Origin of the sequence: Rosenbergiella metrosideri (assembly GCF_022602565.1) — a bacterium.
Lineage (GTDB): Bacteria > Pseudomonadota > Gammaproteobacteria > Enterobacterales > Enterobacteriaceae > Rosenbergiella > Rosenbergiella metrosideri.
Genome location: NZ_JALBCV010000004.1, coordinates 1 through 115,343, shown reverse-complemented (window position 1 = coordinate 115,343; position 115,343 = coordinate 1). Strand labels below are relative to the sequence as shown.

Annotated in this window: 104 protein-coding genes, 1 tRNA gene, 2 pseudogenes and 2 riboswitches (1 of these 109 running past the window's edge); of the genes and pseudogenes, 75 read left to right on the top strand and 32 right to left on the bottom strand. The window is 46.4% G+C overall.

Annotated features, from left to right (window positions below; all coding sequences use genetic code 11):
- Both MKR94_RS06185 and MKR94_RS06180 read left to right on the top strand, forming a co-directional pair.
- Positions 1–883: the 3' portion of an amidohydrolase family protein gene (locus MKR94_RS06185; RefSeq protein ID WP_241646230.1), read on the top strand. 536 nt of this gene lie to the left of the window's left edge; only the last 883 of its 1,419 coding nucleotides appear in the window; the start codon falls outside the window, past its left edge; its stop codon occupies positions 881–883.
- A gap of 23 nt (positions 884–906) precedes the next feature.
- Positions 907–1,893: an isopenicillin N synthase family dioxygenase gene (locus MKR94_RS06180; RefSeq protein ID WP_241646147.1), complete on the top strand. Its 987-nt coding sequence runs from the start codon at positions 907–909 to the stop codon at positions 1,891–1,893.
- 233 nt (positions 1,894–2,126) lie between these two features.
- Here MKR94_RS06180 and MKR94_RS06175 read toward each other — a convergent pair whose 3' ends face one another.
- Together MKR94_RS06175 and MKR94_RS06170 are read right to left on the bottom strand one after the other, a co-directional pair.
- Complete coding sequence (locus MKR94_RS06175) at positions 2,127–2,381, bottom strand: hypothetical protein (RefSeq protein ID WP_241646146.1); 255 nt, start codon at positions 2,379–2,381, stop codon at positions 2,127–2,129.
- Between the two features lie 516 nt (positions 2,382–2,897).
- On the bottom strand, positions 2,898–4,406 hold the full coding sequence (locus MKR94_RS06170; protein WP_241646229.1) for an L-lactate permease: 1,509 nt from the start codon (positions 4,404–4,406) through the stop codon (positions 2,898–2,900).
- Positions 4,407–4,719: 313 nt separating this feature from the next.
- Here MKR94_RS06170 and MKR94_RS06165 point away from each other — a divergent pair, with 313 nt between their 5' ends.
- The 7 genes from MKR94_RS06165 (at position 4,720) to MKR94_RS06135 (ending at position 12,505) form a co-directional block, all read left to right on the top strand.
- Complete coding sequence (locus MKR94_RS06165) at positions 4,720–6,039, top strand: MFS transporter (RefSeq protein WP_241646228.1); 1,320 nt, start codon at positions 4,720–4,722, stop codon at positions 6,037–6,039.
- Between the two features lie 51 nt (positions 6,040–6,090).
- Positions 6,091–6,678, top strand: a complete 588-nt coding sequence (locus MKR94_RS06160; RefSeq protein WP_241646145.1) for a YtfJ family protein — start codon at positions 6,091–6,093, stop codon at positions 6,676–6,678.
- A gap of 78 nt (positions 6,679–6,756) precedes the next feature.
- Positions 6,757–7,665 carry a polyprenyl synthetase family protein gene (locus MKR94_RS06155; RefSeq protein WP_241646144.1) on the top strand — a complete coding sequence of 303 codons (909 nt, stop codon included), beginning with the start codon at positions 6,757–6,759 and terminating at the stop codon, positions 7,663–7,665.
- A 9-nt stretch (positions 7,666–7,674) separates the two neighbouring features.
- A complete protein-coding gene (locus tag MKR94_RS06150; RefSeq protein ID WP_241646143.1) occupies positions 7,675–8,955 on the top strand; it encodes a glycosyltransferase in 1,281 nt (426 codons plus the stop codon).
- The gene (gene crtY, locus MKR94_RS06145) at positions 8,948–10,096 is read left to right on the top strand and encodes a lycopene beta-cyclase CrtY (protein ID WP_241646142.1); all 1,149 of its coding nucleotides are present in this window, start codon (positions 8,948–8,950) and stop codon (positions 10,094–10,096) included. Before MKR94_RS06150 ends, crtY begins: the two co-directional genes overlap by 8 nt.
- 8 nt (positions 10,097–10,104) lie before the next feature.
- Positions 10,105–11,586, top strand: coding sequence for a phytoene desaturase (locus MKR94_RS06140; RefSeq protein ID WP_241646141.1), 1,482 nt, complete (start codon positions 10,105–10,107; stop codon positions 11,584–11,586).
- On the top strand, positions 11,579–12,505 hold the full coding sequence (locus tag MKR94_RS06135; protein WP_241646140.1) for a phytoene/squalene synthase family protein: 927 nt from the start codon (positions 11,579–11,581) through the stop codon (positions 12,503–12,505). The genes MKR94_RS06140 and MKR94_RS06135 overlap by 8 nt, the downstream gene beginning before the upstream one ends.
- Here the strand turns inward: MKR94_RS06135 and MKR94_RS06130 are convergent.
- On the bottom strand, positions 12,450–12,980 hold the full coding sequence (locus MKR94_RS06130) for a sterol desaturase family protein (protein WP_241646139.1): 531 nt from the start codon (positions 12,978–12,980) through the stop codon (positions 12,450–12,452). The genes MKR94_RS06135 and MKR94_RS06130 overlap by 56 nt on opposite strands.
- A 194-nt stretch (positions 12,981–13,174) precedes the next feature.
- Here MKR94_RS06130 and MKR94_RS06125 point away from each other — a divergent pair, with 194 nt between their 5' ends.
- On the top strand, positions 13,175–13,552 hold the full coding sequence (locus tag MKR94_RS06125) for a VOC family protein (RefSeq protein WP_241587125.1): 378 nt from the start codon (positions 13,175–13,177) through the stop codon (positions 13,550–13,552).
- Between the two features lie 40 nt (positions 13,553–13,592).
- On the opposite strand, the gene MKR94_RS06120 is transcribed toward MKR94_RS06125, so the two are convergent.
- Positions 13,593–14,006: a DoxX family protein gene (locus MKR94_RS06120; RefSeq protein ID WP_241646138.1), complete on the bottom strand. Its 414-nt coding sequence runs from the start codon at positions 14,004–14,006 to the stop codon at positions 13,593–13,595.
- A gap of 112 nt (positions 14,007–14,118) precedes the next feature.
- Between MKR94_RS06120 and MKR94_RS06115 the strand changes: the two genes are divergently transcribed.
- The 4 genes from MKR94_RS06115 to MKR94_RS06100 all read left to right on the top strand — a co-directional run bounded on the left by MKR94_RS06115 (position 14,119) and on the right by MKR94_RS06100 (position 18,466).
- Positions 14,119–15,009, top strand: coding sequence for a LysR family transcriptional regulator (locus tag MKR94_RS06115; RefSeq protein ID WP_241646137.1), 891 nt, complete (start codon positions 14,119–14,121; stop codon positions 15,007–15,009).
- Between the two features lie 1,229 nt (positions 15,010–16,238).
- Positions 16,239–16,910, top strand: a complete 672-nt coding sequence (locus MKR94_RS06110) for an amino acid ABC transporter permease (protein ID WP_338328009.1) — start codon at positions 16,239–16,241, stop codon at positions 16,908–16,910.
- Between the two features lie 4 nt (positions 16,911–16,914).
- Positions 16,915–17,679, top strand: a complete 765-nt coding sequence (locus tag MKR94_RS06105; RefSeq protein ID WP_241646136.1) for an amino acid ABC transporter ATP-binding protein — start codon at positions 16,915–16,917, stop codon at positions 17,677–17,679.
- A 16-nt stretch (positions 17,680–17,695) separates the two neighbouring features.
- Positions 17,696–18,466, top strand: coding sequence for an amino acid ABC transporter substrate-binding protein (locus tag MKR94_RS06100; protein ID WP_241646135.1), 771 nt, complete (start codon positions 17,696–17,698; stop codon positions 18,464–18,466).
- A 27-nt stretch (positions 18,467–18,493) separates the two neighbouring features.
- Here MKR94_RS06100 and MKR94_RS06095 read toward each other — a convergent pair.
- Positions 18,494–19,642, bottom strand: a pseudogene (locus MKR94_RS06095) (amidohydrolase).
- Positions 19,643–19,910: 268 nt separating this feature from the next.
- On the opposite strand from MKR94_RS06095, the gene MKR94_RS06090 reads away from it, so the two are divergent.
- From MKR94_RS06090 to MKR94_RS06070, 5 genes are all read left to right on the top strand, one after another.
- Entirely contained in the window at positions 19,911–20,714 is an 804-nt protein-coding gene (locus MKR94_RS06090) for a MetQ/NlpA family lipoprotein (RefSeq protein ID WP_241646134.1), read from the top strand.
- Positions 20,715–20,841: 127 nt separating this feature from the next.
- Entirely contained in the window at positions 20,842–22,113 is a 1,272-nt protein-coding gene (locus MKR94_RS06085) for an OprD family outer membrane porin (RefSeq protein ID WP_422047508.1), read from the top strand.
- Positions 22,114–22,400: 287 nt separating this feature from the next.
- Entirely contained in the window at positions 22,401–22,652 is a 252-nt protein-coding gene (locus MKR94_RS06080) for a hypothetical protein (RefSeq protein WP_241646133.1), read from the top strand.
- A 242-nt stretch (positions 22,653–22,894) separates the two neighbouring features.
- The gene (locus MKR94_RS06075; RefSeq protein WP_241646132.1) at positions 22,895–23,143 is read left to right on the top strand and encodes a hypothetical protein; all 249 of its coding nucleotides are present in this window, start codon (positions 22,895–22,897) and stop codon (positions 23,141–23,143) included.
- Positions 23,136–24,383 (top strand): purine-cytosine permease family protein, encoded by a 1,248-nt coding sequence (locus MKR94_RS06070; RefSeq protein ID WP_241646131.1) that lies wholly within the window; start codon positions 23,136–23,138, stop codon positions 24,381–24,383. Before MKR94_RS06075 ends, MKR94_RS06070 begins: the two co-directional genes overlap by 8 nt.
- A gap of 34 nt (positions 24,384–24,417) precedes the next feature.
- Here MKR94_RS06070 and MKR94_RS06065 read toward each other — a convergent pair whose 3' ends face one another.
- The 6 genes and pseudogenes from MKR94_RS06065 to MKR94_RS06040 all read right to left on the bottom strand — a co-directional run bounded on the left by MKR94_RS06065 (position 24,418) and on the right by MKR94_RS06040 (position 30,912).
- Positions 24,418–26,031 carry a GMC family oxidoreductase gene (locus tag MKR94_RS06065; RefSeq protein ID WP_241646130.1) on the bottom strand — a complete coding sequence of 538 codons (1,614 nt, stop codon included), beginning with the start codon at positions 26,029–26,031 and terminating at the stop codon, positions 24,418–24,420.
- Between the two features lie 29 nt (positions 26,032–26,060).
- Entirely contained in the window at positions 26,061–27,497 is a 1,437-nt protein-coding gene (locus MKR94_RS06060; protein WP_241646129.1) for a c-type cytochrome, read from the bottom strand.
- Between the two features lie 101 nt (positions 27,498–27,598).
- A pseudogene (locus MKR94_RS06055) lies at positions 27,599–27,895 on the bottom strand (sugar dehydrogenase complex small subunit); the annotation flags it as partial.
- Positions 27,896–27,938: 43 nt separating this feature from the next.
- Positions 27,939–28,088 carry a hypothetical protein gene (locus tag MKR94_RS06050; protein ID WP_241646128.1) on the bottom strand — a complete coding sequence of 50 codons (150 nt, stop codon included), beginning with the start codon at positions 28,086–28,088 and terminating at the stop codon, positions 27,939–27,941.
- A gap of 12 nt (positions 28,089–28,100) precedes the next feature.
- Positions 28,101–30,383 carry an FdhF/YdeP family oxidoreductase gene (locus tag MKR94_RS06045; protein WP_241646225.1) on the bottom strand — a complete coding sequence of 761 codons (2,283 nt, stop codon included), beginning with the start codon at positions 30,381–30,383 and terminating at the stop codon, positions 28,101–28,103.
- Between the two features lie 112 nt (positions 30,384–30,495).
- Positions 30,496–30,912 carry a DoxX family protein gene (locus MKR94_RS06040; protein WP_241646127.1) on the bottom strand — a complete coding sequence of 139 codons (417 nt, stop codon included), beginning with the start codon at positions 30,910–30,912 and terminating at the stop codon, positions 30,496–30,498.
- Between the two features lie 301 nt (positions 30,913–31,213).
- Here MKR94_RS06040 and MKR94_RS06035 point away from each other — a divergent pair, with 301 nt between their 5' ends.
- Complete coding sequence (locus tag MKR94_RS06035; protein WP_241646126.1) at positions 31,214–31,981, top strand: tyrosine-protein phosphatase; 768 nt, start codon at positions 31,214–31,216, stop codon at positions 31,979–31,981.
- On the opposite strand, the gene MKR94_RS06030 is transcribed toward MKR94_RS06035, so the two are convergent.
- The 8 genes from MKR94_RS06030 to MKR94_RS05995 form a co-directional block, all read right to left on the bottom strand.
- On the bottom strand, positions 31,978–32,622 hold the full coding sequence (locus MKR94_RS06030) for a ZinT family metal-binding protein (RefSeq protein ID WP_241646125.1): 645 nt from the start codon (positions 32,620–32,622) through the stop codon (positions 31,978–31,980). The genes MKR94_RS06035 and MKR94_RS06030 overlap by 4 nt on opposite strands.
- A gap of 239 nt (positions 32,623–32,861) precedes the next feature.
- On the bottom strand, positions 32,862–33,848 hold the full coding sequence (locus tag MKR94_RS06025; protein WP_241646124.1) for a Csu type fimbrial protein: 987 nt from the start codon (positions 33,846–33,848) through the stop codon (positions 32,862–32,864).
- Positions 33,849–33,910: 62 nt separating this feature from the next.
- Positions 33,911–36,289: a fimbria/pilus outer membrane usher protein gene (locus MKR94_RS06020; protein WP_241646123.1), complete on the bottom strand. Its 2,379-nt coding sequence runs from the start codon at positions 36,287–36,289 to the stop codon at positions 33,911–33,913.
- A gap of 5 nt (positions 36,290–36,294) precedes the next feature.
- Positions 36,295–37,005, bottom strand: coding sequence for a fimbrial biogenesis chaperone (locus MKR94_RS06015; protein WP_241646122.1), 711 nt, complete (start codon positions 37,003–37,005; stop codon positions 36,295–36,297).
- 28 nt (positions 37,006–37,033) lie between these two features.
- The gene (locus MKR94_RS06010; RefSeq protein ID WP_241646121.1) at positions 37,034–37,567 is read right to left on the bottom strand and encodes a Csu type fimbrial protein; all 534 of its coding nucleotides are present in this window, start codon (positions 37,565–37,567) and stop codon (positions 37,034–37,036) included.
- 787 nt (positions 37,568–38,354) lie between these two features.
- Positions 38,355–39,860, bottom strand: coding sequence for a glycine betaine/L-proline transporter ProP (gene proP / locus MKR94_RS06005; RefSeq protein ID WP_241646224.1), 1,506 nt, complete (start codon positions 39,858–39,860; stop codon positions 38,355–38,357).
- 105 nt (positions 39,861–39,965) lie between these two features.
- Positions 39,966–41,693 (bottom strand): thiamine pyrophosphate-dependent enzyme, encoded by a 1,728-nt coding sequence (locus tag MKR94_RS06000; protein WP_241646120.1) that lies wholly within the window; start codon positions 41,691–41,693, stop codon positions 39,966–39,968.
- A 74-nt stretch (positions 41,694–41,767) separates the two neighbouring features.
- On the bottom strand, positions 41,768–43,015 hold the full coding sequence (locus MKR94_RS05995) for an aromatic amino acid transporter (RefSeq protein WP_241646119.1): 1,248 nt from the start codon (positions 43,013–43,015) through the stop codon (positions 41,768–41,770).
- 335 nt (positions 43,016–43,350) lie between these two features.
- On the opposite strand from MKR94_RS05995, the gene MKR94_RS05990 reads away from it, so the two are divergent.
- The 10 genes from MKR94_RS05990 to MKR94_RS05945 all read left to right on the top strand — a co-directional run bounded on the left by MKR94_RS05990 (position 43,351) and on the right by MKR94_RS05945 (position 54,905).
- Positions 43,351–44,010, top strand: a complete 660-nt coding sequence (locus MKR94_RS05990; RefSeq protein ID WP_241646118.1) for an OmpA family protein — start codon at positions 43,351–43,353, stop codon at positions 44,008–44,010.
- A gap of 20 nt (positions 44,011–44,030) precedes the next feature.
- Positions 44,031–44,450 (top strand): DUF2382 domain-containing protein, encoded by a 420-nt coding sequence (locus MKR94_RS05985; protein ID WP_241646117.1) that lies wholly within the window; start codon positions 44,031–44,033, stop codon positions 44,448–44,450.
- A 9-nt stretch (positions 44,451–44,459) separates the two neighbouring features.
- Positions 44,460–45,245, top strand: a complete 786-nt coding sequence (locus tag MKR94_RS05980; RefSeq protein WP_241646116.1) for a YsnF/AvaK domain-containing protein — start codon at positions 44,460–44,462, stop codon at positions 45,243–45,245.
- Between the two features lie 151 nt (positions 45,246–45,396).
- A complete protein-coding gene (locus MKR94_RS05975) occupies positions 45,397–46,527 on the top strand; it encodes an efflux RND transporter periplasmic adaptor subunit (protein ID WP_241646115.1) in 1,131 nt (376 codons plus the stop codon).
- Between the two features lie 15 nt (positions 46,528–46,542).
- On the top strand, positions 46,543–49,677 hold the full coding sequence (locus tag MKR94_RS05970; protein ID WP_241646114.1) for an efflux RND transporter permease subunit: 3,135 nt from the start codon (positions 46,543–46,545) through the stop codon (positions 49,675–49,677).
- On the top strand, positions 49,670–51,070 hold the full coding sequence (locus MKR94_RS05965) for an efflux transporter outer membrane subunit (RefSeq protein ID WP_241646113.1): 1,401 nt from the start codon (positions 49,670–49,672) through the stop codon (positions 51,068–51,070). Before MKR94_RS05970 ends, MKR94_RS05965 begins: the two co-directional genes overlap by 8 nt.
- Positions 51,071–51,100: 30 nt before the next feature.
- Positions 51,101–51,700 (top strand): TetR/AcrR family transcriptional regulator, encoded by a 600-nt coding sequence (locus MKR94_RS05960; RefSeq protein ID WP_241646112.1) that lies wholly within the window; start codon positions 51,101–51,103, stop codon positions 51,698–51,700.
- 207 nt (positions 51,701–51,907) lie between these two features.
- Positions 51,908–53,290, top strand: coding sequence for a nucleobase:cation symporter-2 family protein (locus MKR94_RS05955; protein ID WP_422047507.1), 1,383 nt, complete (start codon positions 51,908–51,910; stop codon positions 53,288–53,290).
- 90 nt (positions 53,291–53,380) lie between these two features.
- Positions 53,381–54,043, top strand: a complete 663-nt coding sequence (locus tag MKR94_RS05950; RefSeq protein WP_241646111.1) for a YecA/YgfB family protein — start codon at positions 53,381–53,383, stop codon at positions 54,041–54,043.
- A 19-nt stretch (positions 54,044–54,062) separates the two neighbouring features.
- Entirely contained in the window at positions 54,063–54,905 is an 843-nt protein-coding gene (locus MKR94_RS05945; RefSeq protein ID WP_241646110.1) for a GNAT family N-acetyltransferase, read from the top strand.
- A 50-nt stretch (positions 54,906–54,955) separates the two neighbouring features.
- Here MKR94_RS05945 and rpoD read toward each other — a convergent pair whose 3' ends face one another.
- From rpoD to rpsU, 3 genes are all read right to left on the bottom strand, one after another.
- Positions 54,956–56,800 carry an RNA polymerase sigma factor RpoD gene (gene rpoD / locus MKR94_RS05940; protein ID WP_241646109.1) on the bottom strand — a complete coding sequence of 615 codons (1,845 nt, stop codon included), beginning with the start codon at positions 56,798–56,800 and terminating at the stop codon, positions 54,956–54,958.
- Positions 56,801–57,028: 228 nt separating this feature from the next.
- Positions 57,029–58,774, bottom strand: coding sequence for a DNA primase (gene dnaG / locus MKR94_RS05935; RefSeq protein ID WP_241646107.1), 1,746 nt, complete (start codon positions 58,772–58,774; stop codon positions 57,029–57,031).
- Positions 58,775–58,896: 122 nt separating this feature from the next.
- Positions 58,897–59,112 (bottom strand): 30S ribosomal protein S21, encoded by a 216-nt coding sequence (gene rpsU, locus MKR94_RS05930; protein WP_001144069.1) that lies wholly within the window; start codon positions 59,110–59,112, stop codon positions 58,897–58,899.
- A 279-nt stretch (positions 59,113–59,391) separates the two neighbouring features.
- Here rpsU and tsaD point away from each other — a divergent pair, with 279 nt between their 5' ends.
- A complete protein-coding gene (gene tsaD, locus MKR94_RS05925) occupies positions 59,392–60,405 on the top strand; it encodes a tRNA (adenosine(37)-N6)-threonylcarbamoyltransferase complex transferase subunit TsaD (protein ID WP_241646105.1) in 1,014 nt (337 codons plus the stop codon).
- A 25-nt stretch (positions 60,406–60,430) separates the two neighbouring features.
- Here the strand turns inward: tsaD and plsY are convergent, their stop codons facing one another.
- Positions 60,431–61,042 (bottom strand): glycerol-3-phosphate 1-O-acyltransferase PlsY, encoded by a 612-nt coding sequence (plsY, locus tag MKR94_RS05920; RefSeq protein ID WP_241646102.1) that lies wholly within the window; start codon positions 61,040–61,042, stop codon positions 60,431–60,433.
- Between the two features lie 108 nt (positions 61,043–61,150).
- Here plsY and folB point away from each other — a divergent pair, with 108 nt between their 5' ends.
- Positions 61,151–61,510, top strand: a complete 360-nt coding sequence (folB, locus tag MKR94_RS05915; protein ID WP_241646100.1) for a bifunctional dihydroneopterin aldolase/7,8-dihydroneopterin epimerase — start codon at positions 61,151–61,153, stop codon at positions 61,508–61,510.
- Positions 61,511–61,635: 125 nt separating this feature from the next.
- On the top strand, positions 61,636–62,454 hold the full coding sequence (gene bacA, locus MKR94_RS05910) for an undecaprenyl-diphosphate phosphatase (RefSeq protein ID WP_241646098.1): 819 nt from the start codon (positions 61,636–61,638) through the stop codon (positions 62,452–62,454).
- A gap of 178 nt (positions 62,455–62,632) precedes the next feature.
- Here bacA and MKR94_RS05905 read toward each other — a convergent pair whose 3' ends face one another.
- The 3 genes from MKR94_RS05905 to MKR94_RS05895 are packed head-to-tail and all read right to left on the bottom strand — an operon-like array spanning position 62,633 to position 65,143.
- A complete protein-coding gene (locus MKR94_RS05905) occupies positions 62,633–63,232 on the bottom strand; it encodes a glutathione S-transferase family protein (RefSeq protein WP_241646096.1) in 600 nt (199 codons plus the stop codon).
- A gap of 57 nt (positions 63,233–63,289) precedes the next feature.
- The gene (locus MKR94_RS05900) at positions 63,290–64,519 is read right to left on the bottom strand and encodes a multifunctional CCA addition/repair protein (protein ID WP_241646094.1); all 1,230 of its coding nucleotides are present in this window, start codon (positions 64,517–64,519) and stop codon (positions 63,290–63,292) included.
- 3 nt (positions 64,520–64,522) lie between these two features.
- Complete coding sequence (locus MKR94_RS05895; RefSeq protein ID WP_241646092.1) at positions 64,523–65,143, bottom strand: TIGR04211 family SH3 domain-containing protein; 621 nt, start codon at positions 65,141–65,143, stop codon at positions 64,523–64,525.
- Positions 65,144–65,331: 188 nt separating this feature from the next.
- Between MKR94_RS05895 and MKR94_RS05890 the strand changes: the two genes are divergently transcribed.
- The 3 genes from MKR94_RS05890 to hldE all read left to right on the top strand — a co-directional run bounded on the left by MKR94_RS05890 (position 65,332) and on the right by hldE (position 70,999).
- Complete coding sequence (locus MKR94_RS05890) at positions 65,332–66,654, top strand: CYTH domain-containing protein (protein WP_241646090.1); 1,323 nt, start codon at positions 65,332–65,334, stop codon at positions 66,652–66,654.
- Between the two features lie 11 nt (positions 66,655–66,665).
- Entirely contained in the window at positions 66,666–69,488 is a 2,823-nt protein-coding gene (glnE, locus tag MKR94_RS05885; protein ID WP_241646088.1) for a bifunctional [glutamate--ammonia ligase]-adenylyl-L-tyrosine phosphorylase/[glutamate--ammonia-ligase] adenylyltransferase, read from the top strand.
- An 86-nt stretch (positions 69,489–69,574) separates the two neighbouring features.
- Positions 69,575–70,999 (top strand): bifunctional D-glycero-beta-D-manno-heptose-7-phosphate kinase/D-glycero-beta-D-manno-heptose 1-phosphate adenylyltransferase HldE, encoded by a 1,425-nt coding sequence (hldE, locus tag MKR94_RS05880; protein WP_241646086.1) that lies wholly within the window; start codon positions 69,575–69,577, stop codon positions 70,997–70,999.
- A 42-nt stretch (positions 71,000–71,041) separates the two neighbouring features.
- Here the strand turns inward: hldE and ubiK are convergent, their stop codons facing one another.
- A complete protein-coding gene (gene ubiK, locus MKR94_RS05875) occupies positions 71,042–71,365 on the bottom strand; it encodes a ubiquinone biosynthesis accessory factor UbiK (protein WP_241646085.1) in 324 nt (107 codons plus the stop codon).
- Positions 71,366–71,542: 177 nt separating this feature from the next.
- Positions 71,543–71,690: riboswitch (FMN riboswitch) on the top strand.
- 106 nt (positions 71,691–71,796) lie between these two features.
- Between ubiK and ribB the strand changes: the two genes are divergently transcribed.
- Both ribB and ygiD read left to right on the top strand, forming a co-directional pair.
- Positions 71,797–72,456 (top strand): 3,4-dihydroxy-2-butanone-4-phosphate synthase, encoded by a 660-nt coding sequence (gene ribB / locus MKR94_RS05870; protein ID WP_241640360.1) that lies wholly within the window; start codon positions 71,797–71,799, stop codon positions 72,454–72,456.
- 575 nt (positions 72,457–73,031) lie between these two features.
- A complete protein-coding gene (gene ygiD, locus MKR94_RS05865) occupies positions 73,032–73,814 on the top strand; it encodes a 4,5-DOPA-extradiol-dioxygenase (RefSeq protein WP_422047506.1) in 783 nt (260 codons plus the stop codon).
- A 54-nt stretch (positions 73,815–73,868) separates the two neighbouring features.
- Here ygiD and tolC read toward each other — a convergent pair whose 3' ends face one another.
- The gene (gene tolC, locus MKR94_RS05860; RefSeq protein WP_241646083.1) at positions 73,869–75,368 is read right to left on the bottom strand and encodes an outer membrane channel protein TolC; all 1,500 of its coding nucleotides are present in this window, start codon (positions 75,366–75,368) and stop codon (positions 73,869–73,871) included.
- 208 nt (positions 75,369–75,576) lie between these two features.
- On the opposite strand from tolC, the gene nudF reads away from it, so the two are divergent.
- Genes nudF through parE form a run of 5 tightly spaced genes read left to right on the top strand, consistent with a single transcriptional unit; the run spans position 75,577 to position 80,013 of the window.
- Positions 75,577–76,212 (top strand): ADP-ribose diphosphatase, encoded by a 636-nt coding sequence (gene nudF, locus MKR94_RS05855; RefSeq protein ID WP_241646081.1) that lies wholly within the window; start codon positions 75,577–75,579, stop codon positions 76,210–76,212.
- Positions 76,209–76,640 (top strand): DUF1249 family protein, encoded by a 432-nt coding sequence (locus MKR94_RS05850; protein WP_048912710.1) that lies wholly within the window; start codon positions 76,209–76,211, stop codon positions 76,638–76,640. The genes nudF and MKR94_RS05850 overlap by 4 nt, the downstream gene beginning before the upstream one ends.
- 39 nt (positions 76,641–76,679) lie before the next feature.
- On the top strand, positions 76,680–77,504 hold the full coding sequence (cpdA, locus tag MKR94_RS05845; RefSeq protein WP_241646079.1) for a 3',5'-cyclic-AMP phosphodiesterase: 825 nt from the start codon (positions 76,680–76,682) through the stop codon (positions 77,502–77,504).
- 1 nt (position 77,505) lies between these two features.
- The gene (yqiA, locus tag MKR94_RS05840; protein ID WP_241646077.1) at positions 77,506–78,087 is read left to right on the top strand and encodes an esterase YqiA; all 582 of its coding nucleotides are present in this window, start codon (positions 77,506–77,508) and stop codon (positions 78,085–78,087) included.
- Between the two features lie 30 nt (positions 78,088–78,117).
- Positions 78,118–80,013, top strand: a complete 1,896-nt coding sequence (gene parE, locus MKR94_RS05835) for a DNA topoisomerase IV subunit B (protein WP_241646076.1) — start codon at positions 78,118–78,120, stop codon at positions 80,011–80,013.
- Positions 80,014–80,025: 12 nt separating this feature from the next.
- Here the strand turns inward: parE and MKR94_RS05830 are convergent, their stop codons facing one another.
- Positions 80,026–80,613, bottom strand: a complete 588-nt coding sequence (locus tag MKR94_RS05830; RefSeq protein WP_241646074.1) for an NAD(P)H-dependent oxidoreductase — start codon at positions 80,611–80,613, stop codon at positions 80,026–80,028.
- 199 nt (positions 80,614–80,812) lie between these two features.
- Here MKR94_RS05830 and parC point away from each other — a divergent pair, with 199 nt between their 5' ends.
- The 3 genes from parC to ftsP all read left to right on the top strand — a co-directional run bounded on the left by parC (position 80,813) and on the right by ftsP (position 85,413).
- On the top strand, positions 80,813–83,050 hold the full coding sequence (gene parC / locus MKR94_RS05825) for a DNA topoisomerase IV subunit A (RefSeq protein ID WP_241646073.1): 2,238 nt from the start codon (positions 80,813–80,815) through the stop codon (positions 83,048–83,050).
- 134 nt (positions 83,051–83,184) lie between these two features.
- Entirely contained in the window at positions 83,185–83,922 is a 738-nt protein-coding gene (locus MKR94_RS05820) for a 1-acylglycerol-3-phosphate O-acyltransferase (RefSeq protein WP_241646071.1), read from the top strand.
- A gap of 54 nt (positions 83,923–83,976) precedes the next feature.
- Positions 83,977–85,413 (top strand): cell division protein FtsP, encoded by a 1,437-nt coding sequence (ftsP, locus tag MKR94_RS05815; RefSeq protein ID WP_241646069.1) that lies wholly within the window; start codon positions 83,977–83,979, stop codon positions 85,411–85,413.
- Positions 85,414–85,449: 36 nt separating this feature from the next.
- Here ftsP and dkgA read toward each other — a convergent pair whose 3' ends face one another.
- Positions 85,450–86,280 carry a 2,5-didehydrogluconate reductase DkgA gene (gene dkgA / locus MKR94_RS05810; protein WP_241646067.1) on the bottom strand — a complete coding sequence of 277 codons (831 nt, stop codon included), beginning with the start codon at positions 86,278–86,280 and terminating at the stop codon, positions 85,450–85,452.
- Positions 86,281–86,377: 97 nt separating this feature from the next.
- The gene (metC, locus tag MKR94_RS05805; RefSeq protein ID WP_241646066.1) at positions 86,378–87,577 is read right to left on the bottom strand and encodes a cystathionine beta-lyase; all 1,200 of its coding nucleotides are present in this window, start codon (positions 87,575–87,577) and stop codon (positions 86,378–86,380) included.
- Between the two features lie 279 nt (positions 87,578–87,856).
- On the opposite strand from metC, the gene exbB reads away from it, so the two are divergent.
- The 4 genes from exbB (at position 87,857) to MKR94_RS05785 (ending at position 92,754) form a co-directional block, all read left to right on the top strand.
- Positions 87,857–88,597 carry a tol-pal system-associated acyl-CoA thioesterase gene (gene exbB, locus MKR94_RS05800; RefSeq protein WP_241646221.1) on the top strand — a complete coding sequence of 247 codons (741 nt, stop codon included), beginning with the start codon at positions 87,857–87,859 and terminating at the stop codon, positions 88,595–88,597.
- Positions 88,598–88,602: 5 nt separating this feature from the next.
- On the top strand, positions 88,603–89,025 hold the full coding sequence (gene exbD / locus MKR94_RS05795; protein WP_241646064.1) for a TonB system transport protein ExbD: 423 nt from the start codon (positions 88,603–88,605) through the stop codon (positions 89,023–89,025).
- A 160-nt stretch (positions 89,026–89,185) separates the two neighbouring features.
- Positions 89,186–90,487 (top strand): MFS transporter, encoded by a 1,302-nt coding sequence (gene tcuC, locus MKR94_RS05790; RefSeq protein WP_241646062.1) that lies wholly within the window; start codon positions 89,186–89,188, stop codon positions 90,485–90,487.
- 197 nt (positions 90,488–90,684) lie between these two features.
- The gene (locus MKR94_RS05785; RefSeq protein ID WP_241646220.1) at positions 90,685–92,754 is read left to right on the top strand and encodes a putative bifunctional diguanylate cyclase/phosphodiesterase; all 2,070 of its coding nucleotides are present in this window, start codon (positions 90,685–90,687) and stop codon (positions 92,752–92,754) included.
- Between the two features lie 39 nt (positions 92,755–92,793).
- On the opposite strand, the gene ftnA is transcribed toward MKR94_RS05785, so the two are convergent.
- Positions 92,794–93,312, bottom strand: a complete 519-nt coding sequence (gene ftnA, locus MKR94_RS05780) for a non-heme ferritin (protein WP_099822428.1) — start codon at positions 93,310–93,312, stop codon at positions 92,794–92,796.
- A gap of 321 nt (positions 93,313–93,633) precedes the next feature.
- Here ftnA and prfC point away from each other — a divergent pair, with 321 nt between their 5' ends.
- The 25 genes from prfC to MKR94_RS05655 all read left to right on the top strand — a co-directional run bounded on the left by prfC (position 93,634) and on the right by MKR94_RS05655 (position 115,096).
- Positions 93,634–95,223, top strand: a complete 1,590-nt coding sequence (gene prfC, locus MKR94_RS05775) for a peptide chain release factor 3 (protein WP_241646060.1) — start codon at positions 93,634–93,636, stop codon at positions 95,221–95,223.
- Positions 95,224–95,394: 171 nt separating this feature from the next.
- Positions 95,395–95,976 (top strand): BON domain-containing protein, encoded by a 582-nt coding sequence (locus tag MKR94_RS05770; RefSeq protein ID WP_241646058.1) that lies wholly within the window; start codon positions 95,395–95,397, stop codon positions 95,974–95,976.
- 70 nt (positions 95,977–96,046) lie between these two features.
- Positions 96,047–96,208: a DUF1328 domain-containing protein gene (locus MKR94_RS05765; RefSeq protein ID WP_092673132.1), complete on the top strand. Its 162-nt coding sequence runs from the start codon at positions 96,047–96,049 to the stop codon at positions 96,206–96,208.
- Positions 96,209–96,262: 54 nt separating this feature from the next.
- Positions 96,263–97,054 carry a TatD family hydrolase gene (locus tag MKR94_RS05760; RefSeq protein WP_241646056.1) on the top strand — a complete coding sequence of 264 codons (792 nt, stop codon included), beginning with the start codon at positions 96,263–96,265 and terminating at the stop codon, positions 97,052–97,054.
- A gap of 95 nt (positions 97,055–97,149) precedes the next feature.
- Positions 97,150–97,926 carry a deoxyribose-phosphate aldolase gene (deoC, locus tag MKR94_RS05755; RefSeq protein WP_241646053.1) on the top strand — a complete coding sequence of 259 codons (777 nt, stop codon included), beginning with the start codon at positions 97,150–97,152 and terminating at the stop codon, positions 97,924–97,926.
- A 76-nt stretch (positions 97,927–98,002) separates the two neighbouring features.
- Complete coding sequence (deoB, locus tag MKR94_RS05750) at positions 98,003–99,223, top strand: phosphopentomutase (protein WP_241646052.1); 1,221 nt, start codon at positions 98,003–98,005, stop codon at positions 99,221–99,223.
- Positions 99,224–99,278: 55 nt separating this feature from the next.
- Positions 99,279–99,992 carry a purine-nucleoside phosphorylase gene (gene deoD, locus MKR94_RS05745; protein WP_048912690.1) on the top strand — a complete coding sequence of 238 codons (714 nt, stop codon included), beginning with the start codon at positions 99,279–99,281 and terminating at the stop codon, positions 99,990–99,992.
- 168 nt (positions 99,993–100,160) lie between these two features.
- Positions 100,161–102,143 carry a penicillin-binding protein 2 gene (mrdA, locus tag MKR94_RS05740; protein WP_241646050.1) on the top strand — a complete coding sequence of 661 codons (1,983 nt, stop codon included), beginning with the start codon at positions 100,161–100,163 and terminating at the stop codon, positions 102,141–102,143.
- Positions 102,144–102,242: 99 nt separating this feature from the next.
- A tRNA-Phe gene (locus MKR94_RS05735) sits at positions 102,243–102,318 on the top strand.
- A gap of 145 nt (positions 102,319–102,463) precedes the next feature.
- A riboswitch (Fluoride riboswitch) is annotated at positions 102,464–102,535 on the top strand.
- A gap of 174 nt (positions 102,536–102,709) precedes the next feature.
- Positions 102,710–103,087: a fluoride efflux transporter CrcB gene (gene crcB / locus MKR94_RS05730; RefSeq protein ID WP_241646048.1), complete on the top strand. Its 378-nt coding sequence runs from the start codon at positions 102,710–102,712 to the stop codon at positions 103,085–103,087.
- 67 nt (positions 103,088–103,154) lie between these two features.
- The gene (locus MKR94_RS05725; RefSeq protein WP_241646046.1) at positions 103,155–104,015 is read left to right on the top strand and encodes a glucosamine kinase nucleotide-binding domain-containing protein; all 861 of its coding nucleotides are present in this window, start codon (positions 103,155–103,157) and stop codon (positions 104,013–104,015) included.
- Between the two features lie 421 nt (positions 104,016–104,436).
- Positions 104,437–104,736: a hypothetical protein gene (locus MKR94_RS05720; protein ID WP_048913606.1), complete on the top strand. Its 300-nt coding sequence runs from the start codon at positions 104,437–104,439 to the stop codon at positions 104,734–104,736.
- A 177-nt stretch (positions 104,737–104,913) separates the two neighbouring features.
- Positions 104,914–105,159, top strand: coding sequence for a hypothetical protein (locus MKR94_RS05715; protein WP_241646044.1), 246 nt, complete (start codon positions 104,914–104,916; stop codon positions 105,157–105,159).
- Between the two features lie 56 nt (positions 105,160–105,215).
- Positions 105,216–105,452: a hypothetical protein gene (locus MKR94_RS05710; RefSeq protein WP_241611182.1), complete on the top strand. Its 237-nt coding sequence runs from the start codon at positions 105,216–105,218 to the stop codon at positions 105,450–105,452.
- A 16-nt stretch (positions 105,453–105,468) separates the two neighbouring features.
- The gene (locus MKR94_RS05705; protein ID WP_241646041.1) at positions 105,469–105,762 is read left to right on the top strand and encodes a biofilm development regulator YmgB/AriR family protein; all 294 of its coding nucleotides are present in this window, start codon (positions 105,469–105,471) and stop codon (positions 105,760–105,762) included.
- 497 nt (positions 105,763–106,259) lie between these two features.
- Positions 106,260–106,562, top strand: coding sequence for a cupin domain-containing protein (locus MKR94_RS05700; protein ID WP_241646039.1), 303 nt, complete (start codon positions 106,260–106,262; stop codon positions 106,560–106,562).
- 2 nt (positions 106,563–106,564) lie between these two features.
- The gene (locus MKR94_RS05695) at positions 106,565–107,320 is read left to right on the top strand and encodes a glycosyltransferase family 2 protein (protein ID WP_241646037.1); all 756 of its coding nucleotides are present in this window, start codon (positions 106,565–106,567) and stop codon (positions 107,318–107,320) included.
- Between the two features lie 7 nt (positions 107,321–107,327).
- Positions 107,328–109,067: a hypothetical protein gene (locus MKR94_RS05690; RefSeq protein WP_241646035.1), complete on the top strand. Its 1,740-nt coding sequence runs from the start codon at positions 107,328–107,330 to the stop codon at positions 109,065–109,067.
- Positions 109,068–109,070: 3 nt separating this feature from the next.
- Positions 109,071–109,559 carry a hypothetical protein gene (locus MKR94_RS05685; RefSeq protein WP_241646033.1) on the top strand — a complete coding sequence of 163 codons (489 nt, stop codon included), beginning with the start codon at positions 109,071–109,073 and terminating at the stop codon, positions 109,557–109,559.
- Between the two features lie 6 nt (positions 109,560–109,565).
- Entirely contained in the window at positions 109,566–110,567 is a 1,002-nt protein-coding gene (locus MKR94_RS05680) for a WavE lipopolysaccharide synthesis family protein (protein ID WP_241646032.1), read from the top strand.
- A gap of 20 nt (positions 110,568–110,587) precedes the next feature.
- Positions 110,588–111,226, top strand: a complete 639-nt coding sequence (locus MKR94_RS05675; RefSeq protein WP_241646030.1) for a PI-PLC domain-containing protein — start codon at positions 110,588–110,590, stop codon at positions 111,224–111,226.
- On the top strand, positions 111,216–111,854 hold the full coding sequence (locus MKR94_RS05670; RefSeq protein WP_241646028.1) for an HAD family hydrolase: 639 nt from the start codon (positions 111,216–111,218) through the stop codon (positions 111,852–111,854). Before MKR94_RS05675 ends, MKR94_RS05670 begins: the two co-directional genes overlap by 11 nt.
- Entirely contained in the window at positions 111,848–112,570 is a 723-nt protein-coding gene (locus MKR94_RS05665; RefSeq protein ID WP_241646026.1) for a glycosyltransferase family protein, read from the top strand. Before MKR94_RS05670 ends, MKR94_RS05665 begins: the two co-directional genes overlap by 7 nt.
- A 29-nt stretch (positions 112,571–112,599) precedes the next feature.
- Positions 112,600–114,606: an autotransporter domain-containing protein gene (locus MKR94_RS05660; RefSeq protein WP_241646024.1), complete on the top strand. Its 2,007-nt coding sequence runs from the start codon at positions 112,600–112,602 to the stop codon at positions 114,604–114,606.
- Between the two features lie 46 nt (positions 114,607–114,652).
- Complete coding sequence (locus MKR94_RS05655) at positions 114,653–115,096, top strand: acyltransferase family protein (protein WP_241646022.1); 444 nt, start codon at positions 114,653–114,655, stop codon at positions 115,094–115,096.
- Positions 115,097–115,343: the final 247 nt, after the last annotated feature.

Sequence of the window (115,343 nt, the reverse complement as noted above, 5' to 3'; positions counted from 1 at the left end):
TGACTATTTGCGCGATATTGAACGTCTGGTCGGGCGTTATCACGACGCGAGTGAAAACAGTTTCCAACGAATTGTTATGGCACCGACTACCCCGCTCCATTCGACCACACCGAGTCAATTGAAAGAGATGGCGGCTCATGCTCGACACTTGGGGATTAAACTGCACAGTCACCTTTCTGAAACTGTGGAGTATACCGATGCGGCATACGGTAAATTTTCGAGCTCACCCGTCGAATTTTGTGCAGAACAGGGCTGGATAGGCTCGGACGTGTGGTTTGCTCATCTGGTTAAACTCTCGCAGGAAGAGATTCAGCTGTTAGGGGAAAGTGGTACGGGCATCGCGCACTGCCCGCAAAGTAACGGCCGATTGGGAAGTGGTATCGCAGACATCATAGCGTTAGAAGCTGCAGGAGTGACCGTATCGATGGGGGTGGATGGGGCCGCATCAAATGAAGCGGCAGATATGCAGAGCGAGGCACATGCCGCATGGCTATTACAGCGCGCGCGTAAAGGGATGATGGCTATTCCCCGGTTGCAGGGAGGGCGCTTCGAAGGGGGGGCGGATGCCGCCACCATTGAAGATGTTGTGAGGTGGGGCACGGCAGGGGGGGCGAATATTTTGGGCTTAACCGCCTGCGGCACACTTGAAGTCGGCAAAGCGGCAGATATTGCAATTTATCAACTTGATGATCCCCGATATTTTGGTCTGCATGACAGTGCCATCGCACCGGTCGCCTGTGCAGGTCGGGCGCACCTTAAAGCGTTACTGATTAATGGTCGCTGTGTCGTGCAAGACGACAATCTGGCCAACGTCGATCTTCATCAAATGCAGGCCGATGCCCGGCTAGCGGTCAAAAAACTCCAGCACCATGCACTGGCATAGCGCTTAATGTTAAGGAAAGTACCATGAACGTATCCACTAACAGTCAAAAAGCGGTAATGAATGAACTGGTTAAAGAGGCACAAATGGGCGGTATTGGCGAGGAAACCTTTACTCGCGAGGTACGCTGTATCGATTTCTCCAATTTCGCCCAGAGAAAAGAAGAAATTGCTGATCAACTCTGGGCGGCGGCAACGGATATCGGTTTTTTTCAGGTAAGTCATCATGGCATCCCGTTAAACGATATTCACCACGCCTTTTCACTCACGGAAACCTTTTTTTCTTTACCTGAGCAGATCAAAGCCCAATATCCATTAAGTAAAAATGCCGGTTGGGAGAATAAATCACAAGTGCGGCCCTCGACCCAGACCGCCGATCAAAAAGAGTCATACCAAATAACTCGCCCTAGGATGGAGGGACTTTGGCCCACTGAACAGGAGTTTGCCGGGTTTAAAGCAGACATGCTGCAATTTGAGTCTCAGTGTTGGGCATTAGGGATGAACATTCTTTCTTGTTTTGCGCTAAAGTTAGGCTTTCCCGAGGCGTTCTTTACTCAGGCGCACGACCCTTCCCAAACGAGTTACCAAAGCACATTACGACTCCTCCATTATTACGCCACGGAACAGTCTCAAGCAGGGCTATGGCGAGCGGGGGCTCACACTGATTTTGATTGTTTGACGTTATTGTTCCAACGCCCTGGACAGGGTGGACTACAAGTCTGTCCGGGTAAAGAGCACCTGAGTCAACAATGGACCAGTATCGAACCGCGTGAAGACGTGATTACCTGTAATATTGGCGATATGCTGATGCGCTGGAGCGACGATCAGCTACCGTCTAATTTTCACCGCGTAAGAAGCCCGCTTGCCGATGAGTACCAAGGCGCACGTTATAGTATGGCCTTCTTCTGCCAAGCCAATAAAGAGATTGAAATCGTCGGGCCGGCCGGTAAATATCCACCGATCACTGCTGAAGCGTATCTGCAGCAACGCATTAGCGCGAATTTCTCAAAATAATGTGGTTAACAGGGAGAAGCGATAATGGCACACGCCCTATCGCTTTTTCTCCGCGAGGATCTTTGGTTTAAACCATTATTTTTGCGAGTGAAAACGGAGACAGTGGTGGATTGGCAACACAATACTTCGTGGTTTATGTGACAAGTTAACCCTTCCTTGAAAGGGCATCAAAAATAAGATTAGCTATTATAACGCTACTCGCGATCAACGTTTGTTATCAATAGGGTAGCCGACTAATTAAGGCGATAAATTTTTTCATAATCTTGTTCAGCAAAAAAAATAACGTCATCGTGATTGATAATTATCACTAAATTTTCCATTTCCGCTGCTACAGAAAATTCTTGAGCATTATTTATCTTTTCTATGCTTACTGTCGCGCCAATATACTGGGCGAGAAGATAGATGATACTTTTATTTTGAATTATTTTTCCGCGTGGAAGACTAAATATAATTTCAACTTCTGGTACGATTGAGATAATTTTCGGCATTAAGTCACCTTTTCAGAGAATACCCAACGATCATACGCAGTACTCAGTGCTTTTACATCAATAAATAGAGAAGAGCCACCTCACTTTTAGTGATGGTTGGACAGTGAGAGTTTTTTTGTCGAGAAGTTAAAATATAAAAATACTCAATAAGATTGAATAGTAAATTAACTCATTGATAAATATAATTATATATCTTGTTGAGTATTTTATTTCTCTTACAGGGTGATCTTTTATTGATTGGAATAACCTATGGAATTGATCATTATGATAGAGATTAACTTTCTTGCTCTGGGAGCGAGAGTAGTGTTTCTCTACCAAGATTAGAATTATTAACATAATAAATAATGGATAAACATGCAATATTTACTAACAGGATAAAATTAACTCATCGACACAGGAAGTTTTTATTTCATTTGTTAAAAAATAAAAAGAGTGTTTTCAATAATAATAAAGCCGATGTGATCTGGCTTTATTATTAATTGAGATGGGATTATTAACCTATATTTTCAATTTCCCTTAGATTGTGTAAAACAAGCCGATACATATTCCTAATAGGAAAATATAAAGTAAACAATATTTCAAGGTGGTGGACATTATATCACCGCTGAGATGCTCGAGTTTACTGGCCGACACTGCAATCGCGATACTTTGAGGAGAGATCATCTTACCCCCAGTTGCTCCAGCTGTATTCGCCGCGGCGAGAGCGTGGGGATCAACACCTAACTGTTGTGCCGCCGTTGCCTGTAGCTTACCGAATAGGACATTCGCATTGGTATCACTGCCGGTGACAAAGGTCCCCAATGCCCCGATCACGGGTGAGATAAAGACATAGCAAACGCCTGTCGTCGCAACTAAAGTTGTGGCGATTACAGTGATCATGCCACTTTTATCCATTACGGTTGCCATGGCAACGATCGCTACAATTGCAACGATAGACTTTTTTAGTTGGCCGAAGGTGGTAAAGAGTAGGCTAAGCATCTTTTGCGGTCGGCTTCCCTGAATCGCGCCGCCAATCAATGATGCGAGCAATATTAGTACGCTGGGGGTGATAAGCCACTCGATTTTTAACCTTAGCGTTTCTGTTGCTGTTAAAGGGAAAGCTACCTGACTCGAGACCGCGCCTAAGCTCTGCTTAATCGCTGGAAAGAGAGGCGAGCAGAGTACAATAAAGATAAAGGTGAAGAGATAAATGACGCTGGCCTTAAACAGTGTGGGGAAGGCGACTCCCTCTGTGGCGCGATCAGATTTTTGATGGCGAGCAAGAATAATGGTAATAATCAAGCCGCCTAAACTGCCAGCGAAAGCAGGTAATTCTGCACCCAAGTAGCGCGCCACCACGTATTGAGGAAGTAGTGACGCAACGCCACAACAGAGCGTAATCCAGAATACACCACGAATAGCCTTAACGCCGCCCCCAATGATTGCCACCAATACAAAAGGGAGAAGAATATTAAAGGCAGCTAACTGCAGGATAATATGCGTACTTAGCGTTTGTACGGCCAAGCCGGTTTGTTCGGCCAGCATAATCACAGGGATACCGACCGCACCAAAGGCTGTTGGAACAGAGTTAGCGATTAACGATACGACAGCCGCTTTAAGGGGCGAAATGCCTAATGCGATCAGGATTCCTACCGGGATGGCGACAGCGGTTCCATAACCCGCCACCGCTTCAAGAAATCCACCGAATCCCCAAGCGATAATCAACACTTGTATTCGTTTATCATCACTGATGGCCGCTAAAGCTTGCTTAATTACAGCCATACTGCCGTTTTCGAGCATAAGGTTATAGCCATAAATCGCGGCAAAAATAACGATCACAATCGGCCATAACCCTTTAGTGACTCCGTAAAGCGACGCTACGCTCAAGGCTTGTAACGGGAATTCAAAGTGCCATCCAGCAACACACCAAGTGACGATGAGTGTCATCAATACGGCATAGTGCACCGCGACGCGACACATCAAAATAAGAATAATCAATAGGGCAAGGGGGGTAACTGCCAAGAGAAAGGTGAGTATATCCGTCATCATTTTCAATTCCTTGAAGAAGGCGAGTAAAGATTAACCGCTGAAAAACTATACGGAGTTTTTAGCCTCGCGTTATTGATTTGTGGCATAAAGCTACGCATCGACAATCAATAGGAGGAAACTCTCTGTATCAGTAACCTTAAGTGGCAGGACCGGCGATAAACTTCCCCGTAGTTTGTGATATCTCTCGCAGTAAAAGTTGATGTGAGCTAAGCGCATGACGATGACTTTATATAGTGCTAGCCGTCCGAATAGTCGGGTTGGCACGCCACTTGCTAGCTTTCTCTTTTACGCAAAGCGAGAGGTCGGCCTAATGTCACAGTACCGATATCGTATTTATGGACTGCTTTTTTTAGTGGCTTTAGTTAACTATATCGACCGGGGAGCACTCTCTTTTGCCGCCTCGGCGATTGCTCAGCACTATGACCTCAGTAAGGTCGCCCTCGGTGCATTACTGGGCTACTTCGGGATTGGCTATCTGCTTGGGTCACTCTGTGGCGGATTTCTTGCTGACCGTTACGGGACCCGCAAAATATGGCTTATTGCCGGCATCTGTTGGTCCTGTTTAGAAATCATGACCGCTTGGGCGGGGGAACTCGGTATCTCGCTATTTGGTGGCTCTGCCTTAATGGGTTTTGCGTTATGTCGCGTACTGTTCGGGGTCAGTGAAGGGCCTGCGTATGCGCTGATGAATAAAACGATTGCTTGTTGGGCGCCGGATCATGAACGCGGGGCTGCACTCTCCATTGGCCTACTCAGTACACAAATTGGTGCAATGCTTACTGCGCCAATCGCGGTAGGCTTGATGTTATTAACCGGACATTGGCAATCAATGTTTATCGTACTGGGATGTTGCTCGCTGCTCGTCATGATTAGCTTTGGCAAAGGCTTTTATAATCGTCCTGCCGACCATCCTAGGATCAGTACCACCGAACAGCGCTATATCCTTACAAACCAGAAGAGTGCAGAGTTTGTCGACGAAAAGCTCGCGTGGTGGCAGTTTTTTACCTCCCGGACCTTAGTCTGTAATGCACTCGGATATTTTAGCTTTCTTTATATTACCTTCACCTTAGTTACGTGGATGCCCAAGTATTTACAAGATACCTTCCATTACGATTTACACGCGTTGTGGTATATCGCCATGATTCCGTGGAGCGGGGCGGCAATCACCGTACTCTGTGGGGGGAAGATTAGTGATTATCTTTTGAAACGCTATAGAAATTTACGCCTGGCACGCAATCTGTTCGCGGTAGTCAGTCTGGCCGGGGCGGCAGCTTGCTTCCTTGCGATCCCTTCCGTTGGCTCAGCGGCGGCGGTTATTGCCTTAATGACGTTGGGTAATGCCTTTAATGCATTAATTAATAATATTTATTGGTCAGTGGTTATTGATGTGACACCAAAATCGTCGGTGGGTGCTTACAGCGGGATGACCTTAGCGATAGCCAATAGTTCTGCCATTATTTCGCCCATGCTGTGTGGCGCGTTGGCGGAATATTACGGTTACGATGCCATGTTCTGGGCAACGGGAAGCTTGGCAGTATTCAGTCTCTGCGCCATGGCACTCCTACAGCCTGAAAAAAGGGTAATTAGCCGACAGCCAGCGGTTGCTCAATCCGTTACTTCACCGCAGTGATAAGGATAAGCTATGCTTAACGCTAGGATCCTAGCTAAAGTGGACTGAGTAATGAAAAGAGTGGGCCTTAAGATCACCTTGCTCATTGGGCTGTTGTTTGTCGGGCAGATGGCAGGTGCCGAGCTGCCACGCGTGGGGAGCTTAGTGCCCGCCGTTAGCGTACAACGGGGGGGCGAAATTATGCTCGGTAAAGGAGGCGATATCCGTCAACCCTGGCAGGTACAGTGGCCCCAATCACGCCCTCAATTGATTATTCATGTTGCCGGGCGTTTGGCGGCTAAACAGCAGCTTGATCCTGTCGTCACACGACTTGCCCGCACGCCGTGGGTGAATCAACAGGTTGGCTTGACGACCATCGTTAATACCGACGACAGTATCTGGGGGAGCCAGCCCTTTGTTGAACACAGCATCCTGAATAGTAAAAAAAACGCACCATCAAGCCATTTTGTTTTAGATAGCAGTGGGGTGGTGGCTCACCAGTGGCATCTTCAGCCTGAGAGTGCCGCAGTCATCGCGACCACAGCTAAGGGGCAGATTATTTTTTTCCAACAAGCCCCCTTTTCTGCGGCAAATATTGATCAGCTTCTTGACCGCCTTCAGCTGACGGTAAAAAGTGATTTAAATTCATCTTTTCACTAACATTTTAGTCTGAGTCAGCTACGCTTAAAGTGATGAAAAATATTCTACTTTTTAACCTGTTTGTAAGAAGGGGCGGCTATGTCGATCGGTACTGAAAAGAGCGAAGGAAGGGCGACCGATCCGATTACGCTCACCCTTAGCGCGATAGAACAACGATTAGATCACCTACTTCCTAACCCGTCTGAGCGTGAAAAAGTCAGTTTGGCGATGCGCGAGGGGGCCTTAACGCCCGGTAAACGCATACGGCCGCTGTTGCTGCTGTTGACAGCACAAGATTTAGGATACCGATCGTCGCAACAGGGGTTACTCGATTTTGCTTGTGCGATCGAAATTGTCCATGCCGCCTCACTGATCATGGATGATTTGCCTTGCATGGATAATGCCCAGCTGCGTCGTAACCAACCGACCGTGCACCGAAAATTCGGTGAGGCGGTGGCGCTATTGGCCGTGGTGGCCTTGATAAGTAAGGCGTTTCAGATTATTAGCCAAGCGGAAGGAATCAGCGATTCGGCCAAGAATCTTGCGGTTGCTGAGCTTTCCCATGCGATTGGGGTACAGGGGCTAGTAGAAGGCCAGTATCAAGATTTAAGCGAAGGGGAGAACGCTCGGACTCCAGAAGCGATCGCGCTGACGAATCACTATAAGACCAGTACGCTATTTTGTGCTGCATTGCAGATGGCCGCTATCGCCGTAGGGGCTAACGAGGCGACACGTGAACAGCTCCGCCACTGCTCCTTTAATCTAGGCCAAGCCTTTCAACTGCTCGACGATTTATCGGATGGCTCGCTGTTTACAGGTAAAGACCCTCATCAAGATATTGGAAAATCGACGTGGGTTAATCTATTTGGTGCGAGAAAAAGCGAAAAGCAGCTGCGCGATCATCTTGGAAATGTCAGCCTACACTTTTCGCAAGCCTGCCAGCACAGCCGACAAACTCAGCAATTTGTCGAACAGTGGTTTGCGCAAAAACTTGCTACGGTGGGCTAGGTAACGTCGATGAGTCATTACGCGGTCATTGCTCCACCTTTCTTTAGCCATATTCATGCGCTTGAACAGCTATCGTTGGCACTGATTGAACAAGGTCACCGTATTACGTTTTTTCAGCAAGCCGATGTCCGTAGCCTGATTCGCTCGTCAGCCATTAACTTTTACCCGTTGGGGGCGCAGACCCACCCGCCGGGAACATTACGCCATACGTTATCCTTAGCAGCGAAGCCTTTTGGTGCCTCACTGTTTGGTCTGATTGGCGATATGGCGAAAAGCACCGAACTATTTTGTCGCGAATTGCCTGCAGCCTGCCGAGCGTTATCGATTGATGGTCTTATTGTCGATCAGATGGAGCCAGGCGGTGCGCTAGTAGCAAAGAAACTGGATCTACCCTATATCTCGGTCGCTTGTGCGCTTCCGTTGAATCGCGAAGCGGGATTACCTTTGGCGGTTATGCCGTTCGCTTATCAACAAACTGCACAGGCCTATAAGCGCTATGAAACCAGTGAGCGTATCTACGACTGGATGATGCGTAAACACGATGACGTTGTGGCGTCCTATGCCCAAGCCTTTGGCCTGAGTGGGATAACCCAGCTTCATCACTGTTTTTCGCCGTTAGCGCAATTAAGCCAGTTAATCCCCGAACTTGATTTTCCACGTCATCAATTACCTAAGCATTTCCACTGCGTCGGCCCTTTACGGGCGAAGACGACGCTCCCCACACCGCTTTCTGCTGCAAGTCCTCAGCGTTGTCAGGTATATGCCTCATTAGGCACCTTGCAAGGGCATCGTTATTCGGTGTTTAAGAAGCTTATTGCCGCTTGTCAGCACGCTCAGGCTGATTTACTGATCGCCCATTGTGGTGGGTTAACGGCAGGACAAAGCGCGGCCTTAGCAAAAACGGCGGGTGTCGAGGTGGTGGATTTTATCGATCAGCCACAAGCGATTGCCGCCGCAGATATCACGATTACTCATGGGGGAATGAACACCGTTTTGGACAGTATTCAGCACTTAACCCCGTTATTGGTCATGCCGCTGGCATTTGACCAACCCGGAGTTGCCGCGCGTGTCGTGCATCACGGGGTAGGGCAGAAGTTATCCCGTTTTGCGAGCAGTAAATCGTGGGGATCGCAACTTAGCCACTTACGTGAGCAGCCAGAGATAGCCGCTAATCTTTTGCGCCTGCAACAATCGATTGATCAGGCGGGAGGCAGCGTTCAGGCCGCCTTATTAGCCAGTAAAGCGTTACGCGGTGGGCAACCGGTCGTTGCCAGAGGTGAACATGGCTGATTACGATCTGATTTTGGTCGGCGCAGGATTAGCCAATACGCTGATCGCGCTCAGACTTAAGGCCCAACAGCCCCAGCTTTCGTTACTGCTTATTGAAGCCGAAGCCCAGCCGTTAGGAAATCATACTTGGTCATTCCATGGTGATGATTTAACGGAGAGTCAATTTGCATGGTTAGCGCCTTATATTCGCTATCGCTGGTCCGGCTATGATGTCCGCTTTCCAACGTTACGCCGTACTCTGGCCGGAGGCTATTACACTCTGACTTCCGAGCAGCTCGCCACCGAATTGACCGACCGCTTAGGCGGACAGATTATGACCGGAACCGCGGTGAGAACGCTGAGCGAGCACTCGGTTAAGCTGGAGGATGGACGGGAAATTTTTTCGCATGCTGTGATTGATGGTCGAGGGTTCCGCCCCGACAAGTCGATGGCGATTGGTGTGCAAGCATTTGTCGGGCAAGTCTGGCAGCTCGCCGCCCCCCATGGACTGACACGGCCAATTTTAATGGATGCCACGGTTGATCAGCAACAAGGGTATCGCTTTGTCTACACCTTACCGCTGACAGAAGATCAGTTGTTGATCGAAGATACGCACTATATCGATCATGCCGATCTCTCTTTGGACCGCGGACGAATAAATATCAGCGAGTATGCTAAGGATCAGGGCTGGCAATTGATGACCCTATTACGCGAAGAGTACGGAAATTTACCGATCGCTTTAGCAGGGAAACTCAGCCATTTTTGGGCGGGGCAGCCTCTCGCCGCCAGTGGCTTACGGGCAAATCTCTATCATGCCACCACCGGCTATTCACTGCCACATGCCGTAGCGTTAGCCGATGAAATAGCGAAGATGTCTTGTATGACCAGCCCTTGCTTACGCTCGTTGACTTACCAATTTTCACGCCAATCATGGCGAAAGCAGTATTTCTTTCGCCTATTAAACCGTATGCTTTTTCTTGCCGGCCCTGCGACGCAGCGTTGGGAAGTGATGCAACGATTCTATCGTCTTAAGGCTCCGCTGATCACTCGTTTTTATGCGGGGCAGTTAACACTGTGGGATAAACTCCGTCTGGTCAGTGGCAAACCTCCCGTACCGGTGATCGCGGCGATAAAAGCCATTATTACACCGCTTATAAAATGAGTGAGAGAATGAAAAAAACAATCGTTATCGGTGCCGGATTTGGTGGATTAGCGTTAGCCATTCGTTTACAGGCTGCGGGCATCCCTACGCTATTATTGGAACAGCGCGATAAACCGGGCGGTCGTGCTTACGTCTACCAAGAACAGGGATTTACCTTTGATGCGGGACCGACGGTTATCACCGACCCCACGGCACTATTTGAACTGTTTGATTTGGCCGGGAAACATATTGAGGACTATGTCGAACTGCTGCCGGTAAAGCCTTTTTATCGTCTTTGCTGGGAGAACGGTAAAGTTTTCGATTATGACAACGATCAAGCTGAACTTGACCGTCAGATTTTGGCGTTCAACCCCGCAGATGTACAAGGTTATCAGCGTTTTCTTGCCTACTCGCAAGCGGTTTTTAAAGAGGGCTATTTAAAACTCGGGACAGTCCCCTTTCTCTCTTTCAAAGATATGCTGCGTGCGGCCCCACAATTGGGAAGGCTACAAGCTTGGCGAAGCGTATACAGTAAAGTCGCGAGCTATATTCAAGACGAACACCTGCGGCAGGCCTTTTCCTTCCACTCTCTACTCGTCGGGGGCAACCCCTTTGCTACCTCATCAATCTATACTCTAATTCACGCCTTAGAGCGTGAGTGGGGCGTTTGGTTTCCGCGTGGCGGAACGGGTGCCTTAGTGCAAGGATTGGTGAAATTATTTCAGGATTTGGGGGGAGAGTTGCTACTTAATGCCAAAGTGGATCAAATCGCCTGCGCCCAGCAACGTATTACTCAGGTAACCCTTGAAGATGGTCGTGAATTTAGCGTCGCCGCGATAGCCTCCAATGCCGATGTGGTGAATACCTACCGTCATCTATTACGAGAACATCAGCCTTCGGCGGAATATGCTGAGCAACTGGTTAAAAAACGCATGAGTAACTCGTTATTTGTGCTCTATTTTGGGCTTAACCATCATCATGATCAGCTTGCCCACCATACTGTCTGTTTTGGTCCTCGCTACCGAGAATTGATCGATGAAATTTTTCACCACGATGGGTTGGCAGAGGACTTTTCCCTCTATTTGCATGCCCCCTGTGTGACCGACCCGTCCCTTGCCCCAGAAGGCTGTGGCAGTTATTACGTCTTAGCTCCCGTGCCTCATCTCGGTACCGCGGCGTTGGATTGGGAGGTGGAGGGCCCTAAGTTACGGGATAAGATCTTCGCTTACCTCGAAACGCATTATATGCCTGGCCTGCGTAGTCAATTAGTGGTGCATAGAATGTTTACGCCATTCGATTTTCGGGATCAGTTACAGGCATTTCAAGGATCGGCTTTCTCGATCGAACCTATCTTGACGCAAAGTGCTTGGTTCCGTCCGCATAATCGCGATAAAACGCTAGAAAATCTTTATCTCGTCGGTGCAGGTACCCATCCCGGTGCAGGGGTGCCCGGCGTGCTCGGTTCGGCAAAGGCGACGGCTGGCTTAATGATTGAGGATAATCATGGATAATCGCGATCTAGATGAACATGTTAAACAGACAATGGAAGTTGGATCGAAAAGTTTCGCTGCGGCTTCCACACTTTTCGATCCGGCGACGCGACGCAGTGTATTAATGCTCTATGCCTGGTGTCGTTATTGCGACGATACAATCGACGACCAAGTCCTGGGCTTTCGTACTGAGCAGCCCGCTGCCGACACGGTTGCAGAACGGTTAGCCGATCTACGTAGCCAAACCGCCAGTGCTTTCGCAGGGGAGTCTCAAGCGATTTCGGCGTTTGCCGCGTTACAGCAGGTCATTAATGAACATGGTTTAAGCCAACAATTTGCATTCGACCATCTGCAAGGTTATGCGATGGATGTTGAACAAACACACTACGTTACCCTCAACCAGACTTTAACCTATTGTTACCATGTCGCGGGGGTGGTCGGGTTGATGATGGCGCAGATTATGGGGGCAAAATCATCGACCACACTCGATAGCGCCTGCGATCTGGGTTTAGCATTCCAGCTCACGAATATCGCCCGAGATATTGTGGAGGACGCCGAAGCGGGGCGCTGCTACCTTCCCGAACAGTGGTTAAGGGAGGAAGGATTAAGCCTCGACAATTTCGCGGCACCTGAGCACCGTCAAGCCTTGAGCCGTGTCGCGGCACGGCTAGTGGACTATGCTGATCCCTATTACCACTCTGCCTATCAAGGCTTGCCAGCTTTACCGTTACGTTCAGCCTGGGCGGTGGCGACGGCACGGCGTGTTTACCGAGAAATTGGACGGAGAGTGAAAAAGGCGGGAGCAGGGGCATGGCAGCAGCGACTGTCGACAGCTAAGTGGGAAAAATTACTGATGTTAATCGCTGCCGCGGGGGATGTGGTGTTTAGTCGTTTACAGGCGAAGACTCCGCGTTCTGCCGCTTTGTGGCAGCGACCCTAGCACGTTGGCGTTTTTTATTGTCTTTAAGCTGAGCCTGAATTTTTTCCACCGGAGGGGCGTAGATAAAGCCAAATGAGACACAGTCTTCTTTGCCTCTAACTGCATGGTGGAAATGGTGAGCCAGATAAAGACGGCGTAGATAACCTTTATGGGGAACATAACGAAAAGGCCAGCGCTGATGGACCAAGCCATCATGCAGAATAAAGTAGATCACGCCATATAAAGTCATTCCCGCGCCGATCCACTGCAGTGGCCAGATCCCATGGCTTCCGGCAAAGATCAGTGCGATGGCGATCCCAGCGAATACCAGCGCATAAAGATCGTTAACTTCGAAGATCCCGTGGCGTGTTTCATGATGAGATTGATGCCATCCCCAGCCCCAGCGATGCATCACATATTTATGCATTGCGGTGGCGACGACCTCCATCACCAGAACCATGACGACAACGATTAATAGATTAATAAACCACGGCATTCAGTTAATCCTTGTTAACAGATTATGATTGGGCCAATTGACTCCCTAGCATTATAGTGCAAAGGGTTACCCAGACGTCAGCGGTCAGAAAATAGCATAGTCAATAAACTGCCCCGTAGCGAGCAGTGCGAACTAATATCAATTATTATCTTATCGGGTTGCCAAGTCGGCTCACTCATTATTAAGAAGTTGTTATGTATAGCCATGTTGTGGTCGGTGCTAAGGAGATTGCCGTTGCTCAGCGGTTTTATGATGCGATTTTTTCGCATATGCCACTCGACGAGCAGGGGATAGACAAATTCGAGCGTCCTTTTTATCGGCAGGGAAAGCAGCGTTTCATTATTACTCTTCCGATTAATGGCCAGCCTGCTACAGCGGCGAATGGCGGGACTATTGGTTTTGAGTTAGCAAGTAGCGAAGCGGTCTATGCTTGGCATCAGGCGGGGATCAGCCATGGCGGGAGTAGCGCTGAATCGGCACCCCATATCCGTGAAGACGGTAAATGCGTGGCATACTTGCGTGATCCAACAGGGAATAAGCTCTGCGCCTTTTATCAAACGCAGGGAGAGTAAGTCGACACGCCCTCCGCCAGAAGAAGGGCGTGTTAATAAACTACTTTTTATCGAGAGAGTAAGGTCCTGCTCCGGTGACAGATAGCAGTAACAGCCCGCCAATAATACTGATATTTTTGTAGAAATTAATCTCTGCTGCCATCTGTGCTGCGCCACTTATCGACCAGAAAGGGTGACCGATAATCGCGGTAGCCAAGGTGTAGATCGCCATAATGATTGCGATGGGTCGAGTAAAAAAGCCCAGCATAATTGCCAAGCCTGCAAAGAATTCGAGGACTACCGCAATCAATGCGCCAACTGTCGGCAAGGGGGTCCCTAATGCCTTCATATAGTCGACGGTGCCGCCGAAGTGAATCAGTTTTTGATAGCCGAAAATAACAAAGAGTAACATCAGTGAGATTCGGGCGATGAGTAGCACACTCGGTTGTTGTCGAGTAAAGGAGAAATATTGCATAAAGGTCCTTATTATTTGGCTGGAGGTCATTGTCAGCGACAGACTTTAGCGCTCGCAGAGGCTGGAATAAATGGCTAGAATGAGTAAGATAATTTCAAATTTGGGATAATAAATGCGTATCGATGCTAACGATTTGCTGATCTTTACGCGGATTGCGGAGGAAGGCAGTTTTACCAAAGCGGCTGATAGGCTCGATATCCCAGCCTCCACGCTGTCTCGGCGTATCGCCGCCGTCGAGCAGCAGCTGGGTGAGCGCTTATTTATTCGCACCACCCGTAAAATGACAATAACCCCCTTTGGGCAAGCGATACTCAGGCATACTCAACAGATTGCTGCAGAGATTACTGCAATCGATGCACTAATCGAACATCGAAATATCGTGCCCAGTGGCAAATTACGGGTTTCCCTACCCGGTGATTTTACTCAAGCGTTAATTAGCGAGTTTTTGGCGGACTTTATTGCAGAGTATCCGCAGATTACCCTAGATATTGATGTTTCGCAGCGGCGAGTCGATTTAATCGCAGAAGGCTTTGATCTTGCCTTGAGGATTGGGGCCTTAGCTGATGATGCCTCGCTCGCCGCGCGATTATTAGGGCATTTCGAATTAGGACTTTACGCGGCACCGAGTTATTTATATCACGCGGCAAAGATTCGTCAGCCGGACGATCTGCTCGCTCATCCTTTGCTGCGTCTGCACAGTGACACTTCGCCATTGAGCTTAATAAGCGGTCAACGCCACTGGCAGGGTGAATTATCGATTAAAACGGTGGCAAACTCCCCCAATATCCTGGTTAATCTTGCACTACGCGGTGCGGGAGTCACTCGGATTGCCGCCCATTCGGTACAGCATTATGTTGAATCAGGGGAATTAGTCCGAGTGTTGCCCGAGTGGCAGAGTAAAAAACGTCCGGTATGGGTAGTATTCCCTGCGACACGCTTGATGCCTTCAAGAACCCGTATTTTTATTGATAGCCTGGTCAGTCGCTTTGAACAACTGAGTTAAGAGCTTAAGCGTTCGAATAACCGGCAGCTACCCAAACGGGACTGAGTTAATCCAAGTTATAAAGAGTGACCTGTGAACCATATATTGCAGAGATTTTATCGGCAAGGTTGAATAATATTATAAGAATATTTCATAAAATAGGTGGATAATATCTACAATAATTAATTACTCATGCGCTAAAAATTAAGCGTTAATGTTAGCGTTTCATTAGCCGATAGAATAACCTAATAATGTAAACCCTATTACGGATGATGAGAACGGAATGAGTATCGGCTATTCCGTTTCATAGGCTCCTGGTTTTGGACGTATTTATGATGCCGAAGGCGTCTTAGTGACACTCGAAGAAGCACCGTTAGTATCACCTTTCATTGATCCACTCGATATCACGCTCCTTGCCATCGGTGTTTTTCGCGTATTGTTGGCGGGCAGATCGTTTTTACAAAGCGCGTAAGACTTAGCCAGAGCATAGTCAGCTTACTGCGTGGTCGGTTAAAGCTGGGATTATCCGGTCGTAATCTAAAAATGACAGAAACTGGCGCCAAGCATATGCATAATCCGGAACATATGTGCCTTTACAACTTCAGGAAAGAGCGATTCGTTAGGGTCGTAGGATGCCTGATCCGCAGAGAAAAGCTGGGTATTTTCGTTACGAATGTGAAATGTATAGGCTGACTGAAGATAAGGTTAATAAGACCTATACCTATAAGAAATACACTCTTGGCGTAATCGTCAGAGAGAAAGGTTGGACAATTAGCCATTTTTTATACAAATAGAGGAGGGGTTATGATTGAACTAATTTGTGGCACACGAATATTACCCCTTACACCTTAGGAAAGAGAATGTCACGGTGTGGGTGATGACTGAGTAGGCAAAGCAGGCTTAAGCTCAAATTATGGAATACCCTCGTAGCAGTCTATTATTAGACCTGTTGATAGTTAGGTAACAAAATCATCCGCTCTTATCCCCCACTATAGTCCTCAAAAGCCACCCTTATCCCTTCTCTAGGTAACTTGTACAGTTCACTGTATGCCAATCAGATCTCCAACTTTCTACGCCGATGTGGCGATTTCTTCATCACTTTCGATTCAAAAAGCATAGAGGGTTAAGGCTTGTTCTAAATCAATACCGAAATGATATTTCCCTCCTTTCATTTACTGCCTAAAATAGAGAGAGTGGCTATCGATAACGATAGTGTTAATTTTTTAACTAATTCCTATGGAAGGTGGACTGTGCCAGATTGGCTGAATCTCGCCGCGGAATCATTCTGGCCGATGCTACATGCCGGATTGACTTTTACGATACCCTTAACGCTGATAGCCTTTGTACTGGGTCTATCGCTCGGTTTCCTAGTGGCACTTGCCCGCTTGTACGGGCCTAAGCCTCTACAATATTTTGTCCGTTTTTACGTCTGGTTATTCCGCGGTACGCCGCTGTTAGTACAGCTTTTCTTAATTTTTTATGCCTTACCGAGCGCCGGGATTACCATTTCTGCTTTTCCGGCAGCGGTGATCGGCTTTACGCTAAATATCGGGGCTTATTCCTCTGAGATTATTCGTGCGACCATTAAATCGGTGCCGGTCAGTCAGTGGGAAGCGGCGCACTCGATTGGTATGAGTTGGCGTCAAGCATTGGTACGCATTATCTTGCCTCAGGCGGCGCGGATTGCGGTACCACCTCTATCGAACACCTTTATTTCGTTGGTAAAAGATACTTCCTTAGCCTCGGTGATCACCGTACCAGAGATGTTTTTGGCCGCACAGCGTATTGCTGCGGTAACGTATCAGCCATTGATTTTGTATATTGAAGCGGCGCTTATCTATCTATTTTTCAGCACAATTCTTTCTGTATTACAAAATAAGCTTGAAAAGCATTTCTCACGTGAAACCGTGACAGGAGATTAGCGCAATGATTTCATTACAGGGAATTAATAAATATTTTCAGGACAACCATGTCCTGAAGGATATTAGCCTGACGCTACCGAAAGGCTCGGTGACTGCACTCATTGGCCCGTCAGGGAGTGGCAAAAGTACATTATTACGATGTGCTAATCTGCTTGAGATTCCTCAGTCCGGTCAAATGCAACTGGGTGAGGAGACATTGGTATTTACGCGTAGACCGCCACGCTCAAGAGACATTCAGAAAATTAGCCGCCAGACGGGGATGGTATTTCAAAACTTTGCCCTGTTTCCCCATAAAACTGTGCTGGAAAATATTACGGAAGGGTTAATTATCGTACATCGGATGCCGAAAGCGGAAGCAATAGCCCGTGCGGATGCTCTGCTTGAAAAAGTCGGCCTCTCGCACAAACGTGATGTACAGCCAGCGACCTTATCCGGTGGGCAGCAACAACGCGTCGCCATTGCTCGAGCACTGGCTCCCTCACCACAAGTCTTGCTATGTGATGAGCCAACGTCAGCCTTGGATCCAGAATTAGCCGCGGAAGTGGTGGCGGTACTCCGTCAGCTCGCCAATGAAGGGACGACCATGCTGATGGCGACGCACGACCTGCGGTTAGCCGCCTCGGTCGCTAACCAGACTATTTTCCTTGAAGCAGGAGAGATTGTCGAAACGGCAGATTCGGCTACGCTTTTCCATTCCCCGCAAAAAGCACGCACGGCAGAGTATATTGCCACGTTAACGGAAGGCTTGCCTGCTGGCAGCCCGACTTAATTTACCAGGAGTCGTTATGAAAAAGAGTTCTCTTGCACTAGCCGCTATGTTAGTCCCTTTTGCCTTCGCAAGCTCAGCGATGGCAGACACTCTCGCCAACTTAAAATCGTCAGGCCAATTGAAGATCGGTACAGAAGGCACCTATGCGCCCTTTACCTTTCATACTATCTCGGGAGACCTTACTGGTTTTGATGTGGAGATTGGTGAAGCGATTGCTAAACAGCTTAAAGTGAAACCCGTCTTTGTCGAAAGTAAATGGGATGGTCTGATCGCGGGATTGGATGCAAAACGTTATGATGTGGTCATCAATGAAGTCGGTATCAGCCCAGAGCGCCAGAAGAAATATGCATTCTCTGCGCCTTATATTGCATCTAAAGCGGTACTGATCGTTAAAAGTGATAACGACAGCATCCATCAGTTTAGTGATCTTAAAGGTAAAAACTCTGCGCAGTCCCTGACCAGTAATTATGCACAAATTGCTCGTCAATATGGTGCGCAATTGGTGAATACCGACGGCTTTAATCAAGCGGTAGATTTAGTTGTACAAGGCCGCGCTGATGCAACGGTCAACGATAACCTCTCTTATCTCGACTTCAAAAAACACCGTGCGAATGCGCCCGTGAAAGTCGTCGCCTCGGAAGAGAATGCCAGTGCATCGGGTGTGTTAATGCGTAAAGACGATACGTCGTTACAAACCGCCATTAATACTGCCTTAGCAGAGCTGAAAAAAGACGGTACCTATCAGAAAATCTCCCAGAAATACTTCGGGGCAGATGTTTCGCACTAATCTCCCTAATGCCCCCTTCTGGGGGCATTACCCTGCGCGGTATGCGGTTAATCCAGCGATGGCAAAATCGGCCAGATAGTGGGCGGTGGGCAGGAGAACGTGGTCGTTTATCTTGAAAGCGGGGTGGTGCAGCGGGTGTTGCTCTCCGGTGCCGACCATCACAAACGTACCGGGGGTACGCTGTAAATAATAGGCGAAGTCTTCGCCAATTGGACTGGCATCGACCTCTTTAGCGATCAAACCACTTTTTGTTGCCTGTGCTAAGGCAAATGCCGCTCAGTGCGGATCGTTAACCATTGAAGGAGGACCAGCCTGCCAGTCGAGATCAATCTTGACGTCAAACGCGGCAGAAAAGCCGGTGATAATCTGTTGGAAACGTTGTTGAATCCTCTCCCGCGCTTGAACAGAAAAACTTCTGACCGTGCCTTCTAACCATGCCTTATCGGGAATAATATTCCACGCGCTACCGCTATGAAACTGGGTAATAGAGACGACGGCATTATCCGCCGACGGAATATCACGACTAATAATGGATTGCAGACTGGCGACCAGCTGGCTAGCGATAACGATAGGATCGATACTCTGCTCAGGCTTTGCCGCATGGCTCCCAACTCCTTGAACACTTAGAGCAAAACAGTCGACGGCCGCGGTTAAGGAACCGCCTTAACAGCCAATAGTGCCCGCTGGGAGGGAGGGATCGTTATGGAGACTGACTCCCGCAAAAGCCTCATCCAATGCACCGCTAGCAATAATCTCTTGCGCGCCCACGCCAATCTCTTCGGCGGCTTGAAATAAAATACGGACCCGGCCCAACAGCTGAGCCTCTTGTCGCTTCAAGATGATCGCTGCGCCTCAGGCGGCGGTACTGTGAAAATCATGACCACAGGCATGCATGATGCCAGGGGGTTCAGAGCGATAACTGACATCAGCTTGCTCTTCAATCGGCAACGCATCAATGTCTGAGCGAATCACGAAAAGTGGCCTGTCTACCGGTCCCATTTCTGCCGCTAATCCGGTGTTAAGCGGTAAATCAAGCACCCGTATTTGATGCTCATCAAGTTGTTGGCGGATATGGCGAGTGGTTTCCACTTCTTGTGACGAAAGCTCCGGAAAATGATGAAGTTCGTGGCGAAAATCGGTTAGGTAGGTCGAAAATTCCTCAGTGTTCAACGACATCTTAGCAGCCTTAGCGTCAGTGCGAATCGAAAGGGTAGCGTTTGAGCCTAACAGTAACCGTTTGGTTTGTTAAAAAACGATAAGCGAAAAGCTTAGTCGTAATGGATATAAGCGCAAGACATCAAGGGTTTCCGGCATCCTTGGCCTGATCATGAAAAGACCTTCAGCTCTTTCACTTGCATCAGCCTCAAAGATTGATTAGATTTATTTGGATGTCTAGATGCCTAAACTTCCACTTGTGTCGTGACCACTATCTTAAGGAACCCTGATGCGCCACCTAAAACTAATGTCATTACTCTTTGCGGGCTGCTTGCTGGCGGCATGTGATCAAGCGCCAGAAGATATGTCTCAGATTAAAGTGGGTGTGATCACCGGGGCGGAAGAGCAGGTAGCTGAAGTCGCGAAACAGGTCGCGAAACAGAAATACGGTTTAACAGTAGATCTAGTCAGTTTTAGCGGGTCGATACTGCCCAATGATGCAACGAATCATGGAGAGTTGGATGCCAATGTCTTTCAGCACCGACCTTTCTTGGCGCAAGATAATGCTGCCCATGGTTATCATTTAGTTGCGGTAGGTAATACTTTCGTTTTCCCGATTGCGGCCTATTCTCGTCATATTCATTCTGTGTCGCAGCTCAAGGATTATGCGACCGTTGCAGTACCCAATGATCCGACTAACTTAGGGCGGGCGCTACTGCTGTTAGAAAAGCAGGGGCTACTCAGCTTGGCGCCGGGTAAAGGACTTTTACCCACCACATTGGATATTACCCAAAACCCTCGGCATCTGACCATTCTGCAGTTGGAAGGGGCGCAGTTACCGCACGTATTGGATGATCCTAAGGTAGCGATTGCTATTATCAGTACCACCTATATCCAACAAACAGGGTTATCCCCGTTGCACGACAACTTGTTTATCGAAGATAAGCACTCCCCCTATGTCAATATTATTGTTAGCCGCGAGGATAACCGCCAAGCGAAAAACGTGCAGGAGTTTGTGAAAGCTTATCAGTCACCTGAGGTGGCAAAAGCCGCAGAGCGACTGTTTAAAGGTGGTGCTATTCCAGGGTGGTAGCTATCGAAAAAAAGAATAAAAAAAAAGTTTTAATGCTTTTTAAAACTGGATTAACAATGCTAGATTGTCAAAGTAAGTAAAACTTACCTATAAAAATTCATATAAATTTACATAATAGGCAGACACAGTGAACAAGGTTTTTTCTTTTTGTTTTTTAGCGATGTTGGTCGCCCAACCCGCTTTTGCAGCGTCTCAACAGGAAAGTAACGGATTTATCGAAGATAGCCACCTTAATCTTATGATTAAAAATGCGATGATCAATCGTAATTATAAAGATGAAGGGGTACGCACACGTCGCGAATGGGGTCAGGCCTTTATCGGTACCTATAAATCCGGCTTTACTCAAGGTGCGGTAGGCTTCGGTGTTGATGCCATCGGTCAATACGCCGTCCGTCTGGATGGTGGTCGTGGACGCAGTGGTGCGGGGGGAATAGACTACTTTTCGCAAGACAGTGATGGCCGCGCGAAGAAAGATTTGGCGAAATTTGGCGCGACAGCGAAAATGCGTTTTTCCAATACCGTTTTCAGTTACGGTACACAACAGCCAACCCTACCTATTCTGACGTCGGACAGTTCTCGTCTGTTAGCTGAAACCTACACCGGTTTTATGCTGGATTCTCAAGAGATCGACGGTCTGGATATTACCGGCGGTTACTTTACTGCCGAGCAGCGCAAAAGCGCCGAAAGCCAAGACTCTGGCTTAGATAATATCGCCTTTGGTGGCGTGAAATACGTCTTTAATGACCAGTTCACTGCTTCGGTCTATGCGTCTCATGTGCAAGATGTCGATAACAAACAGTATTTAGGCTTTACCTATACCCAACCATTCGACGAAAAGCAGAAGATGGTCTGGGACTTCAATGGCTATAATTCCCGCCTCGATAAAGCCTATGCCGACAGTATCAGTAGCGGCCGCAGCAATACTATTTGGAGCCTAGCGGCTAGCTATACCTACGATATCCATACTTTTAAAGTCGCTTACCAACAGAATACCGGTAGTAGCGGTTATATGTATGGCGGTTACCGTAATAAAGGTGGAATCGGTGATGGCGGTAACACGATTTGGTTAGCGAACTCCTACTGGTCTGACTTTAACGGTGAGGACGAGCGCTCTTGGCAAGCCGCTTATTCCGTGGATCTCGCGGGATTAGGTATTGAAGGACTACGCTATGACGTGGCTTATGTGCGCGGCGATAACATTAAAACCTCGGCCTCCAGTAACGGTCATGAGCATGAGTTCTTCAACCAGATCCAATATAAGATCCCTTCTGGTTTCGCCAAAAATCTACAGATAGGGATCCGTTACTCAGTATTACGTGTTTCGTCTGACGCCTCTGACTACAATGCTGGCGGGAATGAAATTCGCGTCATTGCTCAATACCCATTGTCAATTTTCTAATCTCTGCGGGTCGTCGTGCGCTTGAGGATGGCGACCCTCGTAACCCCTAAAGTTTGGTGCTAAATTACCGTTTATTAATCTTCAACAATACCTTTACGCAAAAATGCCACATCCTTGTCGACCAGTGAGCGTAAAACCTTAGGCTTCTCATCGACAAGGTAACGATGAATCCGACCTTATTAGCATTAAGACCTGATATTCAAGCACTCCTTCCTAAACTGACGCGCTAGATAAACATCTTCACCAGCATCCCGAGCTATCGATGCAAGAAGTGAGAACCGTCACGCTTGTCGCCAAAAAACCATAAAACCATAACACTGCGGATATCAAGTGACGAAAAGGTGGGGGTAACCGGTATTGTGGCGCTATTAGAGAACGGTAAGGGACCGGTCGTCATGATACGTACCGATATGGATGCCTTGCCGGTGGCAAAAAAGACGGGCCTACCCTATGCGAGTCAAGCGGTGGGGAAACTTGAGGATGAAACGCCAACCCCGTCTCCCATATGTGTGATCATGCTATGCACGTTGTCTGGTTAACTGGTGCCGCGGAAACCTTCGCTAAGTATCGAGCGTTAATGAATACTCGTGTTCCAGCCAGGCGAAGCGATCGGCAAAGGGGCCTTGACAATGATTGAGGCGATGGAACATTTGCCTAAGCCAGATATTATTCTGTGACAGCATGTGATGGTAGGTAAGGCCGGGTCTATTGGATATCGTGCAGGGGCTATGTTAACGCAGGCGATAGCGTTACCTTCCATGGCCGCGAGGCGCACGGTTTGATGCCACAGAGTGCAATTGATCCAGTGATAATGGCGGCTCATTCTGCCGTACGCTTACAGACCATCATCTTGAGAGAAACCTCTCCTCTTGATAGTGCGGTCCTGACGATTGGCACGTTGCAGGTGGGATTGGAAGCGATGCTGGTGGCCGCGCTAACGTGGTCAGCGGTAGATCAACCAAGGGATCGCGGCATGATTATTGCTTTTCTTCTTTCTATCGTTGAAGTGTGGAGAAGAGAAGATGACTAAAACGTTTCAGGAATATGAGCACCAAGCCGTCCCCATTGTCGCCCGTAGAAGCCTTTTGTCGATTTCCATCATCTGGTCCGGTTTTACAATGGTGATGGTTGGGGCATTTGTCGGGGCACAAATCATTAACGGACTCGGCTTTCGACGGGGCATGTTAGCTATTCTTATCGGCAATCTGCTTCTTGCCGGTTATGTGGCGTTACTCAGCGCCTTTGCCGCGAAAGAGGGGAAAAGTTTTGGCCTCAGTTGTCGACAACTTTTTGGTGAGTGGGGTGGTAAGCTCATTACGTTCTTCTTATCAGGACTCGTTGTTGGCTGGTTTGCCGTCCAGACGGGACTGGCGGGAGAATCGGTTTTTAAGGTACTCGGCCTCTCGCAGCCAGTCGCCATATTACTAATGGGTGGACTCTTCACCTTGCTCGCTACGGCGGGATTACGAATGCTGAAACCCCTCAGTATCCTCTCAATAGTATTATTTGTCTTCATGGGAGCGGTCAGTTTGGGACTTAACTTTCAGCACCATACGCTCGCTGAAATCGTCGCCTATCAACCCAGTCATTCGACATCCTTGGCTCTAGGGGTAGGGGTGACGCTCGCCATTTCGGTTTTTATCGATTCAGGAACTTTGACCGCCGATTTCACTCGCTGGTCGAAAAGTCCGACCCAAGCAGTGATTGCCTCATTATCGGCGTTTCCTATCGCTAATACGATCCCCATGCTATTGGGAGGGATTGTGGCAGCCAGCCTGACCGCTAAAGACGGTAATTTTGCGCAGCTACTCAATCAACTCGGCCCAGGCTATACGCTGTTTGCGGCGCTGTTCTTTGTGATCAACTGTGCCTCGGTGGCGACTCACGGCCTCTATAATGCCGCAGCGGGCTGGGGAAGCTTATTTAATCTGCCTTTCCAACGTTTGGCCGTTATTCTTGGCGCGGTAGGGACCGGGTTAGCCTTGGCGGGGATCACCGGGTTTCTTGTCAGTTGGTTAAGCTTACTGGGTATTGTCGTACCAGGGATTGGCGGAGCGATGATTGCTTGGAGTGTGGTGGGGCGGGGGCGTTTTGCGCCAAACGCACTCTTAATCAGCTGGGGATTCTCAATCTTTTGCAGCACATTAGCGTCGGTCTATGCGCCTGAATATTCGGTGGCAGTGATCGCTATTTTTTCGGCCTTTATTACTGCCTGTGTACTGTTGACCTGTTTGCCACAGAAGATGACAACCGGCGAACACCTCGGATAACACACTACCGCCCTAGTCGGGGCGGTAGTGTGGCTTACGCGTGCAGCATCTCTTTCTTGATGCTGTCGCAAGCACGTAACGAGAGGGCCACCATACTCAGGGTTGAGTTGACGGTTCCTGCTGCGGCCATTGCGCCACCTGACGCGATATAGAGATTTTTATGGTCGTGGGTACGCATCCATTTATCGACGACCGAATCTTTTGGATCATGCCCCATGATGGTGCCGCCCATAATATGGTTATTAGGGTTAAACCAAGGGGTCATCTCAATCTCGGTTGCGCCAAACAATTTCGCAATGTTCATCAGGTGTTGACGAGAGTGCACAGCGGAACGACGCACATAATCCCCGACATCATAGGTTACATGTGGGAAAGGGATACCTAACTTATCTTTGCGCTCTGTACTCAGGGTCAGGCGGTTATCGGGGTGAGCCAAGACATCATGGTTCACGTAAATATCCATTCCACAGGCGGCACGACGGATCTCTTCATCCAACTTCTTACCGACTAATCCCATTTGTAGCGCTTTAACCCCGGCTTTGTGGTTTTGCGAGGTATTGTTCATTCCAATTTGGATCGCGGAGTGATCACGTCGGAAATCGCCATCACGGAAGTTGGTGATCGAGCTCATTTGGACGGATCCGCCACCGGTCCAGATCGGTTCTGACGCTTGGAAGCTCATCAAGATCCCTGGGTGATCCATCATGTTACGGCCGACTTGGTCGGAGCTGTTAGCGATACCGTTCGGGTTACGATCGTTGGCCGCCAGTAGCAGAAGTTTCGGTGTTTCAATACCGTTACCGGCGAGTACAAACGTCTTCGCGGTGACGGTATGCGACACTGTATCCGGATCGTAATAGTGCATGGCAGTGATGTTATTATCTTTATCGGTATCGATACGATAGACCACGGCATTAGGAATAAACTTCGCGCCAGCGTTCTCGGCCTTCACCACACTATGGATACCATTATACATGGCGCCGATTGGGCAGATGGGCATGCAGTTGTTGTTACCGCAGCACTGCGGGCGGCCATCGTAAGGACGGCTGTTACGTCCCTGAGGCACCGGAGTATTGATATAACCCGCTTGCGCAACCACTTCGGTGAAGCGGCGATCAGCAGGACCGTATGGCATCGGCTCCATCGGGAAAGGCTTCTTAAGGGGGGCAACGTACTTTAACGAGGTATCGTTGGGGCCATTCACCCCAATTAGGAAATACTCTTCTAGCTCATCATAGGTAACCGCCCAATCGCGGCCTACGCCGTAAGTACTGTGTAATTGTAGATCGGCAGGCAGGAAGCGCCAGCAAGAAGCTGCCCAGTGCCAGGTCGTTCCGCCGATGCCTTTGATCATCCCTTGACGAAAGGCGCTCGCATCAGGCTCTGAGACTTCAGGATACTCGTTGTACGGGTTCAATTGTGGATGCACCGCCCAAGGCTGGGCGGGGTACGGTGTCGCATAGTCAGACTCTGACTTGTTCACCGGTGGCATATTACGCCAGTTTTCGACCACTTCCCCACGTTCCCAACGCGGACCGGCTTCGAGGACTAATACGGATAGACCGGCTTCCGCTAACTCTTTGGCCACGGTACCGGCGCAGATCCCTGCGCCCACTACCACGACATCTGCACTATATTGTTCTGACATAACACCCTCTCACTGCGAATTCGAATGGTTTATCCACGAGACTTTTTACGCGAACGGCGGATAACCAGTAATACAATAATTAATACCACCAAGACCGCTCCACCGAGGGTAGCGGGTCCAGCAACGCGTGCGAGTAGAGGTTGTGCCCCTCCTTGACGTAACGCCGTTACCTGTTCAGGAGTCACCTGTAAATCGGGATTACCGTATTGTTGGAAAATATAATTACTCAGGCTGGCAATTTGCTTATCGCTCAGGGCTTGCACCGGTGAATCAGGACCAAAGCTTGGCATTAACACTTCTTTGCCTTTCACTTCACGCTGAACACCAAACAGGATGGCAGAGACCAAGTTATTCAGCGTATTACCACCGGTAGCGGTATTGTGTGATAGCGAAGGATAGAAATGGTCAGGAGTACCTTGTCCATCTGGCTGGTGGCAGCTTGCACACGCACTGTCGTAGAGCGCTTTTCCACTCATCTCTTGCGGTAATCCGATTCCGAGTCCAGCGGTACCTCGTACTTCGGTATCGACATTGGAGGCTTGTCCAAAATCACCTGTCGCCTTGGCCTGATGGGGCTGAGCGTGGGCCGGTAGGCTTTGCAGATAAGTGATGATGGCTTCGATATCGGCATCATGCAGATGTTGTAGGCTGTTGGTGACCGCCTCAGCCATTGGACCGGCTGCCTGTGCTTTACCTGGAACATCACCCGTTTGCAGGTACTGTTTTAATTGATTCCGTGACCAGTTACCAAGACCACTGAGTTTATCGGCGGTAAGATTAGGGGCATACCAGCTACCTAAAGCCGCACCGCTCAGCGCATCAGCACCTTGTTTCTGTGCCATCATCGCGTTACGAGGGGAGTGACACTCACCGCAGTGCTCAAGATTATCGACGAGGTATTTCCCACGGTTCCACTCTGCGCTTTGCGAGGCATCATTCTGATAAGCACCAGACTTAAGGAACAGTAAGTTCCAACCCATCATCATCTGGCGGATATTAAACGGGAAGCTCAGTGCCGTGGTTTTATTCTCGGTATCGACCGGCGCAACACTCCGCATAAAGTAAGAGTAAAGCGCATGAATATCCTCATCCGTTAACCCAGAGTAAGAAGCATAAGGCATGGCCGGATAGAGATGCGCACCGTCGCCACGGATACCGTGCCGCACCGCTTGTTCAAACTGTTGCTCGGTATAGGAACCAATGCCAAACTGCTTCGACGGCGTGATGTTGGTGGAGTAGATGACGCCCATCGGCGAGTGGATCGCGTAACCGCCGGCAAAAGGTTGCTTGGTAGTAGAATCGGTATGGCACGCTGCGTAGTCGGCGGCGATAGCCAAATATTGACCTTTAGCAATTAAATTCTGCTGTGTCTGCTCAGGGGAGGGCGCGTGAACAGGAAATTGTTCAGCGGCTTGCGCGAAACCCGCGAGGCTGCCAAATCCAAGGCAGATTGCTGAAATTTTCACGGCGAGTTGATAAAAAATTTCTCACAGTAACTCCAAAAGGTGGAATTAGTTATCGGTAACATTTTTTTGAAACGAGAAAATCGGCTCAGAAAATTAGAATGTTAATAAACGATCAACCGGGGGGGATCCGCCGTCCAATAGTCAGGACCGTTATACGCATAGGTCGGAATGACCATGCCGTCACGGGGAACCTGATACATCAGCGCATTCTGGTAAGAGAGTACTTCTGCATGGTGGCTGTTATCCACAATACCAAGATACCAGCCACGGATGATAGTCATCATCACCTCATGTTGCGGCTGCCCTTGCAGTTGCTGATCCAGCGCTTCTACATCGGCAGGTTTATGCTCGTCGATCCACTGGCTTAAGGCCGCATACTGGTCTGAGAATTGCGCCGAATGCTGATTAAGCGCTTCCCATAGACGCTGACCTAAGGTGGTATCAAGCGAGTGATGCCCGGGTTAATAAGCGAGAAACTTTCAGGAATTGGTTGAGAGTATGGGGATCAGGAGGAGTAACGGCTGCTTTCTCTGGTGTCGCGGCAATGGCTTGCCCGGTCAGTACGCTACCGATAGCGAAGCTGGCGAGCACCTCGCGAGTCGTTTAGGTGGGTTCGGTGGTCTGAGCGACTAATTTAACCGGTAAAGATTTATACGCAGGGGTTCCACTCTGCTGATCACGGTAACTTAACGGAATGAGAATGTTAGCTTCAGGATAATAGGCTCCTACAGAACCTTTGGCGATAGCATATTCGATCACGGTGATCTGCGTCATCTTCGCTTGGCAATCGGGTAAGGCGGTCTCGATATCCACGATGTCACCGTGTTCTAGTCCTTGTTCACTCATATCCTCTGGATTCATAAATAGCACGTCTCGACGCCCAAATACGCCACGATAGCGATCGTCTAAGCCATAAAGCGTGGTGTTATATTGGTCATGACTGCGTAAGGTGATTAAGCGGAAGACTCGCTGCTCGGTCAGAGCATGGTCTTCATTTAGTCCGGGATAGACCATAAAATGCGCTCGGCCAGAGGGCGTAGGCCATTGGCGCTGGGTGGGCGGTAGCGGCATGCGGAATCCTCCCGGTTGTTCAATACGTTGATTATATTGTGTAAATCCAGGAATGGTGGCCTCTATGGCATCGCGGATACGGGCATAATCCTCCACGTAATAGGCGTAGTTGACCCGAGAGTGAGGTAAGATGGATTGTGCCATTCCGGCCACTATCGCGATTTCTGATAATAACGCGGGTGAGGCAGGTTTTAACTTACCGGCGGAGGCATGAACCATCGACATACTGTCTTCGACCGTAATCGATTGTCGGCCTGTGGCTTGCTTGTCAATTTCGGTGCGCCCTAAACAAGGTAGGATCAGGGTTTCTTTCGCCACCAGCAGATGACTGCGATTAAGTTTGGTGGCGATATGGACACTCAGTTCCAATGCTTTGAGTGCTGGGAAACAGTGCTCCGGATCGGGAAGGGCAACGGCAAAGTTTCCGCCCAAACAGATAAGGGCTTTGGACTCACCACGAATAATCGCTTCCATCGCCGCCGTGGCATCGTGACCGTGTTCGCGCGGTGAGCGTATGCCGAAGAAATGATCCAGATCCTGCAAAAAACGCTCGTTAGGTTTCTCAGAGATCCCCACCGTCCGGTTTCCTTGAACATTTGAGTGGCCGCGTAATGGGCAGATCCCCGCGCCAGCCTTACCAAAATTTCCGCGCATCAATAACAGACTCGCAATCAACTGTACGTTTTCGGTACCGTGCGCATGCTGAGTAATTCCCATACCGTAGGTGATGATAGTGGCCTTGGAATTGGCGTAATGTTCAGCCACCCGGCTAAGCTGTTCGACGCTTAGGCCACTTGCCTGTTTTATCGCTTGCCAAGAGGTTGCGCGCAAATCCTGCGCAAATTCTTCAAAGCCTAGTGTATGTTCATCGATAAACGCATGATCCAAGATATCTTGATTGATCGCCTCGGCATCCAGTAAGGCTTTAGCGATCCCTTTGAGTGCCGCGGCATCGCCCCCCGCTTTAACTTGGTAATAGGACGAGGCAATATCGGTCGATTGATAGGTTGCCATCTCTAATACATTTTGCGGGTCAGCGAAGCGCTCTAAGGCACGCTCTTTCATCGGATTAAACACAATAATGGGCACGTTACGACGAGCAGCTTCATGCAGTGTCCCCATCATTCGTGGGTGGTTTGTGCCGGGATTATGGCCGATCGAGATGATAAGTTCTGTTTTTTCGAAATCCTCTAAGGACACTGTCCCTTTACCGATACCAATAGAGTGCGGTAATCCAACGCTGGTGGCCTCGTGACACATATTCGAACAGTCAGGGAAGTTGTTACAGCCATATTCGCGGATCATTAACTGGTAGAGGTAAGCAGCCTCGTTAGAGGTTCGTCCTGAGGTATAGAATTCGACTTGTTTAGGCGATAGACCCTGTAAGGTCTTACCTATAAGACTGAATGCCTGATCCCAACTGACGGGTTGCAGCGTATCTGTGTCAGCGTTATAACGTAGCGGTTGGGTTAAGCGACCATACCCCTCCAATTCGTAATCACTGCGTTGCAGCAAGGTACTGACCGGCGTTTTACTTAGAAACTCAGCGGTGACACGACGTGAGGTCGCTTCCCATGTTACCGCTTTGGCGCCGTTCTCACAAAACTGGAAAGTCGAGTGGTGATTCTTATCTGGCCACGCACATCCCGGGCAGTCGAAACCATCTGGCTGATTGGTATTCAGCAGCGCCTTGGGCGCGACTAGGGTATCCATCTGCGTCTTAACGGCAATCGCCGTGGCTTTTAAGGCCCCCCAGCCGCCAGCGGGTCCACTATAGGGATGAATACCAGGTACTTGACGCTTGGTCGACATGATTAACTCCAATAGGCTAGGGGATTGGTTTAATTATAGGCGTCTAATGATGTCAAGCAAGGGAGAGAAGTGTGTCGAGAAGTGAGGGGGAGTGAGTTTCCTCCCCTTTAGCGAATTACTCTTTAGAGATACTGTATTTCCCTGCGCCAAGCAACATCAGGACTAGGCCGCCGACTAAATAGAGCACTTCTGTTTCCAGCGCCCAAGCCCCTACATCGGTTGTGTGCCAGAAGTTTGCGCCAGCAATCAGTAACAGGGCAAACACCATATTGATGGCATAAACCAGAGCCGCCACACGGGTGAAGAAGCCGAAAATAATACACAGTGGTGCGACCACTTCTCCAATATAAGCCCCATAGGCGAGCAGGCTCGAAAGGTGATGGGCCACAAGGATTGGGGCGATCCAAGATACACCATGCATGAGCTTAAAGTATCCGTGAAATAGCATCAAACCACCCAGTAATACCCTAAGGAGTAAACGCCCTGCATTAGGGTGATCCACAGCATGATTAAATTTAGTGAGTCGTGTCATCACTGTATCTCCTGTTGAAAAACCAATCATATAGCGGAATAGTTACGTGATGAAATTGAATAAATTTGAAGATCATGGAAAAAAAATTTGTGCGTGAATTCAACAAGTAATTGATATTCAAACCTGAGATAACCTTCATTAATGGTTGTTTCATCGAATAAATTATCTTTAGGATGGTTTTTTTACCCGCTGCGTAACGCCATGATATCGATCATCTTTTCTTAGATATAAAGCAGTATGATGTCTCACTCGCTCAATACTCTTATTTAACATGGGCTGCGGTCTAGAGGAAAAAAACGCCATGATATCTCAACCTATCAGGTTACAAAGTATCGCTAATTTTCGTCAATTAGGCGGTTTAATGACGAAAGAGGGGCGAAAAATTCGCTCAAATTGTCTATTCCGCTGCAGCGCCTTGGATCGGCTCACTGCACAAGATTCTAAGCAGTTAGCTCAGTTGGCAGGCGTGACTATTTTGGATTATCGTGATATTCATGAAGCACAGGCAAAACCCGACCAGATAGTTGCTGCGGCCGTTTACCTGAATATTCCGGCGAATCCGCCGGACCTAGCCGTCGATGCGAAGGTGGTCGAGTTCTCGCCGCAGGCCATTGAAGCATTAGACGTCGATCGTTTTATGACGCAACTCTATCAACAATTGCCTTTTAATAATCCGGCGTGGCGCCAGTTGATCGCCACCCTCAGTCATCCCGAAACCCAGACTGTTATTCAGCACTGCGCTGTCGGTAAAGATCGCACTGGACTAGGATGTGCGATCACACTCTTACTCTTGGGATGTGAAGAATCAGTCATTATTGACGACTATCTAGCGACCAATGGTCGATTGGAGGAGATTGGCCAGCAGGCGTTAGCGCTATGGCCAGCAGGAGTAAGCGAAAAAGCACAGGCTAACTTTCGACAACTGCTCTCGGTCGATAAAGCGTGGCTTGTCGCAGCCTTGACAGCGATAAAGCAACGATACGCTTCGATTGAGCAGTGGCTGGAGCAGGAATATGGCGTTACCGCACAGCAACGCCAATTAATCCAAGACAAGTGGTTAGAAGCTTAATGGTGGATCATATCCTCAATGATCTCTTTCTCCATCATCTGGTAAGGAAAGTAAGTCGGCCAATGATGGAGTTCGCTGAACAATGCCTGTTGTGAGTCATTGCCGAGGAAAATGTGGAAGTGATCAGAATGGTGTGGCGCGATACGATGATCGCTAAATTGTAGATAGCGCGGTGCTTTCGAAGCCGGGTCACGACATTCGAACAGATACCTTACCCCACGCTTCCCGGAGGGATAGGTTAGGATCTTATAGCCAGCACTGTGGTAGTGACAGGTGGTTTTATTTTGGCCTTGGATAAAGTCGACCTGACCATTCTCAATTTCAATACTGTCGATATCTGTCTGATAACCGGTCTGGTAGTACTGAGCAATCTCGTTTTCAGATTTATGCTGAGCGGCGGCTTTCGCTGCAAACACCGGTGCTAGCGCCCCTTTTTGTAATAGAGGATAAACTGATTGCCAGACGCCATCCCAATCAGAGAGAGGACGTTCAGCCACTTGTAGATCGCTAAACTCACCCTGCGAAATCTTTTTCTCTTCTGCGCTCATCACATGGCTGTGACTGCCATGTGCCCAGACTGAGATGGAGGTAGTGCAAAGTAGAGCTAACACTAGCCCTTTTTTCAGAGGTGTGAATGCCATGGTAAAACCCTTATTTATGTTTTGTTATAACATAACACTAAAGGCGGTGAGTTTCTACTTTATTGCATGGTGTTATGGAGGGGGGAAACCTTATCGCTTGTTAGACGCTCATGTTACCAAAAGAGTAATAACCGTTAAGGCTGGCTAATAGAGAAAGTAATAATATCTCCGATTAGCGCTATAGAGTGGTTTAAGGGAGTGACCACCCTTACGCAGCGTAACGGTGGTTAATTTACTTATCAGTACGTCAAGGTTATCACAACGGTATCGGTATAGGTGCCTGGGTTTCCGGGTATGGCAGTTCCTTTTGCGATACGGCCATAAATAGTCGTTGCTTGAACACTTCCCGTGCCGGTTAAGGATACACCGCCGCTCCCTCCTACAGTTGATGTTCCACCTGCTTCATTCCACACCGCTGCCGAGGCCCCGGGGGCAGTTTTATAGAGTTGATAAGGAATATACGCACTGCCATTAGTCATCCTTCGCGTATCAGATACCGCATTATTCCCGCTACCAAGGTAGAGAGTATAGGGGGTGTTGAGGTTACACACTGAAAAAACAGCGCTTGTCGTATCGTAATTTTGGGAGGCTGTATTAATGTCACTGATTGTTCCAAAATCCAATGTCGGACTGGTATTTAATTGGCAATAACTGGGCATGGTCAAGGTATAATTCATCGTCAGATCAGCATAATCCCAGCCTCCACCGCCAGACCCCTCGCAAGCTCCGCTCCCACCTTGCATATCAATCATAAGATGAAAAGAACCTTGGTAACTCCCCGTAGGATAAGCTTTAAGTATATTAGTATTGGCAGGGACTCTGAAGGTGATGGAATAAGGGACTTGGTAATTGCCCGAATAAACTGTTCTGGCTGGACCATACCAATTATCGGTGCTCATCGCGCTCGAACGCGTCACCCCACCCACACTGAGATTAACCAATTGATAGGCGAGGGCTTGATTACTGACACTTGAGGTAATTCCACTAAATACAGCTTTTGCGCAAATATAGGGGCTAACGTTTGCGTTATTAATAGTGATACAAATAATGCCTAATAATCCGCAGACTCGTTGGGGCTGTATACAAGTAATAGTTCCACTAAAAGTGATATCGGCATTCGCGGTATTATTTGCTGCAGTAAAGCTGAAGACTTGAGAGGAGCTGGTGGTGGTCGCGGTACAACTGGCCTGCGACGTTGGGATAAAAAATAAAAAGAGCCCACCCAATATTATCAATCTTAGTAAAATAGAGTTGCGGAGGAAGCGTTTCAAAACGCTCTGGATTATCATTAATGGCATAGATAAGGTCCTAAAGGATGCGTAGGCGAAGTGTTATCTGAGTAAGCAAAAGTGAACTCGCAATGTCCTTTGTCTAATAAATCAATAGAGACTTTGTTGTGCGACTGAATTCCGGTTAAGTACACTTCGCTATCGTAACCCACGACAGTTGGTGACTCCTGATTCAGTTGGACTTGATAACCCGGTGCGATAGGTTGATGTTGACTATCAACAATCTTAACTAAGGCAGACATCACTTTTCTTACCTTGAAATCCACCAACGTTCCTTGATTGTAGCTAGTGGTGACACTTTGCGAGGTGCTCACAGGTTGCCAATCGAGAGGCAGATGAGTGGGGTCAATATAGAAATTATTTTTAACGTAAGGAGTGACACCCGAGACGAGTAAAGCCCCTTGATTATTAGTGGCACCTAAATCCACACCGCCATTAATGATATGGCTCCCCGGACCGGCATTTTTTATAATGGTAAATGCATTATCGATACGTTGTGCAAAGAACAGCGAATTCTCTGCCAGAACGATTGAGCCAGTGGCTGAACCATTTGCTTGATAATTCTGTGCAGCGCGTGCGAAGTCAAAGGTGAGGTTATTATATCGAGTATTGACACTCGCATAGCCGCCAAAGTTATCCTCGTGTTTGGCCGTCTGGTAATAGCCGCCATAATTGAGTGTATTTTGGCTGGAGGTCGATAGCTTATCAAATTGCTGACGTAAACTACTCGTCCCAGCATTATTGCTATAGTTAGACGTTAAGTTAATATCATTACGGGGTTGGTATTGATAAGTCAAAAAGGCACTCACATCATGATTGTCACGCAAATTTTTATTTAAGGTTAAATAGAAGCTATTTGTGCTCGTTATATTACCGCTAAGATTTAACGATACCGTTCGGTAAGTATCATTTCGATAAGCAATGCTGTTGTAATTGGTTGAAATATTTAGTGCAGAAAATAGACGGTAATTAAAGCCTCCTCGCGCAATAGTCGACGCATAAGGGCTGACAGTATTGATGTTCGACTCCTTTGTCGTCGAGGCTTGATAACGTTTTTGTGAGACACGTGCAAGGTCGTAATAGTCTTGATAAGTTCTTTGGTAACTTGCGTTGACGGTAAGCTTCGGTGATAAACGACTTTCGATCCCAACTAGGGTTAACCCACCTTTACTGTTTTTGTATTGGCTCCCCGCAATATCCGCATTGATAACACCCATACCCCAAAAACTTTTTGCTAACCCTAGCCCAGCGTTATTAAGTCCATCGCTACTATTTTCAATATGTGTGCTTGCAGTTAACCGATCAGTTAAGCCATAGCGCAGGCTGCCAGCTGAAAAAATAACGTCATTATCGTAGTGATTTGAAGATTGGCCAAAATCGTAACGCGGGATACCGATATCTAATGAATATTCGCTCAACCCTTGTTGCAGTATATTCGGTGAGAAATAGTATTTTGCCTCGGTCCTCACCTGTCGACCATTAGTGTCAGTCGTCACCAAACTCACATCGGAGCCATTCACATAGGGTAGTGATTTGATATCAAAGGGGCCTGAGGGAACATTGGTTGAATAGACTTTTTGTTGATCAACATAAAGGTCCAGCGATGAGGGAAGGGCGGCGCTTCCGGAAAATTGTGGTAAGGCGGCCGTAATGATATCTGAACGCTTGCTGTAGGCACTTGAAATTTGTATACCTGTGAGACGTAAACTGTTTGACCACTCAGTCGTATTAGAGACGTAATCACCAATCAGGTAATTTCGAACTTTTTCATTATCGATATACTGCCATCCCGAGTCTAGGCGAACGATATGCTTATTATCGTTACTTCCCTTATAGCTAAAATTATACAGTGAATTAGAGTAAAGACTGCCCATACCAGTGGTATACAGTAGGTTTACTCCACCGCTAACCATTCCGTTAGTGTTAGTGGTTGAATTGAAAGCGGTATAATTAACCACCATTGCATTAATTGCGGGGCTGAGTTCGCCTGCAGTCTCACCACCTTGCGAATTTGCGGATAAATTGTAGGTTGATAAGTTTTGACTGTCGGTGACGATAAATAGGTTTTGATTCGGGGCATCATAACGATAGGTTAGATTTTTAATTCCCCGTAAGTCGACCCACTGCTCATTTTGATAATTAGGTAAGGTAATTCGTAATTTTTTAAGATCTTTATTCTTAACTTCAATGTCACCCGCCGCATTCAGTCTGCAGGCAATCAGGTCGTTTAAGCCACCTTGATTAACTGAAGTCATTAAAAAAAGTTGATTATTACTCTGCGCTTGACCGGATGCTGTAGGGAGATCAAAAAGAGAGTCAGCATAAACCTGACTACTCTCCAATAACGCAAGTAAAGTAAAATAGCGGTAGATTTTCACAAGCGTTAATAATTAAAATTCTTACCATTTATCGTGGCGTTAATCTGTAATTTATTATTATCGTTACAGTGTGTTAAGCCTGTAATCTCATAATATTTCGTTACGGTAGGCAGTAGATAACCGTTTACAGGATTGGTGGTTACCGGATAGTGACGCTCTGTCGAGCTATCGGTTACAGTGACTTGGCTAAGCAGTAGATGGCGCTGCCCCCTATTATTCACTTGTAACAGGCATTCCCCTGAATGATTAACAATTTTTAGATCTTGAGTTTTTAATAGTTCATCATTCCCCACAAAAAGCGGTAATAAAGTACGCAGTAAGATATTGATGTTACCACTATTTTTGCGGCTATCATTAGGTTTCGGTAGTTCATCAACCACGATACGGTAAGCCTGTTCATTACTGACTTTCCCGGAGGTTTGACGAACAATCCTTACATTGAACGATCCATTTGGGGCGATGGCGATAACGGAAGGGCTGACCACCACATCATTTGTGGCCGAAAGCTGATCGTTACCTTGGTTATCTTGCGTCCAAGCAAAGGCCCTAATTTGAATATTTTCGGCCTCAGAGGATTGATTAAAAATGGTTAATGTCGTCGCTTGTTGATCATCATCTATGGCGATATTAATAGGTGATAAACGTAACGCACCGGCAAAAGCACCTTGACTGAGCAATAGGGCAAGAAAACTTAATTTAACAAGGTACTTCTTCATACAATCCTCATGAGTGTGTTAACTAAGATTAGAAAACAACATTAACTGTTACGGTATCAGCGTAATCACCAGGTACCGGAATCTGACCCGTCGCTGGAATTTTGCCATAGACAATGACCGATTGTGCTGCACCCGTTCCAGTCTTATTTTTGTAGGCCGAGTCGGTCGCATCTGTAGTACTTGTATTGACAGGGATGGGGGTCGCATACCCTGAGTCTGCATAGAGATTATAAGCAATATAATTTTGAGACCCATCGCTATTTTGCATACGGCGTTGGCTACCACTTAAGTGGGAACCACCATCGAAATTCAAGCTCCATGCAGTTCCGGGACTACAAAGAACGGTTAAACCCTGACCACTCGTACTGGTATTAGCTGTAACATCTGATACCAGATTCTTAACACTACCAAAATTAAGCAGTGCATCAGTTGCGGTTGTTCCGCCAACTGTGGCCGTATTGACGACACATGAACTTTGCACATTAACTTTGACTTGTAAGGAACCTGATGCATAGCCCGCTGCAAAACTATTAGCGGTAAATAACCCGAGACTAGTGAGCATTAACATTGCTAATGTATTTTTTTTCATTTTATGAGTCCAGTGTTAATTTAATAAGAGGGAAGTTGTACAACGAATATGGAGTTACTATAAAAAGAGAGCTAAGATTAGTCTTAATGGAGTGACTATTGAAGTGTTTTAATTGATAGGTAAAAACGATTATTGATAGTATTTAGGTTGTTTTTTAGCCTATTTTGCGGCGATAAAAATATGAGTTTTACTATATAAACTTCAGCAATCTATTGATTTTTAAGTAATATTATAATCTATAAGACATTGCTACGTAATTTATTATTTTTTTATTTTTCCTTCAAATTCACGATAAAATTAATTAATAAGCGAGCTAATTAAAGTCGACATTAGTGGTCATTAACTCATCAAAAATTCCATTATTAATAATAAAATAGTTAACTGAATAAATAATAGGTCGCTAATTATCTTTTTTTGTCGAATATACAACCAATAAAAGAAAAAAATTCTATTAATCTCTTTATTTACTGGTGTGGAAACCACTTGATCTAAATAAACGAGCAAATTTTTTATTAACACTTAAGGTCACAAAACGTGTTCTAAATCAGCTTTCACCTTTTAATTATATGGTTTTAGCCCCTGCATGCCGCTCTACGATAACTCCTCCGGTTACCAATAGATGCCTTTATGACCACTATCGAGTCATTAAAGACGCTAAAACGTTATATCGTTATTATCGATAGAATAGGATGAGTGTGGGAGTTGAGGAGAGATGATAAGTGAAAAAACGGCTACTGTAGCGTAGCCGTTTGGGGGGGGGTTAGTGATTAATCTTTGGATGTTGATCGACTAAGTTACGACGTTTTTGTTTTAACTCTTCTATTTCTTGGTCAATATCTTCAATTCGCTGCTCAATACCATCGTGGTGTTCTTGCAGCAGCTCTTTTGCTTCTTCCAAAGAAGAGGCTGCAGGCGTTCCACCGTATAAAGGCTTATTAGCCGTCTCACGCATGGTAACTCCGGTAATGGCACCGATAATACCGACCACCACTAAATACCAACCGGGCATATAAAGATTACCGGTCGTTTCCACTAACCAAGCAGTGAGGGTTGGGGTGATACCTGCGATCAGAATCGAGATATTGTAAGTACTGGCGAGTGCGCTATAGCGAACCTCGGTCGGGAACATAGCGGGTAGCGTCGACGCCATTACACCAATTAAACAGTTAAGAATAATGGCTTGGATCAGGAGACCAAAAAATAGCGCCACTAAACTATGCTGGGTGATCAGCATAAAGGAAGGAATCGAGAATAATACCATCGCTACACTACCAATAATGATAAAGGGACGGCGCCCAAACTTATCACTCAGCAGCCCCATGATCGGTTGCACAAAGAGCATGGCGATCATGATCACGACGATAATAAATACGCCGCTGTTTTCCGAGTAGTGTAAGTCGTGGCTGAGGTAGCTAGGGACATAGGTTAATAGCATGTAGTACGCTACGTTGGTGGTAATGACGATACCGATGCAGGAAACAAGATTACGCCAGTGTTTACGGGCAACTTCTTTGAATGGAACGGAAGGTCCCTCGCTCAATCCCTGCTTAGATCCCTCTTCCAGTGATTCGACATGTTTTTGGAATGCTGGGGTCTCTTCTAAGGCGTGGCGAAGGTACAGACCGATAAGGCCGAGAGGCAGCGCCAAGAAGAACGGAATACGCCATCCCCAGTCATTGAACGTCTCTTGACCTAAGATTGCGTTTAATAGCACGACGACACCCGCACCACAGATAAAGCCGACTAGCGAACCGAAGTCGAGCCAACTTCCCATAAATCCGCGTTTTCGATCGGGAGAGTATTCAGCGACAAAGATGGAAGCGCCGGTATACTCTCCGCCAACCGAGAATCCTTGTACCATCTTGGCAATCAAAAGCAAGACGGGTGCCCAGATACCGATGGTGTTGTACGAAGGGATCAGGCCAATGCAGAAGGTACTGAGCGTCATCAATATAATGGTCATGGCAAGAATTTGTTGTCGACCATATTTATCGCCCAGTCTGCCGAAAAACATTCCGCCAATCGGGCGAACGATAAAAGGTACGGAGAAAGTGGCGAGAGCGGCGATGATCTGAATCCCCGGTGAAGCATGAGGGAAGAAAACTTTACCCAAGACAGTGGCGACATACCCATAGACACCAAAATCAAACCATTCCATAGCGTTGCCTAAGGCGGCGGCAGTGATTGCTTTTTTGAGCCGACTGTCGTCAATAATGGTGACATCACTCAGACCAATAGGTTTTACTTTTTTTCGTTTAATTTTCAGCATAGGCTTCCCTTAAGCAATTAAGACCCCGAATAAATCAAAGTTATAAGCATACACTACACTTCCCAACGCGTCGCTTTGGGAAGTAAATAATTAATTGACGTGTTATTTACCGAACTTCTGACTTATCTCACTCCCTACAAAGCTGGCGACATCGGCTAACCGGCCATGGAACAGTGCCTTGGTTGCGTACAGTGCCGTGTCGGCCACTTGTGTTAACGAGATTTCAGGCGGCATTACCAGCTCATTAGGATGGGTATGGACGTCTAACAGTGCGGGGCCAGGGTGAGCCAGAAAACGTGCTATGGCATCTTCCAAGGTTTCGGCTTCTATCACTTTCTGGCTGTAGAGGCCGATGGCACCGGCAACTTTGGCAAAGTTATCATTTTTCAGTTTGGTGTAATGATCGAGTAATCCTTCGACTTTCTGTTCAAGCTCGACGAAGTTTAATGACCCATTATTGATCACCACCAGTTTTACCGGTAATTCTTCCTGGACCAGCGTAAAGAGGTCGCCCAGAAGCATACTTAATCCCCCATCTCCACAGAGGGCAATGACTTGTCGTCCAGGAAAAGCGACTTGTAGGCCAATGGCTTGCGGCATTGCGTTGGCCATCGTGCCATGTAGCAGACTGGCGAGAGTCCGGCGGGTACCTAAGCTATCGATATGACGTAAAAGCCAGACCATTGCTGACCCGCCATCGGCGGTAAAGAGCGCATCTTTGGCTGCATGCTGGTTAAGTAGGCTTACCAGATATTGTGGATGAATAGGGTGGCCGGTCGCGCGCTGTTCTTCTTTATGGCGACGCTTAACGGATTCATCGCGCACTTTAGCAATCTGCTGAAAAAACGTATCGTTACTCTTGCTGTCGATCAGCGGAAGCAGTTCGCTGAGGGTATCGCTGACTCGGCCTACGGCACCGAAGGCGATGGGATGGCGTCGGCCTAAGTGCGTCGCCTGTTGGTCTATCTGGATGATGGTTGCGTTATCTGGGTAGAACTGCGACCACGCGAAGTCTGCGCCGAGCAGTAATAAGACGTCACATTGTTTGATTGCCTCGAATCCTGCCTCGCAGCCAAAGATCCCCGTCATTCCAACAGAATAGGGGTTGTCGTATTCGATAAAATCTTTGCCTCGAGAGGTATTGACGATCGGCGCCTTGATCTTGCCAGCTAAAGCGACTAAATCATCATGTGCTCCCTCACAACCCGCGCCAGCATAAATTGCGACACGCTTCCCTTTATTCAGTAGTGCGGCAATCGTTTGCAGTTCATGAGAATTTGGAATTAATTGAGGTTGGGGCTGCCAGATCGTTTGGCTGACGGCGCGTGTTTTCGCTTTACTGATATCCACCGGTACGACAACAACGGCGACCCCACGCTGATTGAGCGCTGCTTGGCAAGCACGCCGGATCACCGCAGGAGCTTGGTCAGCGGTGAGGATCTGTTCGCAAAATACCGAGCAACTTTGGTATATGGAAAGGAAGTCGACCTCTTGCGGGAAGTCATTACCAAGCAGTTCACTACTGATCTGGCTGGCAAGGAGGATAACCGGTGCGCGATTACGATGGCTTTCAAACAGACCGTTAATAAAATGTAAGCCACCGGGGCCGCAGGATCCCGCACAAGCGGTTAATCTATCTGCCATTAAGGCTTCAGCTCCAGCAGCAAAGCCTGCAACCTCTTCGTGACGAACGTGTAACCACTTTATGCTACTGCGACTCATTTCATCGGTAATGTAATTTAGCGTGTCGCCGACAACGCCATAACAGTGTTGCACACCAGCTCTTTCAAGTTGTTCAATGATGAGTGAAGCGACTGAACGTTCAGACATGATAGACCCCCAATGCAGATTTCAAATAAGTATAGTGCGGGTCAATCACTCTGCTCAGCGGTGAGCACATATCCCTAAAATAGAGGAAAAAGTTGCAGTTGGCTACCTACCCAGGCGACGATATTGAGTAAACCGAACACGACAACCAGCGTTATCGCGACCTGATGGCGCAGACGACGAGGTTTGCCCTGTGCGAAGCGTGAGTGGGCGTTCCATGCCAGCAGCGCCGGCGTAAAGAGTGCCCACAACGTTGCCAGAAGCCCCGCGTAACCGATGGCCAGTAAAAAGCCCTGAGGGAATAGGATCGAGGCGATTAACGGTGGACAAAAGGTGATCAGCGCGGTTTTTGCGCGTCCCGTTTTACTGTCAGCAAAACCAAGCTTATCGGCGACAAAATCGAAGAGTCCGACAGTCACTCCTAAGAAAGAACAAATCACCGCGAAGTGCGAAAAGATATCCAGTAGCAGCCCAAGGGATTTTTGTGGAATTCGGTCATGCATTGCTTGGATCAGCGCGTGTATATCGCCACCTTGGCGGCTAATTTCCGGAAAGTTTTGGCGCGGGATATTGCCCATGGTACAGGTTAACCAGAATAGGTAAATTACGAGCGCAAATAAGGTTCCGCCAATCAGTGCGCGTTTAACTTTGCGCTCATTACCTTGGTAGTAGCTGATTAGGCCGGTGATATTGCCGTGAAAGCCGAAAGAGGCCAGACAGAAGGGCACCACCGCTAACAAAAATGGCCAATAGGCTTTAGGATGTGGGAGAGGGTCTCGTGGCGTCAGCAGCTGTGAGAGGTCAACATGACGGATGAGTCCACCGAATAGCATAAAGAACAGCAAAAGCTTAGCCACCAGGCATAGGGTGATAAGCCGACTTACCCCTTTAGTCCCTAGCCAGACAACAAGCCCGACCACTGCAGTGAGCAATCCCTTGGCTTCAGCGCCATTTAAACCAAGGCCGAGCGTATTTAAGGATTGTTGGTATACGGGACCGCTCGCTGAAATATAAGCGTAGGTCAGGATACCCAACACAAAGACAATACTCAGGCCATTGATCCTTCCCCACCATTTAGGGGTAAGTGCTTGGGTCAGTGTATCGTAACCGGCACCGAGTGGAAAGTTGAGGCTCACTTCCATAAACAGCAACCCGGATAACAGCATACAGAACCAACTGACCACCAACATTAAGACTGACCAGCTATACCAAGCACCTGCCATCACCACTGGCAGTGTAAACATGCCTGCACCGGCAACGGTGCCACAGATTATCATTGCTCCCCAAGCACTGGATGGTGATGAGACGTTGTTGAAAGGGGCCATCTGTACTCCTCAATGAGAACGCTAAAAGGCGCAGACTATATCAGTTCTGCTGGCTGAGCACTAACAGAGAATAACTCCCTCATTTTCTTCATTTTTTGATTAATTTTTCTAATATTTTAACCATGCAGATAATTCTTAACTTAATTTTTTTTTAAATATCTTTTACTGAAAGCTATTATTGATTTCATAGAGTTATGATTTCTAAGACCTCAAAGTGAATTTTTTGTTTCTTGATCTAATGCAAGCTTGTTCTAGGATTAATATTAAGTTTACGGAATACGAAAACTATTTATTTTTTAACTTTACATGATGAGTTGAATTAATTGAGGTGATTTATGGACAAAAAAACTGACAAGAAATTTGTGGACCCAGTCGTTGATCAGCAAATTATTAAGCAGAAGAAAGGCAAAGGAATTTGGTGGTTACTTTTAGCCATCATCATCATTATTCTTGCTATTTGGTTTAGTACCCAGCGCAATAATAATGCTGCTACCCCGGCACCTTCATCCTCTCCGTCGGCAATGTCTCAACCTGCAGAACAACCAGCGGCTACGGATCAGTCTACGCCACCTGCAGCACCTGCTGCCGACAGTGACAATGCGTTAACTGCCCTGCAACATTACTTTGCAGGCGAAGGAAACGACGATAGCCAATGGATCGATTTAGACCAAGTGAGCTTCGCTACCGGCAATGCGACACCGTCAATTACCGATGAGCAGTCTTTAAATCAAGTGGCGACCCTAATTAGTCAACATCCAGACCATAATATCGTGGTACGTGGTTTTACGGATAGCACGGGCACTGAAGCTATTAACCAACCTCTTTCGGGCCAACGTGCTAACGCGATTAAAGATTGGTTAACCCAACATGGCGTTGACGGCTCCAAGATCACCATTGATGGTCAAGGTGCAGAGCATGCAAAAGCAAACAATGATACCGCCCAAGGTCGTGACCAAAACCGTCGAGTAGCGATTCAAGTGAAAGCGGCTCAATAAGTAATCGGGGAATAAGTGTGATGAATTCTGATAAACAACCAGAAATAAAGAACACTCCCAATGAACAGCCAGAGGATTTGATTATTCCTCTGGTGGAAGAAAGAGTTGAAATTGAAAAGAAACAGTATGTCAAAAGTCAATTTCAAGTTGAAAGAAAAACGGAAACCAAGAAAGTCGATATCAACGAAAAGTTAATGAGTCGGCAGGCAGAAATAAAACATGTCCCCATTGGTCAGTATATTTCTGATATTCCTAAAATACGTGAAGAGAATGGGGTTAAAATTATTCCCATCTTTGAGGAGCACATAGAGATAGTGAAGAAAATATATCTTAAGGAGGAGATTAGAATAGAGAGTCATGAGAGTGTAAACGAATTCAAATCCGAAGAAACGCTTAAGTATCAGACCGTTTCTCAAAAAAAAATATCCACCGATAAATGAGGTAAAAATATGTCTAGCGAAAAAATCGTCACATTATTTGATACAGTTGAACACGCACAAGCGGCTGAACGTAATCTCATTAAAGCTGACTTTAAAGAAAGCGATATCAGTGTGATCCATGGTCGTGACCTTGATAGTGACAGCACCGTTTTCAAAGATACGAGTATCTGGAAGCGCCTGTTTGGAAACGATGTTGAAGAAGAGCATGCTGAGCTGTACAGCGAAGCTCTTCACAAAAATGGTGCGGTGTTAACAGTCGTTGCACACGGTGAAGATGAGCATGCTAAAGCATTAGCTATCCTTAACCGTCATCAGCTGGTCGATGTCCCCGCGAAAGCACGCGGTACAGAAACCGCCGCAGCACCTGTTGCACCGACGCCACGTGATACCCGTCCTCACCTGACTGGTAATGAAACGAAAGATGAAATTCTGCAACTGGCGAAAGAAGAGCTGGAAGTGGGCAAGCGTTTGGTGAAAGAGGGTACCACGCGTATCCGCCGCTATGTAACGACTGAAGATGTTTCACAGAAGGTCAACCTTCGTGAGCAACACGCCGAAGTGGTACGTAATTCAGTCAATCGTCCTGTAACAGGCCAGAACATCGACTGGAGTGATAAAAGTGTCGTGGTCGACGAATTGGCGGAGAAGCCAGTCGTTAATAAAACCGCCCATGTCGTTGAAGAAGTGGTAGTGAAGAAAGTTAATACTAACCACGACGAAGAGATCAAAGACACTGTTCGTCAACAGCATGCTGAAGTTGAGCGTCTACACAACGAAGAAAATCTGAAGAAGTAATGCTCCAGTGAGTGACAGAACCCGGCGAAAGCCGGGTTTTTTTTATGTATTATTATCAAAGCGTAATGTTTTCGAAAATCACCCTAGGTTGACTTGAGAAATCGCCTACTTGAAATGAGAATGAATATTCTCATTCTTAGGGCTGGCCATCATGACACTCAGGTATTCACTTCTTTGCATCACGCTTTTTCTTACCGCCTGTGATAATTCTTCGCAGACTACACAGACTGCTTCCCCCCTTAGCGTTGAAGTTCTTACGCTTACTCCCCAACCGATAACGGTTAATGCTGATCTCCCCGGACGCCTTGCCTCAGTACAACAGGCAGAGGTCCGTCCACAAGTCGGCGGGGTTGTTATTAAGCGTCTATTTAAAGAGGGGACGGAGGTCAAAGCAGGCGAGCCGCTATACCTTATTGATCCGGCCACCTATCAAGCTGCGTATGAAAAAGCGAATGCCGAATTTATTGATAGTCAACGCATATACCAACGTTACCGACGCTTAGCGGCCGACCAAGCGGTGAGTCAGCAAGACCTTCAAACGGCGCAATCTACCTATTTACAGGCCAAAGCGGATAGAGATACCGCGAAGGTTAACTTGGGCTATACCCAAGTCCGGGCCAGTATTTCCGGCCGTATCGGGCGTTCGTCGATCACTCAGGGGGCCCTTGTCACCGCAGACCAAACTACTGCCTTGGCGACTATCACCCAGCTAAATCCGATGTATGTGGATATCACGGAATCTGCTAGCGATATGCTGGCGCTGCGTCGAGCCTTCGCCAGTGGGCAGCTCGAAAAAGTGGGCGATAATGCCGCTGGGGTTAAGCTTACCTTAGAAGATGGTAGCCAATACCCGCTGACAGGGCGTTTAGACTTTTCAGAGGTTCAAGTCGAGGAGGGGACGGGCAGTATCACCCTTAGAGCGACTTTTCCTAATCCTGATGCCATCCTGCTGCCTGGTATGTTTGTGCGCGCCAGATTAACCCAAGGTGTCGTACAGCGAGGAATACTGATCCCGCAGCGCGCAGTGTTACGTGATAGTCGTAACTTACCTTATGTCTATTTGGTGACTCAGGAGAACAAGGTGGTGCAGCGAGAAATCACCTTAGGGCAAATGCAACAAGGTCAATGGCAGGTCACTGCAGGGCTGCAAGCCGGTGAGAGGATTGCAACGAATCATGTGCAAGATTTAACGCAGGGAGATACCGTTAGCCCGCAATCCACTCAGTCCGCGGCGACGACCTCCTCGCTTTCCCTTTCCACGACTGATAAAGCCGCTCAGTGAAGGACACTTTAGCTTATGTCTCGTTTTTTTATTCATAGACCCGTCTTCGCATGGGTTATCGCCATCCTGATGGTTGTGGCCGGTATACTCGCTATTCGTGGGCTGTCGGTGAATCAATATCCGTCAATCGCACCCCCTGCCATTTCCATCAGTATCACTTATCCTGGAGCAAGTGCGGAAACGGTACAAAATACTGCCGTACAGGTTATCGAGCAGCAACTGACAGGTATCGATAATCTCCGCTATCTTGAGTCGAACAGTAATAGTGATGGCAGCGCGACGATTATCGCGACCTTTGAACAAGGTACGGACCCAGATATTGCTCAGGTCCAAGTACAAAATAAGGTCTCTGTCGCTGAAACCTCTTTACCCGAGGAGGTCACTGAGCAAGGCGTCACCGTCGCAAAATACCAATCCAACTTTATGATGGTGATTGGCTTAGTATCGAAAGAGGGAAAATTATCTGACGCTGACTTAGGCGATCTCTTAGTCTCAAAATTAGAAGATCCGATTGCGCGGACCAAAGGGGTTGGTGACTTTATGGTAATGGGATCTGAATACGCGATGCGCGTGTGGATGGATCCCAGTAAACTGTTTAAATATGGCTTGATGCCAAGTGATCTTTCTACCGCAATTGAGAACCAAAATACCCAAGTTTCTTCCGGTAAAGTGGGTGGGTTACCCACGGCTCCAGGCACGCAATACAGTGCCACCGTGGTCGGCAAAACCCGCCTCAATTCGGCGGAGCAATTTCGCAATATCTTATTGAAAGTGAATAGCGATGGCTCGCAGATCCGCCTTAAAGATGTCGCAAATGTCGATCTGGGACCGGAGGATTATAGTATATCCTCGACCTATAATGGGAAGCCCTCAGTCGGGATGGCATTACGCCTCGCTACCGGTGCCAACTTACTGGATACCGTGACCCGCGTTAGAGCCACGGTTGACCAGTTAAAAGGGTCACTTCCTCCAGGCGTGGAGATAGTGCTTCCTTATGATACCTCTCCAGTGGTCAGTGCCTCGATTCATGAAGTCGTTAAAACCCTGATCGAAGCAATCGTCCTTGTTTTCTTTGTGATGCTGATTTTTCTGCAGAATCTCCGTGCCACCGTCATTACTACCTTAGTCGTACCGGTGGTATTAATGGGCACTTTTTGCGTGCTTTACCTATTTGGCTACTCGATTAATACCTTATCGATGTTCGGAATGGTACTGGCCATCGGGCTACTCGTTGACGATGCCATTGTTGTGGTTGAAAACGTCGAAAGGGTGATGGAGGAAGAAGGACTTTCGCCACAAGCGGCCACGCTTAAATCGATGCAAGAAGTTCAAGGGGCGCTATTTGGTATCGCACTGGTACTCAGTGCCGTACTGTTACCGATGGCCTTTTTTGGGGGGTCCACTGGGATAATCTACCGTCAATTTTCGGTCACCATCGTTTCAGCGATGGCGCTGTCGGTGTTAACAGCGCTTATTTTCACCCCTGCATTGTGTGCAACCTTATTAAAACCGGTTGATCCGCAGAGAAAACAGCGCGGTATTGCGGGGATATTTAACCGTTCCTTTGCGCGAGGTACCGAGGCTTATACCCGTAGTGTCGGAGGGGTGATTAAGCGCCGCTGGCTCTTTGTTTGCCTTTATATCGGCCTTGTTGCAGGCACGGTGTACCTCTTCATCTCCTTACCTTCCACTTTCTTGCCTGAAGAAGATCAGGCCGTGTTAATGGTACAAGCCACCCTGCCACAGAATGCCTCTGCCGAGCGGACGCAAGCGGTGATCAAGCAAATCGATGACTACTTTTTAACGCAAGAAAAAGACAATGTTGATTCTGTCTTTGCCGCTAACGGCTTTAGCTTTGCTGGACGCGGACAGAATGGGGCAATTGCGTTTGTTAAATTAAAACTATGGCAAGACCGGCCTAAGGCCCAGCAAAACGTGTCAGCGATTGCCGCGCGAGCAATGGCGCACTTCGCACAAAATGGTCAAGCAAAGATTATCGTGATGGTCCCGCCTGCGGTGATGGAGTTGGGTAACAGCAGTGGATTCGATATGTATCTTGAGGACCAAGGCAATCAAGGACATGCCGCATTGATGCAGACCATGCAGAAGTTCCTGAAGATGACCAATCAAGATCCACGTTTATCGATGGTAAGACATAACGGAATGGATGACGAGGCACAATATCAGCTTTCTATCGATGAAGAGAAAGCGAAAGCGGATGGTCTCTCGGAAAGTGATATTAATAGTACGCTCTCGGCGGCTTGGGGAGGCAGCTATGTAAACCAATTCTTGTATAACGGGCGGGTTAAAAATGTCTATCTACAGGGGAGAGCCACCGCGCGTATTACTCCTGAAGATCTCAATAAATGGTATGTCCGGAATAGCAGTGGTGAGATGGTTCCCTTTTCGGCTTTCGGGGGGGGCTACTGGACGATGGGATCACCGCGTTACGAGCGATTTAATGGCGTTTCTGCGGTTAATATCCAAGGCTCTCCTGCTGATGGCTACAGCAGTAGCGATGCGGTGAAGGCGGTGGAGGAGATTGCCGCGAAGCTCCCTCAGGGCTACCCCATTGCTTGGCATGGTCTCTCCTATGAGGAACAGGCATCGGGTAGTCAGACGCCGCTGCTCTATGGCTTATCAGTATTAATCGTCTTTCTCTGTCTCGCCGCGTTGTATGAGAGCTGGTCCGTGCCATTTGCCGTGTTGCTGGTGGTACCGCTCGGTATCATCGGTACCGTAACGGCCGTGATGTTGCGAGACATTGCGAACGATGTGTTCTTCCAAGTGGGACTATTAACGACGGTCGGTTTAGCGGCGAAGAATGCCATCCTGATTATTGAGTTTGCAAAAGAGCTTACCGAACAGGGGCGGGGCGTTATTGAGGCAGCCGTGGAGGCCGCTCGTTTGCGTATTCGTCCGATCATCATGACCTCGATGGCCTTTATCTTGGGAGTATTCCCCTTAACGATATCTAACGGAGCCGGTGCGGGAAGCCAACACTCTATTGGGACGGCGGTGATTGGTGGAATGCTTTCGGCTACCTTTTTAGCCATTTTTATGGTGCCACTATTTTATGTGCTGGTTGTCTCTCTGACACAGAAAGTCACTCGTGCCCTCAGCTCAGCGAAGGATCACTCTCATGAATAAGCGTATCGCGTTAAGCCGTCTTAGCCTCGTCGGTCTACTACTGGTAAGTGGCTGTAATCTAGCTCCCCATTACCAGCGGCCTGCCGCCCCCATTACGCCACAATGGCAAGAGCCGTCGACCCAAGGGGCGAAAGCCTCATCGTTGGCATGGTCTCAATTTTTTACCGACCCTCGGCTACAACAGTTAATCCGCTTAGCCTTGGACAATAACCGTGATTTACGGGTTGCTGCATTAAACGTCGAGGGAGCGCGAGCACAGTTAGGGATTACACAAGCGGATCTTTTGCCGTCAGTCTCTGGGACGGCGACTAAAACGGCTGAACATTTACCGGCCAATCTCTATTCCACGCAAAGCAGTGGGCCGGTGACTTATCAGCAGTATGAAGCCACCGCTTCGGCGAGCTGGGAGCTCGATTTTTTTGGCAAATTACGTAATCTGCGTGAACAGTCACTGGAAGAATATTTGAGTTATCAGGCTACGCAACAAGCGACCCAGCTGTCGCTGGTAGCTGAAGTGGTTAGCGCTTACATTACTCTTGCGGCAGATAACGATTTACACCAAGTAGCCGCCGAGACGGTAGCCAGCCAGCAATACTCCTATAATCTGGTGCAGAAAAGACTTACAGCGGGAGTGGCTAATGAGCAAGATCTTTTACAGTCACGTACTGCGCTGGAGAGTGCCCAAGCGGATATTGTGCAGTACGATCGCGATCGCCGACAAGCGGCTTACGCACTACAGCTGTTACTTGGAACGACCTTACCCCCTCAGATTGCCAAGAATGCAAGCTTAACGTCGATCCATGTTTTCCCCGCACTGAGTAGCGAGCTGCCTTCTAGCGTATTGACACGCCGCCCAGATATTTTGGCTGCTGAACATACCTTGAAAGCGGCCAATGCCAATATTGGCGTGGCACGCGCGGCATTCTTCCCATCAATCTCCCTTACGGCGACCGGCGGTAGCTTATCGAGCAACCTCTCCTCATTATTAGGAGCGGGAACCGGTGGCTGGACCTTTGTCCCGACGCTTTCGCTGCCTCTTTTTGACGGTGGAAAAAATCAGGCCACGCTCGATCTCGCGAAAGTGACGGCGCGTAGCGATGTTGCAGCTTACGAAAAAGCTATACAAGTTGCCTTCCAAGAGGTATCTGATGCCTTGGTAGGTAAAGAAACCTATCAGAAAGAAGTGGGATTACGAGCGGCGGATGTCGCCACTAATCAACGCTATTACACCCTCGCGCAGCGGCGTTATCAGGAAGGAATGGACGGATATCTTGATGTACTGACGGCCCAGCGTTCTTTATACTCGGCGCAACAGACTTATTTGACAGTGCTTTCTTCCTCCCTCACACAACAAGTGACGTTATATAAAGTGTTAGGAGGCGGATGGCGCTAAGTAGCCTAGCTGCTGAGGAAATGCTCAACTATGATAGAACCCAAAGCATTATCGGTTCGCCAACAACAGCGCAAGGATGCGTTGATTGATATTGCCCGCAAGAGCTTTCAGCGAAATGGATTACATGGCACCACATTAGCGGTGATAGCCAAAGACTCAACGCTAAGTGTGGGACAGATCTACCGGATCTTCGTAAATAAAGAAGAGATAGTCGAAGCGGTGGTCAACCAAATTGTCAGTGAAAGGGTTGCACTATTTTTAGCGCAGAATCACGACTTGGAACAAAAAGCGGTACTATTGGCTCGCGCAATACCGCCTACCGACAGTCAACGGCTGGATGATGCGCTCTTGATGGAAATCAACGCGGAATCCCTTCGTAATCCTCGCTTATTGGCGATTTTACAACGAGCCGATCAGAAGATGAAAAACGAGGCGATCACGATGATCCGTCGACATCTGCCGCAGGTGAGTGAAGAGGCTTTAGCCGATAGTTCTGAACTGATTGCCATTATCATTGAGGGTGTCGCTTTTCGTCGACTGTATGAACAAACTCCGGCGCAGCGTAAGCGACTCATGCAGTGGTATAAGTCGTTATTTTTGGAGATTAATGCTGCTGCGCTGTCTCAGTGAATTGCCGCGCTTTGGTGCATAGGGAGTGAGCGATGCATAATCATTGTGCAATCGCTCCACTTAGGGGGGCAGAATCGCTCGGTCTGATATTTTAGTTTCATAATTAACGCTTATGTTTCAATAAATTATTTTTTAAATAAGATATTGTCGAGAATTTGGCCTAGAAATTGCAAAAATAATTTCATTGCAACTATTGGAGCCAAGATCATGGAACAGCCAACTCGCCAACATCAACTTCTCTACGGATTAAACGAGAAAATGCCGTTTACGGCGGGTCTGTTTACCGCGATCCAACATATTTTGGCGAGCATTGTTGGGGTCATTACGCCTCCTTTAATTATCGGCTCCACTCTAGGACTCAATAGCTACTTACCTTATTTAATTAGTATGTCGTTGTTTGCTTCAGGCTTAGGCACCATGGTGCAAGCCGGCCGCTTTATGAAGGTTGGTGCCGGCATGATCTGTTTACAAGGCACCAGCTTTGCGTTTTTAGGCGTCATCATCTCCGGCGGGTTGGCGATGAAACAGCAAGGGGCTTTACCCGAAGATATTTTGGCGATGATCTTTGGATCGAGCTTAGTCGCCGCCTTGATCCCGATTATTGTCAGCCGTTTTATCCATCTTTTTGCTAAGGTCCTGACGCCGCTAGTGACCGGTATTGTTATTGTATTAATAGGGATTAGCCTAGTAAAAGTGAGTATCACCGACTGGGGCGGCGGGGCGACAGCCACAGACTTCGGCGCGCCCTCACACTTAGTTCTTGGGGGAATTACCTTAGCGGTGATTATTGCCCTTAATTGCTGTAAGTCGCCTTGGTTACGTCTCTCCTCTATTGTGAGTGGTATTGTGCTAGGTACCGCAATAGCTGCTTGGCAGGGAAGTTTCCACCCACAACTGGCACTCAATGGCCCGGCGATAACATTACCTATTCCTTTTCGTTTTGGATTTGCCTTTAGTTGGAGCATGTTTATCCCCATCGCATTAGTCGCCTTGATTGCAATTATTGAAGCTGTCGGCGATTTAACCGCTAACTGCATGATCTCTCAGCAGCCTCTTGAGGGCCCTGAATACACTCGTCGTATCAAGGGCGGGATTATTGGCGACGGTGTCAGTTGCTTAATTGCGGCAACGTTCAACTCGTTCCCTAATACGACCTTTGCGCAGAATAACGGGGTGATTCAAATGACCCAAGTGGCCAGCCGCTACGCTGGGTATTGGATCGGTGGGCTTTTACTGCTGCTCAGTTTTTTCCCCATGTTTAGCCATTTATTACAACAACTCCCTAAACCGGTACTGGGGGGGGCGACCTTGGTGATGTTCGGTAACGTAATTGCCGCTGGAATTCGTATCATGACACGTGAAGCTTTGGACAATCGCAGTATGCTGATTATCGCTATCGCGTTTGGGGTTGGGCTGGGTATTGAGGCGCAACCAGAGATTATTCGTGGTTTACCCGTCTTCTTACAAAGCTTACTGCATGGTGCAGTGACCAGTGGCGGGCTAGTAGCGATACTGTTGAATATCGTGCTGCCTAAAGCCGGTTTGGCCCCTTTTAAGGCTAAAGTGATGCCCGTCACCCACGTGGAATAAGTCAGCTAAGTTTAGCGCGCTTATCGCTTCGCTGTTATGATAGAACTTTCAGGCGCTCCTTGCGCCTGTTTTTTTTGCGGAGAAGAGAAAATGAAACAAGGCCCCCTCACAGAAAACGAATTGCAATGGCTTGATGACACGCTAGAGCAGTATGCAAGTGAACATTCAGTGATTGATGTCTCCGAACTGGATGGCTACCTCACCGCCATTCTTTCTGCTCCGGTCGCGATTGAGCCTGAATTTTGGATGGTTGCGTTATGGGGTGGCGAAAAGCATATCCCACAATGGAAAACGACGCGCGAGCGCGATCGCTTCATGGATCTTACGTTCCAACATATGGCGGATATCGAAGAGCGTCTGGTGGATTTTCCTGAACAATTCGAACCGCTTTTTGGTGAGCAAGAGTTGGAAGGCCAAAGCTTTACGGTTATCGGCGATTGGTGCTACGGCTATATGCGCGGTATCGGTCTGGCACAGCTGCCGCCTGTCTCAGAGCAATTAGCGTCTGCATACCAATTAATCGCCTTACATGGTGCTGAAGCGCAGGCTGAGCAAGTCAATGCCCTGACGGCGGAGCAGTTTGAACAGCATATTGAAGCCCTTCCGGCAGCCGTACTCGACCTATATCAGTATTGGTCATTTCAGGCACAGCAAAATGCGCCACAACCGAAGATCGTTGAGACTAAAGTTGGCCGTAACGAGCCCTGTCCTTGTGGCAGTGGGAAAAAATTTAAGCAGTGCTGTCTTCATTAACCATTGAGGTCGCCTCTCGATGCTGATACGCAGGTTAACTTATACTGATGCTGAAAAAGGGTTCCGTCTCACGCAACAATGTCGATGGCCCCATCGCTTGATAGATTGGCAGTTGTTGTTAACACTGGGCGAAGGCTATGCTATGGAACATGATGGCCAAGTCATCGGGACGGCTATGGCTTGGCGCTGGGGAGAACATTATGCCTCGGTGGGGGTCGTGGTGGTGGATAATGCTTGGCAAGGGAAGGGGATTGGAAAGCAATTAATGCAGACCCTAATGGCTGACTTTCCCGACCAGCAACTGCGACTGCATGCTACCCAACAGGGAGCCATACTGTATGAGAAATTGGGCTTCACCGCCCGCGGCGCCCTATCACAGTTCCAAACTCCTCAACTTGCGTTGATCTCGCCACCGGTTTATCCCCAAGGCGTAGAGGTCAGGTTAGCCACGACTGAAGATTGCTCGCAGGTCGAGCAGTTGGCTTATCGTGCAACTGGCATGCCTAGGCCGCAGCTCTACGACTATTTGCTTCATAAGCAACGTATCTTTGTGTTGAGTGACTTGCAGGGAGAGATTGTGGGCCTTATGGGATGTCACCGCTTCGGCCGAGGATTCTCGCTCGGGCCTTGCTATATCAACGATAGCAGTAGGCTAACAGTGCTTTTACAAGCCGTTTTGAGCCAGCTAACGGGTGAGTTTGTGCGGCTGGACATTGATGAGCGGCTGCTAGACGAAGCAGTGTTAACGCAGTGGGGCCTGCAACGGGTCGATATCCCTCAAATCATGGTCAGGGCCGGGCAGGTTCCCGCTTTTACGCCAACCGCCATCGAAGTGACTGTTATGACGCCAGCCTTAGGCTAGGCGAAAAAAAACCCTTCACCAGGAAGGGCTTTATATTACGCTAGACTAGCTTATTCATCTAGGAAACTGCGCAGAACTTCTGAGCGGCTTGGATGACGCAGCTTACGTAACGCTTTGGCTTCGATCTGACGGATACGCTCACGCGTGACATCAAACTGTTTACCGACTTCTTCAAGAGTATGGTCAGTGTTCATATCAATACCAAAACGCATACGCAGGACTTTCGCTTCACGGGCAGTCAGACCGGCCAACACATCGTGAGTGGCTGAGCGCAAGCTCTCTGAGGTTGCCGAATCGAGTGGCAGCTCAAGTGTGGTATCTTCAATGAAATCGCCTAAGTGCGAATCTTCATCATCACCAATTGGTGTTTCCATGGAGATTGGCTCTTTAGCAATTTTTAACACCTTACGAATCTTATCTTCAGGCATTAGCATGCGTTCAGCTAACTCTTCTGGAGAAGGTTCACGTCCCATCTCTTGCAGCATTTGCCGTGAAATACGGTTTAGCTTGTTGATGGTCTCAATCATATGTACCGGGATACGAATGGTACGCGCTTGGTCAGCAATCGAACGCGTAATCGCTTGTCGAATCCACCAGGTTGCGTAAGTTGAGAACTTATAGCCGCGACGGTATTCGAATTTATCCACAGCCTTCATCAAGCCGATGTTACCTTCCTGAATTAGATCCAAGAATTGTAAGCCACGGTTGGTATATTTTTTCGCAATAGAGATAACAAGACGTAAGTTTGCTTCGACCATCTCTTTCTTCGCACGGCGGGCTTTTGCTTCACCGATTGACATACGACGGTTGATATCTTTCACTTGCTCGATAGTTAGGCCTGTCTCAGCTTCAATCTGAACCAGCTTCTGTACAAAACGTTGGATCTCTTCTTCATTTTTCTTCAGCGCTTCGCCCCAAGGTTTTTTCATTGCCAGTGCGGCTTCGAACCAGGTTGGACTGGTTTCGTTACCCGTAAACAGGGTAATGAAGTTCTTTTTCGGCATTTTGCTGAATTCAACACAGATCTTCATGATAGTACGTTCTTGCAGGCGAACGCGATCCATCATTTGACGCATGTTGTTGACGAGATAATCGAATTGTTTTGGCACTAAACGGAACTGCTTAAAGACCTCAGAAAGATTATTAATTTCTGCGGCAGCGTCTTTGTGGCTACGCCCTTTAGCTTTGATCACATCACGAGTTTTCTCGTATTGGGTACGGAGTTCTGTGAATTTCTCACGTGCCAACTCTGGATCGATGGAGTTATCGTCTTCGCTATTATCGTCGTCGCCATCTTCGTCTTCATCTTCGTCATCATCACGGTCTTCTTCAGACAGCTCAGAGCCGACATGGGTCGCAGTAGGAGCGATGTCTTCTTCAGCGTTAGGATCAACGAATCCAGTAATAATATCGGAGAGTCTTGCTTCTTCAGCTTCCACTCGGTCGTACTGTTCCAGCAAGTAAGTAATCGCTTCTGGATATTCAGCAACCGAACATTGCACTTGGTTAATCCCATCTTCGATACGCTTAGCGATATCGATTTCACCTTCACGGGTTAACAGTTCAACGGTACCCATTTCACGCATATACATGCGTACTGGGTCAGTGGTACGGCCAATTTCCGATTCAACACTGGACAGCACCTGAGCAGCCGCTTCTGCAGCATCTTCGTCAGTATCTGTGCTGTTTTCATTTAGCATCAAGTCATCGGCATCAGGCGCTTCTTCCACAACCTGAATACCCATGTCGTTGATCATCTGAATGATGTCTTCAATCTGATCGGAGTCGACAATATCTTCCGGCAGATGGTCATTGACCTCAGCATAGGTCAGATAGCCTTGCTCCTTACCACGGGTGACAAGTAGCTTGAGCTGTGACTGCGGGTTTTGCTCCATAAGACGGTATCCACACTTCTGTTAGTATAAAGAGGTAATTGGCAGAACCAATTAAACTATAAAGGCGTTTAAGGGGCTGCAGCCTTTGCGCAGCAACGGGCATCAGCCCTCAATAATCGGCACTTAAGCCGCAGGATAATAAGTACTTTTGCAATTCTGTAACTGTCATTATAGTGCCACTCTGCTGATTATGTCAGAGTGATGACGCAATCTTTGCCAAGATTCTGGCTATTTTTTCGCTAATGCGGTGACAAGCGCTTGTAACTCTTGTCGTTCTGTTCTGTTTAATCCCGCGGTACGTTCGCGAGCGATCAGCGATTCTAAACGCTGTTCAAGGGCAATATTGTAAATACTGGCAAGAGAGTCGATAAATACAGCCTCAACTTCTTCATCTACTATCATATGGTGCCAAGTAGCCAGTGTTTCAAGGGTTGGGCGCAATTCGTTATCACGATAATGCTCCACTATTTGTCCGGTAGTGATCCCTGGGTGTGCCGTACAGAAGGTCACAAGCTCTATAAACAGTGGCAACCCAGGTAAATTAACGTCTTTTAGTGCATCCAAAACCGGAACGGCACTGACTAAGCTCGGGCGCTGGAGTAATAATGCAATCAGCACTCGCATAGTGGTACGCTTCAACGTGGGAGCAGGCGTTGAGCCTTGAGTCGCTCCCTGTTGTGGCAGCAACTTCTCTAACTGCTGATCGTCCAAAATACCGAGCTTTTGTCCCAGTACTTGCCGCAGGTAAATCCGTAATGTTCCGCCGGGAACTTGGTTAATCAAAGGTATAGCAAGATGGCTCAACCTTGCTCTTCCTTCACGACTACTGAGGTCAACCTGCGGCAATAAGGTATCAAACAGGAAATCAGACAGGCTGGTCGCGTGGTTAATCCGTTGTTCAAATGCCGCCTTACCCTCTTTACGAATCAGCGTATCGGGGTCCTCTCCATCCGGCAGAAACATAAATTTCAATTGCCGCCCATCGTTAAGATAGGGCAGGGCTGTTTCGAGTGCCCGCCAAGCTGCTTCACGTCCCGCACGGTCACCATCGTAGCAGCAGACAATATTCTCCGTATTCCGGTAGAGTAATTGAATGTGTTCACTGGTGGTTGAGGTCCCGAGCGAGGCAACAGCGTAATCGACACCATATTGCGCTAAGGCGACAACATCCATATACCCTTCTACCACCAGGATATGGGCTGGAGCGTTATGAGCTTGGCTTACTTCATACAGGCCATAGAGCTGGCGACTTTTATGGAAAATCGAGGTCTCGGGCGAGTTTAAATACTTAGGGACTTCATCGTTAAGGACGCGCCCACCAAAGCCAATAACTCGGCCACGTTTATCACGGATTGGAAACATAATGCGATCACGAAAGCGGTCATAATGCTGACCATTCTCTTTGGTGACCAACATACCGGCTTCGACTAAAGATTGCCGATCGTCATTATTTTTACCAAATCGTTTAAGCGCATTATCCCATCCAGCGGGGGCATAACCAATCGCAAATTGCGAGGTGACTGCTGCGCTAAGACCTCGTTTTTCGAGATACTCTGCAGCCGATGAGGAGGTCGATTGGGCGAGTGCCTGTTGATAAAACTGGCTTAATCCATCCAGTAATTGATACAGGCTCTGCCGTTTATGACGCTCCATCGGCGTCGCGGATTGCCCGGTTTCGTGAGGAACCTCTAAGCCATGTAAGGTGGCTAATTCTTCGATCGTTTCGACAAAGTCGAGTCGGTCAAAGTTCATCAAGAAATCGATAGCATTTCCGTGTGCACCACAGCCGAAGCAATGGTAAAACTGCTTGTCGCCGTTGACAGTAAAAGAGGGTGTTTTTTCATTATGGAAGGGGCAGCAAGCGTGAAAGTTTTTACCTTGTTTCTTGAGGCGTACTCGCGCATCGACGATGTCGACAATGTCGGTTCGCGCTAACAAGTCATTGATAAAACTACTTGGTATTCTACCAGCCATGACACCTGTTTTTTATGCTTACAAACGACAATAAGCCGCGCTTCCTTTCGGAAAGCACGGCCTGATACTTGACTCGGTCTGCGTAAATTACGCAATGGAGAAGAAACCTTCTCCGATACTACTTAGTACAGACGAGTGCGGCGTGCGTTTTCGCGAGCCAATTTTTTGGCGTGACGCTTAACTGCAGACGCTTTAGCGCGCTTACGCTCAGTCGTAGGTTTTTCATAAAACTCACGACGACGAACTTCAGCCAGAACGCCTGCTTTTTCACAGGAACGCTTGAAGCGACGTAGTGCTACGTCAAATGGCTCGTTTTCACGTACTTTAATTACCGGCATGTAACTCTCACCTCGATAAATTCGATTTCGACTGGCTGTCTCGCCAGCATATTTCAAAATGGTGCAGCATTTTACTTCAGCATGACCTGTAAAGTAAAGCACCATGAACAATTTCAAACCAACGGAACAATGCCTGTGCAGTGGATGCCGGTTTTAGGAAGGCGCAAATTATAGCCTAAATTCGCGGGTAAGGTCGATAATTATTTAATTGCGCTGCTTTGCATTCTTCGCATAAAGGTTGGCTGTGTTACACTGCGGCCAATGAGTGAGGGGAAAATCATGCGTGTATTAGGTATAGAAACATCTTGCGATGAGACCGGCGTTGCCATCTATGATGAAACAGCGGGACTGCTCGCCAATCAACTTTATAGCCAAGTGGAGTTGCATGCCGATTATGGCGGCGTGGTCCCCGAACTGGCTTCCCGCGACCACGTTCGCAAATTACTGCCACTGATCGATGCGGCGTTACAAGAGGCGCAGCTGACCCACAACGATATCGATGCGGTCGCTTATACAGCGGGGCCGGGATTAGTGGGCGCCTTAATGGTAGGCGCAACCGTTGGGCGCTCACTGGCGTTCGCTTGGAATGTTCCTGCGGTAGCGGTCCATCATATGGAAGGCCATTTACTGGCACCGATGCTTGAAGAAACGCCTCCCTCATTTCCTTTTGTTGCACTCCTGGTGTCGGGGGGGCATACCCAGCTCATTAGCGTTACGGCGATCGGTGATTACCAGTTACTCGGCGAATCCATCGACGACGCGGCGGGCGAAGCCTTTGATAAAACGGCAAAACTATTGGGCTTGGATTACCCCGGTGGCCCGCGCCTAGCCAAGATGGCGGCAACCGGTACGGTGGGGCGGTTTACCTTTCCACGACCGATGACCGATCGCCCTGGCCTCGATTTTAGTTTTTCTGGCCTAAAAACCTTTGCCGCCAACACGATACGGGCTAATCCTAGCGATGCGCAGACGCATGCTGATATTGCTCGGGCTTTCGAAGACGCAGTCGTCGATACCTTACTGATTAAATGTAAGCGCGCACTGCAGCAGACTGGCTTTAAAAACTTGGTCATTGCTGGGGGCGTCAGCGCGAACCAAAATCTGCGCGAAAAATTATCTACGATGATGACAGGACGTGGGGGAGAGGTCTTTTATGCCCGTCCCGCTTTTTGTACCGATAATGGTGCAATGATCGCCTATGCAGGTACGGTACGGTTAAAGGCAGGTTGTACGGCAGATACTCGAATTACCGTACGTCCTAGATGGCCATTGTCAGAGCTGACGCCAATTTAACAGAGTGATAACCCGGCTTGCCGGGTTATTTTTTGTTCAGGCGGAACCAGCGACGCTTCAGTAATTTCTTTTCATCGCCACGCCAGAGTCGCTGAATATTTTCATGGTGACGCAATAAGATAAGACAGGAAAGCATGGCAACCGGAAAGGTGAACTGCGGCTTAAACCACCAAACATAAAACGGCGCAATTAACGCACTCAGGATTGCAGCCAGAGAAGCATAACCGCTCAAGAAAACGGTTAATAGCCAAGTACCGATTAACAGAAGACTAAGATCTAAGCCAATAGGGGCGATGGCACCTAGCGCTGTCGCGACACCTTTTCCTCCTTGAAAGTTAAAAAAAACAGGATAGATATGGCCTAGACAGGCCGCAATCGCAACTAAGCCTAGATTCATTGAGGAAAGGTGTAAGTGGTAGGCTATCCAGACGGGAAGCATGCCTTTGATGATATCAAACAGAAGCACGCTAAGTGCGGCAACGCGGCCCCCTATCCGTAATACGTTAGTCGCCCCAGGATTACCAGAGCCGCTAAGACGAGGATCAGGTAAGCGTGCGATTTTACAGATCACGATAGCGCTCGATATCGATCCACAAAGGTAGGCAAATATAATCATTCCTACGGCGATAGCTGTCATAATAATCCCACCTAACAGGTGTACAGTCGTTAGCGATAGCTATGATAATACGCATAATTATCGGTAAGTGGTATCACCGAGGCATCATTAAACAAAGAGAGTTGAGAGATGGATAGTGTTTTTATTGAGCAGTTAACTGTATTTACTACGATTGGTGCGTTCGAGTGGGAACAACAGATTACGCAAAAGCTGGTACTCGACATTGAACTTGCTTGGGATAATCGCCGCGCGGCGAAAAGTGATGATGTCAACGATTGCCTAAGTTATGCAGAGGTTGCCCAACGCGTTCTTGCTCACATTGAAAACCAGCGTTTTGCATTAGTGGAACGTGTGGCTGAAGAAGTTGCAGAGCTTTTGATGCGCGAGTTCGCTACACCGGGTGTTCGAATTACCGTTAATAAACCGGGAGCCGTCGCCCAAGCGCGTAGCGTAGGCGTAAAAATTGCGCGCGGTGTTTTCTCTCAATAATTAAATATAAATCGGGGAGAAACTTTATTTCATACCGAAGGTCGTATTTTTTTAATCGCTACAAGTTATTAAAATTACTTATAAAATTTATTTTTTATCTTTGGTCATGAAAAGAGGAATTGGTAATGATAGATGTTCACCCATTGGGTGTGGCGACGCTGCTTGGTATCGTCGAGGGGTTAACTGAATTCCTTCCGGTCTCATCGACTGGGCATTTAATTATCGTAGGGCATCTTTTAGGATTTCAGGGCGACAAAGCTGAAACCTTTGAAATCGTTATTCAGCTAGGATCGATTCTCGCGGTCGTGGTCATGTTCTGGCGTCGTCTATTTGGTTTACTCGGTATCCACTTTGGAAAAGTCCCGCATGAGGGGACTGGAACAGGTCGGTTATCGCTGATCCATATACTTTGTGGGATGGTTCCTGCTGTCGTCTTGGGATTAGTGCTTCACGATAAAATCAAAGCCTTATTTACTCCCCAGAATGTCTTCTATTCGTTGATTGCTGGCGGTATTCTATTAATCGTTGCGGAATGGCTAAAGCCAGCGAAACCGAAAGCAGTAGGTATTGATGATATTTCCTATCGACAAGCCTTTCTTATCGGCTGTTTTCAATGCTTAGCGTTATGGCCGGGTTTTTCTCGTTCAGGCTCCACGATCAGTGGGGGATTGTTAGTAGGCGTTAGTCGTTTTGCAGCCTCTGAGTTCTCCTTTTTACTCGCAGTCCCTATGATGATTGGTGCGACTGGACTTGATTTAGTGAAGAGTATCGGCTTTTTAACCGTTAGCGATTTATCGATGTTTGCCACCGGTTTTATTGCAGCCTTCTTGGTCGCTTTATTAGCGATAAAAGCTTTCTTGTCCGTTATTAAGCGTATCTCTTTTGTTGCCTTTGCGTTCTATCGATTCTTTGTGGCATTACTTGTGTGGTATGTGTTTATGTAATCGCGTTAGTGGGTGCTTATAGGTATCTAATAGGGCGACCTCGCAGGATAAAAGGTCAGCGATATGTCCGTGAGTATCGCTGACCTTATAGTTCTGTGAGCGAAGGATATATTTTAAATTTACTGTCTTAATAATTCACACTGTTACCATTGATACAACGTCAGCGTATGAATACTGATCACGGTGCATCATTTTTTTCCACTGCTCTATAATAAGACGCTCTCTTTAACGTTTTATCCAAATAAGCGTCAGCGGGTGAAGGTAGCGCAATACCGCAAGCTTTCGCCCACTGAAGCATTTGAGAGATAAAAATATCAGCCAATGTAAATTCATTACAGGCTATCCACTGCAAATTTTCATCGATACGGAGTTGAGAGATCGCCTTATTGGCTTCACTTGTAAAGTAGAACACGAGATCAGCATTATGTTTTTCTTCAGGAACAAAGACCAACTGTTTTAATAGGCCCCATATACTCGATTCGAGCTCAGTGGCTGCGAAGCTCAGCCAAGTATTAACACTTGCTTTAGTTTCGATATTCGTTGGATAGAGTGAGTGACCTCCGGTCTTTTCACACAGATAAATACATATAGCCAGCGTTTCGCTGATCGAAATATCGCCATCAACTAAGTAAGGGACTTTACCAAATGGGTGGGGGGAGCGCGTCAGAGGATTCTCTACCAACAGGTCGACGTTAATTGAGCTATAGTCGATACCCAGCTCTTCAAGAGTCCAGAGAACTTTTAATGATCGGCTTCTAGGGAAACGGTATATTTTCAAATGTTCTCCTAGCGATTAAGTAATCAGTGATTAACTATTTCAAATAGAATATCTTCGTCATTTTTCATCATTCGCCATAAACCCCTCTACCGCCGTAATACGTTGTCGGGTTAATTCCTCTCGCACCGCTTTACCCGTGAAACCTGCGGCCACAATTGGCCCGACATTGACCGCTTGGGCTACAGCAAAAAGTTGTTGTAACTGCTCAGCCTGAGGATAGGCTCTCTCTTGCCAGCCGAGGCGACCCCGGACATCGGCTTCGCTGACTAACGCTAATTGTGCGACACGTTCAGGTTTACGCCATGCATCGAGCTGGTCGAATAGCGACACTAAACGCTCTGCGGAATATTTCTCGACGCTGTGGACAATATCGTGGAACTCAGTGATCAGCCGGGCAATATCGCGGTAATGGTTGGGGACCTTTAATCGTTGGCATAAGGCCTCGATAAGTGGAACCCCTGCAGCGCCATGCCCGGGATGTGAGGGCCATAATTCAGCAAGGGTTAATCCCTTACCGACATCATGAAATAAAGCCGAAAACCGCAGGGCGGGATCATCGGTTAATTGCGTCGCCATATCCAGTGACATCAGGCTATGGACCCCCGTATCGATTTCTGGATGCCACTTAGCGGGGGCCGGGACACCAAATAGCGCATCGAGCTCAGGAAATAGTACCGCTAGCGCACCACATTGGCGTAATACCGAAAAGTAAGTTGATGGGGAGGCGCTTGATAGCGCCTTTTCCGTCTCTTTCCAGACTCTCTCATGAGTCAAATAGGCCAGCTCACCGCTCTGAGTAATCTGCTGCATAAGCATCAAGGTTTCGTCAGCAATGGAGAACCCGAGTGGAGCGAAACGTGCGGCAAACCGAGCGACTCTCAATACGCGTAACGGATCTTCGACAAAGGCAGCCGAAACATGTCGCAGTAGACGTCGTGCTAAATCTTGCTGGCCGTGCCAAGGGTCGATAATCATCCCTTCAGCGTCTTGCGCCATCGCATTAATGGTCAGATCGCGGCGCTGTAGATCTTCCTCAAGCGTGACTTCCGGTGTAAAACGCGTATCAAAACCGGTATAACCACTACCGGTTTTGCGCTCGGTACGGGCAAGGGCATATTCTTCGTGAGTGGTCGGATGGAGAAATACCGGGAAATCACGGCCCGCTTGCTGATAGCCCTGCGCTAATAGTGCATCGGGGGTCGCGCCAACCACCACCCAATCACGGTCAGTCACCGGTAATCCAAGTAATCGGTCTCTGACCGCGCCGCCCACAAGATATTTTTGCACTAATTACATCCAAAGATTTTTATTTTTACGACGAGGGATCATGTGGGGTAAAAAGAGACCGAAGATTAAGCCGACTCCCAATACACCGCCACCGTACAAGAACCACTGCATGATAATTGCGCGTTGCTTATCGTCAAGCTGTACGTTCGCGGCATCGACTTTTTTCTGTGCGACAATTAATGCATTTTTTAAGCGCTGGTTTTCATCTTTCAATTGGTTAATAGCACCGTCGCTGCCGGCCACTTTTTGTTGCATTTCTGCTGTGCGCTGATTCCAGCTATTATCGATATTCGCTAGTTTATCGCTAAGTGTTTTAACCTGTTGTTCTAATTGGGGAACGCGAACTTTAAAGCTTGGGTTATCACTCAGTTGAGCTTCGGGGATCCATGTTGTGCGGCCTTGTTGATCGCGGATCTGCGCATAATGCGTCTCCGGGTTGGTGCTAAGTAGGGTGACCGCTTCCCCTGCATTTACTTGTCCGACTAAGCGGTATTGATTCCCTGGACCGCTGCGAACCCACGTAGAAAGGTCATCCGAGATATATCGGGTAGTTTCTGCGTGAGCGAGTGTGACCGATTGGCCGAGTGTAAGCAGTAAGCAACCTGCAAAAATTATTTTTTTCATTGGATGACAGTTCTAATAGTAAGTGTCGCCACAGTCTGTAGGCGTCAAGTTGTGTTATAAATGAGAAATTTCCTGTTCTCCCCACGGCAGGATCCTAACAAATCAGAGACAGCACGTCTTTAGTGGATTACCCTGCATGGCAATAACAGTGAATGATCTCGCACCAAAAGAGCAGTAACAGGATAACTATGACCATTGAAATCGAACTAAAGTTTCTTCTCGACCCTAATCAAATTGATGTCGTCACCCAGCAGCTGACGCGCTATCCGCATCGTCACGTGTCGCCGACACTACTCGCTAACCATTATTATGAGACGGCAGATAACCAATTACGTCGTTGGGACATGGGATTACGCGTCAGAGGGAAGGATGGTCATTTTGAGATGACGTTAAAAACTGCGGGTCAAGAGATCGGTGGGTTACATCAACGACCGGAATATAATGTTACGCTGAAGGACAGCCAACTCGATATTCGCCTATTACCCGAGGATGTCTGGCCAGAGGGCACCGATCTTGCGGCACTCCAACAGCGTCTCACCCCCCTTTTTAGTACTGATTTTACCCGAGAAAAGTGGGTCATCACCTATGGCGAGAGTGAGATCGAAGTCGCCATGGACCAAGGATCTGTCAGCGCAGGAGATCAGAGTGCACCTTTATTAGAACTGGAGCTTGAGCTGCTACAGGGTAAGCGTGCCGATATTTTTGCCTTAGCCAACGAATTGGTGAACAACGGTGGAGTGCGTCTAGGATGGCAAAGTAAAGCCGCACGAGGTTATGGATTAGCACAGGGAAGTGGTTTACCCACGGTAGAACCTCTGACACAGCTGAGCGTTAAACCTAAAGCAAGCTGCGAACAGGGGCTCACAGCCTTGCTCAGTGGCTTGGTCGGTCGCTGGCAGCTACTGGAATCGCACTGGATTGCAGGCGATAAACAGATGCCAACGTTACTCTTACAAACGCTACTGGCGATTCGTGAAACCTTCTCGCTCTTCGGTGGGCTTATCCCACGCTCAGTAAGCAGTGAAATCCGTCAACAATTACTCACACTGGATCAGGCGTTACAGCAGAAAAAACCGGAAGCTTCAGCGCTTTGCTTTTCCACAGATTGGGTCATTGCCCAGCTTAAGCTGACTGAGCTGATTGTTGAACAGCAATGGCGTCAATCCATTAATGCCCGACAACTCAAACGGTTAGAAAGCTCATTTAAACGATTTTGTGATGTGATGTTAAGCCGTTGTGCCGCAGAATTACATGATCTTGCAGCAGAAACACTTATCCCCAATCAAGCCAGTACCACCTTATTAAGGCTCGATAAATTAACGATTGCGATAGGCTTATTAAGCAGTGCCTATCCATTAGCGCAAGTCGATGATTGGTTAGCGCCGTGGCTACTCGCCAGACAACATCTGATCTCTGGCGGTCAAGAGGTGCTCCGCTTACCCCTTCCATCGCGGCCATTATCGCCATTTTGGTTGACGAGTAATACCGCGAAAGACTCACTTAATCACTAAGAGAGAAAATTATGTTGCCACTCCCGTTAGCCTTACTTCAGCAAGCGGAACATCGTGTACAGGATGAGACTTTCCCAGACGATCCGTTATTGGCTGTACTCGCCTTTAGCGATTTTGTGGCGGATAACCTGCAGCAACATCCTGAGTGGCAACAGCGTTTGGTCGACCAGCCTCCATGCGCCGATGAGTGGCAACAGTACCAGCAGTGGCTAGCGCAGCAGTTAGTACCGGCTGAAACTGAAGCACAGGTCATGCGCCGATTAAGATTATTTCGTCGTGAAATGTTGGTACGTATTGCATGGATGCAGACGCTCAACCTGGCTACCACCGTGCAAACCTTGCAGCAATTGAGCCATTTAGCCGAGTTACTGATTGCATCCGCACGGGATTGGTGCTGGCAGCAATGTTGTCAGGAGATGGGGACACCGACCAACGCGCAGGGAGAGACGCAACCTTTATTGATTTTAGGAATGGGAAAATTGGGAGGAGGCGAACTCAATTTCTCTTCGGATATTGACCTTATCTTCGCTTGGCCTGAAAACGGCCACACGGTAGGCGGACGGCGCCAGCTGGATAATGCCCAATTTTTTATGCGTATGGGGCAACGGCTAATTAAGTTGCTCGACCAACCGACGATTGATGGATTCGTGTACCGCGTCGATATGCGCTTGCGGCCCTTTGGCGACAGCGGCCCTTTAGTGCTAAGTTTTGCTGCCCTCGAAGATTATTATCAAGAGCAAGGACGTGAATGGGAACGCTATGCGATGCTGAAGGCACGCCTAATGGGGACAGAACAGCCTCCTTACAGTGAGGAACTTCAGCGACTGCTTCGGCCATTTATCTACCGCCGCTATATCGATTTCAGCGCAATTCAATCACTGCGGACGATGAAAGGTAAGATTCATCGGGAGGTCAGGCGCCGTGGGCTAAAAAATAATATCAAACTCGGCGCTGGAGGCATCCGTGAGTGTGAATTTATTGTACAAGTCTTCCAGCTGATTAGAGGGGGCAGAGAGCGGTCTTTACAAACGCGATCGTTTTTAACCGCGTTGCAATCAATTGAAAGTCTAGAGTTACTGCCTAAACAACAAGCCCAAGTACTGCATTCTGGTTACCTTTTCTTACGACGTCTCGAAAACCTCCTGCAAAGTATTGGTGATCAACAAACACAGACATTGCCTGAAGACGAGCTTAATCGTCAGCGCCTTGCTTGGGCGATGGGGATGGAACAATGGTCATTATTGGTCTCGACCCTCGACCAAGTGATGCAGGGTATTCACGCCATTTTCGTGGAACTGATCGGTGAAGAAGAGACTGGTACCGAACATCCCCCAGAGCATTGCTCCCACCATTGGTGGTTAGACGCTCCAGATCTTGAAGAACTACAAGAAGTGACGCCTCAGCTGACGGCTGAGCAGCAACAGCAATTATTAACTTCGCTCCAACATTTCCAACACGATATTGGTCGCAAGACAGTGGGGCCAAGAGGGCGTCAAGCGCTAGACCAGTTAATGCCGGTGATTCTCGCCGAGGTTGCGCCTCGTGCGGACGCCGCCGCGACCTTCTCTCGATTAACCGAAGTGCTACTCAGCGTTGCCAGTCGCAGCACCTATCTTGAGTTATTTATTCAATATCCCGGTGCCTTAAAACATCTTGTCAGACTGTGCGCGGCATCGCCGATGGTCGCGACCGAACTTGCCCGTCACCCCTTACTGCTCGATGAGCTGTTAGATCCGCAAACGCTCTATCAACCGGCACCTAATAACAGTTATCGAGAGGAGCTGCGTGAATACCTCTTGCGAATCCCGCAAGAGGATGAGGAGCAGCAGGTCGAAGCCTTACGGCAATTCAAGCTCACTCAACAACTACGCATTGCCGCGGCAGATATTGCCGGCACTTTACCGGTAATGAAGGTGAGTGACCACTTAACTTGGCTGGCCGAAGCGTTATTGGACGTTGTGGTCTGGCAGGCTTGGCAATTAATGGTTCAGCGCTATGGTCGCCCCAATCATCTTACTGCTGATCAAGGGCCAGGTTTTGCCGTTGTCGGCTACGGTAAGCTAGGCGGCTGGGAGTTAGGCTACCGCTCTGATTTAGACTTGGTCTTTTTACACGATTGTCCTGCAGAGACGGTTACCACTGGCGAACGAAGTATTGAAGGACGGCAATTCTATTTGAAGATGGCACAAAGAATTATCCATCTTTTTAGTACGCGAACCGCCTCCGGTATTCTTTACGACGTTGATGCGCGATTACGGCCCTCTGGCGCTGCCGGTATGCTGGTCACCACCTTTGACGCGTTTGCCGACTATCAACGCCAGGAAGCCTGGACCTGGGAACACCAAGCCTTAGTTCGGGCTCGTACGGTTTTTGGCGATCAAGGATTACAACAGAAATTTGCGCAAATCAGACAAAGCATCCTCTGTCGTCCCAGAGAGGTTGGCCAGCTTACGACTGAAGTGGCGGAGATGCGTGAAAAAATGCTTAAGCATTTAGGCAATAAACATCTGCCAAAATGGGATATCAAAGCCGACCAAGGCGGAATTATCGATATTGAATTTCTCGCACAGTATTGGGTTCTGAGGTTTGCCGCGGAGTTCCCAGACCTAACGCGCTGGTCGGATAATGTGCGGATCATCGAAATGTTAGCTCAGCAGGGGATATTAACTGAACAGAGTGCTGAGGCCCTCACTCAAGCTTACATCACCCTGCGCGACACGCTACATCATCTAGCGCTGCAGGGCGATGATGGCGTGGTGGATGCGCAGGCATTTATGCCACAGCGTGCGGTGACGCGATCGGCTTGGCAGCAGTGGTTAGAGCCGGAAGCGTAGGGCGTGACAGTGAGCACCGCCATTCTGATTGGGCTGTGGTATGATAGGCGGAAAATGTTAAACAAATCGAGCTTGGAGTTGCTGGCATGAAGGTTTCACTGCCTGAATTTAATCGTGCAGGAGTATTGGTGATTGGCGATGTAATGCTTGATCGCTATTGGTACGGACCAACACAACGGATTTCCCCGGAAGCCCCAGTCCCTGTCGTCAAAGTTGATGAAGTGGAACAGCGTCCTGGTGGCGCAGCCAACGTTGCAATGAATGTTGCTTCACTAGGCGCAGCGTCACGGATCATCGGTTTAACCGGTGAAGACGAGGCGGCTGAACAGCTTAATACGGCATTGACGCAAGTGGGCGTCGATTGCCAATTTGTGGCACTCTCGACCCATCCAACCATTACTAAATTGCGGGTACTCTCCCGTAACCAGCAACTTATTCGCTTGGATTTTGAAGAGCCATTCGACCTGCAACAAAGTAAGAAAATTGCCGAGCGCATGCCGCTTGCCCTCGATAATGTTGGCGCGGTGGTCTTATCTGACTACGCTAAAGGGGCGTTAGCGGATATTCAGCCGCTGATTACGCAAGCGAGAGAGGCGGGGATCCCTGTCCTGATCGATCCTAAGGGTAACGATTTTACCCGTTACCGCGGAGCAACGTTATTAACCCCAAACCTGTCAGAATTTGAAGCGGTGGTTGGAAAATGCCATAGCGAGCAACAGCTAGTCGAAAAAGGCATGGCACTGTTAGAGAGTTGTCAGCTAAGTGCTCTGTTGGTCACACGCTCTGAGCAAGGTATGACGCTATTACAACCGAATAAGGCGCCACTTCATCTTCCTACCCAAGCACAGGAAGTGTTTGATGTCACCGGAGCGGGCGATACCGTTATCGGCGTGTTAGCGGCCTCATTAGCCAATGGCTGTACAGTAGAAGAGGCGAGTTTCCTCGCGAATACGGCAGCAGGGATTGTGGTTGGAAAACTGGGGACCTCGACGGTTACGCCGATCGAACTGGAAAATGCCTTACATGCTCGCCCCGAAGACGGTTTCGGAATTATGGATCAATCAGCCCTTCAAAAAGCCTTGGATGCCGCACGCAAGCGTGGTGAGAAAATTGTGATGACTAATGGTTGTTTCGACATTCTGCATGCCGGCCATGTCTCCTACTTAACCCATGCCCGTAAGTTGGGTGACCGATTGATTGTCGCGGTGAATAGTGATGCTTCGACGGCTCGACTGAAAGGACCCACTCGTCCTATAAATAAACTTGAAAACCGTATGATGGTGTTGGGAGCATTAGGGGCGGTCGATTGGGTGATTCCATTTGAGGAAGAGACACCGCAACGCTTGATTGCTGAATTGTTACCTGACTTACTGGTGAAAGGTGGAGATTATCGCCCAGAAGAGGTGGCTGGTGGCGAAGAGGTTATTGCCAATGGCGGTGAAGTCCGGATTCTAAATTTCGAAGAAGGCTTATCGACTACCAATATTATCAACAAGATAAATCGTCATTAGCCGATAATACGACGTCGCCTTAAATTGGCGACGTCAAGGTAATTAGTCGTGCTTTACATCCGGTACGATGGGGGTTTCGCTGGACACATCAGCTGGGCTGACTTCTTGCGGTTCGCTACCCGCAGCGTGTTTGCCCTCAAGTGCATCAAGGCGCTTTTCTAACAAAGCCAACTTCTCTCTTGTCCGCACTAAAACTTGAGTTTGTACATCAAACTCATCGCGATTGACCAACTCCATACGGCTGAGCTGAGCTTGAAGCACTTGGCGAATTTTCTTTTCGACATCATCACCAAGATTACGAATTCCCTGAGGTAAGGAGTCTTGAACTTGGCGTGCGATTTGTTCAATTTTTTTTGCGTCAATCATAATTATTTCCCGAGGTTAACGCCGGAGTTACTCTGAGAATTCTGGCGTGCAGGCTTTAGGTCACTTAAGTGTAATCGCTAATGCGCTAAGGCGAAACCTAATTTTCAGCACACGAAAAGCCAATTTGGGGCTGAGTGCTCGATTGCGTATTGATTATTTTGCCGATATAGTGAAGAAGCTTATTCTCAGGGCGGGGCGCAATTCCCCACCGGCGGTAAATCAGTTTTCTGAAAGCCCGCGAGCGCTTTAGCGAGTTTGCTAAAGGTCAGCAGATCCGGTGTAAATCCGGGGCCGACGGTTATAGTCCGGACGGGAGAGGGTAAAAGATACTGTTCCGATCACTGCGATCTCTGCTGTATTACTACGTCTATCGACGTCACTCCTATGCCCTGATTCTGGTAATTTTATTAATATATATAGGATTTTTTACCATGAATCAGAACACACTTTTATCTGAATTCGGCACGCCAGAACAGCGTGTAGAGTCGGCCTTGCAGGCACTTCGTGAAAACCGAGGTGTTATGGTTTTGGATCATGAAGATCGCGAAAATGAAGCCGATATGATCTTCGCCGCACAAAGTATGACCGTGGAGCAGATGGCGCTGACTATCCGCCACGGTAGCGGCATCGTCTGCCTGTGCATCACTGAGCAACGTCGTGAGCAATTGGCGCTACCGATGATGGTAGAAAATAATTCGAGTGCCTACGGTACCGGATTTACCGTCACCATCGAAGCGGCTCAAGGGGTAACCACAGGCGTTTCTGCGGCTGACCGCTTAACCACCGTGCGTGCCGCTATTGCCGATAACGCTGTACCAGGCGATCTTAACCGACCAGGTCACGTCTTCCCTTTGCGTGCGCGTGAAGGCGGCGTACTCACTCGTGGTGGCCACACTGAAGCGACTATTGATTTGGTTAGGCTTGCGGGATATGCGCCAGTAGGCGTACTGTGCGAGCTCACCAATGATGATGGCACCATGGCGCGTGCACCAGAAGCAATTGTGTTTGCTAAGCAGCATAATATGCCAGTCGTGACTATTGATGATTTAGTGGCATGGCGCCAACAGCACGACCAACAAAAAGCGGTCTAAGCACATAGAATACAGGGTAAGCCTATTGCTTGAACCATAAAACGTAAGTTGGTGGCAGTAGGCTTCTTCACAATCCGCGATAACACCATTACGCGAATATCCGCTATCAGTTTAGAAATGCGTTAACGCAGTAAAATAGCTTGTCACGAAGTGTGATAGGTTATCGGTTCGAGTAAGTAGTCGAGCCCGCCATCGGCTAAAACCATTACGATTATAAAAAAATGAAAAATTAAAAGGTAAATTTTAAACGTCATGTGACTGAAAAATTTTTTCTGAGAACTCAGGGGGAATTTCTATAAAAGCGTTTATCTAATCTTTCATATTTTTCAATCTCTTAAAATTTAATCTGTTTATACTCCCTTTTTACTCTTTTACACGGGGTCTTTTGCAATAAAGGACTCAAATATGGCGTTAAAACTATTCTAAACCAATCTTGAGTGAGTAAAAGAGTTACTGCATCGCCACGTAAGAGTTGATATTCAATTTTTTTGAAAATGATCATCGCCTTGCGCTAAGTGTGTTTTCTGTTGAGCAGCGTATCCTTAACGCCAATTCGACAATATATGGGGTTTATCATGATGCAACGCATGCCAGCACTCTTCCTTGGCCATGGCAATCCCATGCATGCCATTCAAGAAAACCGCTATACAGAAGTGTGGCGTCAACTTGGGGAACAATTGCCCCGGCCTAAAGCCATCTTGGTAATTTCTGCGCATTGGATGACTAGAGGAACAGCAGTGACAGCGATGAGTCACCCCAGAACGATCCACGATTTTGGCCAGTTTCCTCAAGCATTATTCGATGTGCAGTACCCGGCGGCGGGTGATCCACAATTAGCGGAAAAGGTTAAGCAACAGCTTGCAGGAGTGAATGTAAAATTGGACCATCAATGGGGGTTAGATCATGGCAGTTGGGGGGTATTAGTCAAAATGTACCCTGATGCCGATATCCCTGTGGTGCAATTAAGTTTAAATGCAGCGTTAATCCCAGGGCAGCACTACCAGCTGGGTCAACAGTTATCACCGCTACGCGAAGAAGGCGTATTATTGCTGGCGAGTGGGAATATTGTACATAATTTAGCGATGGCGCGTTGGGGAAGAGAGGGAGATATCTATCCTTGGGCGGAAAATTTTGATCAACGGGTGCAAGAGGCGTTAACTTCACAAACAGATGACTGCCATCATCCGTTAATCGACTTTATGCAGTTACCGGATGCACTTCAGGCGAATCCGACTCCTGAACACTTTCTCCCTTTGCTGTATATCTTGGGCGCAGCCCGTGCGGATGAGCAAATAACGGTACCGGTAAGTGGAATGGATATGGGCAGTATTAGTATGACAAGTGTTTTAGTGCAGTAAAAGTCCACACTAACGTTGGCAAATCCTGAAGACTTTGCCAACGTTATCATCTAATTATCCGCGAAATGGATTACCTGTACGAGGCGTACTGGTTACAGAAGTAGATGAATGAGTAACCGGAGCTGTTGAGTGTAATGATGCTTGTTGCGTCTGTACCGGCGCTACACCATCGGCGCGGTTATCTTGTGCTGGATTATCCGGTGCAACGGCTTGAGGAGAGGTTGGGACTTCTTTTCCTAAGCTACTGTTTAACGCGATAATATCTTGCTCGTTAAGCGTACCTAACGCATATTTGATATTGATTTGATTAATCAGATAACCATAGCGGGCATCGGAAAGTTGTTGCTTAGCGTTGTACAGCGTCGTGGTCGCATCTAACACATCAACAATCGTACGGGTACCAACTTGATAACCGGCTTCCATCGCATCCAATGAGCTTTGTGCGGAGACAACGGCTTGGCGGTAAGCATCGATACTACTGATGGATGCATTAACGTTGTTAAATGACGAACGAACCGTTTGTACGGCAGAACGGTGGGCGCTTTCTAATTTCTCGCTAGAGCTTACGAAGCTATACTCAGCTTGCTTCACCTGCGAGGTTACTGAACCACCTGAATAGAGAGGAATAGATAAGCTGACACCTACTTGGTTGCTACCTTGAATATAATCATCTGTAGTCGTAGAGGTATGAGCACGATAGCCGTGGTACTTGGTATTATTGAGCCCTGTTGAGGCATTCAAGCTTAACGTTGGCATATGCCCTGTTTCATAAAGGCGAATTTGCTCACGTGCTAAATCTTTCGATAGGCGAGCTGACAGCAACGATAAATTATGGTTTTCAGCTTTGTTTAATAAGGTATCGATAGGCTGAGGTTTCTCCGTTTTGAAACGGCCAATATCAAGTGAAGAGAGCGAGAAGTAGCTATTTCCCGTTACCTGACGTAACGCTTCCATCTTATTATCAATATCATTCCGTGCCGTCACTTCACTCGCTAATACGCTATCGTATTGCGCCCGCGCATTTTGTACATCGGTAATGGCTACTAGTCCAACGTTGAAACGTTGAGTGGTTTGATCAAGTTCGCGGTAGATCGATTGTTTCTGTGCTTCAACATAAGAGAGCGTATCAATCGCATTGAGGACATTAAAGTAGGCGGTCGCGGTGTTTAAGATAAGATCTTGTTGCGCAACTTGGTAAGTGACATCTTGGATCCCTGCAGTTTTCTCTTGCAGAGTCAACGCACGCCATTTAGACATATCGAAGATAATTTGCGTTAATTGAAGTGAACCAGACCACGTATTGGACCGTATACCACTATAATCCCTAGAACCACTATTAAAACTATAGTCGCCGCCCAATCCCAGCTGTGGAAGTAATGGACTACGAGATTCATTGATTTTTTCAAACGCAGCATCACGATCTGCCGCTGCACTACGTAAATCAGGATTAGTATCACGTGCTTGTTGATAAACTTGTAATAAGTTTTCAGCGTGGCCTAATTGACTGAAGCCAGCTAAGCTCAGACCAACGAGTACGGGGAGCAATTTTTTCATTTGCGTTCCTTTGTGTTGCAGCGAAATTGCAAAAATAAAGTTGTCAGGTAAAAAAATATGTCGAATTGTACCAGACAGACAGAATGAAATAAGTTGGCTGAACGTGCCTTACTTGGCGCGTTAGCGTAAAATATTGACTTAATAGCCCAGTTTTCTAGTAAAAATCGTCCTAGGACTTGGGAATAACTCTACATCCGAGGTCTATTATATGTGCAAAAAGCCAAAATCTCCCACCCAATTTACACGCGAAGATGTTGAAATTTTGCACCAAGAACCCATGTATAAGGGATTCTTTTCAATCACTAAATATCGCTTTCGCCATCGTCTTTACGCTGGAGGCATGAGTGAGCCTGTCGTGCGTGAAGTATTTCAGCGTGGAAAAGCCGTCGTTTTACTCCCCTATGACCCCGTTCGTGATGAAGTTGTATTAATTGAACAAATTCGTATCCCTGCATTAGATGCTAAGAAAACTCCTTGGCTAATTGAATTAGTCGCAGGGATTTGCGAGGAGGGAGAGTCGGATGAGGAGGTGGCGCGCCGTGAAGCACAAGAAGAGGCGGGTATCGAGGTCGGACGAACTCAACCTGTGCTCAGTTATTTATCCAGCCCGGGTGGTAGCAGTGAGAGGCTAGCGATATTTATCGGTGAAGTCGACGCGACCAAGGCAGAAGGAAATCATGGGTTAGCGAGTGAGGACGAGGACATTCTGGTCAGAGTAGTGAGTCGTGAACTCGCTTATCAGTGGGTCGAGTCGGGAATTATCGATAATGCAGCCTCTATTATCGCCCTCCAATGGCTTGCCCTGCATCATGAGCAAATACGTAATGAGTGGTTATCTCCATGAAACAGCAATACACCCCCAATTTTCCAGAAATGATGCGCTTAAATGAAACTAACTATGCGCAGTTACGGAGATTGATCCCAAGAGAAGAGGTGGAGGGAGCCGCCTTGACCTACCAAGTAAATGGCATCCATTATCAAGTGGTGATCGAGGAGTCTACTCGTTACACCACGCGAGTACTGATTAAACAAGTCGCACCGGTTGTGAGTTATTGGCAATTACCCTCAATGTCGGTGCGGTTATACCATGATGCGATGGTTGCAGAAGTGTGTTCGACACAACAGATCTATCGCTTCAAAGCACGCTATGATTACCCTAATCGGAAACTGCATCAACGTGATGAAAAACATCAAATTAATCAGTTTCTTTCTGAATGGCTACGTTATTGTTTGGTGCAAGGTGTGATGGCGACGCCATTGCCTGAGATGTGAGACAATAGTGATTTCAACATGGACATAAGGTGAGTTTTAGTGAATTCTTTAGTGCCAGAGATCGCTGATAACCGGAGTATTCGGCTCCTACAACTCACTGATATGCATCTCTTTAAAACTGCACAAGAGAGTCTATTGGGGGTAAATACTTGGCAAAGCTATCAAGCGGTCATAGACGCGGTCATCGCTGAACAGCGTCCGTTCGATTTGGTTATTGCCACGGGTGACCTCGCTCAGGATCATAGCCCAGAGGCTTATCATGCTTTTGCGAAAGGTATTCGTCGATTACAGAAGCCCTGTGTATGGCTACCGGGTAATCACGATTTTCAGCCAGCGATGGTCAAAACCTTGGCAAGTGAAGGCATCTGTGAGCAAAAATCGGTGCTGCTGGGCGATCAGTGGCAGCTTCTCTTACTCGATAGCCAGGTGCATGGTGTTCCCCATGGCTTACTCAGTGACTATCAGCTGCAATGGCTAAGCGAAGCATTGGCTCGGCATCCACAGCGCCATAGCGTTATTTTGCTGCATCATCATCCTATTCCTTCAGGTTGTACATGGTTGGATACTCATAGCCTGCGCAATTCGCATGAATTAGCCGAGGTTTTACAAGATTATCCCCTCGCCAAGACGGTGGTATGCGGCCACATCCACCAAGAGATGGATGACCTCTGGCAGGGGCGACGAGTATTATCTACGCCCTCAACCTGCGTGCAGTTTCGCCCGCAATGTACCGGTTTTACTATTGATAATCAGTCTCCAGGCTGGCGCTGGCTAGAGTTACGCCCGAACGGGGAGATAGTGACAGAAGTTCAACGTCTTATCGATGCACAGTTTCAGCCCGATTTTCATTCTGAAGGGTATTAATATGCCAACCTTGCTTTATCTCCATGGCTTTAATAGCTCGCCTCGCTCTGAAAAAGCAGCATTATTAGCCAAGTGGTTGGCAGAAAATGCGCCAACCATCGCATTGAAGGTTCCAGATCTTCCGGCAACGCCTGAGGGTATCGCAACGTTTTTAGACGCGCTATTTGCGCAGTGTGAACAGCGTCCGATCGGAATCGTAGGGTCTTCCTTGGGCGGGTATTATGCGACATGGTTATCACAACGTTATGGTGTTCCTGCGGTGGTGATCAACCCAGCAGTCAGGCCCTTTGAGTTATTATTGAATTTTTTAGGCGATAACCAGAATCCATACACTGGGCAAAAATATGTGTTAGAGTCACGCCACATAAACGATTTAAAGACGCTTGAAGTGACCCCGTTAGTTGAGCCTAAATTGCTCTGGTTGCTGCAACAAACCGGCGATGAGGTGTTAGATTATACTCAAGCCGTTGCTTACTACTCAGCATGCCGTCAAACGATTGAACAGGGGGGAAACCATGCTTTTATCTCTGTCGAGCGTCACTTTCCATCAATAATCGAATTTCTTGGTTTAACGCCTTGTTAACCACTCACATTGTATAAACGAAAGAAGATAATGACTCAATCAAGTTATAATGCTGCCGATATCGAAGTTCTCACCGGACTTGAGCCAGTACGACGTCGGCCCGGTATGTATACCGATACCGTTCGTCCGAATCACTTAGCGCAAGAAGTGATCGATAACAGTATCGATGAAGCGTTAGCGGGACATGCTAAGCGTGTTGAGGTCATTCTTCATGCCGATCAATCACTGGAAGTGATCGATGATGGGCGAGGAATGCCTGTTGATATCCACCCCGAAGAGGGCGTGCCAGCAGTAGAACTGATTCTTTGCCGTCTGCATGCCGGGGGAAAATTCTCCAATAAAAACTATCAGTTCTCCGGTGGGTTACACGGTGTAGGAATTTCAGTCGTTAACGCCCTTTCTACGCGTGTAGAAGTCACGGTTAAGCGTGGTGGCGAAGTGTACGATATGGCCTTCGAAAATGGCGATAAGGTACAAGACCTGACTGTCACCGGTACCGTTGGCCGTCGTAACACAGGGACACGCGTGCATTTCTGGCCTGATAGTCATTTTTTCGATACGCCAAAATTTTCCGTCAGCCGTTTGAGCCATCTGTTAAAAGCGAAAGCCGTACTCTGTCCCGGTGTTGAGATTGTTTTTAAAGATAAGGTCAACGACAGCGAACAACGCTGGTGCTATCAGGACGGTCTTACCGACTATTTACGCGAAGCGGTTAATGGCTTGCCAGTGTTACCTGAAGAACCTTTTGTTGGTTCGTTTTCTGGTGAGACGGAAGCGGTTGACTGGGCGCTACTCTGGCTACCTGAAGGGGGGGAGCTACTCACTGAAAGTTATGTCAATTTGATCCCGACTATGCAAGGGGGAACTCACGTTAATGGGTTGCGCCAAGGGCTGTTGGATGCGATGCGTAACTTCTGTGAGTACCGGAATATTCTGCCGCGCGGAGTGAAACTTTCCGCAGAGGATATCTGGGATCGCTGCGCCTACGTGCTGTCAGTTAAAATGCAGGATCCTCAATTTGCTGGGCAAACTAAAGAGCGTTTGTCTTCGCGCCAATCTGCAGGTTTTGTTGCTAACGTTGTGAAAGATGCATTCAGTTTATGGTTAAACCAGAACGTACAGATTGCCGAGCAACTGGCAGAATTAGCGATTGCTAGCGCCCAGCGACGCCTGCGTGCAGCAAAAAAAGTGGTGCGTAAAAAGCTCACAAGTGGCCCAGCGCTGCCTGGGAAGTTAGCCGACTGTACGGCGCAGGATTTATCCCGGACCGAACTGTTTCTGGTTGAGGGCGATTCCGCAGGGGGATCCGCAAAACAAGCTCGCGAACGTGAATTCCAAGCCATCATGCCGCTCAAAGGGAAAATCCTTAATACTTGGGAGGTCTCCTCCGATGAAGTGTTAGGATCTCAAGAAGTGCATGATATCTCGGTCGCAATCGGTATTGACCCCGATAGCGAGGATTTAAGCCAGCTACGTTACGGTAAAATCTGTATTTTGGCAGATGCTGACTCCGATGGATTACATATCGCCACATTGTTATGCGCACTGTTCGTTAAGCATTTCCGCAATTTAGTGCGTAACGGCCACGTCTATGTTGCCATGCCGCCGCTATACCGTATCGATTTAGGTAAAGAAGTACACTATGCGCTGGATGATGACGAAAAAGAAATGATCATTGATAAGCTCAGTCGTAAGCGCGGAAAAATTAGCGTACAGCGTTTTAAAGGGTTAGGTGAGATGAACCCTTCACAACTTCGTGAAACCACGCTTGATCCGAATACGCGTCGCTTGGTACAGCTGACAATCAGTGAGGAAGATGAGGCGGAAACCCTGCGCGTTATGGATATGCTGCTGGCGAAGAAGCGTTCGGAAGATCGCCGGAATTGGTTACAGGAGCAAGGAGATCAGGTCGAGATTGAGCTCTAATCTCCTGCTGGATTACACCTGGCCGAAAGTATCGGCTAGGTGTTTTTTATAGTCGCGAAGATAGGTTGGGACGTCAGGGCGTTTAATCACATCGTTACAGATAAAGGTAGGGTGCGCGGTCATGCCCAAAAATTGAAAGGCTTTGTGCGTATGCAGGTAAACTCCATCGACGCCGACACCTTCGAAGAACTGTTCTTTATCGGTAAATGCTTGCAGCGGTGCGTTCCAGGTCAATGAAAGCAGGTATTTCTTACCCTGCAGCAGACCACCTGAACCATAATGCTTTTCGCTATCGGCACGGCTGCGCCCATCATTGGTATAAAGGCGGCCATGTCCGAAAGTAAAGACTTCGTCGATATATTTTTTCACGGTCCAAGGCTCACCCATCCACCAGCCTGGCATCTGCAGGATAAGGCTATTGGCCGCGACGAACTGTTCAATCTCTTGTTCAATATCGTAGTCATCGGTTACACATACTTTTGTCACCTTGTGACCCAAGGCTTCCAGTGTCTCTTGCGCGGTGTTAGCCAAGGTATGGTTGAGTTCACCTTGCGAATGGGCGAAGGTCGTCCCGCCATCAATAATGTGGATATGGCTCATTGGTCTTCTCCATGTCAAATTTGGGAATATGTCCTCAAGAATTATCCACGATTTACAGGCAGATAATTAACGCTCTATGCGGTAGCTGCACAGAGCAAAAATCAGAGTTATTGTGACTAACGATGTCTAATAAGGTACTATCGCGGGCAAATAATCCCGCCAGAAATAGGTATCCCGGGAGTGAAGTGAGGAATAATTCATGAGTGTAATCACGCAGGACGGTGTTGAGCGCCGCGCACTACACGAATTTACTGAGAATTCTTATCTCAATTATTCGATGTATGTCATTATGGATCGCGCATTGCCTTATATTGGAGACGGTCTTAAACCGGTACAGCGTCGTATCATTTATGCGATGTCAGAATTGGGTCTCAATGCCAGCGCAAAATTTAAAAAATCGGCGCGGACTGTCGGTGATGTACTCGGTAAGTATCACCCCCACGGTGATAGTGCCTGCTACGAAGCCATGGTACTGATGGCGCAACCTTTTTCCTATCGCTATCCACTGATTGATGGCCAAGGTAACTGGGGCGCCCCGGATGATCCGAAGTCCTTTGCTGCGATGCGTTACACCGAGTCGCGACTCTCCAAGTATGCTCAAACCTTGCTAGCTGAATTAGGGCAGGGCACAGTCGATTTTATTCCAAACTTTGATGGCACGCTTGAACAGCCAAAAATGCTGCCTGCGCGTTTACCGAATATCTTGCTAAATGGTACTACCGGTATCGCAGTGGGCATGGCCACCGATATTCCGCCGCATAACTTGCGCGAAGTGGCTCAAGCGACCATTGCGCTGATTGATAAACCCGAGACATCTCTCGAAGCGCTCCTTGATATTGTTCAAGGTCCGGATTTTCCGACCGAAGCTGAAATCATTACACCGCGCAAAGAGATTCGTAAAATTTACGAAACCGGACGTGGCAGTATCCGCCAGCGCGCCGTCTGGCAATTGGAGGAGGGGGAGATCGTAGTTACTGCGTTACCTCACCAAGCCTCTGGCTCCAAGGTATTGGAGCAAATTGCGACGCAGATGCGTAATAAGAAGCTGCCGATGGTCGAGGATCTTCGTGATGAGTCTGACCATCAAAGTCCAACACGTATTGTGATCGTGCCGCGTTCCAATCGTGTTGACAGCGAAGCCTTGATGAATCACCTCTTTGCCACCACCGATTTAGAAAAAAGCTATCGCGTAAACCTGAATATGATTGGCTTGGATAATCGGCCAGCCGTCAAAAATCTTCGCGAGATTTTGAGTGAGTGGCTAACGTATCGACGCGATACGGTCCGTCGTCGCTTATCTTATCGCTTGGAAAAAGTATTAAATCGATTACATATCTTAGAAGGCCTGCTTGTCGCATTCTTGAATATCGAAGAAGTAATCGAAATAATCCGTAATGAGGAGACACCGAAGCCCGCTTTGATCGCACGGTTTGGACTGAGTGAGACACAGGCAGAAGCTATCCTCGAATTGAAATTACGTCACCTTGCTCGTCTGGAAGAGATGAAGATTCGCGGTGAGCAGCAAGAGCTTGAAAAAGAGCGTGATGAGTTACAAGCACTATTAGCGTCAGAACGTAAAATGAATACGTTGCTGAAGAAAGAGTTGCAAGCGGATGCCAAACTCTATGGTGATGATCGTCGCTCACCGCTGCAAGAGCGTAGTGAAGCTAAAGCGATCAGCGAATCAGACTTAGTGCCTTCTGAGCCAGTGACCATTGTTCTCTCACAGATGGGATGGATACGCGCTGCGCGTGGCCACGATATCGATCCAACCAGCCTAAGTTATAAGGCTGGCGATAGCTACTTAGCTTCGGCTAAAGGTAAAAGCAATCAACCGGTCAGCGTGATTGATTCGACTGGCCGTAGTTATACCTTAGATCCGAGTACGCTCCCTTCAGCACGCGGACAGGGCGAACCGATTACCGGTAAAATTACACCACCACCTGGGGCAACTGTGCAACAGGTGCTAATGGAACCGGACGAAACGCAGTTACTCATGGCATCTGATGCAGGTTACGGCTTTATCTGTACTTTTGCAGATTTACAGTCGCGCACTAAGTCGGGTAAAGCCTTGCTGACATTACCCGATCAAGCCAAAGTCATGACGCCACAAGTGATTGATCCTGCCAAGGATCAGCTGCTAGTGATTACCGAAGCGGGGCGGATGTTGATGTTCTCCGTCAACGACCTTCCACAATTATCGAAAGGAAAGGGAAATAAAATTATTTCCATTCCAAGCGCCGATTTCGCGGCGGGGAAAGATAAGCTGTTATGGCTGCTTTTATTGAACGAGCAGAGTAGCGTTACACTCTATGTCGGTAAACGTAAACTGAAACTGCGTAGCGAAGAGTTACAGAAATTTAAAGCAGAGAGAGGCCGTAAAGGGACATTATTACCGCGAGGCTTACAACGTATCGATCGCGTCGATATTGAATAATTGTAATTGCTCTGCGAAATAGAACAACTCGGGTAGGAAGTATCGTATAAAGCGACTCAGGCTTGTGCGATATCCTCCTAGAATAAAGACTATAGTAGAGGAGAGTGCGTGCATTCTCCTCATTTGAGGGTTATATGCTGTTAATTTTACGAGCTGTCATTGTCGTCGTGTATTCTATATTGGTCTGCTTAGTCGGCTGTATCTGGTGTTTATTTTCGCCACGTAATCCACGACATGTGGCCACCTTTGCACACATGTTTGGTAAATTGAGCCATGTATTTGGTATTACGCTTGAGTTTCGTAAGCCTGCAGGCATTGAAAAGGCGGGTAACGCGATTTATATCGCTAACCACCAAAATAACTACGATATGGTCACCGCGGCAAATATGGTGCAAGCCCCCACCGTAACCGTTGGCAAAAAAAGCCTAGCGTGGATCCCTTTTTTCGGTCAGTTATATTGGTTAACCGGGAATTTACTGATTGATCGCGATAACAAGACTAAAGCACACGGTAGTATCAACCAAGTTGTTGAACAACTGAAAAATGGCCAGGTATCTTTCTGGATGTTCCCAGAAGGGACACGTAGCCGCGGCCGGGGATTACTGCCTTTTAAAACCGGCGCTTTTCACGCTGCCTTAGCGGCAGGAGTACCGATTATTCCGATCGTGGTCTCAGACACTCATAACAAAATTAATCTTAACCGTTTAAAAAATGGTTTAGTTATTGTCGAAATGCTTCCGCCAATTGACACAGCACCCTTTCAGGATCAGTCAGCAAGGAAGTTGACCAATTATTGTCGTGAAGTGATGCAGCAAAAATTGGATGAGTTAAACGCTGAAGTCGCACGTCGTGAAACTGATCGTATTAATTAATCACGGCTTATACCAAGGCTCACTTATACCCCTTTTGTTGAAGGTTGTTCGCTAATGTCTTTTACTCGGCGCAGATTTATCCAGTGTTCAGCGGTGGCGGCAGCTGGCCCCGCCTTGCTTCCTAAAACGGTCTTTGCTGCAGATAATGAGGGAAGTAATCCCCTCTATATTCCGCCGTTAATTGAATCACGCCGTGGGCAGCCTATATTTTTAATGATGCAAGACGCTCATTGGGCGTTCAATGGCCGTAATCAAGCTGACTGTATCGGTTTTAATGGTATGTATTTAGGACCGACCGTGAAGGTCTGGAACGGTGATGACGTCAAGTTGATCTACAGTAACCGTCTGACAGAATCGGTCTCGATGATGGTGAGCGGCTTGCATGTTCCTGGCCCGTTATCTGGGGGGGCGCCACGTTTAATCTCCTCGGAAGTCGATTGGTCGCCTATTCTGCCTATCCGTCAACCTGCCGCGACCCTTTGGTATCATGCCAACACTGCGCAGCATGCCGGTTCGCAAGTTTACCGTGGATTGGCTGGATTATGGTTAGTCGAAGATGACGTCAGCAAGCAGCTGCTATTGCCCAAACATTATGGCGTTGACGACATTCCGTTAATTATTCAAGATAAACGGCTGGATAATTTCGGAACACCCGTTTATGAAGAGAGCTCAACGCCTTTTCTGGGTGATACGCTACTGGTTAACGGTACTCAGAAACCGTATTTTAATGCTTCGCGCGGCTGGGTTCGCCTCCGTTTATTGAATGCCTCGAATGCTCGTCGTTACCTATTACAACTTTCCGACAACCGACCTTTTACGGTGATTGCCAGTGATCAAGGATTTATGTCTGCACCTGTGACCACCACTCAGTTATCGCTGGCTCCGGGCGAGCGCCGTGAAGTGTTGATTGATCTCTCTGACGGTCACAATGTTTCCATTACGGCAGGGACAGAAGCAACGATTATGGAAAGGATTCGAGGGATTTTCGAGCCTTCAACGGTACTGACGTCGACGTTAGTGTTAACGCTAAGACCGACAGGATTGCTGCCTCTGGTCACGGACAGCGTGCCGACCTCCTTAGCCTCTGCACTTGAGACTGGCTTAACCAGTCAAACACGGCATATTCGTTTAAATGATTCTCCTGGGGGAATAAACGATAGGGCATGGGACGTGAAGCGTGTGGATATCACTGCACAGCAGGGGAGTTTCGAGCGTTGGACGGTGGAAGCGGATCTGCCACAATCCTTCTCCATCCAAGGGGCGATGTTCCTTATTAAGAGTGTTAATGGTGCGCCGCCAATGGTCGAAGATCGGGGGTGGAAAGATACGGTTTGGGTTGATGGTAACGTCGAGATGCTGGTGACCTTCCCGCAAACCTCTTCGGCACATTTCCCTTTTATCTATGGTAGCCAAACATTAGAGCAATTCGATCAAGGTGCAGTGGGCCAACTGTTGGTTCAACCTTCAGCTAACACAGGGAATAGCTACTAATTAAATTAAGCCTCCCTAAGAGGGAGGCTGTGTAATTTAACGCTTCTCGAAAGTCTCTGGTTCAGGGCCGAGACGCTTACCGCTATCTAAGGCGGCAATCGCTTTTAACTCTTCTTTTTCAAGTTTGAAATCAAACACTGCGAAGTTCTCATCAATACGTTTAGGCGTGACTGATTTAGGGATAACAATAAGACCGCTATCTAAGTGCCAGCGAATAACAATTTGCGCAGGAGTTTTCTGGTATTTTTTCGCCAGGGTTTGGATAATTTCTTGATCGAAGACGCCTTCACCGCCTTGAGCCAGAGGGCTCCACGATTCGGTATGGATCTTATGCAGAGCATTCCAAGTATGTTGCTGGCGTTGCTGGAACAAGGGATGTAATTCGATTTGGTTGACGACGGGCGTAACACCGGTTTCGCGAATAATACGCTCCAGATGAGCCTCTTGGAAATTACATACGCCAATACTCTTCACAAGTCCTTGGCGTTGCAGATCGATCATGCCTTCCCACGCTTTAACAAAGTTATCCTGTTGTGGGCAGGGCCAGTGCATCAGGTAGAGGTCAACATAATCTAGCTGAAGCTTACCGAGGCTGCTCTCCAAGGCACGTTGCCAGTCAGTCTGATCAGAATTCCACAACTTAGTGGTAATGAACAGGTCGTCGCGGGCCAGCGTAGACGCTTGTAATGCCTGCCCTACACCCTCTTCGTTCTTATAAATCGCTGCGGTATCGATAGAACGATAGCCGGTATTCAATGCATGGGTGACGGCTTCCTGAGTTTGTTCAATCGAAGCTTGCCAAACCCCCAAGCCGAGTTGAGGCATGGTACGACCATCGTGCAGCGTGACTTCTAGTTGCTGAGACATTATAGGCTCCTTCTCTTGATCAATTGATCATGGATAATGAGCCTAAGTGTAGTCAAGAAAGCGCCGCTATGGGCCAAAATCCTAATTTTCGGAGTGTTTACACCGACTCTTTGAGTCGAGCGAAGCCTCTCTCTAAATCAGCGATTAAATCCTGAGGATGTTCTAATCCCACATGAAGTCGAACCAATGTTCCCGTAAAATCAACGGGTCCAACGGGACGAATCGCATCGATCTCTTCGGGTTGGTTAGCTAAAATCAATGATTCAAAGCCGCCCCAAGAATAGGCCATACTAAAGTGCTCGAAATGGTCGAGGTAGTGGGCGAGTCGTACAGGATCGAGTTTCTCGTTAAGGATAAAAGAGAATAAACCGCTACTCCCTGAAAAGTCTCGTTGCCAGAATGCGTGTCCCGGACACTCGGGAAGGGCTGGATGGTTCACCCGGAAAACTTCATCACGTTGACTTAACCAGTGGGCAATCTCAAGGCTTGCCGCCTCGTGCTGCCGTAAGCGAATCGCTAGAGTGCGTAATCCGCGTGATGTTACGTACGCGGTGTCGGCATCTACCATCTGGCCCATTAAATAAGAATTTTCGCGCAGTTGTTCCAAACAACGTTCGTTCACCACTGCAGTCCCAATCATGGCATCGGAATGGCCAACTAAGTATTTGGTGCCAGCCTGAATAGAAATATCGGCTCCAGCCTCTAAGGCCTTGAACAGGACTCCGGCGGCCCAAGTATTATCGACGATGACCACCGCTTGCGGAGCAATGCGACGTACCGTGGCGATTAGGGTAGGGATATCTTGCACTTCCATGGTGATTGATGAAGGAGACTCTAAAAAGACCACTCGAGTTGTCGGCCGAAGCCATTTGGTGATCTCTTTAGCGGAATGTACGGGAAAATAGGTCGTTTCAACGGCAAGCTTTTTCAGGATAGTCGAGCAAAAATCCTGTGTCGGTTCATAAACAGATCCGCTTACCAGAATATGATCGCCAGCTTCAACGAAGGCTAAAATAGCATTCGCTACCGCTGCCGCACCGCAGGGATAGAGTACGCAGCCAGCACCGTTCTCAAGTTCGGTCATCGCATCTTGCAAGGCAAAGTGCGTCAAGGTGCCACGGCGACCATAAAAAAGTTCACCTTTCGCTCGGCCTGCCGTCGCGATTTTCTTATCTGCGACTGTCGGGAAGACTAAGGACGAGGCGCGTTGAATAACCGTGTTTACCGCACCTTGTGTGTAACGTGGTTTGCGGCCCGCACTAATGAGCGTCGTTTCAAGATGTTGCTTATCGGACATTACAATCCCCAAATCAAAAAAATCAATGACGAGTAGAGTAAGCAGTGTTGCTGGAAAAGGGGAGGTTTTTTTAGGTTAAACGGTCATAACAGTACACTCTCCACCCCATAAAAAAATTAGCCCGATCTCTGATTATAACTGGCTGTTTTTAGCGAATATTATTCGTGAGACTGTTTTCATTATGTAAATAGTAATGATAACTACTATCAATAGAGTTTGCTTTTGGTATCATAGTACCCAATGTTTTAAGCAACAACCCGAGGCTAGAAAATGAGTGTGGTGACCAATAATCTGATGCAGACAGATTTATCTGTATTGGGCATGTACCAACATGCTGATATCGTTGTTAAAGTTGTGATGATAGGTTTGCTGCTCGCCTCCGTTGCGACCTGGGCAATTTTCTTTGCTAAATACACTGAACTGAGTACAGCAAAGCGTCGTTTAAAAGCAGATCAGCAAGCATTAAAGGATGCTCGTACACTCGATGGTGCAGGAAAAATTGCTCAACAATTTGCTAAAAATAGCCACGCTGCCATGTTGGTTACCGAAGCGCTTGATGAACGCGTATTGTCCGCACAAAGCGATGACCAAGCGGGTATTAAAGAGCGTACCGTCTTTCGTTTAGAACGCCAAGTTGCTCGAATTGGCCGCCATGCTAGCCGTAATAATGGTTTCTTAGCCACTATTGGATCAGTCTCACCCTTTATTGGCCTATTCGGTACGGTGTGGGGGATAATGAATAGCTTTATTGGTATTGCTAAAACGCAAACCACTAACCTCGCCGTTGTCGCGCCGGGGATCGCGGAAGCCCTCCTAGCCACTGCTGTTGGGTTAGTCGCGGCAATTCCAGCAGTAGTTATTTATAACGTTTTTGCACGGATGATCGCTGGGTATAAAGCCTCTCTTGGTGACAGTGCGGCACAGATCATTCTGTTACAAAGCCGTGACGCGGATCTGCAAAACAGTAGCTACACGCCAATGACAAAAAATACGGCGACTCAAAAACTACGTGTAGGGTAATTGTCATGGCAATGCGACTCAATGATGAAGTAGACGGCGACGGTGAAATGCATGAGATTAACGTCACGCCTTTTATCGACGTGATGTTGGTCTTGCTTATCATCTTTATGGTAGCGGCGCCTTTAGCAACCGTTGATGTCCGCGTAAATCTACCGGCATCGACCAGCACGCCGCAGCCTAGACCAGAAAAGCCGGTTTACCTGAGTGTGAAAGAGGGTAACCAACTTTTCGTCGGTAACGATGCAGTGAGCAAAGAAGATCTGGTACAAAAAATTATTGCGCAGACTCAAGGCAATAAAGAGACCACGATCTTCTTCCAAGCCGATAAAAGCATCGATTACGCTACACTGATGAGTATTATGGATGACCTACGTAGCGCGGGTTATCTAAAGATAGGGCTGATGGGGTTAGAGAGCGTCCCCAAGTAACAGCTGATAGCATAAAGCAATCCTCCCTCGGGAGGATTTTTTTTTGCCAAAATGTTTATTGTTTATCATTTGTTATAATTTTTTTAATGAAAAGTTATTTTAATGGGATTAAAAAGGAGGATGGTTAGCGTTATAAAAACAAAAAAGTGAGAAATGTTAAATGAATTATTCTGAATCTTCCTCCAGTCCTTCGGCTTGGCAAAATGCGAAATCTATCTTCGGCGTGACCAGTGGTAACTTCCTTGAAATGTACGATTTCATGGTCTTTGGCTATTATGCCAGTGCCATCGCCAACACTTTCTTTCCGGGCAGTAACCCCTTTGCCTCATTGATGCTGACGCTGATGACCTTTGGCGCAGGTTTTTTGATGCGCCCTCTCGGGGCGGTAATCCTTGGTACCTATATTGATCAACATGGGCGGCGTAAAGGATTGTTAATTACCTTAGGGTTAATGGCTTTAGGGACGTTAACTATTGCTGTTGTTCCGGGTTACCACACTCTCGGTATTTTCGCGCCAATATTCGTACTGGTGGGCCGCCTACTGCAAGGCTTCTCTGCCGGTGTGGAGTTAGGGGGAGTATCCGTATACCTTTCCGAAATAGCCCCTCCGGGACGTCGTGGCTTTTTTGTTAGCTGGCAGTCAGGTAGCCAACAAATTTCAGTGATATTTGCCGCATTATTAGGATTAGGGCTGAACCACCTCCTAGGTAAACAGGCGGTTTCCGATTGGGCATGGCGAATTCCCTTTTTTATTGGCTGCATGGTGGTACCTTTCTTATTTTATATTCGCCGTTCACTGGAAGAGACTGAAGCTTTTAAAGAGAAAAAACATCGTCCGGGTATGCGTGAGATTGCACGTTCCGTGTTACGGAACTGGGCATTAGTGATCGCAGGGATGTTTATGGTGGTCACCACCACTGTTATGTTTTACATGATTACTGCGTTCACCCCAACATTTGGTAAAGCAGTGCTGAATATGAGTGATCAGCAAAGCTTTTTAGTGACGCTCTTCGTCGGTATCTCTAACCTGTTTTGGCTACCGCTTATGGGGGCGCTATCTGATCGAGTAGGTCGCCGTCCATTGCTTATTATATTTACGTTATTAATGATTTTTACGGCATGGCCAGCCTTACGTTGGCTGGTCGCTACCCCCACCTTTGCTCACCTTATTGAAACCGAATTATGGCTATCCTTTCTTTATGCCAGCTATAACGGTGCGATGGTAGTTTGGCTGGCAGAAGTGATGCCGGCTGACGTGAAAGCCTCGGGATTCTCTCTTGCTTATAGTTTAGCCACCGCGCTGTTTGGTGGTTTTACTCCGGCGGTATCAAGCTTTTTAATCCATAGCTCAGGGGATAAAGCGATGCCTGGGGCTTGGTTGACTCTTGCAGCAATATGCGGGTTTGTCGGATCGCTATGGTTGGGCTGGCTAGTTAAGCGTTATCAGCGCTCGGCTTCGTAGTTAGATAGATTTTCAGCAGCAGATTGAGGCTCTTCTGTCGATAGCCTAAAATTTTCCTTAAATTAATCATCATATTCCTAAAAAAATTGTTTACTGTTGGCTGAATCACGTAATATTAAATAAGTTAATCATTACGCGAGTAATCAAGTCGCCGAAGCTGCCTAGGCAGAGCTAAGTAGGAGAGTCAATTGGACACAATGAATATGATGCATGTAACGTGGGACAGTGGCTTAGTTATCGCCTCTGTATTTATTGCGTTCCTCACCTCTTTCTCAGCTTTAGACACCGTCGCCAGAGTGACGGATAGCCGCGGAATAAAAGCCCTGTTATGGCTGGTAGGTGGCGGGGCAGCGATGGGTATTGGCATATGGTCGATGCATTTTATCGGTATGATGGCGATGCATTTTAATATGCCTATGCGTTATAACCCGATTGAAACGATCTTCTCTATTGTTGTTGCGGTTCTCGGTTCTATTATTGCGTTATGGGTGGTGTTCCGACATAACCAATTTACGTTGAAGAATCTACTATTGGGCTCGATAATTTTAGGAACTTCGGCTGTCGCGATGCACTATACCGGAATGGCTGGCCTGCGTATTAATCAGCCGATTATTTGGTACAAAACACCGATTATTATCTCGATTGTGATCGCTTACTCCGCCTCGGCCGTCGCATTGTGGTTTGCCTTTCAGCTCCGTAACAATGATGCGGGGGTCTTAAACCGTTTTATTACGGCACTCGTGATGGGCGCGGCGATAGCCGGCATGCACTATACCGGCATGTATGCTGCCCACTTTGATTCGACGATGCAGGTTTTACCGGGGGGACTCGGTTCACAGCGTTTGACCATCTGGGTATTTATGTCCACCTTGGTTATTCTCGGCAGTAACCTATTTGGTGCGATGATCGAGTCCCAACTTCGGGTATCTCGGATGGCCAGTAAGCTTAAGCAGAACAATGAAGAACTGCGTCAAATGGCTTTGCACGATCCGTTAACCAATCTAGCTAATCGTACCCTTTTTGAAGATAAACTTAATGACTATATTCAGCGTGCTAAGCAAAATTCCTCAAGCTTTAGTCTGCTGTATATGGATCTCGATGGATTTAAAATGGTAAACGATGCTTATGGCCATGATATCGGCGATAAGTTATTGGTAGAAGTTGCGAAGTGTCTTAATGCAGCGGTGAATCCGAGCGATATTTTGGCAAGAGTTGGCGGGGACGAGTTTGTTTTACTTTCATATGCCGGCTCAGAAGCAGACGTATCTAGGCTAGCAGAAACCTTAGTTGCCGCGATTGAACCGGAGTTTACCGTTGAAACTTATGAATTAAGAGTTTCGCTAAGTATTGGCATTGCGATGTTCCCTGCGCACGGTATCGAAGCACGAGAGATGCTGTTTAATTCCGATTCGGCTATGTATCACACCAAGAACAGTGGACGTAATGGTTTTAGTATATATCAACCGTCGATGAGCCCGATTGGCCGCAGCCAAGTGCAACTTAAAAATGAATTATGGCGTGCCATTCACAATAACGAGCTACGGTTATTCTATCAACCTAAACTCAATGTTACGTCTGCAGCGATCATCGGCTACGAGGCCCTGGTCCGTTGGCAGCATCCGGAGCGAGGTTTGAAAACACCGGATAAGTTTCTGCCGATCGCTGAGCAAACGGGAATGATTTTGTTACTGGGTGAGTGGGTATTAAATGAAGCCTGCCGTCAGCTCGCAATTTGGCATCAACAAGGCGCTGATCACCTCTCCATCTCAGTCAATCTTTCTGCTCAACAATTTGAGCAGAAAAGCTTGATCTACCTGGTGACCAGGACGCTTGAAGAGTATTGCCTTGCCCCCGACAAACTGATTTTAGAGATCACCGAAACGACTGCAATGCGTTATCCGCAAGAGAGTATTAAGATCCTAGAAGAGTTGAAAGCGATTGGCGTACAAGTGGCCATCGATGATTTCGGGACAGGATATTCAAGCTTACTCTATTTACAAAATATGCCGGCAACGGAACTCAAAATTGACCGGGCCTTTATCAACAGTATCGGTCATAAAGACACTGACCCTCGACTTCTCTCGATGATTATCGAACTGGCGAAAAATATGAATTTGAATATTGTTGCGGAAGGAGTGGAGAGTGAAGAGCAGCAGACCTACTTGGTCAATTTAGGCTGTGATGTGCATCAAGGCTATTATTTCAGCCGCCCGGTGCCCCCCTCTGAAATCACGGTGGCAACCACTAAGTACCAAGCGCGGGCGTAAAGTTGTTGCGGACCTTATTGAGGTCCGCAATAAGCGATATTAGTTGTGAGCGGTGCCAGGGTGCGACTCGGTATTCATCGCAGCTAAATCTTTATCGATTAAGAACAATCCATTCGAGCTATTCTCAAGCATTCCTAGTTTATCCAGAACTGTTTTGAATAACTTCTCTTCTTCATGTTGTTCGGCGACATACCATTGCAGGAAGTTAAAGGTCGAGTAATCCTGCGACGTCATCGCTGCATGCGCCAGCTCATTAATTTTTTGAGTAATCAGTTGTTCATGACGGTAGGTCAAATTGAACAGGTCGCTGACCGAATCAAAGGTGACCGGAGGGGCTTCAATCGTACCCAGCACAGGTAATGCGCCTGCATCGCTAAGGTAGTTGAAAAGGCGTTGCATGTGGTCCATCTCTTCACGCGAATGAGTACGTAAAAATGACGCGGCGCCTTCAAGGCCTTTGTCGCTGCACCAAGCACTCATTTGCAGGTAAAGGTTGGCAGAGTAAAACTCAAGATTAAGTTGTTCGTTTAAGCGAGAAACCATATCAGGCGTCAGCATAGTTGTATCCCCAAAAGTAAAATCGGCTGGCTATGGTTAATAATTATGCACTAAGCCTAGGGATAAATAAAGTAGAGATAGAAAATAAATCCATTTAAATCAATTAGTTAATAATAAAAATCATTCCAGATATTGAATGTAATTGTTAATCATTCTTAGTCCGCATTACCCACCACTAGGTTGTCGTAACTCATGGCGCAATTTTTACTCTGACTAAGCCAATGGGTAATACCGAACCCTAGGGAAATCGTGTAAACTAACGGCAATTGTCTTTAAAGAGTGCTCAAGTACTCGCGAACATCAGGAATTAAAGTTAAAAGCATGTCTACAGAACGCCTTCTGCAAGAAGTCGCCCTTCGGCGCACTTTCGCTATCATTTCTCACCCTGATGCAGGTAAAACCACTATCACTGAAAAAGTCCTGCTATTTGGGCAAGCTATACAGACTGCGGGAACGGTTAAAGGACGCGGTTCAAACCAACACGCGAAATCTGACTGGATGGAAATGGAAAAACAGCGGGGGATATCGATTACCACCTCGGTGATGCAGTTTCCTTACCATGACAAACTGGTCAACCTTCTCGATACCCCAGGGCACGAAGACTTCTCGGAAGATACCTATCGCACCTTAACGGCGGTAGACTGCTGCTTGATGGTTATTGATGCGGCAAAAGGGGTAGAGGATCGTACTCGTAAATTGATGGAAGTTACCCGTTTACGCGACACCCCCATCCTCACCTTTATGAATAAATTGGACCGCGATATCCGTGATCCAATGGAATTGCTCGATGAAGTCGAAAGCGAGTTAAAAATTGCCTGTGCGCCGATCACTTGGCCTATTGGCTGTGGGAAGCTGTTTAAAGGCGTTTACCATCTTTATGATGATGAAGTGATTTTATATCAGTCAGGTAAAGGTCATACCATTCAAGAAGTCCGTAAAATCAAAGGGCTAAATAACCCAGAGGTCGATGCGGCAATTGGTGACGAACTGGCAGGTCAGCTCCGCGACGAGTTAGAACTGGTTCAGGGGGCTTCCCATGAATTTGATCGCGAACTGTTTCTACAGGGCAAACTTAGTCCAGTATTTTTCGGCACCGCTCTCGGTAACTTTGGTGTCGACCATATGCTGGATGGGTTAGTTGGCTGGGCACCGTCACCCATGCCTCGTTCGACAGACCAACGACAAGTTATTGCGGGAGAAGATAAGTTCTCTGGTTTTGTCTTCAAAATCCAAGCGAACATGGACCCTAAACACCGTGACCGTGTTGCCTTTATGCGTATCGTCTCTGGTAAATATGAGAAAGGCATGAAAATGTATCAAGTCCGTACCGGGAAAGATGTCGTCATCTCTGACGCGCTAACCTTTATGGCCGGTGATCGTGCGCATGTTGAAGAGGCTTGGCCGGGCGATATCATCGGTCTGCATAACCACGGTACCATTCAAATTGGTGACTCGTTTACCCAAGGCGAGAAAATGAAGTTCACGGGGATCCCTAACTTCGCTCCAGAATTATTCCGTCGTATTCGTCTTCGCGATCCGTTAAAGCAGAAGCAGTTGCTTAAAGGGCTGGTCCAGCTATCTGAAGAAGGTGCGGTACAGGTTTTCCGTCCGATCAGTAACAATGACTTGATCGTGGGGGCTGTGGGTGTCCTGCAGTTCGATGTGGTCGTTGCACGCTTGAAATCAGAATACAACGTTGAAGCCATTTACGAATCGATTAACGTGTCGACGGCGCGTTGGGTAGAATGCGATGACGTTAAAAAATTCGACGAGTTTCAGCGAAAAAATGAAGTTAATCTCGCATTGGATGGCGGTGATAACCTTACCTACATTGCACCGACGATGGTAAACCTCAATATTACCCAAGAACGTTACCCAGACGTTATTTTCCGAAAAACCCGCGAACACTAGTAGTGATAAACCCACCCTTACGGTGGGTTTTTTTTAATCTCGCCAGTCAGTTAAATCTTAAAACCGCACAAAAAAAATAAACTCTACTATTCTTATTACAATGCCGATTGAAGGAAAAAATACGACTTTCTCAGGGAGCGGTTAACGAGTGCTCTCCGAGAAAAAAATACTATGAAAGTGAAATTAAATATTAAAACAGTTGTGCTAATGGTGTTAGGCCTTAGCGCTCTGGGAAGTTTAGAGGTTACCGCCCAACAGAGTGATTCGTTAGTGAGCCAATCGGTCCATCATGTTGGCCATTTTCTGAGTGATACCACGGTAACGGCTAAAGTCAAAGCAGCTATCTTGGACGATAAAAAGATTCAAGTCGCTTCTTTATCTGTAAATACTGAACAAGGAAAGGTAACGGTCAGTGGTTTTGTGTCGACGATGAAAGACAAAAACGCTGTTCGACTATTAGTTCAGAACATACCTGGCGTCGACAACTTGGACAATCAATTGCGCGTTCGACGTTCAAATGAGAGTTCGGTCAAAGTTTATGCCAGCGATGTTGCCACGACGAGCGAAGCTATCATGCGCCTCTTTGCTGATAAACAGATCACGACCCGTCATCTCCATGTAGCGACGCGGCACGGTGAAGTTTTTCTAACTGGCGCGGTGCCCACCGACTCGGAAAAGCAGCAAGCAGAAAAACTGGTTAACAAAATTTCAGGTGTTCAAAAAGTCAAAAATGAGCTGAAGGTAGAACGCTAGTCTGTCTAAAGCTGAGTAATTACATCCATCATGTGCTGTTAAGCAGATTGAATTCAATAAGGAGTGGCTTATGTTTCGTTGGGGTATTATTTTTCTAGTTGTCGCATTGATTGCTGCCGCACTCGGCTTTGGTTCTTTAGCCGGCACGGCTGCTTGGGCCGCGAAGATTGTCTTCGTTGTGGGTATTATTTTATTCTTAGTGAGTCTCTTTACCGGACGCAAGAAGTTATAGTACGGGTATGACGAATCTGGCTAGCAAGGACGCTAGCATATACTTTTACTCCCTATGCCTTATATTGATACCCACTGCCATTTTAATTTTCCCATCTTTGCACAGTATTTTACGCAAAGCCTTAACCTTATTCGGAAAGCCCAGCTTCAAGCGATCGTAACGCCAGCGACACAGGTAACAGAGTTTGATTCTATTTTACGCCTTGCCCGTTCTACTCCCGAAATTTTCCCCGCGCTAGGCCTACACCCTTTGTGGACGGCTCAACACCATGATCAAGATTTACTCCAACTACGACACCGGTTGGATAACCACGATGAAGTGATAGCCATTGGCGAAATTGGCGTCGATTTCTTTACCAACGAATTAGCAGCTTTAGCGTCACGTCAATGGGAAATTCTATCGCTTCAACTGCGATTAGCTAAAGAGTATAACCTCCCGGTTATTCTCCACTCGCGCAAAAGCCATGATCCCTTATCGAAGGTACTCAAGGATACTGCACTGCCGGCGACGGGTGTAATCCACGGCTTTACAGGAAGCTATCAACAAGCAAAACGTTTTATCGACTTGGGGTTTTATCTTGGAGTGGGGGGCAGTATTAGCTATCCACGTGCAAATAAAACGCGAGAAGCATTGGCGAGAGTTCCGCTAGAGCAGTTAGTGCTAGAGACCGACGCTCCGGATATGCCGCTCAACGGTTATCAAGGTGAAGTCAATCGGCCGGAACGCGTCGTCACGGTCTGCCAGATACTGGCGGAATTGAGAGGCGAATCGGTTGAGAAGATCCGAGACTGTGCTTGGCAAAATAGTCTACGTCTTTTCCCAAAATTATCGGCGGTATTATCCTAATTTTTAAGGTGAGGTGATACATCTTGCTAATAGCTCACACTAAATTGTTAACAGTTTGGTATAATTGCCAAAATATTAAGATTGAGTAACGGATAATGACTGATTTAACCCAGACCGCTAAATTTGCTTTAGGGCTGATGGATTTAACCACGCTAAACGAGGATGATACCGAGCAAAAAGTTATAGCTCTTTGTCAGCAGGCTAAAAGCACTCTAGGGAACACCGCTGCAGTATGCATCTACCCGCAATTTATTGCGACGGCACGTCAGACGTTACAATTGCAAGAAACGCCTGAAATTAAAATTGCAACTGTCACCAACTTTCCTCATGGCAATGCTGATATCACCGTAGCCGTAGCTGAAACCCGTGCGGCCATTGCGAGTGGTGCTGATGAGGTGGATGTCGTTTTCCCTTGGCGCGCGCTGCAAGCCGGTGATGCGGAGATCGGTTTCAATCTGGTTAAAGAGTGTAAAAGCGTCTGCGCATTGAGTGGCGTATTACTGAAAGTCATCATTGAAAGCGGTGAGTTAACACAAGCCGAACTCATTCGCCAAGCCAGCGAAATTGCTATCGATGCCGGGGCCGACTTTATCAAAACCTCAACCGGTAAGGTCCCCGTCAACGCTACACTAGACGCTGCACGTATCATGCTAGAAGTGATCCGTGATAAAAACAAAGCGGACGTAGGCTTCAAAGCGGCGGGTGGCGTGCGCACTACCGAAGATGCCGCGGCTTATTTGGCACTCGCCGCCGAGGTATTAGGTCCAGATTGGGCTGATAAACGACATTTTCGTTTTGGTGCATCAGGTCTATTAAGTAGCTTATTAGCAACCTGCGGTGAAGGCGAACAAGACCTACAAGCGAAATATTGAGACTCTTACTGATAATCGGTGCATACTGTTCTGATCGATAATTTTTTATCTCACTGGCCTTATTAAGGAGATGAGTATGAAACGTGCCTTTGTAATGGTTCTTGATTCATTCGGAATTGGTGCCAGCCAAGATGCGCAAAAATTTGGCGATAAAGGGTCAGATACCTTTGGTCATATTGCTGAAGCCTGTGCACAAGGCTTAGCCGATCAGGGCCGAAAAGGGCCGCTGACGCTGCCGAATTTAACCTCGCTCGGCTTAGTGAAAGCCGCAGAGATCTCAACCGGAAAGATTGCAGCAGGTATGGACGGCGATGTTGAGGTTATTGGTGCTTATGCCAGCGCGCAAGAGCTCTCCTCAGGTAAAGACACGCCTTCTGGACACTGGGAAATTGCTGGTGTGCCGGTCCTTTTCGATTGGGGCTACTTTCCTGAGAAAGAGAACTCCTTTCCAGAAACGCTACTAAAGCAGTTGGTGGAAGAGGCGGAATTACCAGGCTACTTGGGTAACTGCCATTCATCCGGCACCGTGATTTTGGATGCGTTGGGCGAAGAACATATGCGCTCAGGTAAACCGATCTTTTATACCTCTGCAGACTCTGTATTCCAGATTGCTTGCCATGAAGAGACTTTCGGTCTAGAGCGCTTATATCAATTATGCGAAATTGCTCGCAAATTGTTAACCGATGGTGGCTACAACATTGGCCGGGTTATCGCACGTCCGTTTATTGGCGAGAAAACAGGGCAGTTTGAGCGTACGGGTAATCGACACGATTTAGCAGTGGAACCGCCTTCACCTACCGTCCTTGCCAAGCTTAAACAGGCTGGGGGAGAGGTGATTTCCGTAGGTAAAATTGCAGATATTTATGCTGAACAGGGTATCACCAAAAAAGTGAAGGCCACTGGACTCGATGCTCTCTTCGATGCCACGATCAAGGAAATGGAGCAGGCGCCAGATAACAGCATAGTCTTTACTAACTTTGTCGACTTCGATTCAAGTTGGGGCCATCGTCGAGATGTGCCAGGTTATGCAGGCGGCTTGGAGCTATTCGATCGCCGCCTTCCTGAGTTAATGGCCCAAGTGCAGGAAGGTGATATTCTCCTTCTGACGGCGGATCACGGTTGTGATCCAACGTGGTCTGGAACGGACCACACACGTGAACATATTCCAATCTTGATCTATGGCCCGGGTGTGACGCCCGGTTCATTGGGGCAGCGCAAGACCTTTGCCGACATAGGGCAAACCTTAGCGAAATTTTTTGAGCTAGAGCCGATGCAATACGGTAAAGCACTATTTTAATTGTGATCGGGTGGCTTATTAGCCCTGCCGACAATGTAAAAAGGAAAAGATAAAGATGGCAACTCCACATATTAATGCAGAAATGGGTGATTTCGCTGACGTCGTATTGATGCCGGGTGATCCGTTACGTGCGAAGTTTATCGCAGAAAACTTTCTTGAAAACGCGGTAGAAGTTAACAACGTTCGCGGTATGCTGGGTTTTACCGGCACCTATAAAGGACGAAAAATTTCAGTGATGGGACACGGAATGGGTATTCCATCTTGTTCGATCTATGCGAAAGAGCTGATTACTGAGTTTGGTGTAAAGAAAATTATTCGCGTTGGCTCTTGCGGCGCAGTACTGCCTCAGATCAAACTACGTGATGTCGTGATTGGGCTTGGAGCCAGTACAGATTCGAAAGTGAACCGTATGCGCTTTAAGGATCACGACTTTGCTGCGATTGCCGATTTCGATATGGTCAACAATGCGGTAACGGCGGCGAAAGCATTGGGCGTAGAAGCAAAAGTGGGAAATATCTTCTCTGCCGATCTCTTTTACTCTCCTCAGCCTGAAATGTTTGATGTAATGGAAAAATACGGCATTTTAGGGGTTGAAATGGAAGCTGCTGGAATCTATGGTGTTGCAGCAGAATTTGGTGCGAAAGCGTTAGCTATTTGTACGGTTTCAGACCATATCCGTACTCATGAGCAAACGACCGCTGAAGAGCGTCAAACCACCTTCAACGATATGATTAAGATTGCTCTGGAATCTGTATTGCTAGGTGACTAATTCGTGAGTTAATCCGTATCATCGTTAGGCAGAAGAGCGCTTATGGCGCTCTTCTTTGTTATTAAATGACACACTTTATCTCGTCTCAGCGTCGAATGTTACTGGCGCTAAGAGTGAATCCCATTATTATAGGCGTTGAATTTTGTGGCCCTCCAATAGTTGTTGTCGATGAATCTGCGTAATTTTGAAACTGAAAAAAAATTATTTACCCGTCGAGCGCTGGTGGCGTTAGGCTTTGTATGCCTATGCTTTACCATTCTCGTAATTAACCTCTGGCGCTTACAGATTCGGCAACACGCTTATTACCAAACACGATCCAATGCTAACGACATCAAAATGATCCCCATTGCGCCTACGCGTGGGATGATTTATGACCGTAATGGGATCCCGCTGGTTCAAAACGTGACGCAATACGATCTCCAGTTGACACCTTACAACATCACTAATATGAAGGATACGTTGGATCAATTGGCGCCGATTATTGGTCTTACGCCAGAAGATATCGTAGATTTCAAAAAACGCCTGAAATCGACAAGCCGCTATAAGCCGATTATCGTTAAAGAAGAGTTGAGTGAGGAAGAGATTGCCCGCTTCTCAGTCAATGAATACCGTTTTCCTGGGGTGAGTATTAACTCGTTCCAAGATCGTTTTTACCCTTATGGCGCCTCCTTGGCACATGTCGTAGGCTATGTCTCGAAAATCAATGACCGCGATGCGCAACGCCTGAATGCAGAGGGCGTTGGCGAAAACTACGCTGCCGATCATAATATCGGTAAGCAGGGCATCGAAGGCTATTATGAGTCAGCACTACACGGTAAAACCGGCTATCAAGAGGTCGAGGTGGATAACCACGGGCGTATCATACGTGTGTTGAACGAAGTGCCACCGACAGCTGGAAAGAATATCTGGCTGACCCTAGATTTACATTTACAACAATATGTTGAAAGCCAGCTCGTGGGCCAACGTGCTGCAGTATTGGTCGAAGATCCGCATGATGGTTCCGTCCTCGCGATGGTATCAAGCCCCAGTTACGATCCAAACCCGTTTGTTAAAGGGATAAGCTATCAATCTTACAAACAGTTACTGCAAGATAAAGACTTGCCATTGATTAACCGAGTGACTCAAGGACTCTATCCTCCCGCCTCGACGGTTAAACCCTATATGGCGATGTCTGCGCTATTAAATAATGTGATTACACCGCAGACGAGTTTCTTCGGTGCGCCAACCTGGACGCTCCCTGGAACCGACCGACGCTATCGTGACTGGAAAAAAACAGGCCACGGTATGTTGAATGTTACGCGGGCTATCGAAGAGTCAGCCGATACCTTCTTCTATCAAGTCGCTTACATGATGGGTATCGACCGAATACATCATATGTTGAGTCAATTCGGTTACGGCAAGTTATCGGGTATTGACCTTAATGAAGAGTACCGTGGCCTACTTCCTAGCCGTGAATGGAAATTGAAGGCGCGCAAAAAGGCGTGGTACCAAGGTGATACCATCTCCGTGGGTATTGGACAAGGGTATTGGATTGCTACGCCAATTCAAATGGAGAAGGCACTCGTTACGTTGTTAAACAACGGTAAAGTCATGATCCCTCACTTGCTACAGAAGCAGCAGTTGGGGAATCAAGTCGAGCCTTATAAAGCACCAGAAGAATTTACTCAGGTGGGAACGGCGGATTCTCCATACTGGGGACTGGTGCGTCGCGCGATGTTCGGTATGGCGAATGCCCCAAATGGAACGGGTTATAAATACTTCCATACCGCCCCCTATGGTATTGCCGCGAAGAGTGGTACCTCCCAGGTCTTTAGCTTGCGTCAAAACCAAGTCTATAATGCCAAAATGATCCCTGTACGTTTACGTGATCATATCTTCTATACGGCCTTCGCACCCTTCGATGATCCTAAAGTTGCCGTTACCCTGATTTTGGAAAATGGAGGGAGTGACGGTGTAGTGGCGGCGCCTGTGATGCGTAAAATACTCGACCACATCATACTGCCACATGACTCGGATACCAGTTTAACGCCGGGCCAGGGTGTCCCCGCGATGCTACCGGTAGAAAGTGCCCATCCAGGAGCAATCTTGGCGACACCCACAGAACCGGTGACTACCGCGACGCCGAAACCTGCTATAGCTCAGCCTAGATGATGGTAAACTCAGCAAGTTGTCGCAAAGTTGAGCAAACGGATTTAATTTTAACAAAGAGTGTTGACGAGGCAGCGTGAATAGGGTTTAATTCGCCCCGTTGCCCGAATAGCTCAGTCGGTAGAGCAGGGGATTGAAAATCCCCGTGTCCTTGGTTCGATTCCGAGTTCGGGCACCACTCTTTCAAAGGCCTCGCAGAAATGCGGGGCTTTGTCATTTCTACAATGACCTAAGCACCAAATCCTCCTGATTTATCTCGCATTAATACTATTCAACTGAGCGATTCGTCACAGCTTGCAGAGGATGACCCTATCCAGTATGCTCCCTAATAAGGTGATGGTGCTCCACCTTTCCCAACCGCCAAGATTCTCTTGGATGATGACGCCTGATATATAACGTTACCCATGCTAATGGCTTATATGTCAGGACTCGTGATGAAAAAACTATGCCAGTAACCTTTTCCGTACAATATTTCCTTTATCCGAGTCTCCCACGTCGATTGGAGGACGGATTAACGCTCAATAGTCAAAAACTCCCTATCAACTCATGCTTTCTCTTTGGAGGATAAGATGTTCAAATCATTATTAGCCGTCATCATTGGAGGCTCATTAGGGTGTGTGATTCGTTGGTTGTTAACACTGAGGTTAAATAGCCTATTCCCTAATTTACCGCCAGGAACCTTACTGGTTAATTTGCTTGGTGGTTTTATTATCGGTGGAGCAACAGCCTATTTTCTACGTCAACCACAACTTGATCCTTACTGGAAAGTGCTTATTACAACCGGACTCTGTGGCGGAATGACCACATTCTCAACATTTTCGGTGGAGGTTTTTTCTCAGCTACAGATTGGAAACTATTTGTGGGCCATAGGGTCAATACTGGTGCATGTAATCGGCTCCTTATTGATGACCGCATTAGGATTCGCAGTGGTGACGGTTATCAGCTAATTCTCAACGAAGAGTCTTGGCACATAAATAATGGACATTCCTCGCGTCGAGGAAAAAGAGAGGGAAGATGTCAACGTATAGAATAGGTATAGATGGCGGCGGAACACATTGTCGCGGACGTTTAGTCGATAGTCAGGGTAGCCTGCTTGCCGAGTGTCGCGGTGGGACAGGAAACGTCTACAGTCATTTTGAGTCGGCATTAGTGGAGGTCGAGGCAGTGATCACTGAACTTTTTACCCTCGCAAACTTACCGCTAAGCCGATACGAAGAGAGTGCTTTAGTCGCTGGGCTGGCAGGTGCGAATGTACCAAGTGTTCTTCAACGGCTCGCGCAGTGGCATATTCCTGGTCTACGACACAAAATTCTTTCTGATGTAGAAACTGCCTGTATCGGCGCCCACCAAGGTCGACCCGGTACCATATTTATCTGTGGGACAGGCAGCCAAGGTGCTACTTGGGACGGTCACCGTTTTCAACTGATCGGGGGATGGGGGGTCATGTTATCCGATCTTGCCTCAGGGGCCGTACTCGGGCACAAAGCATTACGTTTGGCACTGCTGGCACATGAAAAGATCTTGGCCGAAAGCCCTTGTACGCATCATATCATGAGCACATTTCAACATAATGCAGAGAGAATGCTGTTATGGACTCAACATGCCCAACCCAAAGATTGGGCGCAGTATGCTAAGTGTATTTTTGATTACGCATTACAACATGATCCTCATGCATTGGATCTCGTTAAAACCTGCGCCGCTGAGGCTGAAATAATGATCAACGCGCTTATGCAAGACTCACAGCATGACATTGCATTATTTGGGGGCATGGCTAAACCTTTAACTCCTTGGCTCTCTACAAATTTGCGTAAGAGGTTGGTTGAGCCCAAAGGTGATGCGTTAGACGGTGCTCTCCAGCTCGCCAAGCAGCTTTAAAGATAGGAAAGATCTTAATTAATTCTTACCCTTTACGGATAAGAGGTTAAAGTTAAGTAAGAGGGAAGAAAATAAAGCGAAAATATTAGGATTTAAAATCTTATAAATCATAGAGTTATTATTTATCCGCTAATCTCTACAAGCGAAGGTACTCATGTACACGAAGAAAATTGATAAATTTTATGGAAAAATTTGAATATGAATTCCTATAAATTCCGATATTTATCATGGTGTTAATGTGGATATCTTTACATTGTTACTTATAAACTCCTATACTTAGCTTAATTTCGACCTAAGGGTACGAGTATTGCGTCTTCACTAAACGCTCAGGTAGGCCTTAGAACTAGAATTAATGCATTGTTGGGCTATACTCAGAGATGTAGTAAGTTGTTATGTCATACTCCAATGTAAGGAGGTTTATTTGTATATTTCTGATGAAGTAAAGCGTAATGAATTGATTGGTGAAGTTACCATCCGCCTTATCTTCAACAGGGAAGAAGTCACCACGGATAATTTAGTTAGCGAACTTAAAGCAATGGCCGAAAGCGAAACTGATGAAGTCCGTTTGCTACTGATGCATGAAGTAAGACGCTGGTTACTGGGTTACCTAGGTTTAGGCTGCCTCACCCCAGAGCGTGCCGGATGGCTGGATAAATTAGAATCCGCATCGCTCCGTTCGCCGGCCGATTTACGACTCGTGGTTTCTCGCGATGAGGATTAACCGTAACTAGTAGGGCTTGTACCTCCATAGCAAGCCCTCGTCCCCCTTCACCTCCCTCTTAATATGTAAAGAATCCTTTAATACAGCAATTTATTTAATCTTATCTGTACAAGTGCGTGTAATTTGTTTATTTTGTAGGGAATAGTTAGCGGCCTATGAATAGACAAGGAGCTAGAAATGCGTCAGCAAAACCATGAATTTTCTCTTGCCAAGCAAAATAACTCTTTTTCAATGATTGAAAATTTATCTGATGATCAACTGATGGGGAGACTCATCGTCGAGTTACTCGAATCGGGTAAAAGCCTTAATCGCAAAAGTATCTGTGCCAAACTCATGAACTGTATTGAGCTTGCAGAGAGTGATGAGGAGATCAAACGTTATCAAGATTTGATGTTAATGGTACTTGAAAGAGAATTGAACTAATGGTCAACGAGTGCGGCTTTACTCAAAAATGTGTGGATGACATCATAGGAGAAGCCGTGATCGCACTGTTAAAGTCGGGTGGTCCAATAACGACCTCATCCCTACTGACTCAATTGACCGATATGGCAGAGATATCCGTCAATCAGCAAAGAACTGAGGCGTGTTTACAAGGCATCGTCGAGATTAAACAAAGCATCTCTAAAAATTACCAAGAACGAAGCCAATTTCTCCGTAATCAAAGCTCTTTGTTCGAAAGCAGCAATACACTTCACCGCTATGACACTAAACATTGATTTCTTTCTAGGAGATATGCCTCCTAAGTCATTCAACACGCTCACAGACAGTGCTGACTACCGTCTGATGGGGCACGCAACCTTGGCGGTAGATTTTATCTCAACCATCGACAATCGCTTCGAAAAAGAAAAAAAAATTCTTGGAAGAACTGTGAAAACATTATTGATGGAGACGGGTACTATCAGTAATAAGGCAATTATCATAAGCTTAGTAAAACAACTCGAATTATCCCATGATATCGACAAATCACTTCTCTTACGTAGTGCACTCGAAATCATTGTCGGTATAACACCCGATGATATTTTCTAAATAACTCCCTCCTTCCGTTAATATTTCAATAATATATTTCTTAGATGTTAGAAGCTGAAAGGTTATTTCATTAAATAGATAATGAAAATTAATAATTAAGCCTATAAAATATTATTGTAAAAAGTAATCTATTATATTTTATATTAAAAATAAACTTTTAATGTCGTAGTTTATTATAACTACGATCTTTTGATGTTGAATAATTCATCTAACAGCTATATTCGCATAGTGAATATAATGTTTTATAGAGTAAAATATCGCTATAATAAATTACAGATAGTTCAAGTATTGTGAAATGCGTTTTACAGCGTATAAAAATCGATATACTATGTCGCTCAAATCGAATACCTAGCCATATATAGACCTTTTTATGAAATAAATATGGTTGTTTAAATATAATTAGACAAAATATTTATTTGTCAGTAATTAAAAAGTTCTGAATAGTCGGTCATATTAATAAATGGGTGGTTAGATTGATAATAAATAGATTAGATACTATGTATAAAGGTTGGTTCGTTGGAAACTTTCTTCCTTCAGTATGTTTAACACAAGATTTTGAAATAGCTGTAAAGCATTATCATGTCGGTGATTATGAAAAACCTCACACTCATAAAATAGCTACCGAAATCACAGTGATAATAGAAGGAGAGGCTGAAATGAAGAAAGAAAAATATAAGAAAGGTGATATCGTTACAATATTTCCTGGTGAAGAGACAGATTTCTATGCACTGACCAACGTGACCACAGTGGTTGTTAAATATCCTAGTGTTAAAGATGATAAATATCTAAGTGAAGAATAATCATGATAAACATTGTAATTCCGATGGCTGGAAAAGGGAGTCGTTTTAAAAATGCGGGTTATCTCGACCCCAAACCCATGATCACTATCAATAATAAAAAAATGATCGAGTTGGTAGTTAATAACATTAAACCTGATCGAGAGCATAGATTCATATTCATTTGTCAATCGAAGCACTTGCAAGAGACTACGCTGTATACGGTACTCAAAAACCTAAGTCAAAGCTGTATTATTTTAGAAGTTGACAAAGTTACAGGTGGAGCAGCCGAAACCGTTCTGAAATCACAAGAATACATCAATAATCAATCTCAGTTGATGATTGCTAATTGCGATCAATGGATCGATATTGATATCAATGATTATTTAAATGTATTAGATAGTAATCAACTCGACGGGATGATCATGACCATGACAGCCAATGATGATAAATGGTCATATTTAAGATTAAATGACAAAGAAAGAGTAGTCGAAATAAGAGAGAAAGAAGTCATTTCATCCGAGGCCTCAGTAGGGATATATAATTTTGCACGAGGACAAGATTTTTGTGTCGCAGCAGAAAAAATGATAGCGGAGAATAATCATTCTATGGGCGAATTCTATGTCGCACCTGTATATAACTATCTTATTAATCGGAACGCAGCGGTAATCGGGCATTATAATATAGGCGAAGAATTTAAAGGTATGTTTGGGCTAGGTATTCCTAATGACCTCGAAAAATTTAAGTCTTCTGATGTTTTAGTCAAAGCAACTAACTTTTGATAACGCCATGGATATAATACATTGTAAAAATGATAAGAATTTATCGCTTAAAAAAACATTCAGGACACTAGATAATAAATATTATGACGATCTAGGGCTAGATAATACTACTTTAATCACCTTTGCGAAAATTAACTCATCAAACAAAACTAAGAGTATTGTAATAAACGGTACCAAACGATTAGGTAATATATCTGGAGAAGATATATTCCTTCATAATATACAATGTGACTCACCATTTTTTGCCCAAATTTTTTGGGACATCACACATCAATTGAACTTGGATCGTCATCTCTATATCGAAGAAGATCTAAAGGTTGAGTCATTTTTACAAAAGGAATATTATCGTAATAGCTTTGAACTAATAGAAGTTATCGATAATAAGATTTATAAGTATAAAAAAACAGCTCCCTTGTTAATTGAAAAAGATAAGGATCTTGATTATTGGAGTTTTTGTTTACCCGTTGGAAGTGATGATCCTATCTTTCTAAATCGTTGTGTAGAAAGGATTCTGGATTTGGATATCCCACATAAAGAAATTATTTTGTGTGGAAAACCACATGTTGATTTTAAGTATTTTCAACACGTTGCAGTTATTGATGACGAGGGCGACGGAAAATCGAATCATTTAACTAAAAAGAAAAATCTATTAGTCAAAAGCGCTAATTATGAGAATGTATGTATTTTACACGATCGTGTGTTATTACCTCTCAACTTCTTTAGTGCAGTGAGTGAATTCGGAGATTATTATCCGTTAACAGCTTTCCAATCATTTTATTTTCAAGATAGATATAATTTCCTACCTAGAAAATACTCAGACTTCAACACTATAGCTCAAGATCTAACGCAAGAAATTGATATTAATAGTGTCGATAGAAAAGACACAAAACTAATTAGTAAATTATTTTACTGTTACCAACATCCCGCGAGATCGAGCTTTGGTCATGATTACCTGACCGGGAGTTTATATTTAACTAAGAGAAGCCTTTGGTTAAAGTATCCACAAAATGAAAATTTATTTTGGAATGACTATGAAGATATAGAGTATGGGATAAGAATGAGTAGTTATGGCATTCCCTCCCGGATTAATCCACATGCTATTACTCAAAGCATGAACTCTCGATCAGTTATTCACTATTATGGTTATGTAGCCACAAAGAACCTGAAAGGCCGCATCACGATGTCCCGCTGCGTGCTGGAACGCCTTCCATTTATAAAAAGAAAGCCACTCTTTCGAATATCAAAGGAAGAGGCTCGGCAGCGTATCTATACTTTTTCGAGGAAGTATGGTGCAAGTAAACAAACGTTATTATTGGTATCGTGCTCAAGTATGACAGGTTTGTCCAGATTTCTTATCATCAAGAAAGTAATTGGAGACATTACAGTTAAACTGGATAATATTGATTCTTTTATAAAAGATTTTTCTTTCTATATTTTATGTGAGTCGATGGCTCCAAATGAATATGACGATATCATAAGAATTATGTTTTCTTCTGCTAGCCCTAAAGTTAAGAAAAAAACTTTAGTAATGAGCTTTATTTTAAATAATCAGCTATTTCATTCTTTCACATCCTCGCCATTTTATAAGCAAAACGATGACTGGTTTATCGAAAGAGGATTTTTGAGTTGGTTAGGTAATGTTATTTCAGCTATAAACCTTAAATATTTTATACCTGGAGTCTATTTTCCTCAAAGTCTTAAGAAAGTATATCGTTGTTTAAAAGACACTACACTTTGGAAAACATAATTGATGAAGCTAGAGATAAAAGGTATTACAGAAGAAGAGTATGGTTTATGGTGTAATAGTAGTGAGTATAATAAAAAAATAGATGTAACTCAGAGTGATAATTCCATCATCACCAAGTTAGGATTTAACTTAGAAGAGGTAAAGAGTTTTAATTTAGATTTAACGCATGATAACTATATCATCTTTGTGAAGGTACATAATGACAAGACGTACGATATTTATAGAGAGCATTTGATCACTTTAATAAAAATGATGATTCTCACTAGAAAAGAGTACTCCACCTGTATATATATAGTTTCAGATAAAAATCAAGACTACAAAAATGAGCTGAACAATTTTTTCAATCTTAATACACATTATGAAAAGAGTCAGAGATACGGTGAGTTAGTGGCGATTACAAAATGTTTTTCTATGCGTTTTATAGGTTTTACCATAACTAACTTCATAATAAGTCTGGTTAATACTTTACAATTGATGATAAAAAAGAAGTAATGTCTTATGTACCAGTTATCATTTGTATTTCAAGGGAAAGTAGATTTCGATAATGAATGTAGCGAAATAGTAAAAAACATTCAACGTGTCAGAGTTCTCTATCCACTATCAGAGATAATACTTTCTACATGGTTGCTAGGCTCAGAGAGGGAAAGTCGCCTCATAGAAAAGCTAAAATACTTAAATGTTAACATTATATTTAGTGTGGATCCTGGACCTCTGTTCTATAAAGAGGGTGGCTATCAATGGGCTTTAAATATAAATAGGATGATTCACTCTACGAAAAAAGGAGTGGAAGCCTCGACAAGAGAATATGTTGTAAAATTAAGAACTGATAGCTATTTTATCAATAGAAATCTTAAGAAAATATTTCTGCATAAAAAAATTATAGATAAGCGTTTTGACAGAGAGGAAAAGTATTCTTTGTTCTCTGAAAGGATTATTAACTGTAACCTTTTTGCCCGGCACAGCCGCTCATACCGCCCTTTTAACTTCCACCCGGGTGATATCATGATGCTTGGTAAAAAAGAAGATGTGTTGAATTTTTTTAGTTCACCTGATGCAGATGAAAGTCTATTTGAAATTATATTTAATAAAACTATATTTAGTTTAATGCGCTTGGTTCCTGAGCAATACTTATGGGTTAACTATATAAGAAGTAGGATACATGATTTCAATTACCCTAGTAATAATGCTAGGGGAATGGCGATAACTTCTTCGTCTGAGCGATATTACATTAATAATTTTATACCTTTCAGCAGTGAGCAGCTGGGTTTTGTATGGCCTAAGTATAGTGATAAATATAATAATAAGGGTAGAGATTCTATTTATCATTTCTCTGATTGGGTAAAAATTAATAATCAATTTTATAATAACAAAAAAAAAGTATACGGCTACAGATTTTTCTCTAAAGTCGTGTGCCTTAAAATTATCTATTTCTTTTTGTATCTTCCATTAAGGTGGGGGGTGATTAGGCGAATCATTATGCATTTGAAAAGTAGGGAATAATTATTAATGGAGTTTTATAAATGATATCCATATCACATAGAGGATATTGGCTTAATCCTACCGAAAAAAACTCAATGATTGCTTTCAAAAGATCATTCTCTCAGGGTTACGGAACAGAAACCGATATAAGGGATTACTGCGGGGAGTTAGTGATAAGCCATGATCTACCCTCTAATAATGCTATGAGATTTGAGGATTTTTTGGAATTATTCGTCAGTTATGATCATAGTCTTCCGTTAGCCCTAAATATAAAATCTGATGGTTTAGCTAAACATATAAAAGAATTCTTAAAATTTTATAAGGTTGATAACTATTTTTGTTTCGATATGTCTATTCCGGATACGCTCCAATATTTAGATGAGAATATGAACATATTTATGCGCCGTAGCGAATATGAAATTGATAATCAACTTTATTCTTATGCTAAAGGTATTTGGTTAGATAGTTTTAGCGTTAACTCTTTAGATAATCAAGAGGTAATAAAATATTTAGAGTTGGGTAAAAAAGTCTGCATAGTTTCTCCTGAACTGCATCGTAGAGATGAGAATGAAATGTGGGAAGGAATAAAGTCGCTATCAAAAGAATACTTTAGTTCCGAACAATTAATGCTCTGTACTGATAAAATTGAAAAAGTGATTGATTATTTCTATGAAAAATAAAATAAAAGCTGTTATTTTTGATATGGACGGTGTGTTGATAGATGCTCGAGAGTGGCATTATCATGCATTAAATCGTGCGTTGCAATTATTTGGCATGCCTATCGATTATGAACAACACCTCCGAAGGTTTGATGGTTTACCCACTAAAGAAAAACTATTGACCTTACATAAAGAACAAAATCTTCCATTGAAGTTATTCAAATTCATCGATCAACTAAAGCAGAAGTATACACTTGAAATAGTGGAAACCAGTTGTCATCCGCAGTTCCAACACGAATACTTGCTCTCACGTTTGTCACAAGACGGTTACAAACTAGCAGTAGCCTCTAATTCGATTAAGAAGACTATTGAAGTAATGCTCTCCAAAGCGAATATTCTCGATTATTTCGATTTTTATCTTTCAAACCAGGATGTAGTGAAGGGTAAACCGTCCCCCGATATTTACGTTAAAGCTATCTCTAGGTTGGAATTATTACCTTCAGAATGTTTAATCGTTGAAGATAATGACAATGGAATCAAAGCGGCTGTAGCCAGTGGTGCTCATGTGTTAACTGTAAGAAACATTGAAGAAGTCAATTATACTAATATCATATCAAAAATATCTTCTTTGGAAGGGACTCTATGCTGAAGATAATTACCCCTATGATGGGGAAAGAACTTTATCGAAATACGCCCGATAACTTTTTCCCGAAAGTGTTAAATGAAATAGAAGGTAAGACTATTTTTGAATACTCTCAGGAATACCAAAAAAAAATCGATGATGAGTTTATTAATGTTTATGTTAGACCAAGTTTTGCCAATAAGCAGTACCAAATAGATAACATCATAAAAAGAGTGGTGGGTGAAAATGCTAGCTTTATCAATGTCACTGACATGACTGCCGGTGCTCTTTGTACTTGTTTGCTGGCTGCCGAACATTGGCAGGATGATGACGAATTAATTATATCCTCAGCGGATCAATATTTGGATATAGATTGCCAAGCGATACTTAATTCATATAGGCAATGTGATGTGTCTGTGGGGTTAATTAGTTTTCCATCAGTTCATCCAAAATGGTCTTACGTTAAAAGAGATAGTTCTGATTCGATTGTTGAGGTGGTCGAGAAAAATACGGTCAGTAATGAAGCTTTAGCAAGTTTCTTTTATTTTAAACAAGCGGATCTATTTTTTAGGTTAGCAACATCAGCCATCATAAAATCAAGGTCGAAAGATAATGTATTTTATTTATCAGCTTGCATTAACGAAGCACTTCTAGAAGGAGTCAAGGTTTCCTCATATAAAATAGAAAATAACAAGTATTTTAATTTTTACGATTTCGATGCTGTAAAAAGATTTAACCAATAATTAATATTATTATTTAATAAGGATGTTAAATGAAAAAATCATTTTTCCCACTGATTTTTTTATCTCTATTCACTTCTCCGACTATCGCTTTTGATAGTGTTATCAGCTTTGGAGATAGTCTAAGTGATGGTGGGGCAATGGACTTTTTTGGTTCAAAAACTAGATATATTTCTGGCCACGATACACTTCTCTACAATGAGATACTCTCTTTAAATTTCACTAATAAAAATTTAGTCGTCAGCACAGAAGGGGGGAGCAACTACTCACAATCAGGTGCTACAGCAAGTAACACACCTCTTCTTATTTACAAAACAGAAAAGCAAGTTGAAAGCTATCTTAGTAAAAATGATGGTAAGGCGAATAAAGAGGGTTTGTATATCTTTTGGGCGGGTGCCAATGATATTACTACCGATGTAGAGATGAGTTTACTCAAATTCAATTTCAAAAACCTCTTCAACGATGGTGTTAACTATCAGCTTTCTGATGCGCCACAAGCTGTTGCCAGACAGGTTGGAACACTTTTGGAAAAAGGCGCTGGTCTCGTTGTCGTACCCAATCTCCCCAATGCTGGACTCAGTCCATGGACCGCTACGTCATTATTTGGATTTTCACAAATACTGTTGGGGGGCAACATCTTGGACCTTCCTAGATTATATAGGATCCAAGATACCGCATTACGTCAGCAGGGGAATGTCTACGGCGAGGAGCAACGCCAAGAAGCCATTATCACCTCATTATCTAATGTTCTTAATAATTATGGCTTGCAGTTACCTCATAACCTTATCGCAAACGTTTATCGTACTCTACTTTCTATGGAGAATCGCTTAACTCAACAATTCAATCATGATCTTGAAACAAGCCTTTCAATGTTAAAGGGGAATATCGCTTACGTTGATAGTTATGGTCTTTTCCAAGAAATGATCGATAATCCGTTAAATTATGGCTTCGATAATATTTTGGTACCAGTATGCCAGATTGGAGTAGGCGCACCGTTCTGTGATGAGTCAGAATCGTCATGGCATGATGACCAAACCTATCTTTTTTCAGATTGGTTTCATCCAAGTCCTGAAGCGCATAAGATTATCGCGCAATATATCACTTCCTTAATTAATGCTCCTTTAGTTGTCACTAAACTTGCTGAACCTGTACAAAACTTGATGTTTGGGCAAAACAGTTTTCTTATGTCACAACTCTCATTTTATCGTCAAAATAGGCTGACGGCACGTCCCTACCAAATTTTTGGGGGGGGTCAAGGGCAACGAGTTGCTCACAACTCCTCATCAAAGCAACCTGAAGGACGCAGTAATTTAGGCGTCATCATTAAAGCCAATGACGCGGTTGCGATAGGTGGTGCTTTTAGTCTCGGCAGTACTAAGCACCTTGAACTAAGCCCAGCTCTACAAACTGATTATACTCATAAAACGCTGTCACTTTTCGGGCAATTAGTACTCGGCAAAACTTGGTTAACCACCCAGGTTAGTGTAGGTGATATCAAATTTGATGATATCACTCGTACTGTTCCGCTTGGTAAAGCATTAAGGAAAGAACGGGCGACTACGAAAGGGAACCATCTAAGTGGTTCAATCAATGCTGGGTATGACTTCACCTTTGGCGAGCAGCTGATTTATGGCCCCCATATTTCGGTACTTTATAGAAAGGGAAAAGTAAATGGTTTTGTTGAACAGTCTACAACGAGCAGTTCGATGAAATTTAGCCGCCATCGTTTTTCAGATACTTATCTTTCTACAGGTTGGCATTTTTCTTCGAGGAATAAACGTATAAATCCTTTTTTCGAAATTAACTACATACACCCTCTTTATAAACAAGAAAGTTCTATCAGCGGTAGTTTAAAAAATACAGATACTAGCTTCAATGCTTTAGAAAAAAATAAAGATAGTTCCAAACTCAATATTAAACTCGGTACGGCATTCAATATTAATAATAGATCTCAAGCTTTCATTACTGCTGACTTTCCTAAAGTCAAGAATGAAGTATCTGATATTTATTACTCTGCAGGCTTGAATTTTACTTTCTGATTGAATTCTAATAGAGGGGTTCCCCTCTATTAGAAATGAGGTGAATATGTCAATTCATAAAAGAAGTAATATAATAGCCATCGAAGTCTTACGTGGAATTGCTGTAATCACTGTAGTACTCTACCATTATAGTTGGTTTATTCATCCGTTAGAGTCTACATTTTTACGCAAAGGCTATATAGGTGTTGATATTTTTTTCATCATCAGTGGTTTTTTAGCATGTCATACAACTGCGGGAAGTACTTCATCACTGTCTAATTCTGCAAAGTATCTGTGTAATAGAATTATCCGGATTTGGCCTGCTTATTGTATCGTCACAATACTCTATGTTTTTACAAAATATATAGTTAACTCTACGTATCCAGATCGTTGGGCTTTGATCAAGAGTCTAGCTTTTTTACCCCAATCCAAAATGGGAAGTCCTTCATATGGTGCTCCCATTTTGGATGTTGGCTGGACACTAAACTATGAGTTTTTTTTTACCTTATAGTAAGCATTAGTATTCTAATTGATAAAAAAAGACAGATAGCAATTATTTCCTCATTAGTTGTTATCTTTATTGTTAAGTTTATTTTAATGTTCTTTGGTGAGCAGATCAGTCAAGGGATAATGGCGTGGTTTAATTTGGCTACAAATCCTATTATCTTGGAGTTTGTCTCAGGTTATTTGATTGCTTATTATTTTAAAATAATAGTTTATTTGGTTGATAGGGTGAGGTATTCGGTATTTATATTAAC

What these genes read in the sequence shown, in the direction of transcription:
- MKR94_RS06180 (WP_241646147.1), top strand. Translation starts at nt 907, where the DNA reads ATGAACGTATCCACTAACAGTCAAAAAGCGGTAATGAATGAACTGGTT.
- MKR94_RS06175 (WP_241646146.1), bottom strand. Translation starts at nt 2,381, where the DNA reads ATGCCGAAAATTATCTCAATCGTACCAGAAGTTGAAATTATATTTAGT.
- MKR94_RS06170 (WP_241646229.1), bottom strand. Translation starts at nt 4,406, where the DNA reads ATGACGGATATACTCACCTTTCTCTTGGCAGTTACCCCCCTTGCCCTA.
- MKR94_RS06165 (WP_241646228.1), top strand. Translation starts at nt 4,720, where the DNA reads ATGTCACAGTACCGATATCGTATTTATGGACTGCTTTTTTTAGTGGCT.
- MKR94_RS06160 (WP_241646145.1), top strand. Translation starts at nt 6,091, where the DNA reads ATGAAAAGAGTGGGCCTTAAGATCACCTTGCTCATTGGGCTGTTGTTT.
- MKR94_RS06155 (WP_241646144.1), top strand. Translation starts at nt 6,757, where the DNA reads ATGTCGATCGGTACTGAAAAGAGCGAAGGAAGGGCGACCGATCCGATT.
- MKR94_RS06150 (WP_241646143.1), top strand. Translation starts at nt 7,675, where the DNA reads ATGAGTCATTACGCGGTCATTGCTCCACCTTTCTTTAGCCATATTCAT.
- crtY (WP_241646142.1), top strand. Translation starts at nt 8,948, where the DNA reads ATGGCTGATTACGATCTGATTTTGGTCGGCGCAGGATTAGCCAATACG.
- MKR94_RS06140 (WP_241646141.1), top strand. Translation starts at nt 10,105, where the DNA reads ATGAAAAAAACAATCGTTATCGGTGCCGGATTTGGTGGATTAGCGTTA.
- MKR94_RS06135 (WP_241646140.1), top strand. Translation starts at nt 11,579, where the DNA reads ATGGATAATCGCGATCTAGATGAACATGTTAAACAGACAATGGAAGTT.
- MKR94_RS06130 (WP_241646139.1), bottom strand. Translation starts at nt 12,980, where the DNA reads ATGCCGTGGTTTATTAATCTATTAATCGTTGTCGTCATGGTTCTGGTG.
- MKR94_RS06125 (WP_241587125.1), top strand. Translation starts at nt 13,175, where the DNA reads ATGTATAGCCATGTTGTGGTCGGTGCTAAGGAGATTGCCGTTGCTCAG.
- MKR94_RS06120 (WP_241646138.1), bottom strand. Translation starts at nt 14,006, where the DNA reads ATGCAATATTTCTCCTTTACTCGACAACAACCGAGTGTGCTACTCATC.
- MKR94_RS06115 (WP_241646137.1), top strand. Translation starts at nt 14,119, where the DNA reads ATGCGTATCGATGCTAACGATTTGCTGATCTTTACGCGGATTGCGGAG.
- MKR94_RS06105 (WP_241646136.1), top strand. Translation starts at nt 16,915, where the DNA reads ATGATTTCATTACAGGGAATTAATAAATATTTTCAGGACAACCATGTC.
- MKR94_RS06100 (WP_241646135.1), top strand. Translation starts at nt 17,696, where the DNA reads ATGAAAAAGAGTTCTCTTGCACTAGCCGCTATGTTAGTCCCTTTTGCC.
- MKR94_RS06090 (WP_241646134.1), top strand. Translation starts at nt 19,911, where the DNA reads ATGCGCCACCTAAAACTAATGTCATTACTCTTTGCGGGCTGCTTGCTG.
- MKR94_RS06075 (WP_241646132.1), top strand. Translation starts at nt 22,895, where the DNA reads ATGCCACAGAGTGCAATTGATCCAGTGATAATGGCGGCTCATTCTGCC.
- MKR94_RS06070 (WP_241646131.1), top strand. Translation starts at nt 23,136, where the DNA reads ATGACTAAAACGTTTCAGGAATATGAGCACCAAGCCGTCCCCATTGTC.
- MKR94_RS06065 (WP_241646130.1), bottom strand. Translation starts at nt 26,031, where the DNA reads ATGTCAGAACAATATAGTGCAGATGTCGTGGTAGTGGGCGCAGGGATC.
- MKR94_RS06040 (WP_241646127.1), bottom strand. Translation starts at nt 30,912, where the DNA reads ATGACACGACTCACTAAATTTAATCATGCTGTGGATCACCCTAATGCA.
- MKR94_RS06035 (WP_241646126.1), top strand. Translation starts at nt 31,214, where the DNA reads ATGATATCTCAACCTATCAGGTTACAAAGTATCGCTAATTTTCGTCAA.
- MKR94_RS06030 (WP_241646125.1), bottom strand. Translation starts at nt 32,622, where the DNA reads ATGGCATTCACACCTCTGAAAAAAGGGCTAGTGTTAGCTCTACTTTGC.
- MKR94_RS06015 (WP_241646122.1), bottom strand. Translation starts at nt 37,005, where the DNA reads ATGAAGAAGTACCTTGTTAAATTAAGTTTTCTTGCCCTATTGCTCAGT.
- MKR94_RS06010 (WP_241646121.1), bottom strand. Translation starts at nt 37,567, where the DNA reads ATGCTCACTAGTCTCGGGTTATTTACCGCTAATAGTTTTGCAGCGGGC.
- MKR94_RS06000 (WP_241646120.1), bottom strand. Translation starts at nt 41,693, where the DNA reads ATGTCTGAACGTTCAGTCGCTTCACTCATCATTGAACAACTTGAAAGA.
- MKR94_RS05995 (WP_241646119.1), bottom strand. Translation starts at nt 43,015, where the DNA reads ATGGCCCCTTTCAACAACGTCTCATCACCATCCAGTGCTTGGGGAGCA.
- MKR94_RS05990 (WP_241646118.1), top strand. Translation starts at nt 43,351, where the DNA reads ATGGACAAAAAAACTGACAAGAAATTTGTGGACCCAGTCGTTGATCAG.
- MKR94_RS05985 (WP_241646117.1), top strand. Translation starts at nt 44,031, where the DNA reads ATGAATTCTGATAAACAACCAGAAATAAAGAACACTCCCAATGAACAG.
- MKR94_RS05980 (WP_241646116.1), top strand. Translation starts at nt 44,460, where the DNA reads ATGTCTAGCGAAAAAATCGTCACATTATTTGATACAGTTGAACACGCA.
- MKR94_RS05975 (WP_241646115.1), top strand. Translation starts at nt 45,397, where the DNA reads ATGACACTCAGGTATTCACTTCTTTGCATCACGCTTTTTCTTACCGCC.
- MKR94_RS05970 (WP_241646114.1), top strand. Translation starts at nt 46,543, where the DNA reads ATGTCTCGTTTTTTTATTCATAGACCCGTCTTCGCATGGGTTATCGCC.
- MKR94_RS05965 (WP_241646113.1), top strand. Translation starts at nt 49,670, where the DNA reads ATGAATAAGCGTATCGCGTTAAGCCGTCTTAGCCTCGTCGGTCTACTA.
- MKR94_RS05960 (WP_241646112.1), top strand. Translation starts at nt 51,101, where the DNA reads ATGATAGAACCCAAAGCATTATCGGTTCGCCAACAACAGCGCAAGGAT.
- MKR94_RS05955 (WP_422047507.1), top strand. Translation starts at nt 51,908, where the DNA reads ATGGAACAGCCAACTCGCCAACATCAACTTCTCTACGGATTAAACGAG.
- MKR94_RS05950 (WP_241646111.1), top strand. Translation starts at nt 53,381, where the DNA reads ATGAAACAAGGCCCCCTCACAGAAAACGAATTGCAATGGCTTGATGAC.
- MKR94_RS05945 (WP_241646110.1), top strand. Translation starts at nt 54,063, where the DNA reads ATGCTGATACGCAGGTTAACTTATACTGATGCTGAAAAAGGGTTCCGT.
- rpoD (WP_241646109.1), bottom strand. Translation starts at nt 56,800, where the DNA reads ATGGAGCAAAACCCGCAGTCACAGCTCAAGCTACTTGTCACCCGTGGT.
- dnaG (WP_241646107.1), bottom strand. Translation starts at nt 58,774, where the DNA reads ATGGCTGGTAGAATACCAAGTAGTTTTATCAATGACTTGTTAGCGCGA.
- rpsU (WP_001144069.1), bottom strand. Translation starts at nt 59,112, where the DNA reads ATGCCGGTAATTAAAGTACGTGAAAACGAGCCATTTGACGTAGCACTA.
- tsaD (WP_241646105.1), top strand. Translation starts at nt 59,392, where the DNA reads ATGCGTGTATTAGGTATAGAAACATCTTGCGATGAGACCGGCGTTGCC.
- plsY (WP_241646102.1), bottom strand. Translation starts at nt 61,042, where the DNA reads ATGACAGCTATCGCCGTAGGAATGATTATATTTGCCTACCTTTGTGGA.
- folB (WP_241646100.1), top strand. Translation starts at nt 61,151, where the DNA reads ATGGATAGTGTTTTTATTGAGCAGTTAACTGTATTTACTACGATTGGT.
- bacA (WP_241646098.1), top strand. Translation starts at nt 61,636, where the DNA reads ATGATAGATGTTCACCCATTGGGTGTGGCGACGCTGCTTGGTATCGTC.
- MKR94_RS05895 (WP_241646092.1), bottom strand. Translation starts at nt 65,143, where the DNA reads ATGAAAAAAATAATTTTTGCAGGTTGCTTACTGCTTACACTCGGCCAA.
- MKR94_RS05890 (WP_241646090.1), top strand. Translation starts at nt 65,332, where the DNA reads ATGACCATTGAAATCGAACTAAAGTTTCTTCTCGACCCTAATCAAATT.
- glnE (WP_241646088.1), top strand. Translation starts at nt 66,666, where the DNA reads ATGTTGCCACTCCCGTTAGCCTTACTTCAGCAAGCGGAACATCGTGTA.
- hldE (WP_241646086.1), top strand. Translation starts at nt 69,575, where the DNA reads ATGAAGGTTTCACTGCCTGAATTTAATCGTGCAGGAGTATTGGTGATT.
- ubiK (WP_241646085.1), bottom strand. Translation starts at nt 71,365, where the DNA reads ATGATTGACGCAAAAAAAATTGAACAAATCGCACGCCAAGTTCAAGAC.
- ribB (WP_241640360.1), top strand. Translation starts at nt 71,797, where the DNA reads ATGAATCAGAACACACTTTTATCTGAATTCGGCACGCCAGAACAGCGT.
- ygiD (WP_422047506.1), top strand. Translation starts at nt 73,032, where the DNA reads ATGATGCAACGCATGCCAGCACTCTTCCTTGGCCATGGCAATCCCATG.
- tolC (WP_241646083.1), bottom strand. Translation starts at nt 75,368, where the DNA reads ATGAAAAAATTGCTCCCCGTACTCGTTGGTCTGAGCTTAGCTGGCTTC.
- nudF (WP_241646081.1), top strand. Translation starts at nt 75,577, where the DNA reads ATGTGCAAAAAGCCAAAATCTCCCACCCAATTTACACGCGAAGATGTT.
- MKR94_RS05850 (WP_048912710.1), top strand. Translation starts at nt 76,209, where the DNA reads ATGAAACAGCAATACACCCCCAATTTTCCAGAAATGATGCGCTTAAAT.
- yqiA (WP_241646077.1), top strand. Translation starts at nt 77,506, where the DNA reads ATGCCAACCTTGCTTTATCTCCATGGCTTTAATAGCTCGCCTCGCTCT.
- parE (WP_241646076.1), top strand. Translation starts at nt 78,118, where the DNA reads ATGACTCAATCAAGTTATAATGCTGCCGATATCGAAGTTCTCACCGGA.
- MKR94_RS05830 (WP_241646074.1), bottom strand. Translation starts at nt 80,613, where the DNA reads ATGAGCCATATCCACATTATTGATGGCGGGACGACCTTCGCCCATTCG.
- parC (WP_241646073.1), top strand. Translation starts at nt 80,813, where the DNA reads ATGAGTGTAATCACGCAGGACGGTGTTGAGCGCCGCGCACTACACGAA.
- MKR94_RS05820 (WP_241646071.1), top strand. Translation starts at nt 83,185, where the DNA reads ATGCTGTTAATTTTACGAGCTGTCATTGTCGTCGTGTATTCTATATTG.
- ftsP (WP_241646069.1), top strand. Translation starts at nt 83,977, where the DNA reads ATGTCTTTTACTCGGCGCAGATTTATCCAGTGTTCAGCGGTGGCGGCA.
- dkgA (WP_241646067.1), bottom strand. Translation starts at nt 86,280, where the DNA reads ATGTCTCAGCAACTAGAAGTCACGCTGCACGATGGTCGTACCATGCCT.
- metC (WP_241646066.1), bottom strand. Translation starts at nt 87,577, where the DNA reads ATGTCCGATAAGCAACATCTTGAAACGACGCTCATTAGTGCGGGCCGC.
- exbD (WP_241646064.1), top strand. Translation starts at nt 88,603, where the DNA reads ATGGCAATGCGACTCAATGATGAAGTAGACGGCGACGGTGAAATGCAT.
- tcuC (WP_241646062.1), top strand. Translation starts at nt 89,186, where the DNA reads ATGAATTATTCTGAATCTTCCTCCAGTCCTTCGGCTTGGCAAAATGCG.
- MKR94_RS05785 (WP_241646220.1), top strand. Translation starts at nt 90,685, where the DNA reads ATGAATATGATGCATGTAACGTGGGACAGTGGCTTAGTTATCGCCTCT.
- ftnA (WP_099822428.1), bottom strand. Translation starts at nt 93,312, where the DNA reads ATGCTGACGCCTGATATGGTTTCTCGCTTAAACGAACAACTTAATCTT.
- prfC (WP_241646060.1), top strand. Translation starts at nt 93,634, where the DNA reads ATGTCTACAGAACGCCTTCTGCAAGAAGTCGCCCTTCGGCGCACTTTC.
- MKR94_RS05770 (WP_241646058.1), top strand. Translation starts at nt 95,395, where the DNA reads ATGAAAGTGAAATTAAATATTAAAACAGTTGTGCTAATGGTGTTAGGC.
- MKR94_RS05765 (WP_092673132.1), top strand. Translation starts at nt 96,047, where the DNA reads ATGTTTCGTTGGGGTATTATTTTTCTAGTTGTCGCATTGATTGCTGCC.
- MKR94_RS05760 (WP_241646056.1), top strand. Translation starts at nt 96,263, where the DNA reads ATGCCTTATATTGATACCCACTGCCATTTTAATTTTCCCATCTTTGCA.
- deoC (WP_241646053.1), top strand. Translation starts at nt 97,150, where the DNA reads ATGACTGATTTAACCCAGACCGCTAAATTTGCTTTAGGGCTGATGGAT.
- deoB (WP_241646052.1), top strand. Translation starts at nt 98,003, where the DNA reads ATGAAACGTGCCTTTGTAATGGTTCTTGATTCATTCGGAATTGGTGCC.
- deoD (WP_048912690.1), top strand. Translation starts at nt 99,279, where the DNA reads ATGGCAACTCCACATATTAATGCAGAAATGGGTGATTTCGCTGACGTC.
- mrdA (WP_241646050.1), top strand. Translation starts at nt 100,161, where the DNA reads ATGAATCTGCGTAATTTTGAAACTGAAAAAAAATTATTTACCCGTCGA.
- crcB (WP_241646048.1), top strand. Translation starts at nt 102,710, where the DNA reads ATGTTCAAATCATTATTAGCCGTCATCATTGGAGGCTCATTAGGGTGT.
- MKR94_RS05725 (WP_241646046.1), top strand. Translation starts at nt 103,155, where the DNA reads ATGTCAACGTATAGAATAGGTATAGATGGCGGCGGAACACATTGTCGC.
- MKR94_RS05715 (WP_241646044.1), top strand. Translation starts at nt 104,914, where the DNA reads ATGCGTCAGCAAAACCATGAATTTTCTCTTGCCAAGCAAAATAACTCT.
- MKR94_RS05705 (WP_241646041.1), top strand. Translation starts at nt 105,469, where the DNA reads ATGCCTCCTAAGTCATTCAACACGCTCACAGACAGTGCTGACTACCGT.
- MKR94_RS05700 (WP_241646039.1), top strand. Translation starts at nt 106,260, where the DNA reads ATGTATAAAGGTTGGTTCGTTGGAAACTTTCTTCCTTCAGTATGTTTA.
- MKR94_RS05695 (WP_241646037.1), top strand. Translation starts at nt 106,565, where the DNA reads ATGATAAACATTGTAATTCCGATGGCTGGAAAAGGGAGTCGTTTTAAA.
- MKR94_RS05690 (WP_241646035.1), top strand. Translation starts at nt 107,328, where the DNA reads ATGGATATAATACATTGTAAAAATGATAAGAATTTATCGCTTAAAAAA.
- MKR94_RS05685 (WP_241646033.1), top strand. Translation starts at nt 109,071, where the DNA reads ATGAAGCTAGAGATAAAAGGTATTACAGAAGAAGAGTATGGTTTATGG.
- MKR94_RS05680 (WP_241646032.1), top strand. Translation starts at nt 109,566, where the DNA reads ATGTACCAGTTATCATTTGTATTTCAAGGGAAAGTAGATTTCGATAAT.
- MKR94_RS05675 (WP_241646030.1), top strand. Translation starts at nt 110,588, where the DNA reads ATGATATCCATATCACATAGAGGATATTGGCTTAATCCTACCGAAAAA.
- MKR94_RS05670 (WP_241646028.1), top strand. Translation starts at nt 111,216, where the DNA reads ATGAAAAATAAAATAAAAGCTGTTATTTTTGATATGGACGGTGTGTTG.
- MKR94_RS05665 (WP_241646026.1), top strand. Translation starts at nt 111,848, where the DNA reads ATGCTGAAGATAATTACCCCTATGATGGGGAAAGAACTTTATCGAAAT.
- MKR94_RS05660 (WP_241646024.1), top strand. Translation starts at nt 112,600, where the DNA reads ATGAAAAAATCATTTTTCCCACTGATTTTTTTATCTCTATTCACTTCT.
- MKR94_RS05655 (WP_241646022.1), top strand. Translation starts at nt 114,653, where the DNA reads ATGTCAATTCATAAAAGAAGTAATATAATAGCCATCGAAGTCTTACGT.